The organism is Luteibacter aegosomaticola (genome assembly GCF_023078475.1).
Classification (GTDB): domain Bacteria; phylum Pseudomonadota; class Gammaproteobacteria; order Xanthomonadales; family Rhodanobacteraceae; genus Luteibacter; species Luteibacter aegosomaticola.
Genome location: NZ_CP095741.1, coordinates 4,653,449 through 4,767,832, shown reverse-complemented (window position 1 = coordinate 4,767,832; position 114,384 = coordinate 4,653,449). Strand labels below are relative to the sequence as shown.

The 114,384-nt window shown below is 64.8% G+C and carries 101 protein-coding genes, 1 tRNA gene, 2 pseudogenes and 1 riboswitch (2 of these 105 only partly in view); of the genes and pseudogenes, 43 read left to right on the top strand and 61 right to left on the bottom strand.

Annotation, left to right across the window (positions count from 1 at the left end; translation table 11 throughout):
- On the bottom strand, window positions 1-877 hold the 5' portion of the coding sequence (bioB, locus tag L2Y96_RS21430; RefSeq protein WP_247330332.1) for a biotin synthase BioB. Its footprint begins 131 nt before the window's first position; only the first 877 of its 1,008 coding nucleotides appear in the window; its start codon is at window positions 875-877; its stop codon lies beyond the left edge, outside the window.
- 135 nt (window positions 878-1,012) lie between these two features.
- On the opposite strand from bioB, the gene L2Y96_RS21425 reads away from it, so the two are divergent.
- On the top strand, window positions 1,013-1,222 hold the full coding sequence (locus L2Y96_RS21425; RefSeq protein ID WP_247330330.1) for a hypothetical protein: 210 nt from the start codon (window positions 1,013-1,015) through the stop codon (window positions 1,220-1,222).
- A 24-nt stretch (window positions 1,223-1,246) separates the two neighbouring features.
- On the top strand, window positions 1,247-1,972 hold the full coding sequence (locus L2Y96_RS21420) for a ComFC family protein (protein WP_247330328.1): 726 nt from the start codon (window positions 1,247-1,249) through the stop codon (window positions 1,970-1,972).
- A gap of 70 nt (window positions 1,973-2,042) precedes the next feature.
- Here L2Y96_RS21420 and L2Y96_RS21415 read toward each other — a convergent pair whose 3' ends face one another.
- From L2Y96_RS21415 to L2Y96_RS21370, 10 genes are all read right to left on the bottom strand, one after another.
- Complete coding sequence (locus L2Y96_RS21415; protein WP_247330325.1) at window positions 2,043-3,530, bottom strand: CehA/McbA family metallohydrolase; 1,488 nt, start codon at window positions 3,528-3,530, stop codon at window positions 2,043-2,045.
- Window positions 3,530-6,022, bottom strand: coding sequence for a TonB-dependent receptor (locus tag L2Y96_RS21410; RefSeq protein WP_247330322.1), 2,493 nt, complete (start codon window positions 6,020-6,022; stop codon window positions 3,530-3,532). The genes L2Y96_RS21415 and L2Y96_RS21410 overlap by 1 nt, the downstream gene beginning before the upstream one ends.
- A gap of 200 nt (window positions 6,023-6,222) precedes the next feature.
- The gene (gene ubiA, locus L2Y96_RS21405; RefSeq protein ID WP_247337182.1) at window positions 6,223-7,149 is read right to left on the bottom strand and encodes a 4-hydroxybenzoate octaprenyltransferase; all 927 of its coding nucleotides are present in this window, start codon (window positions 7,147-7,149) and stop codon (window positions 6,223-6,225) included.
- A 168-nt stretch (window positions 7,150-7,317) separates the two neighbouring features.
- Window positions 7,318-7,479, bottom strand: a complete 162-nt coding sequence (locus tag L2Y96_RS21400) for a hypothetical protein (protein WP_247330319.1) — start codon at window positions 7,477-7,479, stop codon at window positions 7,318-7,320.
- Between the two features lie 79 nt (window positions 7,480-7,558).
- A complete protein-coding gene (locus tag L2Y96_RS21395) occupies window positions 7,559-9,040 on the bottom strand; it encodes a mannitol dehydrogenase family protein (protein WP_247330316.1) in 1,482 nt (493 codons plus the stop codon).
- Between the two features lie 11 nt (window positions 9,041-9,051).
- On the bottom strand, window positions 9,052-10,125 hold the full coding sequence (locus L2Y96_RS21390) for an ABC transporter ATP-binding protein (RefSeq protein WP_247330313.1): 1,074 nt from the start codon (window positions 10,123-10,125) through the stop codon (window positions 9,052-9,054).
- A gap of 10 nt (window positions 10,126-10,135) precedes the next feature.
- Complete coding sequence (locus L2Y96_RS21385; protein WP_247330310.1) at window positions 10,136-10,969, bottom strand: carbohydrate ABC transporter permease; 834 nt, start codon at window positions 10,967-10,969, stop codon at window positions 10,136-10,138.
- A gap of 13 nt (window positions 10,970-10,982) precedes the next feature.
- On the bottom strand, window positions 10,983-11,858 hold the full coding sequence (locus L2Y96_RS21380; protein WP_247330308.1) for a carbohydrate ABC transporter permease: 876 nt from the start codon (window positions 11,856-11,858) through the stop codon (window positions 10,983-10,985).
- A complete protein-coding gene (locus L2Y96_RS21375; RefSeq protein WP_247330306.1) occupies window positions 11,855-13,222 on the bottom strand; it encodes an ABC transporter substrate-binding protein in 1,368 nt (455 codons plus the stop codon). The genes L2Y96_RS21380 and L2Y96_RS21375 overlap by 4 nt, the downstream gene beginning before the upstream one ends.
- A 251-nt stretch (window positions 13,223-13,473) precedes the next feature.
- A complete protein-coding gene (locus L2Y96_RS21370) occupies window positions 13,474-14,400 on the bottom strand; it encodes an AraC family transcriptional regulator (protein ID WP_247330304.1) in 927 nt (308 codons plus the stop codon).
- A 49-nt stretch (window positions 14,401-14,449) separates the two neighbouring features.
- On the opposite strand from L2Y96_RS21370, the gene L2Y96_RS21365 reads away from it, so the two are divergent.
- Both L2Y96_RS21365 and L2Y96_RS23105 read left to right on the top strand, forming a co-directional pair.
- Window positions 14,450-15,049 carry a short chain dehydrogenase gene (locus L2Y96_RS21365; RefSeq protein WP_247330302.1) on the top strand — a complete coding sequence of 200 codons (600 nt, stop codon included), beginning with the start codon at window positions 14,450-14,452 and terminating at the stop codon, window positions 15,047-15,049.
- Between the two features lie 82 nt (window positions 15,050-15,131).
- Window positions 15,132-15,371 (top strand): annotated as a pseudogene (locus tag L2Y96_RS23105) (DoxX family membrane protein); the annotation flags it as partial.
- A 269-nt stretch (window positions 15,372-15,640) separates the two neighbouring features.
- Here L2Y96_RS23105 and ilvN read toward each other — a convergent pair.
- The 9 genes and pseudogenes from ilvN to L2Y96_RS21315 form a co-directional block, all read right to left on the bottom strand.
- A complete protein-coding gene (gene ilvN / locus L2Y96_RS21355) occupies window positions 15,641-16,120 on the bottom strand; it encodes an acetolactate synthase small subunit (protein WP_247330299.1) in 480 nt (159 codons plus the stop codon).
- A 2-nt stretch (window positions 16,121-16,122) separates the two neighbouring features.
- Window positions 16,123-17,916 (bottom strand): biosynthetic-type acetolactate synthase large subunit, encoded by a 1,794-nt coding sequence (gene ilvB, locus L2Y96_RS21350; protein ID WP_247337179.1) that lies wholly within the window; start codon window positions 17,914-17,916, stop codon window positions 16,123-16,125.
- Window positions 17,917-18,063: 147 nt separating this feature from the next.
- Window positions 18,064-19,083 carry a ketol-acid reductoisomerase gene (gene ilvC / locus L2Y96_RS21345; RefSeq protein ID WP_247330297.1) on the bottom strand — a complete coding sequence of 340 codons (1,020 nt, stop codon included), beginning with the start codon at window positions 19,081-19,083 and terminating at the stop codon, window positions 18,064-18,066.
- A 122-nt stretch (window positions 19,084-19,205) separates the two neighbouring features.
- A complete protein-coding gene (gene ilvD / locus L2Y96_RS21340; RefSeq protein WP_425492470.1) occupies window positions 19,206-20,966 on the bottom strand; it encodes a dihydroxy-acid dehydratase in 1,761 nt (586 codons plus the stop codon).
- Window positions 20,963-22,030, bottom strand: coding sequence for a 3-isopropylmalate dehydrogenase (gene leuB / locus L2Y96_RS21335; RefSeq protein WP_247330295.1), 1,068 nt, complete (start codon window positions 22,028-22,030; stop codon window positions 20,963-20,965). Before leuB ends, ilvD begins: the two co-directional genes overlap by 4 nt.
- Complete coding sequence (gene leuD / locus L2Y96_RS21330; RefSeq protein WP_247330294.1) at window positions 22,027-22,623, bottom strand: 3-isopropylmalate dehydratase small subunit; 597 nt, start codon at window positions 22,621-22,623, stop codon at window positions 22,027-22,029. The genes leuB and leuD overlap by 4 nt, the downstream gene beginning before the upstream one ends.
- The gene (gene leuC / locus L2Y96_RS21325) at window positions 22,620-24,035 is read right to left on the bottom strand and encodes a 3-isopropylmalate dehydratase large subunit (RefSeq protein ID WP_247330292.1); all 1,416 of its coding nucleotides are present in this window, start codon (window positions 24,033-24,035) and stop codon (window positions 22,620-22,622) included. The genes leuD and leuC overlap by 4 nt, the downstream gene beginning before the upstream one ends.
- The gene (locus tag L2Y96_RS21320) at window positions 24,032-24,979 is read right to left on the bottom strand and encodes a branched-chain amino acid transaminase (protein ID WP_247330291.1); all 948 of its coding nucleotides are present in this window, start codon (window positions 24,977-24,979) and stop codon (window positions 24,032-24,034) included. Before L2Y96_RS21320 ends, leuC begins: the two co-directional genes overlap by 4 nt.
- 64 nt (window positions 24,980-25,043) lie before the next feature.
- Window positions 25,044-26,219: pseudogene (locus L2Y96_RS21315) on the bottom strand (2-isopropylmalate synthase); the annotation flags it as partial.
- Window positions 26,220-26,940: 721 nt separating this feature from the next.
- Here L2Y96_RS21315 and L2Y96_RS21310 point away from each other — a divergent pair.
- Together L2Y96_RS21310 and L2Y96_RS21305 are read left to right on the top strand one after the other, a co-directional pair.
- The gene (locus L2Y96_RS21310) at window positions 26,941-27,825 is read left to right on the top strand and encodes a hypothetical protein (protein ID WP_247330289.1); all 885 of its coding nucleotides are present in this window, start codon (window positions 26,941-26,943) and stop codon (window positions 27,823-27,825) included.
- Between the two features lie 20 nt (window positions 27,826-27,845).
- Window positions 27,846-28,427, top strand: coding sequence for a hypothetical protein (locus L2Y96_RS21305; protein WP_247330287.1), 582 nt, complete (start codon window positions 27,846-27,848; stop codon window positions 28,425-28,427).
- Window positions 28,428-28,519: 92 nt separating this feature from the next.
- On the opposite strand, the gene L2Y96_RS21300 is transcribed toward L2Y96_RS21305, so the two are convergent.
- Genes L2Y96_RS21300 through L2Y96_RS21275 form a run of 6 tightly spaced genes read right to left on the bottom strand, consistent with a single transcriptional unit; the run spans window position 28,520 to window position 34,265 of the window.
- Window positions 28,520-30,016, bottom strand: coding sequence for a class I adenylate-forming enzyme family protein (locus L2Y96_RS21300; RefSeq protein WP_247330285.1), 1,497 nt, complete (start codon window positions 30,014-30,016; stop codon window positions 28,520-28,522).
- Complete coding sequence (locus L2Y96_RS21295) at window positions 30,013-30,762, bottom strand: CoA-transferase subunit beta (protein ID WP_247330283.1); 750 nt, start codon at window positions 30,760-30,762, stop codon at window positions 30,013-30,015. The genes L2Y96_RS21300 and L2Y96_RS21295 overlap by 4 nt, the downstream gene beginning before the upstream one ends.
- On the bottom strand, window positions 30,755-31,576 hold the full coding sequence (locus tag L2Y96_RS21290; protein ID WP_247330281.1) for a CoA transferase subunit A: 822 nt from the start codon (window positions 31,574-31,576) through the stop codon (window positions 30,755-30,757). The genes L2Y96_RS21295 and L2Y96_RS21290 overlap by 8 nt, the downstream gene beginning before the upstream one ends.
- A gap of 13 nt (window positions 31,577-31,589) precedes the next feature.
- Complete coding sequence (locus L2Y96_RS21285) at window positions 31,590-32,315, bottom strand: enoyl-CoA hydratase/isomerase family protein (RefSeq protein WP_247330279.1); 726 nt, start codon at window positions 32,313-32,315, stop codon at window positions 31,590-31,592.
- A complete protein-coding gene (locus L2Y96_RS21280; protein ID WP_247330277.1) occupies window positions 32,308-33,468 on the bottom strand; it encodes a CaiB/BaiF CoA transferase family protein in 1,161 nt (386 codons plus the stop codon). The genes L2Y96_RS21285 and L2Y96_RS21280 overlap by 8 nt, the downstream gene beginning before the upstream one ends.
- A gap of 23 nt (window positions 33,469-33,491) precedes the next feature.
- The gene (locus tag L2Y96_RS21275; protein WP_247330274.1) at window positions 33,492-34,265 is read right to left on the bottom strand and encodes an IclR family transcriptional regulator; all 774 of its coding nucleotides are present in this window, start codon (window positions 34,263-34,265) and stop codon (window positions 33,492-33,494) included.
- Between the two features lie 246 nt (window positions 34,266-34,511).
- Between L2Y96_RS21275 and tcuC the strand changes: the two genes are divergently transcribed.
- Both tcuC and L2Y96_RS21265 read left to right on the top strand, forming a co-directional pair.
- Window positions 34,512-35,861 carry an MFS transporter gene (gene tcuC, locus L2Y96_RS21270; RefSeq protein WP_247330272.1) on the top strand — a complete coding sequence of 450 codons (1,350 nt, stop codon included), beginning with the start codon at window positions 34,512-34,514 and terminating at the stop codon, window positions 35,859-35,861.
- Complete coding sequence (locus tag L2Y96_RS21265) at window positions 35,861-37,162, top strand: OprD family outer membrane porin (protein ID WP_247330270.1); 1,302 nt, start codon at window positions 35,861-35,863, stop codon at window positions 37,160-37,162. Before tcuC ends, L2Y96_RS21265 begins: the two co-directional genes overlap by 1 nt.
- A 135-nt stretch (window positions 37,163-37,297) precedes the next feature.
- Here L2Y96_RS21265 and thrC read toward each other — a convergent pair whose 3' ends face one another.
- From thrC to L2Y96_RS21240, 5 genes are all read right to left on the bottom strand, one after another.
- The gene (gene thrC, locus L2Y96_RS21260; protein WP_247330268.1) at window positions 37,298-38,584 is read right to left on the bottom strand and encodes a threonine synthase; all 1,287 of its coding nucleotides are present in this window, start codon (window positions 38,582-38,584) and stop codon (window positions 37,298-37,300) included.
- A 2-nt stretch (window positions 38,585-38,586) separates the two neighbouring features.
- Window positions 38,587-39,543, bottom strand: a complete 957-nt coding sequence (locus L2Y96_RS21255; protein WP_247330266.1) for a homoserine kinase — start codon at window positions 39,541-39,543, stop codon at window positions 38,587-38,589.
- Window positions 39,531-40,679, bottom strand: coding sequence for a homoserine dehydrogenase family protein (locus L2Y96_RS21250; RefSeq protein WP_425492469.1), 1,149 nt, complete (start codon window positions 40,677-40,679; stop codon window positions 39,531-39,533). Before L2Y96_RS21250 ends, L2Y96_RS21255 begins: the two co-directional genes overlap by 13 nt.
- Window positions 40,680-41,016: 337 nt before the next feature.
- Entirely contained in the window at window positions 41,017-43,014 is a 1,998-nt protein-coding gene (locus L2Y96_RS21245) for a bifunctional 2',3'-cyclic-nucleotide 2'-phosphodiesterase/3'-nucleotidase (RefSeq protein WP_247330264.1), read from the bottom strand.
- 86 nt (window positions 43,015-43,100) lie between these two features.
- A complete protein-coding gene (locus L2Y96_RS21240) occupies window positions 43,101-45,029 on the bottom strand; it encodes an alkaline phosphatase family protein (RefSeq protein WP_247330262.1) in 1,929 nt (642 codons plus the stop codon).
- Window positions 45,030-45,243: 214 nt separating this feature from the next.
- On the opposite strand from L2Y96_RS21240, the gene L2Y96_RS21235 reads away from it, so the two are divergent.
- The 11 genes from L2Y96_RS21235 (at window position 45,244) to L2Y96_RS21185 (ending at window position 55,233) form a co-directional block, all read left to right on the top strand.
- Entirely contained in the window at window positions 45,244-47,535 is a 2,292-nt protein-coding gene (locus L2Y96_RS21235) for a TonB-dependent receptor (RefSeq protein ID WP_247330260.1), read from the top strand.
- A gap of 56 nt (window positions 47,536-47,591) precedes the next feature.
- A complete protein-coding gene (locus L2Y96_RS21230) occupies window positions 47,592-48,632 on the top strand; it encodes a glycerophosphodiester phosphodiesterase (protein ID WP_247330259.1) in 1,041 nt (346 codons plus the stop codon).
- 86 nt (window positions 48,633-48,718) lie between these two features.
- On the top strand, window positions 48,719-50,224 hold the full coding sequence (locus tag L2Y96_RS21225; protein WP_247330257.1) for an amino acid permease: 1,506 nt from the start codon (window positions 48,719-48,721) through the stop codon (window positions 50,222-50,224).
- Window positions 50,225-50,364: 140 nt separating this feature from the next.
- A complete protein-coding gene (locus L2Y96_RS21220; RefSeq protein WP_247330255.1) occupies window positions 50,365-50,700 on the top strand; it encodes a hypothetical protein in 336 nt (111 codons plus the stop codon).
- Complete coding sequence (locus L2Y96_RS21215) at window positions 50,697-51,518, top strand: hypothetical protein (RefSeq protein WP_247330252.1); 822 nt, start codon at window positions 50,697-50,699, stop codon at window positions 51,516-51,518. Before L2Y96_RS21220 ends, L2Y96_RS21215 begins: the two co-directional genes overlap by 4 nt.
- A 10-nt stretch (window positions 51,519-51,528) precedes the next feature.
- Entirely contained in the window at window positions 51,529-52,401 is an 873-nt protein-coding gene (locus tag L2Y96_RS21210) for a hypothetical protein (RefSeq protein ID WP_247330249.1), read from the top strand.
- 16 nt (window positions 52,402-52,417) lie between these two features.
- The gene (locus tag L2Y96_RS21205; RefSeq protein ID WP_247330247.1) at window positions 52,418-52,918 is read left to right on the top strand and encodes a hypothetical protein; all 501 of its coding nucleotides are present in this window, start codon (window positions 52,418-52,420) and stop codon (window positions 52,916-52,918) included.
- A 133-nt stretch (window positions 52,919-53,051) separates the two neighbouring features.
- Entirely contained in the window at window positions 53,052-53,543 is a 492-nt protein-coding gene (locus L2Y96_RS21200; RefSeq protein WP_247330244.1) for a hypothetical protein, read from the top strand.
- Between the two features lie 164 nt (window positions 53,544-53,707).
- A complete protein-coding gene (locus tag L2Y96_RS21195; RefSeq protein WP_247330242.1) occupies window positions 53,708-54,400 on the top strand; it encodes a hypothetical protein in 693 nt (230 codons plus the stop codon).
- Between the two features lie 74 nt (window positions 54,401-54,474).
- On the top strand, window positions 54,475-54,825 hold the full coding sequence (locus L2Y96_RS21190; protein ID WP_247330240.1) for a hypothetical protein: 351 nt from the start codon (window positions 54,475-54,477) through the stop codon (window positions 54,823-54,825).
- A gap of 66 nt (window positions 54,826-54,891) precedes the next feature.
- A complete protein-coding gene (locus tag L2Y96_RS21185) occupies window positions 54,892-55,233 on the top strand; it encodes a hypothetical protein (RefSeq protein WP_247330238.1) in 342 nt (113 codons plus the stop codon).
- Window positions 55,234-55,257: 24 nt separating this feature from the next.
- On the opposite strand, the gene L2Y96_RS21180 is transcribed toward L2Y96_RS21185, so the two are convergent.
- Window positions 55,258-55,770: a DUF1697 domain-containing protein gene (locus L2Y96_RS21180; RefSeq protein WP_247330236.1), complete on the bottom strand. Its 513-nt coding sequence runs from the start codon at window positions 55,768-55,770 to the stop codon at window positions 55,258-55,260.
- A gap of 129 nt (window positions 55,771-55,899) precedes the next feature.
- Here L2Y96_RS21180 and L2Y96_RS21175 point away from each other — a divergent pair, with 129 nt between their 5' ends.
- Complete coding sequence (locus L2Y96_RS21175) at window positions 55,900-56,604, top strand: glutathione S-transferase N-terminal domain-containing protein (RefSeq protein ID WP_247330234.1); 705 nt, start codon at window positions 55,900-55,902, stop codon at window positions 56,602-56,604.
- 109 nt (window positions 56,605-56,713) lie between these two features.
- Here the strand turns inward: L2Y96_RS21175 and L2Y96_RS21170 are convergent, their stop codons facing one another.
- From L2Y96_RS21170 to L2Y96_RS21160, 3 genes are all read right to left on the bottom strand, one after another.
- On the bottom strand, window positions 56,714-59,755 hold the full coding sequence (locus L2Y96_RS21170) for a TonB-dependent receptor (RefSeq protein WP_247330233.1): 3,042 nt from the start codon (window positions 59,753-59,755) through the stop codon (window positions 56,714-56,716).
- A 330-nt stretch (window positions 59,756-60,085) separates the two neighbouring features.
- Window positions 60,086-60,730, bottom strand: a complete 645-nt coding sequence (locus L2Y96_RS21165) for an outer membrane protein (RefSeq protein WP_247330231.1) — start codon at window positions 60,728-60,730, stop codon at window positions 60,086-60,088.
- Window positions 60,731-60,881: 151 nt separating this feature from the next.
- Window positions 60,882-61,529, bottom strand: coding sequence for an outer membrane protein (locus L2Y96_RS21160; RefSeq protein WP_247330229.1), 648 nt, complete (start codon window positions 61,527-61,529; stop codon window positions 60,882-60,884).
- A gap of 251 nt (window positions 61,530-61,780) precedes the next feature.
- On the opposite strand from L2Y96_RS21160, the gene L2Y96_RS21155 reads away from it, so the two are divergent.
- The 6 genes from L2Y96_RS21155 to L2Y96_RS21130 all read left to right on the top strand — a co-directional run bounded on the left by L2Y96_RS21155 (window position 61,781) and on the right by L2Y96_RS21130 (window position 67,351).
- On the top strand, window positions 61,781-63,679 hold the full coding sequence (locus L2Y96_RS21155; RefSeq protein ID WP_247330227.1) for a M61 family metallopeptidase: 1,899 nt from the start codon (window positions 61,781-61,783) through the stop codon (window positions 63,677-63,679).
- A 204-nt stretch (window positions 63,680-63,883) separates the two neighbouring features.
- A complete protein-coding gene (locus tag L2Y96_RS21150) occupies window positions 63,884-64,792 on the top strand; it encodes a LytTR family DNA-binding domain-containing protein (RefSeq protein WP_247330225.1) in 909 nt (302 codons plus the stop codon).
- A gap of 57 nt (window positions 64,793-64,849) precedes the next feature.
- A tRNA-Arg gene (locus L2Y96_RS21145) sits at window positions 64,850-64,926 on the top strand.
- A gap of 32 nt (window positions 64,927-64,958) precedes the next feature.
- The gene (locus tag L2Y96_RS21140; protein WP_247330222.1) at window positions 64,959-65,744 is read left to right on the top strand and encodes a hypothetical protein; all 786 of its coding nucleotides are present in this window, start codon (window positions 64,959-64,961) and stop codon (window positions 65,742-65,744) included.
- 96 nt (window positions 65,745-65,840) lie between these two features.
- The gene (locus tag L2Y96_RS21135; RefSeq protein ID WP_247330219.1) at window positions 65,841-66,869 is read left to right on the top strand and encodes a sterol desaturase family protein; all 1,029 of its coding nucleotides are present in this window, start codon (window positions 65,841-65,843) and stop codon (window positions 66,867-66,869) included.
- The gene (locus L2Y96_RS21130) at window positions 66,866-67,351 is read left to right on the top strand and encodes a discoidin domain-containing protein (protein WP_247330216.1); all 486 of its coding nucleotides are present in this window, start codon (window positions 66,866-66,868) and stop codon (window positions 67,349-67,351) included. The genes L2Y96_RS21135 and L2Y96_RS21130 overlap by 4 nt, the downstream gene beginning before the upstream one ends.
- Window positions 67,352-67,365: 14 nt before the next feature.
- On the opposite strand, the gene L2Y96_RS21125 is transcribed toward L2Y96_RS21130, so the two are convergent.
- Both L2Y96_RS21125 and L2Y96_RS21120 read right to left on the bottom strand, forming a co-directional pair.
- Window positions 67,366-68,706 (bottom strand): sensor histidine kinase, encoded by a 1,341-nt coding sequence (locus tag L2Y96_RS21125; RefSeq protein WP_247330213.1) that lies wholly within the window; start codon window positions 68,704-68,706, stop codon window positions 67,366-67,368.
- Window positions 68,690-69,379 (bottom strand): response regulator transcription factor, encoded by a 690-nt coding sequence (locus tag L2Y96_RS21120; protein WP_247330210.1) that lies wholly within the window; start codon window positions 69,377-69,379, stop codon window positions 68,690-68,692. Before L2Y96_RS21120 ends, L2Y96_RS21125 begins: the two co-directional genes overlap by 17 nt.
- Window positions 69,380-69,499: 120 nt before the next feature.
- Between L2Y96_RS21120 and L2Y96_RS21115 the strand changes: the two genes are divergently transcribed.
- Complete coding sequence (locus L2Y96_RS21115; protein ID WP_247330208.1) at window positions 69,500-69,808, top strand: hypothetical protein; 309 nt, start codon at window positions 69,500-69,502, stop codon at window positions 69,806-69,808.
- On the opposite strand, the gene L2Y96_RS21110 is transcribed toward L2Y96_RS21115, so the two are convergent.
- The 7 genes from L2Y96_RS21110 to L2Y96_RS21080 form a co-directional block, all read right to left on the bottom strand.
- On the bottom strand, window positions 69,809-70,561 hold the full coding sequence (locus L2Y96_RS21110) for an HvfC/BufC family peptide modification chaperone (protein WP_247330205.1): 753 nt from the start codon (window positions 70,559-70,561) through the stop codon (window positions 69,809-69,811).
- A complete protein-coding gene (gene bufB / locus L2Y96_RS21105; protein WP_247330202.1) occupies window positions 70,558-71,394 on the bottom strand; it encodes an MNIO family bufferin maturase in 837 nt (278 codons plus the stop codon). The genes L2Y96_RS21110 and bufB overlap by 4 nt, the downstream gene beginning before the upstream one ends.
- A gap of 93 nt (window positions 71,395-71,487) precedes the next feature.
- On the bottom strand, window positions 71,488-71,781 hold the full coding sequence (gene bufA2, locus L2Y96_RS21100; RefSeq protein WP_247330200.1) for a BufA2 family periplasmic bufferin-type metallophore: 294 nt from the start codon (window positions 71,779-71,781) through the stop codon (window positions 71,488-71,490).
- Window positions 71,782-71,811: 30 nt separating this feature from the next.
- A complete protein-coding gene (locus tag L2Y96_RS21095) occupies window positions 71,812-72,576 on the bottom strand; it encodes an alpha/beta fold hydrolase (RefSeq protein ID WP_247330198.1) in 765 nt (254 codons plus the stop codon).
- A gap of 37 nt (window positions 72,577-72,613) precedes the next feature.
- Window positions 72,614-73,069 (bottom strand): DoxX family protein, encoded by a 456-nt coding sequence (locus L2Y96_RS21090; RefSeq protein ID WP_247330196.1) that lies wholly within the window; start codon window positions 73,067-73,069, stop codon window positions 72,614-72,616.
- The gene (locus L2Y96_RS21085; RefSeq protein ID WP_247330194.1) at window positions 73,066-73,341 is read right to left on the bottom strand and encodes a BufA1 family periplasmic bufferin-type metallophore; all 276 of its coding nucleotides are present in this window, start codon (window positions 73,339-73,341) and stop codon (window positions 73,066-73,068) included. The genes L2Y96_RS21090 and L2Y96_RS21085 overlap by 4 nt, the downstream gene beginning before the upstream one ends.
- A 29-nt stretch (window positions 73,342-73,370) precedes the next feature.
- Window positions 73,371-73,787, bottom strand: coding sequence for an organic hydroperoxide resistance protein (locus tag L2Y96_RS21080; RefSeq protein ID WP_247330192.1), 417 nt, complete (start codon window positions 73,785-73,787; stop codon window positions 73,371-73,373).
- Window positions 73,788-74,035: 248 nt separating this feature from the next.
- Between L2Y96_RS21080 and L2Y96_RS21075 the strand changes: the two genes are divergently transcribed.
- Genes L2Y96_RS21075 through L2Y96_RS21065 form a run of 3 tightly spaced genes read left to right on the top strand, consistent with a single transcriptional unit; the run spans window position 74,036 to window position 76,672 of the window.
- Entirely contained in the window at window positions 74,036-74,584 is a 549-nt protein-coding gene (locus tag L2Y96_RS21075) for a thioredoxin family protein (RefSeq protein ID WP_247330190.1), read from the top strand.
- A gap of 43 nt (window positions 74,585-74,627) precedes the next feature.
- Window positions 74,628-75,368 carry a response regulator gene (locus L2Y96_RS21070; RefSeq protein WP_247337172.1) on the top strand — a complete coding sequence of 247 codons (741 nt, stop codon included), beginning with the start codon at window positions 74,628-74,630 and terminating at the stop codon, window positions 75,366-75,368.
- 32 nt (window positions 75,369-75,400) lie between these two features.
- Window positions 75,401-76,672, top strand: a complete 1,272-nt coding sequence (locus L2Y96_RS21065) for a sensor histidine kinase (protein ID WP_247330188.1) — start codon at window positions 75,401-75,403, stop codon at window positions 76,670-76,672.
- Window positions 76,673-76,685: 13 nt separating this feature from the next.
- Here the strand turns inward: L2Y96_RS21065 and L2Y96_RS21060 are convergent, their stop codons facing one another.
- Both L2Y96_RS21060 and L2Y96_RS21055 read right to left on the bottom strand, forming a co-directional pair.
- A complete protein-coding gene (locus L2Y96_RS21060) occupies window positions 76,686-77,195 on the bottom strand; it encodes a DUF4142 domain-containing protein (protein ID WP_247330187.1) in 510 nt (169 codons plus the stop codon).
- Between the two features lie 72 nt (window positions 77,196-77,267).
- Window positions 77,268-77,441: a DUF1328 family protein gene (locus L2Y96_RS21055; RefSeq protein WP_045831119.1), complete on the bottom strand. Its 174-nt coding sequence runs from the start codon at window positions 77,439-77,441 to the stop codon at window positions 77,268-77,270.
- A gap of 252 nt (window positions 77,442-77,693) precedes the next feature.
- Here L2Y96_RS21055 and L2Y96_RS21050 point away from each other — a divergent pair, with 252 nt between their 5' ends.
- Window positions 77,694-78,473, top strand: coding sequence for an isocitrate lyase/PEP mutase family protein (locus tag L2Y96_RS21050; RefSeq protein ID WP_247330185.1), 780 nt, complete (start codon window positions 77,694-77,696; stop codon window positions 78,471-78,473).
- Between the two features lie 173 nt (window positions 78,474-78,646).
- Here L2Y96_RS21050 and L2Y96_RS21045 read toward each other — a convergent pair whose 3' ends face one another.
- The 7 genes from L2Y96_RS21045 to L2Y96_RS21015 all read right to left on the bottom strand — a co-directional run bounded on the left by L2Y96_RS21045 (window position 78,647) and on the right by L2Y96_RS21015 (window position 86,213).
- A complete protein-coding gene (locus L2Y96_RS21045) occupies window positions 78,647-79,243 on the bottom strand; it encodes a hypothetical protein (protein ID WP_247330183.1) in 597 nt (198 codons plus the stop codon).
- A gap of 128 nt (window positions 79,244-79,371) precedes the next feature.
- Window positions 79,372-80,199: an NADPH-dependent 7-cyano-7-deazaguanine reductase QueF gene (gene queF / locus L2Y96_RS21040; RefSeq protein WP_247330179.1), complete on the bottom strand. Its 828-nt coding sequence runs from the start codon at window positions 80,197-80,199 to the stop codon at window positions 79,372-79,374.
- A 22-nt stretch (window positions 80,200-80,221) separates the two neighbouring features.
- Window positions 80,222-81,214, bottom strand: coding sequence for an aldo/keto reductase (locus tag L2Y96_RS21035; RefSeq protein ID WP_247330177.1), 993 nt, complete (start codon window positions 81,212-81,214; stop codon window positions 80,222-80,224).
- A complete protein-coding gene (locus L2Y96_RS21030) occupies window positions 81,211-81,663 on the bottom strand; it encodes a MerR family transcriptional regulator (protein ID WP_247330175.1) in 453 nt (150 codons plus the stop codon). The genes L2Y96_RS21035 and L2Y96_RS21030 overlap by 4 nt, the downstream gene beginning before the upstream one ends.
- Window positions 81,664-81,920: 257 nt before the next feature.
- Window positions 81,921-82,337 carry an acyl-CoA thioesterase gene (locus L2Y96_RS21025; protein WP_247330173.1) on the bottom strand — a complete coding sequence of 139 codons (417 nt, stop codon included), beginning with the start codon at window positions 82,335-82,337 and terminating at the stop codon, window positions 81,921-81,923.
- A 148-nt stretch (window positions 82,338-82,485) separates the two neighbouring features.
- Window positions 82,486-83,514 carry a ribonucleotide-diphosphate reductase subunit beta gene (locus tag L2Y96_RS21020; protein WP_247330171.1) on the bottom strand — a complete coding sequence of 343 codons (1,029 nt, stop codon included), beginning with the start codon at window positions 83,512-83,514 and terminating at the stop codon, window positions 82,486-82,488.
- Window positions 83,515-83,708: 194 nt separating this feature from the next.
- The gene (locus L2Y96_RS21015) at window positions 83,709-86,213 is read right to left on the bottom strand and encodes a ribonucleoside-diphosphate reductase subunit alpha (protein WP_425492467.1); all 2,505 of its coding nucleotides are present in this window, start codon (window positions 86,211-86,213) and stop codon (window positions 83,709-83,711) included.
- A gap of 163 nt (window positions 86,214-86,376) precedes the next feature.
- Window positions 86,377-86,591, bottom strand: a riboswitch (cobalamin riboswitch).
- A gap of 203 nt (window positions 86,592-86,794) precedes the next feature.
- On the opposite strand from L2Y96_RS21015, the gene L2Y96_RS21010 reads away from it, so the two are divergent.
- Window positions 86,795-88,735, top strand: a complete 1,941-nt coding sequence (locus tag L2Y96_RS21010) for a response regulator (RefSeq protein WP_247330167.1) — start codon at window positions 86,795-86,797, stop codon at window positions 88,733-88,735.
- 39 nt (window positions 88,736-88,774) lie between these two features.
- On the opposite strand, the gene L2Y96_RS21005 is transcribed toward L2Y96_RS21010, so the two are convergent.
- Window positions 88,775-89,287 (bottom strand): DUF2501 domain-containing protein, encoded by a 513-nt coding sequence (locus L2Y96_RS21005; protein WP_247330165.1) that lies wholly within the window; start codon window positions 89,285-89,287, stop codon window positions 88,775-88,777.
- Window positions 89,288-89,396: 109 nt separating this feature from the next.
- Here L2Y96_RS21005 and L2Y96_RS21000 point away from each other — a divergent pair, with 109 nt between their 5' ends.
- The 5 genes from L2Y96_RS21000 (at window position 89,397) to L2Y96_RS20980 (ending at window position 99,077) form a co-directional block, all read left to right on the top strand.
- Complete coding sequence (locus L2Y96_RS21000) at window positions 89,397-91,943, top strand: alpha-L-rhamnosidase (RefSeq protein WP_247330163.1); 2,547 nt, start codon at window positions 89,397-89,399, stop codon at window positions 91,941-91,943.
- Between the two features lie 101 nt (window positions 91,944-92,044).
- The gene (locus tag L2Y96_RS20995; RefSeq protein WP_247330161.1) at window positions 92,045-93,715 is read left to right on the top strand and encodes a methyl-accepting chemotaxis protein; all 1,671 of its coding nucleotides are present in this window, start codon (window positions 92,045-92,047) and stop codon (window positions 93,713-93,715) included.
- Window positions 93,716-93,825: 110 nt separating this feature from the next.
- Window positions 93,826-94,668, top strand: coding sequence for an NmrA family NAD(P)-binding protein (locus L2Y96_RS20990; protein ID WP_247330158.1), 843 nt, complete (start codon window positions 93,826-93,828; stop codon window positions 94,666-94,668).
- Between the two features lie 188 nt (window positions 94,669-94,856).
- A complete protein-coding gene (locus L2Y96_RS20985) occupies window positions 94,857-96,533 on the top strand; it encodes an AMP-binding protein (protein ID WP_247330155.1) in 1,677 nt (558 codons plus the stop codon).
- A gap of 84 nt (window positions 96,534-96,617) precedes the next feature.
- Window positions 96,618-99,077, top strand: coding sequence for a membrane-bound PQQ-dependent dehydrogenase, glucose/quinate/shikimate family (locus L2Y96_RS20980; protein WP_247330153.1), 2,460 nt, complete (start codon window positions 96,618-96,620; stop codon window positions 99,075-99,077).
- A gap of 225 nt (window positions 99,078-99,302) precedes the next feature.
- Here L2Y96_RS20980 and L2Y96_RS20975 read toward each other — a convergent pair whose 3' ends face one another.
- Window positions 99,303-100,514 (bottom strand): MFS transporter, encoded by a 1,212-nt coding sequence (locus tag L2Y96_RS20975; RefSeq protein ID WP_247330151.1) that lies wholly within the window; start codon window positions 100,512-100,514, stop codon window positions 99,303-99,305.
- Window positions 100,515-100,611: 97 nt separating this feature from the next.
- Between L2Y96_RS20975 and L2Y96_RS20970 the strand changes: the two genes are divergently transcribed.
- Complete coding sequence (locus tag L2Y96_RS20970) at window positions 100,612-101,379, top strand: AraC family transcriptional regulator (protein ID WP_247330149.1); 768 nt, start codon at window positions 100,612-100,614, stop codon at window positions 101,377-101,379.
- Here L2Y96_RS20970 and L2Y96_RS20965 read toward each other — a convergent pair.
- Window positions 101,364-101,876: a gluconokinase gene (locus L2Y96_RS20965; protein ID WP_247330147.1), complete on the bottom strand. Its 513-nt coding sequence runs from the start codon at window positions 101,874-101,876 to the stop codon at window positions 101,364-101,366. The two genes, L2Y96_RS20970 and L2Y96_RS20965, sit on opposite strands and share 16 nt — an antisense overlap.
- Window positions 101,877-101,962: 86 nt before the next feature.
- Here L2Y96_RS20965 and ltaE point away from each other — a divergent pair, with 86 nt between their 5' ends.
- Window positions 101,963-102,976 carry a low-specificity L-threonine aldolase gene (gene ltaE / locus L2Y96_RS20960; RefSeq protein ID WP_247330146.1) on the top strand — a complete coding sequence of 338 codons (1,014 nt, stop codon included), beginning with the start codon at window positions 101,963-101,965 and terminating at the stop codon, window positions 102,974-102,976.
- 10 nt (window positions 102,977-102,986) lie between these two features.
- Here the strand turns inward: ltaE and L2Y96_RS20955 are convergent, their stop codons facing one another.
- The 4 genes from L2Y96_RS20955 to L2Y96_RS20940 form a co-directional block, all read right to left on the bottom strand.
- Window positions 102,987-103,757 carry an N-acetylmuramoyl-L-alanine amidase gene (locus tag L2Y96_RS20955; protein WP_247330144.1) on the bottom strand — a complete coding sequence of 257 codons (771 nt, stop codon included), beginning with the start codon at window positions 103,755-103,757 and terminating at the stop codon, window positions 102,987-102,989.
- Complete coding sequence (locus L2Y96_RS20950) at window positions 103,754-104,215, bottom strand: hypothetical protein (RefSeq protein ID WP_247330143.1); 462 nt, start codon at window positions 104,213-104,215, stop codon at window positions 103,754-103,756. The genes L2Y96_RS20955 and L2Y96_RS20950 overlap by 4 nt, the downstream gene beginning before the upstream one ends.
- A 94-nt stretch (window positions 104,216-104,309) precedes the next feature.
- Window positions 104,310-105,428 carry a cell division protein ZapE gene (zapE, locus tag L2Y96_RS20945; RefSeq protein WP_247330141.1) on the bottom strand — a complete coding sequence of 373 codons (1,119 nt, stop codon included), beginning with the start codon at window positions 105,426-105,428 and terminating at the stop codon, window positions 104,310-104,312.
- The gene (locus tag L2Y96_RS20940; RefSeq protein ID WP_247330139.1) at window positions 105,425-106,126 is read right to left on the bottom strand and encodes an alpha/beta hydrolase; all 702 of its coding nucleotides are present in this window, start codon (window positions 106,124-106,126) and stop codon (window positions 105,425-105,427) included. The genes zapE and L2Y96_RS20940 overlap by 4 nt, the downstream gene beginning before the upstream one ends.
- A gap of 48 nt (window positions 106,127-106,174) precedes the next feature.
- Between L2Y96_RS20940 and L2Y96_RS20935 the strand changes: the two genes are divergently transcribed.
- A complete protein-coding gene (locus L2Y96_RS20935; RefSeq protein WP_247330135.1) occupies window positions 106,175-106,759 on the top strand; it encodes an acyl carrier protein phosphodiesterase in 585 nt (194 codons plus the stop codon).
- A gap of 1,025 nt (window positions 106,760-107,784) precedes the next feature.
- Here the strand turns inward: L2Y96_RS20935 and L2Y96_RS20930 are convergent.
- On the bottom strand, window positions 107,785-108,318 hold the full coding sequence (locus tag L2Y96_RS20930) for a c-type cytochrome (protein WP_247330133.1): 534 nt from the start codon (window positions 108,316-108,318) through the stop codon (window positions 107,785-107,787).
- A 339-nt stretch (window positions 108,319-108,657) separates the two neighbouring features.
- Between L2Y96_RS20930 and L2Y96_RS20925 the strand changes: the two genes are divergently transcribed.
- From L2Y96_RS20925 to L2Y96_RS20915, 3 genes are all read left to right on the top strand, one after another.
- Window positions 108,658-109,911 (top strand): efflux RND transporter periplasmic adaptor subunit, encoded by a 1,254-nt coding sequence (locus L2Y96_RS20925; protein WP_247330131.1) that lies wholly within the window; start codon window positions 108,658-108,660, stop codon window positions 109,909-109,911.
- Between the two features lie 73 nt (window positions 109,912-109,984).
- Window positions 109,985-113,227 (top strand): efflux RND transporter permease subunit, encoded by a 3,243-nt coding sequence (locus tag L2Y96_RS20920; RefSeq protein WP_247330128.1) that lies wholly within the window; start codon window positions 109,985-109,987, stop codon window positions 113,225-113,227.
- A 136-nt stretch (window positions 113,228-113,363) separates the two neighbouring features.
- Window positions 113,364-114,384: the 5' portion of an efflux RND transporter permease subunit gene (locus L2Y96_RS20915; RefSeq protein WP_247330126.1), read on the top strand. It continues 2,102 nt past the right edge of the window; the window shows 1,021 of its 3,123 coding nt (coding positions 1-1,021); it begins with the start codon at window positions 113,364-113,366; its stop codon lies beyond the right edge, outside the window.

The following is a 114,384-nucleotide window of genomic DNA, read 5'->3' as shown; positions in this document are numbered from 1 at the left end:
GCAGCTTCTCGCCATAGAAGATGGAATTGGCACCCGCCGCGAAGCACAGCGCCTGCAGGGCATCATCCATCGATTCGCGGCCGGCCGAGAGACGCACGACGGACGCCGGCATAAGGATGCGGGCCACCGCGATGCTGCGCACGAACTCGAACGGATCCAGTGCTTCGGTCCCATGGAGCGGGGTACCGGCGACCTGCACCAGACGGTTGATCGGCACCGATTCCGGATGCTCCGGCAGGTTGGCCAGGGTGCGCAGCAGGCCAGCGCGCTGGGCCCGCGATTCGCCCATGCCGACGATGCCGCCGCAGCAGGTTTTCATACCCGCATGGCGCACGTGCTCGAGGGTATCCAGGCGATCCTGATACTCGCGGGTGTGGATGATCTCGCCGTAGAAGTCGGGCGAGGTATCCAGGTTGTGGTTATAGAAATCGAGGCCGGCGGCCTTCAGCGTATCGGCCTGCGGCTGGCTGAGCATGCCCAGCGTGGCGCAGGTCTGCAGGCCCAGGCCCTTCACCGCGCTCACGATCTCGGCCACCTTGGCCACGTCGCGGTCCTTCGGCGAACGCCAGGCCGCGCCCATGCAGAAGCGGCTCGCGCCGGCATCCTTGGCCGCCTGGGCCCGGGCCAGCACGGCTTCCACGCTCATCAGCTTCTCGGCCTTCACGCCGGTGGCGTAACGGGCGGCCTGGGGGCAGTAGGCGCAATCCTCGGGGCAGCCGCCGGTCTTGATCGAAAGCAGGGTCGAAACCTGAACCGCGTTCGGGTCGTGGTGCTGGCGGTGGACCGACTGGGCCTGGAAGAGCAGGTCGTTGAACGGCAAGGCGAACAGGCGTTCGACCTCGTCGAGGGTCCAGTCGTGGCGAAGGGCTGCGGTCATGGAGGGCTCCCGTGGCGAAGGCGCGAAGTGTCGGCGCCTGCCTTGGTACTGTCAACCTTAACGGTATGCCATGAGTTTACGTCTCGCCAGGCCTGGCTGCCGTAGGATGTCGCCGTTCCCCACGGAGTTCCCCCCATGAGTGCAGCAGGACAGGGCAGTACCGGCAACGTCATCGCCGCGGTGTGCAGCTTCTTCATCCCGGGCCTGGGCCAGCTCGTCCAGGGCCGCATCTTCAAGGCGCTGATCATGTTCGTGCTCGCCGCCGTGCTGTGGATCGTCTGGATGGGCTGGCTCATCCACCTGTGGTCGATCGTCGACGCGGCGATGTTCCGGCCGAACAACTGATACCTCTTCGCATGGATCGAATGCATGGACGCATTCCCCTGGCTGGCCCGCTTGGGCCTCTTTCTCCTGCCGTTGCGCTGCCTGCTTTGCGGGGCACCCGGCCACGACGGCGTCGAACTCTGCGCAGGTTGCGCGGCTTCGTTCACGCCCAACACCTACCGTTGCCGCCGCTGTGCGTTGCCGCTGGCACGCACGGCTGAGCTTTGCGTCAGTTGCCTGAAGACGGATCGCCCCTGGCACGAGGTGTGGGTGCCCTATCGCTACGCGTGGCCCCTGGATTTGCTTGAGACTCGCTTCAAGTTCGGCGGTGATCTCGTCGCCGGAAAGGTGCTGGCGCATCGATGGATCGCTGCCGGCGCGCCACCCGCGCTGCCTGAGGCGATCGTACCGGTGCCCTTGCACGTGGCGCGCCTGCGCGAGCGCGGCTTCAACCAATCGCTTGAACTGGCACGGCCGTTGGCGCGGCACCTTGGTGTGCCCTTGCGGCCGGCGCTGCTCGAGCGCGTGCATTCGACGGAGGCGCAGAGTGAACTCGATGCCGAAGCGCGTGCGCGGAACGTGCGGGAAGCGTTCGTGGTGCGCGTGCCGGCGGGCGTGAATCACGTGGCCGTGGTCGATGATGTGATGACGACCGGCGCGACGTTGGAGGCGTGTGCGTTGGCGTTGCTAAAAGTGGGCGTCGCGCGCGTCGACGTTTGGGCGTTGGCGCGCACCCCCAAACCGACCTTCAAGGATTCGAAAACCCTGTAGGAGCGCGCTTGCGCGCGATGGTTCTTGCCGCAAGCACCCATCGCGCGCAAGCGCGCTCCTACAAGGGCCGTTAGTGGTTCAGGTAGATGGGGTTGCCCAGGAGCAGCAGCTTGCCATCCGGCGCCCGCACATCCACGCGGAGCCAGTGCTGCTTGCCGTTGCTCTTCCAGGTGAAGGCGGTGGTGCCATCGGCGGCTACGGGTTTTGCATCGATGCGTTTCCCATCGAGCGTGGCCGTGGCTTGCATGCCAGCGACAGCGGCGGTGGTGACCGCCACGTTCACGCGCTCCCCGCTGCCTGCAGCGAGCACGTCGCCCATATGCGCAGATGCCGCGCCTGCCGTCGCCGTGACCTCAAGCATCCGGTCCTTCGTACCTTCGGCATCGATGAACACATGCCCGGCGCGGATACCATCGAGGATGCCCTCCATCGAAAGTTCGCGCGCATGCACCACCGTAGTGGGGATGCCGATCACACCGGCGAATTCGTCGCGTGCACCGTCGCTGCCATCGTGGCTGTCGCCGCCACCGATGCCCGTGATGCGGATCCCAGCGTTGAGCTGCTTCTCCCAGAACGGGATGCCCGTCTCCGGCCGCTCGGGATCGCGGCCATTGATCGCCTCGATGGCCTGGAAGCCACGCATGTCCACGGGCCTGGTCGGGGTGAAGCCGCAGCCCATGCAGGTTTCGTCATTCGGCCGGCGCGGGTGGTTGATCGAGATAAGGCCATGCGCTTTCGCCACGTCGGCGGTGAGGGCGTTCCAGTCCGGCACCGTCGCGCTACCCACGCGGAAATCCAGCGGCCGCGACACGCCGAACAGGTTGGCATGGCCTTCGAACGTCGTGATCTCCCGCGCGGGGATCATCAGCATCTGATCGAAATACGGCTGGAGTTCGCGCATCTCCGACACCTGCGACATGGTGTTGTGCTCGGAGATGGCGATGAAGTCGAGCCCGCGTTTCGAGGCGGTGACGGCGGTGAGGAACAAGGGGCAGGGCACCTTGGCCGTGCCGCTCACGTTCGAGCAACCCCCATCGCTATGCGCGGTATGCATGTGCAGGTCGCCGCGGTACCAGCCGTCGACGGTCTTCAGCGGCGGCGAGAGCCCATGCTCGGGGCCGAAGCCTTCGTCATCGTTCGAGAACCAGACGTCCGCGGTGAACGTTGCCGTGGAGGTAGGCCGGATATTTGGAATACCCAGCAGCAGGCGCCACTGCCCGGGGCGAATCTCACCCGGCAGGAACGACGCTGTGGCATCGGTGGCCGAGACGGTGAAGCGGCGCTTGCTGCCACCACTCCACCCGCGGAAGCCATCCTGTTCCGCGAAGCCACCCGGGCCCAGGAGTCCCAGGTCGATCGTGGTGCGCTGTTCGCGGCCCGTGTAGGTCACGTCGATCGTGATCCGCCGGGTGCCCGCAGGCACCTCGAACGGGATCTCGCGATAGGTGTGGATATCCTTGCCGGCGAGTTCGCCGCGCAGGACCACATCGGGCGCGCGTTCCGCCGCAAAGGCGGTAACGGCGAAGCAGGCGACGAAGAGAGCGATGAGCGCGCGCATCAGAAACGGTACATCGCGGCAGCACGGAAGGAACGGCCGAGCAGGGGCCGCGCGATGAACGTGGTGGCGCCGACATCGGAGCTGGCCAGCTCACCCGCGCGCGGGTTGCCCTCGGTCAGGCCGAGCGAGTTGAACAGGTTATCCGCGTAGAAGTAGAGCGAGAGCTGTTGCGTGGCATCGTAGCGGGCGCTGAAGTTCACCACGTGATAGGCGGGCAGGCGCACCGAGTTGGCGGTATCCACGTAGCGCATGCCTTCATGTTCGTACGAGAACTGCAGGCGCAGGCGGTTATCCATCAGGTTCACGCCCGGCACGATCCGGTAGCTCACCTTCGGCACGCGGATCAGCTGGTTGTCTTCGTAATCGCGCAGCACCGGGGCGTTGTTCACGGCCTCGGTGTAGCGCAGGCCCTTGTACTTCGGATCCTGCAGCGTGGCGTTGAACTGCACGTCGAACCATTTGCTCGGGTACACGGTGCCCTCCAGCTCAAGACCGGTGGTCTTGGTGCTAGCGTAGCCGGTCTGCGGGGTGGAGGTGTTGTTCGAGCGGTCGAACACGTAGTTGGAAAAGCCGACGTTGTCGTACTTGGTGTAGAACGCCGTCGCATACAGATCGACGAACCGGTCGCTGTACTTCCAGCCGGCCTCGCCCAGGTCCATCGTCTGCAGCACCGGGGTAGCGGTGGGGCTGGTGATATAGGTGCTGAGGTTGGGCAGGCGGAAAGCGGAGGTCCAGCGGGCGAACAGGCCCTGGCGCGGCGAGAACTGCCAGTTGGCGCCGAGGGTCCAGCCGGTCTTGCTGAAGCTCTGGTCGTAATGCGTGTACTGGCCATTCCCGGTCAGCACCTTCGCCGCGGCCGGCGAGCCGCCGAGGTCCGCCGTGGCCTTGCCTTCGGTATAGCCCTGCACGGTGACCTTCTCGCGGCGCACGCCACCGTCGATCCGCAGTTCGGGCGTGACCTGCCACTCGTCGGAGAGGTAGAACGCGTTCGTGTTCGACTTGCCGCTGGCGTGTTCCCACTCGTAGCCATAGCCGTAGAAGCCGTGGTCGGTAAGCGAGCCGACCACGTTGCCATTCGCATCCACGCCGACCAGATCGAGCAGGCGAGCGTTGTTCTTTACGTCGAGCAATACGGTGGAGGAGTAGCGATCGAAGTCCTGCTCGAAGTTGGCGTGGTAATAGCCCAGCGAAACGTCGTGGCTCTGGTCGCCGAACTCGAACTTGCGCAGCACGCGGGTATCGTTGATGAACTCGTCTACCGGGAGCGTCACGCCGCGGATGCCGCCGGTGACGACCAGGCCATTGCCATTCTGACCCTTGGTATCGAAGACCTGCGACGGGTTATCGACGTAACGCAGCTGCAGCGCGGTCGCACCCGGCACGAGGCCGAGGCGCTTGGCCGTATCCTGGTCGATGATCGACTGGCCCGTGCCCACGGCGTTCGGGAACACGCCGTTACGCTGGGTATCCGTGGTGCTGTAGCGCATGGATTCCGCCAGCTTCCAGTCATCGCCAAGGTCGTGGTCGAACTTGAACGATACCTGGGTACGCTTCACGTGCGTGCCTTCGCTATTGTCGAAGTGGTACGTGCCGCCGCCCGCCTCGCGCATGTTGAGGTTTTCAGTCTCCGGGCCGGCCAGCGTGCCGTAGTTGCCGTTGAAGCCCGGCGCGGGCCGGATGTCGCCATGGGGATCGGTGTACATCGGGATGCCGAGATACAGCGCCACCTTGTCGTCCATATGCTTCACATCGAAGCTGATGTCGCCGTGTTCCAGCTGCTTCGACAGCGTGGCACGCAGCTGGCCGCCCTTGTCCGTATCGAATTGTGGTCGGCGCACGCCATCATCCACGCGCCAGAAGCCGCCCACGCCGAGTTTCCAGCCGCCACCGATCGGCGTGCCGTACCAGAAATCCAGGCGGTTGAGCGAGTAATTACCTACCGTGTACTTCACCAGGCCCTCGGCCGTATCGCCGACCTGGCGCGGGATGAAGTTGATCGCACCCGCTGGCGCGTTCGAGTAAAACACCGACGACGGACCGCCACGCACCACTTCGACGCGCTCGATCGTTTCATCGAGACGGAAAGCCTGATCGGCGTTGAGGTAGCCCAGCGCCGGGTCGTGCTGCACGGGAATACCGTCTTCCAGCAGGGTCACCGAGCCATAGCCATCCACCGGAATGCCGCGCGCGCGGATGTTGCCCGACGCTTCACCGCCGGAGGACTCCACCCAGAAGCCCGGCACGGATTTCACCGCCTCGGTGACGCTGGTCGGGGCCTGCATACGCAGGCGATCCTCGTCGATGGTGGTGATCGAATAGCTCGTCTCGGCCTTGGTCCGCGTTTCCACGCCGGAGCGCGCGGTCACGACGACGTTGTCGAGATCGGTGGTCTTCTTTTCCGGCGCGGCGTCCTGGGCGTAGGCGCTGGCGGAAAGCACGAACGCGCCGACGATCGCCGCGCGCAACGCACGGCAGAGCAGGGTAGTACGCATGGTGGGGTGGAACTCCGGGATGGGTAGTGCACATGCCCACCCCGACGGCCGGCAGGGGTTTGCCGGTACGCCGGCCTCTCCCTGGGCACGCGATTCGGAAGAACTTATGCGTCAGTAGTGACGGACAAGTTCATGCGCGATGTCCGTGAGATGTCACGATGACAGCGAATTTTTCCGAACCATGACGAACGTGATGCCCGTCACAGGGCCAGCGCCACCACGATGCCGATCCACAACGCCAAGCCCACCCAGTTGTTATGCCGGAAGGCCGCGAGGCAGGCATCGCGCGCACGATCGCGCATGATCCACTGCTGGTAAGCGAACAGGCCGGCGGCCACGGCCAGGCCGATCCAGTAAGGCCAGCCCAGCGCCGAACGCGTGCCGACCATCAGCATGGCCAGCAGGAAGGTGCCCATCAGGATGCCGATGATGACGAGGTCGGCATCGGCGAACAGGATGGCGGTGGACTTCGCGCCCGCCTTCAGGTCTTCCTCGCGATCGACCATCGCGTACTCGGTGTCGTAGATCACCGACCAGAGGATGTTGGCGATGAACAGCAGCCACGCTACCGGCGGCACGGTGTTGGTCACCGCGGCGAACGCCATGGGAATGGACCAGCCGAACGCCGCGCCGAGCACCACCTGCGGCAGGTTGGTGTAGCGCTTGGTGAACGGGTAGAGCGCCGCCAGGCCCGCGCCCGCGAACGAGAGCAGGATGGTGAGCTTGTTGGTGAAGAGCACCAGCACGAACGAGAACACCAGTAACGCGGCGAAGGCGACCAGCGCCTCCTTCGGCGTGATCCGGCCGCTGGCGATCGGGCGGCCCGCAGTGCGTGCTACCTGCGGATCGAGTTTGCGGTCGGCGTAGTCGTTAATCGCGCAGCCGGCCGAGCGCATGGCGAACACGCCCAGGGTGAAGATCACCAGGGGGCCGGCCGGGGGGAAGTCCTTCGCCGCCAGCCACAGGGCCCACCACGTTGGCCACAGCAGGAGCAGGGCGCCGATGGGGCGATCCATGCGGGTGAGCTGGAGGTAGGCGTAGATCTTGTCGCGTCGGGCCGCTGGCGCGCCGCGCAGCAGGAGGGCGATGACCCGCTCCGCCGTCGTCGAGGCGTCCGCCGGGCGCACGGGCGCCGGGGCAGGGGCGGGCTTGCGCGCCATGGTCGGCACCTTGCGGCGCGGGGCGTTTTTCTTGGAAGCGGGGCTCATCCGCCAAGTCTAACCGCGCGCCCCTGGAAGAGCCGGGGTTGTCGACAAAAAAAGGGCGCCTTGCGGCGCCCTGAGGTTTCTTATGCGTTATTTGGGTTCCAACGGTTCGATGGGATCATCGTCTTCCGGTGGTTCCGGGTCCGCATCGCGCTCCGGGCGGTAGCTGCCGGGCTTGCGGATCTCATCTTCCGGGCGGTTCTTGCCCGGTTCGGCGAAAGGCGGCTGGGGGTTGGTTGGGGTGAGGGGCATGGTGGGGGCTCCGCTCGGCTAGGTAGGGGACCAACCTAGGTTCGAGGGAGTGAAGCCCCCGGGTACACCCCATGAAACCCTAGTCGACGAGGGAGTCGAGTTGTTCCAGTGTCTTTCGCACCCCCTGCTTCTGCAGGGAATCCACGTAAATGTCGTACTGCTTGCGGAACCGCGTGTCCTTCGCCGGTAACGGCCCTACCAGTTCCACGCTTTCGATCAGGGTGTCCTTCGAGCCGCTGTCGATCAGCGGTTGAACCAGACGCATCGCATTGGGTTCACGTAGCGGGTAGGTTTCGCCATCGTCATCCTTGCCGACTCGCACGTAGCGGTCGAAGGCGGCGAGCAGAAAGGCGAGACGGCGCGCATCCTTGCCGTGCTCCAGGCAAGCCGTGATCGTCGGCCCGAGGAAGCCCGGGATCTTCGAGCCGCCATCCAGGCACAGCCGGTCGAGCTGGTCGGCGATCGATGCGTTGCTAAAGCGGTCGAGCAGCTTCTTCTTGTACGGTCCCAGGTCCATGCCCGGCAGGGATTTGAGCCAGATGCCCGCATCGTCGTTGAGGAAATCGGTGAGGTACGCGTTGAACAGCGGATCCTTCACGGCGACATCCACGCGGCGGTGGCCGGAGAGGAATGCCGGGTACGAGAGCATCTGGTGCGAGCCGTTGAGCAGGCGGATCTTCGCGTCTTCATAGGGCGACACGTCATCGACGATCTGCACGCCATGCCGTTCCCATGCCGGCCGGCCATGGCGGAACTTGTCTTCGAGCACCCACTGGATGAAGTCCTCGCAGACCACCGGTGCCTCGTCGGTAAGCCCGGTGGCCTTGTTTAGTTCATCGCGAACTGCAGGCGTCGTGGCGGGCGTGATGCGGTCGACCATGCCATTGGGAAAATCCACTTGTGCGTCGATCCATGTCGCGAGTTCGGGCGAGCGTGCCCTGGCGTAGGCGAGCACGGCCTTCTTCGCTTGAGCGCCGTTATGGCGCAGGTTGTCGCACGACATCACGGTGAAGGGATCCACGCCGGCCGCGCGACGCTTTGCCAACGCGCCGACGATGAAACCGAAAGCGCCACGCGGCTCATCGGGATTCGCGAGATCGTGCTTCACCGTCTCGTCGTCCAGACGGAAATTGCCGTTCTCGTCGATCAGATAGCCGCCTTCGGTAATCGTGAGCGACACGATGCGGATGGCTGGGTCCGCCAGGCGCTGCAGCACGCGGGTCGCACCCTCGGCGGGCGCATAGAGGTAATCGACCATGGCGCCGACCACATGCGTCTTGCGATCGCCACGCGGGTCGAACTCGCTGACGGAATACAGGCCTTGCTGGGCTTTAAGCGCTTCCGCGAGCGGCTTGTCGTGGTCGAGCAGGTTGATGCCCAGGATGCCCCACGAGGCCATGTCGGGATCGGCGAGCGTGTGGTTCGTATAGATCGCCAGGTGCGCTCGATGAAAGGCGCCCACGCCGATGTGCGCGATACCAGCGGTGATCTTGCCCCGTTCGAAAGGCGGTGCGTCGACGCCCTGGGGAAGGCGGTCCAGTTGTGTGGGAGTCAGAGCCATGGGGGCCTTCTTTACGGATGATGGATGGCTTTGCCGGTGGCGTCGAAGACGTAGGCGTGGGTGAGATCCAGGCGGATGCAGATATCGCGCCCGGCGCGGCGCTCGAAGTCGCCATCCGCGCGTACCGTCAGGGAGCCGATCTTCGGGACGTCGACGTAGGCGTATGTCTCGCTGCCAAGGCGCTCGACCACGGTGAGCTTGCCCGTGAGGGTCTCGCCGGTGCCGTCACCGTCTTCGCACACGCGCAGGTGTTCCGGGCGGATACCCACGGTCAGGTCGCCGCGCGCATCGATCTGCGCAGGCAGATGCAGCAGGTTCCCGTTGGCGAGCCGTGGTTCGCCGTTCTCGGCCTTCGCGGCAAGGAAGTTCATCTGCGGCATGCCAAGGAACCCGGCAACAAACTTGTTCACGGGCCGGCGGTACAGCTCCAGCGGGGAGCCGATTTGCTCGATGCGGCCCTCGCTGAAGATCGCGATCTTGTCGGCCAGGGTCATCGCCTCGACCTGGTCGTGTGTCACGTAGATCATCGTCGCGTTGAGTTCCTGGTGCAGCCGCGCGATCTCCAGCCGGGTCTGTGCACGCAGCGCGGCATCCAGGTTGGAGAGCGGCTCGTCGAACAGGAACACGCGCGGCTCGCGGGTAATGGCGCGGCCGATCGCGACGCGCTGGCGCTGGCCGCCGGAGAGTGCAGACGGCTTGCGATCGAGGTAGGGCTCGAGTGCCAGGATCTTCGCCGCCTTGGCGACCTTTTCATCGATGGTGAGCGGCGTAGCGCCCGAAAGCTTCAGCGCGAACGACATGTTCTCGCGCACGGTCATATGCGGGTAGAGCGCGTAGCTCTGGAAGACCATGGCCAGATCGCGCTTGTCGACGGCACGATCGGTGATGTCGTCCTTGTCGAGCAGGATCTGCCCGTCATCGGCCTCTTCCAGCCCGGCGATGAGCCGCAGCGTGGTGGATTTGCCGCAACCCGAAGGACCAAGGAACACGCAGAACTCGCGGTCTTCCACGACGAGGTCGATGCCCTTGATGACATCGGTGCCCTCGAACGATTTGCGCAGCGAACGGATTTCCAGGCGGGACATGGGTCAGCTCCTATTTGACTGCGCCAAAGGTGAGGCCGCGGACCAGCTGGCGCTGCGACAGCCAGCCCAGCACCAGGATCGGGGCGCAGGCAAGCGTGGACACGGCGGAAAGCTTGGCCCAGAACAGGCCCTCGGGACTGGAGAACGAGGCCACGAGCGCCGTGAGCGGCGCGGCGCTGGCCGTCGTGAGGTTGAGCGACCAGAACGCCTCGTTCCACGAGAGGATCAGGCAGAGCAGGGCGGTGGAGGCCAGGCCGCCACGGCTCACGGGGATCAGTACACGGAACATGGTTTGCCACGTGCCGGCGCCATCCATGCGTGCCGCTTCCAGGATGTCGTACGGGATATCGCGGAAGTAGGTGTAGATCATCCACACCATGATCGGCAGGTTGATCAACGCGAAGATAATCACCAGCGCCGTCTTGGAATCGAGCATGTTGAGGTCGCGGCTGATCAGGTAGATCGGAACGAGTACGCCCACGCCCGGCAGCATCTTCGTGGAGAGCATCCACAGCAGCACATCCTTCGTGCGTCGAGTGGGGTGGTACGCGAATGCATAAGCCGCCGGCACCGCGACGAGCATGCCGAGGATCGTGGCGCCGCCGGCGGTGACGATCGAGTTCCACGCGTAATGCAGGTAGTTCGCGCGAGCCAGGATCTCCTTGTAGTTCTCCAGGGTTGGCGAGAACAGGAAATGCGGCGGCATGCTGAAGGCATCGAGCTCACTCTTGAAGCTCGTCAGTACCATCCACAGGATCGGGAAGAAGATCACCAGCGCGACGATCCAGGACGCGATGATCCGGAGCGTGCGGGCAGGGGCGCGGTTGGGTTTCTTGTTGGCCATGGTCATCCCTCCATCAGCGCTCGGTGAGCGACTTGCCGATCAGGCGGATCAGGAAGATCGCCATGATGTTGGCCAGCACCACGGCCACGAGGCCACCGGCCGACGCGGCACCCACATCGAATTCGAGCAAGGCCTGCGTATAGACGAGGAAGGGCACATTCGTTGTGGCATCGCCCGGGCCGCCGTTCGTCGTGACGAAGATCTCGGCAAAGACATTCAGCAGGAAAATCGCCTCCACCATCACGACCACGGCGATGGGCCGGGCGAGATGCGGCAGGGTGAGGTAGCGGAAGATCGCCCAGCCACGTGCGCCATCCATGCGTGCCGCTTCCAGCTGCTCCCGGTCCAGCGACTGCAGCGCCGTCACGAAGATCAGGATGGCGAAAGGCAGCCATTCCCACGAGACCACGGTAATCACGGACAGCAGCGGCCAGTCGGCGAACCAGTTCACCGGCGTCGCGCCGAAAAGCTTCCACACCCAGGCGAGGAAACCCGAGACCGGGTTCATCAGCAGGTTCTTCCACACCAGTGCCGAGACGGTCGGCATGATGAAGAAGGGTGAGATCAGCAGCATGCGGACGATGCCCTGGCCCGGGAAGGTCTCATCCACCAGCACCGAGATGCCGATGCCGCCCACGACGGTCACCACCAGCACGCTGCCCACGAGCACGATGGTGTTGAGGATGGAGGTCCAGAAACTCGGGTAGTTGAAGAAGTACGCGAAGTTCTCCAGGCCAACAAAGGCCGACTTACCTGGGTAAAGCAGGTTGTAGTACTGGGTGGAGAAGTACAGCGTCATCGCCAGCGGCACGATCATCCACAGCAACAGCATGATGATCGCGGGTTGGGCGAGGAGGCGCTCAGGACGTTTGCGGACGCGCGCGTTCATGGCGTGGCCTCCTTCGAGATGACTGGCTTCTTGTCGTAGTAGCCAGCTCGCTTCATCGTGCGGTCCACCGCGCCCTGCGCGGTGTGCAGCAGCTTGTCGACGTTGCCGCGGCCTGCCAGCGCGCCGGCGATCTCGCGGCCAACCAGCGTGGCGACGGCCTGGAACTCGGGGATCGAGACGATCTGGATGCCCTTGTACGGCACGGGCTTCAGCGTGGGATGCGCGGGATCGACGGCCTTGAGTGAATCGAAGGTCACCTGCGCGAAGGGCGCGGCCTTGATGTAGTCAGCATTGGCGTAGGTGGACTCACGCGTGCCAGGCGGCGTGGATTCCTCGCCGTACTTGTCGGCGACCATCTTCAGGTAAGGCTTCGACGTGGCCCACAGGATGAAATCGCGCGCGGCATCGCCCTGCTTCGAACTGGCCGGGATGGCGAGCGACCACACCCACAGCCACGACGATCCCTTGTCGGTGACTTCATGAGGCGAGCGGACGAACCCCACCTTGCCGGCGACCTGGCTTTCCTTCGGATTGGAAACCGTGCCACCACCCACGGACGCATCGACCCACATGGCGCAGCGGCCGCCAGCGAAGAGCGCCAGGTTTTCGTTGAAGCCGTTATCGGAGGGGCCGGGCGGGCCGTAGTTCTTCAGCAGGTCGATGTAGAAGTTCACCGCCTTGTGCCACTCGGGCGTATCGATCTGCGGCTTCCAGTTCTCATCGAACCAGCGCCCGCCCCAGCTGTTCACGATGGTACCGAGCAGCGCCATGTTCTCGCCCCAGCCGGCCTTGCCACGCAGGCAGATGCCGTACACGCCATGCTCGGGATCGTGCAGCTTCTGCGCGAAGCCTTTGATCTGGTCCCATGTGGGCTGCTCGGGCATGGTCAGGTTCGCCTTGGCGAACAGGTCGGTGCGGAAGTAGGTGATGCTCGCTTCGGCGTAGAACGGCACGGCGTAAAGATGGTTGTCCACCGTGAGCTGCTCGCGGACGTTCTTTAGCAGATCGTCGCCGTCGTAATCGGCGGGAAGGTTATCCAGCGGCTTCAGCCATTTCTGCGCCCCCCATAGCGGGGCTTCGTACGCGCCGATGGTGATCACATCGAACTGGCCACCGTGCGTAGCGATATCGGTGGTGAGGCGCTGGCGCAGCGTGTTCTCTTCCAGCACGACCCAGTTGAGATGGATGCCTGGGTGAGACTTTTCGTACTCGCCTGACAGCGCTTGCATGCGCACCATGTCGGCATTGTTGACCGTGCCGATGGTGAGGGTGGTGTCGGCCCAGGCTGGCCCTGCGAGAGCGCACAGCGCCGCGCTTGCCGCAGTGGTTTTCAGCCAGCTGCTTCGTGTTCCTTGCTTGCTCATCGTGCCTCCCACTGCGGCGAGTCATGGATGAGCGTTATAGGTGTTGCGTGGTTATCACCACCAATACGTGCCGCGTCGTTTTGCGGTGAAAACTAATACTTTCTTGCGAAAGGCGAGCTGGCGCGGCGGTTTTTCATGGCGTCACGACGCCGCGTGTGCTGCGGTGCAGCACGCATCGCGCCGAGCAACAAAGTATGTAAATGGGCGGTCTGTGGGGGCGGAGGGTCGGCGGCGCCTGACGCGCCGCGCCATCACGCTTCGGCGGGAACCTGCCGGTGACGCATCCGATACTCACGCGGCGTCATGCCGGTCAGCGCGAGAAAGCGCCGGTTGAAGTTGGAGAGGTTGCTGAAACCCACTTCGTAGCAGATCTCGGTGATCGCATCCGCCGAGTTCACCAGCCGGTCGCATGCGCGTTGCACGCGGGTCTGGTTCACGTAGTCGATGAAGCGGTAGCCCGTGTGCTGGTGGAAGAAGCGCGAGAACGCGGACTCCGACATCTCAAGGCGATCGGCGACGGCCTTGAGCGAGATATCGCCCGCGTGATGCCGCTCGATGAAGGTCACCGCACGGTGCAGTTTCATCGATTGGCTACGGTCAGCCGAGGCCTGGAAGGGACGGCTGCTAAGCGGGCGCCGCGTGGCATCTTCACCCAGGGCTTCCACCATCTCGAAGAAGCTGGCAACCCGGCGCAGGCCGGGGTGCTCGTTCACCCTGCGGAAATGGGGTTCGAGTGCGCGGCCTAGCTCCGGTGAAAACACGATGCCATAGCGTGCTTCTTCAAGCAGCAGCGATTTCACGTGCTTCGCCGATGGGAAGAACTCGATGCAGCGGCGTACGAAGGCTTCGGAGAACAGGATGACCCGGTCGCGCAGCGCTACCGGCTCGCAGGCCTCGTCCGTCACCCAATTGTGGGGAACGTTCGGCCCGGTAAGCATAAGCGTGTAGGGCGCGAAACGGCCTTCGTAGTCACCGACGAAGGCAGTGCCCTCCGTCGCGACGATGAGATGCAGTTCGTAAGCCGGATGGTAATGCCAGCGGATAAGCTGGCTGCGCGAGCCGTGCTCGAGGTAGTGGATCGAAGGCTCGTCGGAAAGGCCGAGCAGATCCTGCTCTCGGCCCAGCGCCGAGGTATCGGCGAGTGGCGGCGGCAGCGACAGGGCGGCTCGACGGTTCATCTGCCCGAGCGTACTCTTTCCGGTTGGCAATCACCATGGAGACCGTGTCATGAAGATCCTTATCGTCGGCGCCAGCGGCACGCTGGGCCAGGCCGTGGCCGCCGAACTTGGCCAGCGCCACGACATCATCCGCGCGGGACGTAGCAGCGGCGATGTGCAGGTGGACCTGCGCGACCACGCGAGCGTCGCCGCGATGTACGCGAAGGTGGGTGAACTTGATGCGGTCGTGTGCGCCGCAGGCAAGGTGCCGTTCGCACCGCTCGCCGATCTCACCGAGGCGAAGTACCTGGAAGGCCTGAACGACAAGCTGCTCGGCCAGGTGCGACTGGTGCAGGCTGGCATGTCCGTGCTGCGTGATCGCGGTTCGTTCACGCTGATCACCGGCATCCTCACGGAGCAGCCGATTCTTGCCGGTGCATGCGCGAGCATGGCGAACGGTGCCGTCGAGGCGTATGCACGTGCTGCGGCCATCGAGCTGCCCCGAGGCCTGCGCATCAACGTGGTCAGCCCCACCGTGCTGACCGAAGCCATGGAAGCCTACGGTCCGTTCTTCCGTGGTTTCGAGCCCGTGACCGCCGCGCGGGCGGCGCAAGCCTTCGCCCGCTCCGTCGAAGGACTGCAAACCGGGCAGGTCTACAAAGTCTGGTAGGCAACCGCTCCTACAGGCGGCCTGTAACCTTTTGGTCGTGGCGAGCGAATTCCTTTGTGTCGTCCCACAGGAATCGCTCCCCATGCGCCTTGCACGTCTTGCTGTCTCGCCCCTGCCGCTCCCCGCCGACTGGTATGCCTTGCCGCTCCGCTTGATCGTGGGCTTTGGCTTCATGCAACACGGCTACGCCAAGCTTTCGCGTGGGGCGGGGGACTTCATCGGGATTCTCCACGCGATGGGCCTGCCGCACGCCGAGCTGCTTGGCTGGGCCACGATCCTGGTGGAGCTTGGCGGTGGTCTGATGGTGTTGTTGGGCGCGTTGCTGCCGCTGGTGAGCGTGCCGATGATCGTGGTTCTGCTCGTTGCCATCATCACCGTGCATCTGCCGAACGGCTTCAGCTCGATCAAGCTGCAGGGCTTCGATGCGATGGGTGCGCACTTTGGCCAGCCCGGGTATGAAACGGATCTTCTCTACGTCGCTGGACTGATCGCGCTCGCGATCGGCGGCCCAGGCCCTCTGTCGGTCGACGGCCTTGTAGGAGCGCGCTTGCGTGCGATCGCGCGTAAGCGCGCTCCTACACTTCAGTTGCCTTAAGCCGTAACGAGCGGGCGTTCGATCGCGGCGATGCCGCTGCGGGCATGGTCGGCGATGGTGCCGGCCAGGCGCAGCGCATCGAGAAAGGTATCCACCTCGTCGGCGCGGCCCGTGTATTCCACGACGGACTGGCCACCTTCACGCTGGAGAAGGCGTCCGCCGAAGCGGCCGAGGCAGGTATCGACGGCGTCGCCGCTGGCCTCCACGCGCGCCACGAGCAGCTCGCGCTCCACGTGCTCCTTTCGCGTGAGCTCGCCGATCTCGATCACATCCACGAGCTTTGCCGATTGCTTGATGATCTGCTCTACGACGGCGTCGTCACCGAAGATAACGAGGGTGAGCCGCGAGACATCCTCATCGTGGGTGGCCGCGACCGTCAGCGATTCGATGTTGTAGCCGCGTGAGGCAAACAAGCCTGCCACGCGGGCCAGTGCACCGGCCTCGTTTTGCAGCAGGATGGAAATGGTATGGCGCATGGTCAGAACATTCCCGTCGGCTGGCCGCTGGGCGCGACAGGCGCGCTGCGGCTCGCGATCCAGTCACCGGTGATCATCTGCGAATAGGTGGCGCCCGGTCCCACCATCGGGTACACGCCGGCATCCGGATCGATGATCACTTCGAGGAAGGCGGGGCCGTCGAACGCGAGGAAGTCGGCGATCGTCGCGTCAATCGCCTGTGGGTCGTCCAGACGCTGCGCCCAGTCGAAGCCATCGGCCTGCGCGGCGCGGACGAAGTCCTTCTTGTGCAGGCTCTTGTCGGAAGCGGAGAACCGGCCTTTGAAGAACAGTTTCTGCCACTGCCGCACCATGCCGTCGCCACTGTTATTCAGCACCACGACCTTCACCGGGAGGCCATAGGTGGTGACCGTCTCCAGCTCGCCGATGTTCATGCGGATGCTGGCGTCGCCATCGATATCGATGACGGTGAGGTCGCGCCTGGCGAACTGCGCGCCGATGGCGGCGGGCAGGCCGAAGCCCATGGTGCCCATCGAGCCCGAGGTCAGCCAATGCCGTGGCTCGCGGAAATCGAAGTACTGCGCCGCCCACATCTGATGCTGGCCGACGCCGGTGCTGATGATGGCGCGGCCGTTGGTAATTCGGTTGATCGCTTCGATCACGGCACACGGCTGGATCGCTTCGCTGTCGCGGCAGAAGTTCATGGCGTGGTCACGCTTTAGTTCAGCGACATGCCGGTGCCACGCGGAGAGATCCTTGCGGAAGCCTTTGCGTGCGCCATAAGCCAGCAGGCGATCCAGTGTCGTATCCAGCGAGCCGACATGGTGCCAGTCCACCGCCTTGACCTTGCCAATCTCGGCGGGGTCGATATCGATCTGGGCAATCGTCTTCGCGCGCGGTGCGAACTGATCCGGCACGCCGACGACGCGATCGTCGAAACGGGCGCCAAGGGCGAAAACGAAGTCGCAATCGTCCATGGCGTAGTTGGCATAGGCGGCGCCGTGCATGCCGAGCATGTGCAGCGCGAGGGGATCGGTAGTGTCGAAGCCACCAATCCCCATCAAGGTGGTGACCACGGGGATGCCGAACGCATGGGCGAACTCGCGCAGTGGTCCGGCGGCACCGGCCGCGACCACGCCGCCGCCGGCATAAATCAACGGGCGCTCGGCACGGGCCAGTGCGTCAAAGAACTCAGCGCAATGCTCATCGCTCAGGGTGGCCGACTCAACGGCGTGCAGCCGCTGCCGGTAACCGCGCACGGGCAGCTCGCGCCGGCCTTCAAAGATGAGCGGCGCATTCTGCACATCTTTCGGAATATCGATGACAACAGGACCCGGACGGCCGCTGCGCGCGATATGAAACGCGGTGCGCATCGTGGCCTCGAGGGTGGAGGCATCGGTGACCAGGAATACATGCTTGGCGCATGAGCCCATGATCTGGCTGATCGGTGCCTCCTGGAAGGCATCGGTGCCGATGGCGCCCGTGGGCACCTGGCCGCTGATGACCACCAGCGGGATGGAGTCGGCCATGGAGTCGCGCACCGGCGTCACGGCGTTCGTGGCGCCGGGGCCGGAGGTAACCAGTGCGACGCCCACGCGGCCAGAAGCGCGTGCATAGCCGGCGGCCATGAAGCACGCGCCCTGCTCGTTCGCCGGGACGATGAGCGGCAGTGGCTCGCTACCATCCGCACCGGCGTGGTCGGCGTTGAAACGGAATACCGCGTCATACACGGGAAGGATCGCGCCACCGGAGTAACCGAAAAGGACATCGAGGCCTTCATCGGCAAGTACCTGCACGACGATATCGGCGCCAGTCATGGCGCGCCCGGCCAGGGGGTGCTTCGAGGTGGTTCGGCTAATGTCGCCGACGGTATCCAGTTGCGCGTTCACGTAGGTTTCCTTGTAAGCAGGCGTGTCTCGTTTTTGCAGGAGCGTGCAAGCGCGCTCCTGCAACAGCGGCGTCGACTAGGCGGTCTTGGTCGCTTCCTCGGCGGGCTTCGGCTGGTTTGCAGCCAGCCACGGCATGCGGGCACGGAGCTGTGCACCCACCTTCTCGATTGGATGCTCGAGATCGCGCTGCTTGAACGCCTTGTAGTTCGGCAGGCCGGCCTTGTACTCGGCGGTCCACTCACGGGCGAAGGTGCCGTCCTGGATATCCTTCAGCACGGCCTTCATGCGCTCCTTGGTGCCTTCATCCACGACGCGGGGGCCGCGGGTGTAATCGCCGTACTGCGCGGTTTCGGAGATGAACTCGAGCATGCGAGCGATGCCGCCTTCGTAGAACAGATCCACGATGAGCTTCAGCTCGTGCATCACTTCGTAATACGCGATCTCCGGACGATAGCCGGCTTCGACCAGGGTCTCGAAGCCCTTGATCACCAGCTCGGAGGCGCCGCCGCACAGGACGGCCTGTTCGCCGAACAGATCGGTTTCGGTCTCTTCCTTGAAATCGGTTTCGATCAACATGGCGCGTGCGCCGCCGATGCCAGCCGCATAGGCGGTGGCCTTCTCGGTGGCGTTGCCGGTCGCGTCCTGGTGCACCGCGTACAGACACGGCACGCCGCGACCGATCTCATACTCACGGCGAACCAGCGCGCCCGGACCCTTCGGTGCGACGAGCACCACGTCGATGTCGGCGCGCGGGGTGATCTGGCCGAAGTGCACGTTGAAGCCATGGGCGAACAGGAGGGTGGCGCCCGGCTTGATGTTGGCCTCGATCGCATCCTTGTAAATGCCCGGCTGGGTCATGTCCGGCGTGAGCACGGCGACGAGGTCCGCACCACGCACGGCCTCGGCGGGTTCGGCGACAGCGAAACCATCGACATAGGCGCGGTTCCACGACGGGCCGCCCGGGCGCAGGCCGACGACCACGTCGAGGCCGGAATCCTTCAGGTTCAGTGCATGGGCGCGGCCCTGGCTACCGTAGCCGAGCACGGCGATACGGGCGTTCTGCAGCGGAGCGGTGGTGGCTTGCTTCTCGGTCATGATCGTTTCCTTGGCAGAAAATTTTGTGGGGTGGGACGTTTGGTTGTAGGAGCGTGCTTGCACGCGATCGGGGTTGCGTCAGGGCCGATTCGCGTGCGAGCACGCTCCTACAAAAGCGGGGGTTAGTTACCGATGAGTTCCTGGGTCATGTCCTCGTCTTCGATTTCGCGGCGTACGCGCGGGGCGGTGGCCGGGGCATCGTCGAACGCCTGGGTGACGGCGCCTTCCGCGGCGGAACCGACGAGGCGGGCGTACTTCGCCAGTACGCCGCGTGTCACCTTCGGCGGCACCGGGCGCCATGCCGCACGACGTGAGGCCAGGTCGGCATCGGTGCGCAGCTCACGCGTGGTGGCATCGATGAAGATGGCATCGCCTTCGCGCAGCAGGCCGATCGGGCCACCGCGTGCGGCTTCCGGTGCGATGTGGCCGACCATGAAGCCGTGCGTGGCACCACTGAAGCGGCCGTCGGTGATCAGTGCCACATCGTTGCCGAGACCACGGCCGACGAGCGCCGCCGTCACGGCCAGCATCTCGCGCATGCCTGGGCCACCGGCGGGGCCTTCATTGCGGATGACCATCACGTCACCCGCGCGGATGCGACCGGCCTGCACGGCGGCGAAGGCGTCTTCCTCGCTCTCGAACACGCGCGCCGGGCCAGCGTGGCTGCTGCGACCGTGGCCGGCCAGCTTCAGGATGCAGCCTTCCGGCGACAGATTGCCGTAGAGGATGCTGTAACCACCGCGCGGCTTGAACGCCTGGCTCACCGGGCGCACGACGACCTGGCCTTCGGTGGCCGGCGGCGCGGCATCCAGTTCTTCAAACAGCGTACGGCCAGTGACCGTATCGGTGTTCGTGAGCATGCCGGCGGCGCGCAGTTCACGAGCCACGACGGCAACGCCACCAGCCGCTGACATTTCCACGGCGCTGTAGCGGCCGCCGGGCATCAGGTCGGCGATGACCGGCGTGTTCTTCGATGCGGGCTCGAAATCCTCGATGGAAAGCGGCACGCGCGCTTCGTTGGCCATGGCCAGCAGATGCAGCACGGCGTTGGTCGAACCGGCGGTGGCGGCGACGACACGGGCGGCATTGTCGAACGCGGCACGGGTCATCACATCGCGTGGCTTGCGATCGGCGTTGAGGCATTCCATGGCCAGCTCACCGCAGCGGAACGCGGCATCGCGCTTCGACGGGTGCGTGGCGGGAATATCGTTCAGGCCCATCGGGGTGAGGCCCAGCGTGGTCAGCACCATCGCCATGGTGTTGGCGGTGTACTGGCCACCACAGGCACCGGCACCCGGGCAGGCATGGCGCTCGACGTCGTCCAGTTCTTCATCACTGATCTTGCCGGCGCCATGCGCACCCACCGCCTCGAAGACGTTCTGCACGGTAATCGCGCAACCATTACGGCTGCCGTGATCGATGCTGCCGCCGTAGAGCGCGACGCCCGGGATGTTAAGGCGGGCCAGCGCCATCGCCGCGGCGGGGATGGTCTTGTCGCAGCCGCACAGCACCACCATCGCATCGAGGCAGTGGCCATCGACCGCCAGCTCGATCGAATCGGTGATGACCTCGCGGCTCACCAGCGAAGAGCGCATGCCGGTGGTACCCATGGCGATGCCGTCGGTCACCGCGATGGTGTTGAACTCCACCGGCGTGCCGCCCGCGGCGCGCACGCCTTCGGCCGCGGCTTCAGCGAGCTCGCGCAGGTTGAGGTTGCACGGCGAGACGTTGGACCAGCTGTGCACGATAGCGACCATCGGCTTGGCGATGGCGGCGTCGTCCAGGCCGGTGGCACGCAGCATGGCACGTGCCGGTGCGCGGTCCGGGCCGGTCTTGATCGCATCGCTACGCAGCGTGCGGATGGGGATCTTCCGGTTGCTCATGCGGCCTCCGCCTTGGCTTGGATGGCGTCCAGGACAGCGCGGGTCACGGCATGCGTGGTGGCCGTGCCGCCCAGGTCGCGGGTGAGGTTGGCTTGCTCGAGAACGTGGTCCACCGCGGCTTCCACCGTCGCGGCTTCGTCCGCCAGGCCCAGCGAATGGCGCAGCAGCATGGCCGCCGACAGGATCGTGCCCAGCGGGTTGGCGATGGCCTGGCCGGCGATATCCGGTGCGGAACCGTGGATCGGCTCGTAGATGCCGGCGCCCGGGCCGCCGATGGACGCGGACGGCGACAGACCCAGCGAGCCCGCCAGCACCGACGCCTCATCAGTCAGGATGTCGCCGAACATGTTCTCGGTGACGATCACGTCGTAGTCGGCCGGGTGGGTCAGCAGGTGCATGGCCATGGAATCGACCAGCTGGTGTTCCAGCGCCACATCCGGGTACTCGGCACCCATGCGTGTTGCCACCGAACGCCACAGGCGCGAGGTCTCCAGCACGTTGGCCTTGTCGACCGAGGTGACCTTCTTGCGGCGGGTACGGGCCAGCTCGAAGGCGTGGCGCACGACGCGCTCCACTTCCTCGACGCTGTAGCGGCATTCGTCGGTGGCATCGGTTTCGCTGCGCGTCTTCGCGCCGAAGTAGATACCGCCGGTGAGTTCGCGGATGAAGACCAGATCGACACCCTGGGTGCGCTCGGGCTTCAGCGGCGAGAGCGCGGCGGTACGCGGGTGCAGCTTCAGCGGGCGCACGTTGGCGAACACGCCGAGCAGCTTGCGCATGGCCAGCAAGCCCTGCTCCGGGCGGATCTTCGCCGACGGGTCGGACCACTTCGGGCCACCCACGGCGCCCAGAAGGATCGCGTCGCAGGCGAGCAGCGCGTCGCGCGTGGCCTGCGGCAGCGGATCGTTGAAGCGGTCGATGGCGTCGCCGCCGATCGCATGCTCGGTGAAGGTGAACTGGTGGCCGTAGCGTTCGGCGACGGCGCGCAGCACGGCCACGCCAGCTGCGGCGACTTCGGGGCCAATGCCGTCACCCGGCAATACGACGATCTGGGCCTTCTTCATGCGGCTTTCTCCACGCGTTGTTCATAGGCGTTGATGGTGCTGTCCTGCTGCAGCAGGAAGCCCATCTGGTCCACGCCGTTGAGCAAGCAATGGCGGGCGAACGGTTCGAGTTCGAAATGGATGGTTCCGCCATCGGGCAGGCGGATGCTGCTGCTGGCGATATCGATGCGCAGCTCAACGCCGGGGTTATCCAGCAGCCAGCGGTGTTCGGCATCGGAAAGCACGATGGCGAGCAGGCCGTTCTTCAGCGCGTTACCGCGGAAGATGTCGGCGATCTCGTTGGAGATGACAGCCTGGATGCCGTAATCCAGCAGCGCCCACGGCGCGTGCTCGCGCGACGAGCCGCAGCCGAAGTTGCGGCCGGCCACGAGGATCGAGCAACCCTTCGCCTGCGGCTGGTTCAGCGGGAATGCCGGGTCATCGCTGCCGTCGGCGGCATAGCGCCAGTCTTCGAACGCGTGCTTGCCGAGGCCGGTGCGTTCCGTCGTCGTGAGGAAGCGCGCCGGGATGATCCGGTCGGTATCGATGTTTTCATCGCGCAGCACCGCGGTGCGCGAATGCACGTAGGTGAGCGGGCGGGTCGTGGTGCTCATGCGGCGACTTCCTGGTTCATGTAGTCACGCGGGTCGGCGACGCGGCCGGCCACGGCGGAGGCAGCGGCGACAAGCGGGCTGGCCAGCACGGTGCGTGCGCCCTTGCCCTGGCGGCCTTCGAAGTTGCGGTTGCTGGTGGCGACGACGAGCTGGCCCGGCTGGGCCATGTCACCGTTCATGGCGATGCACATGGAGCAACCCGGCTGGCGCCATTCGGCACCGGCGCTCAGGAACACTTCGTGCAGGCCTTCGCTTTCCGCGTCACGGCGTACCTGTTCGGAGCCGGGTACGACGAGCATGCGTACGCCTTCGGCGACGCGGCGGCCACGCAGGATCTCGGCGGCGGCACGCAGGTCGGAGAGGCGGCCGTTCGTACAGCTGCCGATGAACACGACATCGACCGCTTCGCCGGCGATCGGCTTGCCTGCGGTCACCTTCATGTAGTCCAGCGCGCGCTGTTCCAGTGCATCCGCGGCGGCCGGCACGGGCGCGTGGATGGGCACCACCATGCCGGGGTGGGTGCCGTAGGTGACCGAAGGCTGGATCGTCGATGCATCGACGCGGACTTCGCGATCGTAGGTGGCACCTTCATCGGTGGTCAGCGTGCGCCAGTTGGCGACGGCGGCCTCCCATGCGGCACCCTGCGGTGCGCGCTCGCGGCCCTTCAGCCATGCGAAGGTCTTTTCGTCCGGTGCGATCAGACCCGCGCGAGCGCCGGCTTCGATCGACATGTTGCACACGGTCATGCGCTCTTCCATCGACAGCGCACGCACCGCCTCGCCGGTGTACTCGAGCACGTGGCCGGTACCACCGCCGATGCCGATCTTCCCGATGATGTGCAGGATCAGATCCTTCGCGGTGACGCCGGGCTGCAGCTGGCCATCGACGTGGATGGCGAACGACTTCGGTTTGCGCTGGAGCAGGCACTGCGTGGCCAGCACATGGCCGACCTCAGTGGTGCCGATGCCGAAGGCCAGTGCGCCGAACGCGCCATGCGTCGCCGTGTGGCTATCGCCGCAGACGATGGTCATGCCCGGGTGCGTCGCACCGACTTCGGGGCCCGCCACGTGGACGACGCCACGATGCGGGCTATCCCAGCCCATCAGGTCGATGCCGAACTCGGCGACGTTGGCCTCGAGCTTGGCGACCTGGGCTTCGGCTTCCTTCGTGAAATACGGGCGCTTGCCATCCGCGCCGGCCGGCAGGGTGGGAGTCGAATGATCCAGCGTCGCCAGCGTGCGATCCGGACGGCGCACCTTCAGGCCGCGCGTGCGCAGTTCGTCGAACGCCTGCGGCGAAGTCACTTCGTGGACCATGTGCAGGTCGATGTACAGCACGCCCGGCGTGCTATCGGTCTCGGCCGTTACCTGGTGGGCATCCCACACCTTGTCGAACAGGGTGCGCGCGCTCATGCCGCGACCCTCCCGGCCGTGGCTTCTTCCACCGGCGTGAGCCAGCCCCAGCGGTCTTCGGTGCGGCCATCGAACAGGCCGAAGAAGGCATCCTGCAGGGCGCGGGTAATCGGTCCCGGGCGGCCACTGCCGACGGGCTTGCGATCGACCGAGCGCACGGCGGTCACTTCGGCGGCGGTGCCGGTCATGAACACCTCGTCCGCGAAATACAGCATTTCGCGCGGCAGCGGCTGCTCGACCACTTCGTAGCCCAGCTCCTTCGCCAGGATCAGGATCGAATCACGGGTGATGCCACACAGGATCGACGCGGCAGCGGGCGGGGTGTAGATCACGCCCTTGCGCACCACGAAAAGGTTCTCGCCCGCGCCTTCGCTCAGCAGGCCGTCGGTACCCAGCGCGATGCCTTCGGCATAACCGCCGTTGATCGCTTCGCGCGCGATCAGCTGGCTGTTGAGGTAGTTGCCACCCGCCTTCGCACCGCTCGGGAACGTATTCGGCGCCGCACGGTTCCAGGAGGAAACGCAGACATCGACGCCTTTCTCGATCGCGTCGGCACCGTGGTACGCGCCCCAGGGCAGCGCGATGATCGCGACATCCACGGCGGTATCCAGCGACGGCGCCAGGCTGAAGGTGAAGCCGCTGCGATACACGATGGGGCGCACGTAGGCAGACTTCAGGTCGTTCGCGGTGATCACCTCGCGGCAGGCGCGGTTGATCGTGGCGGCGTCGTACGGCATCACCAGGTCGTACACGCGAGCCGAGTGGAACAGGCGCTCGGTGTGCTCATCCAGGCGGAAGTAACGCGGGCCATCCGGCGTGCTGTACACGCGGATGCCTTCGAATACGGAGGAGCCGTAGTGCAGCGCATGTGCGCCAACGTGGCAGGTGGCTTCGGCCCAGGCCTTGATGCGGCCGTTGTGCCAGAGATGGGTCGGGGCTTCCATGGATCCTCCTTCAGGACTGGACCGCGACGGCCGCGGTCTCGTTTTCGGCTTCGAATGCGCCCATGAGCGCGACGAGGTCATCGTTGGTAACGGAGCGCTGCTGGTCGGCGACGACCTTGAAGCGCTCGAAGACGGCATCCAGTGTGGTTTCATCGACCTCGTAATCGAGTTCGACGAGGCGCTGGCGCAGGGCGTGGCGGCCCGAGTGCTTGCCCAGGACGAGCGAGGTCTTCGCGCCGACATCCTGCGGGCTCATGATTTCGTAGGTGCCGCGATGCTTGAGCATGCCGTGCTGGTGGATGCCCGATTCATGCGCGAAGGCGTTATCGCCCACGATGGCTTTGTTGCGTGGGACAGCCTGGCCGGTCACTTCGGTGAGCAGGCGCGAGGTCGGGTACAGGTGCTGGGTGACGATGCCGGTATCCAGCTTGAACAGCGGGCGGCGCGTGTGCAGCGCCATCACGATCTCTTCCAGCGCGGCGTTGCCGGCGCGCTCGCCGATACCGTTGATCGTGCATTCGACCTGGCGCGCACCCGCGCTGATCGCAGCCAGGCTGTTGGCGACGGCCATGCCCAGATCGTCGTGGCAATGCGTGGAGAAGATGACCTTGTCCGCCCCGCGCACGTGTTGCTGCAGGTAGCGGAACATCTCGATGATTTCAGCGGGAGTGGTATAGCCGACGGTGTCGGGGGCGTTCAGGACGCAGGCGCCGGCTTCAACGGCGACCGAGAAGATCTCGGCGAGGTAATCCGGCTCGGTGCGCAGGGCATCTTCGGCGGAAAATTCAACTTCGTGGGCCAGGGCCTTGGCCCGGGTGATCGCCGCGGCGGCGATGTCGATCACTTCTTGCTTCGATTTCCCCAGCTTGTGCTCTCGGTGCAGCGGGGAGGTGGACAGGAACAGGTGGATCCGTGATTGCCTTGCCCCTTCCAGGGCCTTTCCGGCGGCATCGATATCACCGGGTTGGCATCGTGCCAGCGCGGCGACCGTCGGAGTTTTCAGTGTCCTTGCGATCTCGGCGACGGCGGCGAAATCATCGGGTGAAGCCTGCGGAAACCCTGCTTCGATGATGTCGACGCCCAGTGCTTCCAGGGCATGCGCCATGCGCAGTTTGGCGCGTCGGTCCATGGAAAACCCAGGGGCCTGTTCGCCGTCGCGCAAGGTGGTGTCGAAGATACGCACGCGGCCTACGTCGCTTTCGACGTTGCCTGGTGTGTTGCCCTGGTGTGCTGGATTCATGTCTGGCTCCGCTCGTTGTCGAGGCGGGCTGGAGGCATTAAAAAACCCCGCATCCGTTACCGGGTGCGGGGTTCTTAAGGAGTCTTCAGGTTATTTTCGTTTCACCTGGACACTTGCCCTTAGCCCGCACCTCCGCAGGTAATAAGTACAAGGTTAATAAGAAGGAGGCCGCCGCCGAGACGCAGCTTTCCGTCGACCTTGGTAAGTCGATTCAGGGAAAAGCGGCCATGGGTGGTGCGCTGCGTCATGCGGTCGAACGTACGTCACCCGTTTGACGCGTGTCAACAGTTTCTGTTGAAAGAAGTTTCCTAGGAACGTTTGGACGGCTATCCGTCCATGACGTGGTTTGGTCGCCCAGCCCGCGCCGGAATGCGGCCTCTCGCGAAGTGGTATACCCCGCGCGCCGCACGAACTTTCGCACAGCTGACGACCCCTCATTCCCCTGTAGGAGCGCGCTCGCGCGCGATGTCGAAGCGCGACCAACGCCATCTATTCACGGGTAGGCGCACGACCAGCGTACGAGCACTCCGCGCCGAGTCCGATGGTTACACCCGAAACCACCGCACACGACACCAAATCGCACGTCGCAACGCCCCTCGTGAGAAGAATCCGAAAAAAGAACAAGTGTGATCCAGTTCACATTCCGTTCGTTGACCCACCTTTCCTCCGCTACCTAGACTTGCCGCCGTTCCCAGAGGAACGCCAACCCAAAGGAAGTTTCATGGCCAATGTTCGGAAGGCCGGGGCGCGCATGCTTGCGCGGCTCGCGGCTGGCTTTTGCCTCGTTTTCCCCCTCGCCTCACTCGCCGACGACGGCATGGCTCCGTTTCCTGAATACGAGGGCGATAGCCGCTGGTCCAGCGTGCCCGCCCAGGCGGCCGGTTGGCAGATGACCGCCAACTGCGCGTGGGAGGGGCGTATCGGCTGCACGATCGCGCAGGTCGTTACGACTTCGACCGGCTACGCCTACCACTACCACTACACCGATTTCCGACCCGGCGGTGGCTCCGAGCTGGTCGAGAGCGATGGGTTCGGCGTGGGCGCGTGGTCCTGTCCGGCCAATTTCGGGATCTATACGGAATTCATGGGGATGGAAGTGGGCCCATACCCCAACCGCATGCTCGACATGGGCACCGGGTTCCCGGTCCGCTGCAAGGCCCTCAGTCGCGTGCTGCCTGAAGCAGGCGAGGCCGTCGTTGGCGCCCCTGAGACCGTCGAACGTTTTGACCAGGGGAGGCTGCTCGAGCGCCTGGTCCGGGGAGGGGACCCCGTGACCTGGACCGTGGCATGGGACGCCACGGGCGCGGACATCACCGGACGCGGGGAGCATCTGGTGGTGGACGCACGCATTGAGCAAGGGAGGGTGGTGTCGCTAGGGAGTGGGCTCCAGCTGGAGTACGGCATCGAGGGCACGCTGGACACCGTGCGGGGATTGGGTGGCACGTTGTTCTCGCGGGACGTCGTCCATGACCCGGAGGGTCGGCTTGTCGCGGCGCTTCGGGCGGCGCGCCATCAGCTCCCCAGCGGGCCAGCCTCCGAGCCGATCGCCACCCTGGCACGCCTGGGCGAATCGATTGACGCGTTGCTGGATGGCAGCGGCCGCTAAACGACCGACAAGGAGTCGAAATGAAGTTACTACGTTTCGGGTGCGTCGCCCTCGCGGCCGCCCTGTTCAGCACGCACGCCCTCGCAGGCTCCCATCTGGTCGCCACGCTCCGCGATAGCGCGCCGCCCGGCTTTCACGATCGAGTCCTTGTCACATTGACCCTAACCAACGATGGTGACGAACCCGTGCACTATTTTAAAGCGGCTACCCCGTTCATCGAGACCGGAGGGGGACTGCCGCGAGATCAGTTTCTGGTGACTGACGCGTTCGGGTATAAGGCGCGCTATCGTGGCGCGTGGGTTAACTTTGGCCACTTGCCAGCATCGCTGTTCGAGATCATGCAGCCCGGCGAGACCCTGGAACGGACCGTGGACCTGACGAAGGAATACGACTACGGCAACGGTGGGCCGTTCACGATCAGGTATGACCTCTCAATGGACTGGGCCTTAGAGCCGACGCAGAGCACCGCGGAGCAGCGCGCGGCGTTCCTGAAAAGCGATCAGGGAATGGTCTCGTCCAACGAAATCGTGATCATCGCGCCGCCGTTCGTGGAGCCTGTACGCACGTGGCTTTCGGAAGGGATGCGGGCTGACGGACTTTAGCCAGGAGCTATCGCGCGCAAGCGCGCTCCTACAAGAGCCTGCGCAGGTCTGTTGTAGGAGCGTGCTTGCACGCGATGGGGGTGCCTCGCGGCTCAGGCCGCCGCGGCATTCGGCTGTGCCGCCATCCGCTTGAGCGCATTGCGGTCGACCTTGCCGAGGCTGCCGGTGGGTAGCGTGGCGAGGACGTGGATGCGGGCCGGCACGTAGACACGGGAGAGGCCTTGCATCACATGCTCGCGCAGGGCATCGAGGTCGAGGGTTGAGCCGGCCTGCGCGACCACGAAGGCGATCGGTACCTCGCCAAGATCCGCATCGGCGGCGCCGACGACGCAGCATTCCTTCACCGTGGGGTGCTTTTCGAGCTGGTTCTCGATGAGGCCCGGCGAGAGATTTTCGCCGCCGCGGATGATCACATCCTTGATGCGGCCGGTGATGGTGATGTAGCCCTCGCTGTCGAAACGACCGAGGTCACCCGTGCGCAGCCAGCCGTCGACGATCGGCGATTCCACCTCAGCGCCGATATAGCCCTGCATTAACACCGGGCCGCGAATGCGGATCTCGCCATCCTGCCCGGGAGCCACGCGCTCATCGGTGCCAGGCTGGAACAACGCCAGCTCCTGGCCTTCGAGCACGGTGCCGATGCTGCCGATCTTCCGCGCGTTCGGCGGGTTCATCGTGGTGGTGCAGGTGGCTTCGGAAAGACCGTACGACACCACCAGAGGCACGCCGAACGCCGCCTCGATGGCCTCATGCAATGCCGGGGTGATCGGTGCGGAGCCGCAACGAAGGAAACGCAGCGATTCGAACCGTTCGCCGGACTCGAGCTTGGCGAGTACGCGCGAGTACATCGTCGGCACGCCCGTGACATACGTGGGCCGGTAATGGCGCAGGCAATCCACGATGTCGTCGGCACGGAAGCGCTCCACGAGCGCGATCTCCGCACCGGCAAGTAGCGGCACGACGAGCTGGTTGTTGATTCCGTTCGTATGGTGCAGCGGCATGATATGCAGAAGACGATCAGCCGCCGTCACGCCCGTATGCGCGCTTACGCCGCGGGCGTTGGCCATGAGGTTGCCGTGAGACAACAACACGCCCTTCGGCCGACCCGTGCTGCCCGAGGTAAAGAGCAGCAGGGCGCGATCTTCCTCCGTGAGGGCGGGTGCATTGAAGGGAGCGTCGGAAGCCATGGACGCCAGCGGCACGGCCCTGGCATCGATCCCGGCAAGCGCTTCCGCGCAACCACCCGGCATGTCGGCTTCGTCACACGCCAGCAAGCGCATACCCACCGCGCCCATGCGCGAAGCCAGCTCTTCCGAAGAAATGCGCGCTTCCATCACCGTCGGGCAGAGCCCCGCACGCATCGCACCAAAGAACGCAGCGACACATTCCACGGTCTTGGCCGACGCGATGCCGACGAAATCGCCACGCGACAGCCCTGCGTGACCGAAGCCCGAAGCATAGGCCTCGATGCGGTCGGCGAACGCACTGTAGCTGACCACCTGGTCGCCAACGAGAAAGGCGCGGCGGCCAAGCGCCGCATGCGCACGCAACGCATCGTGCAGCAGGGACGAGAGGGAGAACGAGTTCATGCCGCCGCCTCCGGGCGGAGACGCACCCCCGCATCGCGTTCGAACGTGCCCATCGGGTCGAGTGAGCGCAGGCCGTCGCGCTCGCGTGCCGTGGGCAGCTCGGCCGGCGTGGCGCCTTCCGCATCGAACGCGAAACCGGTCCGCGCGCGCACCTCATCAAGCGAGCTCTCGGGGTGCCAGGACTGCAGTGCCAGCTTGCCGTCGCGCTTGATGAACACCGCGATCGGCGTAACGACGCCGTGCATGCCACCCGCCGCCGTGAGGAAATCGAGCTTCTCCACCATCGTGCGGCGCGAGTGCTCGGTGCGCCAGGTGACCGCGCGACGCGCCGTCGGCAGCATCACTGCACCACCGCCGCCACCGGGCAGGCGGACCTTCGGGTTATGCCAGTCGCCGATGCTCGACACATTGGTCTGGCCCAGGCCATCGACCTGTGCCGCGCCCAGGAAGCACAGATCCATCTTCCCGCGCGTGCAGAGGTCGTAGAAGTCCTCGTTTGAGAAGATGGAACGCGAACCTTCGGCCAGCACCGGATCGGAGCTGGAGATGGGAATGGCGGAAGGCTGCGGATCGACGCCGCCAGCGACATTGATATAGGTGTACTCGAAATCGTACGCGCGCTTGGCGAGCAGGCAGGCGAGCATCGGCAGCGTGGAGTTCACACCGCTGAAGGTGATTTCGTTCGGGCGCACGAAGCGTGCGAGGTTCGTCACGATGAACGAGAACGGTGACCATGACTCACGCATGGGCGGCCTCCTTGGCTTCCGGGGCTGCGGCGAGATGGGCAGCGAGCACGTCGTCGCCCGCAGGCAGGTAGGCCTCGACGGCCGGGTAATCCACCTCGTAATGCGGCCAGCACGAACCTGGCCACGCACCACCCGGCACGATGGCGATGGCGTCGACGAGGAAGTGCGGGATAAGCGTGAGTTCCGGCTGGGTCGAGAACGAGGCGCTGCTCGCGACCCGCTCGGCGATCACCAGCACGCGCTTCGCGGAGCGCGACATGATCCGGTCCCAATGCGAGGTGCCGAACACGCGCACGTCGCCCTCGGGGCTCACTTCGTTCGCGTGGATCACCGCGAAATCCGGGGTGATCTTCGGGATCACATAGACCTCTTCGCCCGTACCGTACGGATCTTCGATCTTCTTCCAGCCATTGAGCTCGGGCACGGCTGAGCCGTGCAGGCCGCCGCAAGGCTGGAACGGCACGCCGAACGCCGAGGCGCGCAGGCCGGCGGTGAGGCTGGCGCAGGCGTGTTCCTCGAGCTCGATTTCCTTCTGCTCCACCGCCTTGCGGTAGTACGGCGCGAGGCCGAAGTTGCCTTCCATCGCGACGATGCCGGCGCGGGTACGGCGCACGCAGCCGGCGCGGCACAGGATGTCGATGTCGTAGCCCGGCGATTGCTTGATGATCTCGAGGTCGCGTTTGCCCTGGCGGATAAGCTCGCGGACGAACGAGAACGGGCCGCGGTGGAGGAAGCTGCCACCAAGCGCGAGGGAGCTGCCGTCGGGGACCATGGCGGTGAGATCGCCGAGCGGGATGATCTTGGAAGTACTCACGGAGATTCTCCGGTTATTTGCCCAGGGCTTCGCGGTACGCACGCAGCCGGCCCTGCAGGCCGGGGCGTGCCGCGGAGGCAACGAGTTCGGCCATGTCGGCCGCGCGGGTATCGGAACGGGTGACTCGGAACAGCCGGGTGGTGGCGTCTTCGCCCAGGCCGTGCATAGCGGTTTCGGCGCGCGTGCGTTCGCCGGCCCATGCGTCGGCATCGGCTAGTACGGTCACGAAGCCACGTGCGTGCGCCTCCGTCCCTTCAAAGGTGATGCCTTCCTGCAAGACTTGCCGGGCCCAGCTTTCGCCGACCATCGCGGCGAAGCGGCGGCTGCCGAGCACGAGACCGAAACCGAGCCCCGGCATACGGAAGCTGGAAGAAGTGGTAGCGACGCGGCGATTGCACACGGCGAACAGATCCACGCCGGCGCCAAAGTTTCGCCCCTGCGCGAAGGCAAGCGTGTCGTAGGACGCATGGGCCACGCGCTGCAGCAACTGTTCGATACGGACGAAGCGCAGTACGAGGTCGCCTTCGCTCTGGGTATCGTAGCCACCAAAATCGAAGCCGGCGGAGAAGTTCTTGCCTTCGCCGCGGAAGATCACCAGGCGCGTACCGTCGCTATCCGCCTGGTCAAGTGCTTCGTGCAGCGCTTCCACCAGCGAAGCGGACAGCGCATTCATCTTTTCGGGGCGGTTGAGCGTGAGCTCGAGCACGCTGCCGGTGCGGGAAACGAGCAACTCACCCATGGCTGGCCTCCGCCACGGGTGTGGTCTCGCCGAACACTTCGACATTGTGCTCGCCCAGGGCCGGCGGGCGACGGTAGATCGGCAGACCTTCACCGGCGAAGCGCAGCGGCGATGCGAACGTGCGGGTGACGACGCCCGACGGCAGCTCCAGCGGCTGGACCCAGCCCATGTAGGCCACCTGCTCATCGGCCAGTGCTTCGGAGTAGCTGTTGAGCGGAGCGCACGGCACGCCCGCATCGCGGAACATGGCCAGTACCTGCTGCACCGAAAGTGTCTCGAATACTGATTCAAAAATCTGCTTCAGCTCGGCCTGATGTTGCGCCCGCAAAGCGGTGGAACCGAAGCGTTCGAGGCCGGCAAGCTCCTCGCGGCCGATCGCGGCCGCGGCGGAACGGAACAAGGCGTTGTTGCCCGCCGCCATGGCCACATAGCCATCGGCCACCTTGAACGCCTGGTACGGCGCATTGCGCGGATGCGCAGAGCCGAGCTTCACCGGATCGATGCCGCTGCCGAAGTACTGGCTGGTCTGCAGCGCACCCACGGCGAGCGAGGCGCCGAACATCGACGCATCGATGTGCATGCCCTTGCCGTTGACCTCGACCTCACGCAGACCGCTGGTGACAGCGAACGCGGCGTAAAGGCCCGTGGCGAAGTCCGACAGCGGCACGCCGCACTTCACCGGCGCGCCGCCTTCCTCGCCAGTGACGCTCATCACGCCGGCCATGGCCTGGATCGTGAGGTCGAAGCCGGCCTCGCGGGCGCGCGGACCCTCCTGGCCGAACGCCGAGATGGAGCAGTAGACCAGGCGCGGGTTGATCTTCGACAGCGTGGCGAAATCCAGGCCGAGGCGCGCCATGACGCCGGGGCGGTTGTTCTCGATCACGACGTCGGCGTTGGCCGAGAGCTCGCGGGCGCGAGCGTTGTCTTCCGGATCCTTCAGATCCAGCGTGACCGAACGCTTGTTGCGGTTCACCGAGGCGAAGTTCTCGCTGAAGCCCTCGCTGATGGGCGGCCAGGCGCGCATGCTGTCGCCGCCCTCGGGGTGTTCAACCTTGATCACATCGGCGCCCATGTCGGCCAGCAACATGGCGCAAAACGGGCCCGCGGCCACGCTGCAGAACTCGATAACTCGAATGCCTTTCAACGGCTGCACGTTTGCTACTCCTTAAGGGGAAATCAGGCGGCGGCGACCGGCGGGTAGCCGGCCTGCGAATATCCGAGCGCGCGCGAGAGGCCGAGCGCGGCCTCCATCACCAGCTCGCTGTATTTGCGGACGCTGGCCGGGCGCAGGCGCTCGACGGGTCCGGAGATGCCGAGGGCGGCCACGGGCATGCCATGCATGTCGAAGACGATGGCGGCGACGCCACCCACGCCTTCGCGCCATTCGCCGCGGTTCACGGCGAAACCCTGGCGGCGCACGCGGGTGAGTTCTTCGAGCAGCGCATCGATCGTGGCGATGGAGCGCAGCGTCGGTGAAGGCAGGCGCGCCGGCAGCTGGCTGAGGACGCCTTCACCCTGCCACGCGAGCAGCGCCTTGCCCGACGCGACGCAATGCGCGGGCGCGCGGCCACCGATGGTGGAGTAGGCACGTACCGGCTGCGGCGATTCGATCTTGTTGAGGTAGATGACGTCGGTGCCATCCAGGATCGAGAGATGGATGGTTTCCTTCGTGAGCCGCGCGAGCTGCTGCATGAAGGGATCTGCGCTCTGCCGCACGTCGATGCGTGCCACGACGCCGCTAGCCATCTCGAACAGCTTCAGCGTGCATTCGTAGGTGCCGGGCGCGGCGGCGGGCCGGACGTAGCCTGCCGCGCTCAGTGTCTGCAGCGTGCGGTGCACGTTGCTCTTGGTCAGCTCGAGCTCTCGGGCCAGTTCGCTGACGCCTCGGGCGCCCCGCGAGCGGGCAATCGCTTCGAGGACATTAAGGCCTTTCAGAAGGGTGGTATCCATCGTTCCAATATCCAAAACGGCGTTCTAAATAACCGTAAACCCGATCGAAAAGCGCCGTCAAGCGATGCTGCAACGCATCAAAATAACTAGGCGAATCAACGTATTACATAGTGGAACGGGTCGAAAAAACCTGTTGACGCCCTCTTGCCGGGTCTGCTTGTATGTTTTACATCACGGTACGGCGTCTCAGTATGTGGAACGCGCTAAAGCCGTGTCATCCTGCAATCGTCTCGGGGAGAGATCGGCATGGCACAGGTGCAACAAGGCGGCTCGCAATTCGGCCGCGTCTTCAAGGTCGTCAGCGGTAACTTCCTTGAGATGTTTGATTTCATGGTCTACGGCTTCTATGCCTCGGCCATCGCCCACGCGATCTTCCCGAACGCGAGCGGCTACATTTCACTGATGATGTCGCTGATGACCTTCGGCGTCGGCTTTCTCATGCGTCCGGTCGGCGCCATCGTGCTCGGCGCCTATATCGACCGGCACGGCCGGCGTAAGGGCCTCATCGCCAGCCTCGGCATCATGTCGATCGGTGTGCTGATCATCGCGTTCACGCCCGACTACGCCACCATCGGCATGGCGGCCCCGATCCTCGTCCTGGTCGGCCGCCTGTTGCAGGGCTTCTCCGCCGGCGCCGAATCCGGTGGCGTCTCGGTGTACCTCGCCGAGATCGCGCCGCCGGGCAAGCGCGGCCTGTATGTGGCATGGCAGTCGGCCAGCCAGCAGGTGGCGGTGATCTTCGCGGCGATTCTCGGCGTGGTGCTGCGCTTCTCGCTGAGCGAGGAACAGATCATGGCCTGGGGCTGGCGTATCCCGTTCGTGATCGGTTCCCTGATCGTGCCGCTGCTGTTCTATATCCGCCGCACGCTGCAGGAGACCGAGGCGTTTGAAAAGCGCGCCAAGACGCATGCACCGACGCTGCGCGAGATTTACGCCGGCCTGCTGACGAACTGGAAGATCGTGCTCAATGCGGTGCTTCTGGTGACGTTGACCAGCGTGATGTTCTACCTGATCACCGCTTACACCCCGACCTACGGTAAAGAGGTATTGAACCTCACGGCGCGCGACGCCTTTGCCGTCACGGTGTGCGTAGGTATCTCCAACTTCATCTTCGTGCCGCTGATGGGCGCGCTGTCGGACAAGATTGGCCGCGTCCGCACCCTCACCATCTTCTCCATCGCGGTGGCGGTCACGGCGTACCCGGCAATGGCCTGGCTCGTCGCCGATCCATCCTTCGGCCGCATGCTCGCCGTGCTGCTGTGGCTCTCCTTCCTCTACGGCGGCTACCAGGGCGTGATGGTGGTGAGCCTCACCGAGATGATGCCGGCGCATGTGCGTGCATCGGGCTTCTCCGTGGCGTACAGCCTTGCCCAGGCGATCTTCGGCGGGTTCACTCCGGCGGTGAGCACCTGGCTGATCCATAGCTCGGGCGACAAGGCCATGCCGGGTGCGTGGCTCGCAGCCTCCGCGGTCGCCAGCATCATCGGCGTGTGGATGCTGCATCGGAGCGGCGCCCCGGTGGGCAAGGGAAACCGTGCGGCAGCCTCGGCGGAAACCGCGGCTACCAAGCACACCGTAGCGCGGGTGGCCCACTGATGCGCCGGCGCCTGCTTGCGGCGGCGACGCTCGCCTGCGTCGCTGCCGGTGTCCACGCGGACGATTTCTTCCGCGATGCGACGGTGGATGGCGAGGTTCGTCTCTACCGGTTCGACCGCAACTACGACAATCCGACTAGCAAGGATTCGTTCTCCAACTCGCTGGCTGGCCTGCTGACCGTGAAGAGCGGCAAGGTGGGTGGCTTCAGCCTGGTGGCGACCGGCTTCTCCGCGCACTCGTTCGGCACGCAGTCCCACGACACGAGCCGTATCGATGCATCGCTGATGGGCCCGGATAACGTCATCGACGGCTTCTCGCAGGCCTATCTCGAATACGCGAACAAGTGGGTTACAGTGCGCGCAGGCGACCAGTACCTCAGTACGCCGTGGATGGGCCAGTCGGATTCGCGTGTCATCCCGGCGTCGTACCAGGCGGCGTCCGTCGACTTCAAACCAGCGAAGGGCTGGGATATTTACGCGATCCGCTCACTGCGCTGGAAGAGCCGCACGTCGGATGGGTACAACGACGATAACGTGTACTACCCCTCGACGTATCACGGCGACAGCATGTACGGGAACAACGGCTCACTGCCTGCTTCCGCCCGTTCGCAGGATGGCACCACGGCGATCGGCAGCACCTACGTCACCAAGGGGCTGAAGGCGCAGGCCTGGTACTACGACTTCGAGCACTTCGGTCAGATGGGTTACATCGACGGGATGTATACCTTCCCGATCGATTCCGAGGTGAAGCCGTTCCTCGGGGCGCAGATCGTTCGCGAGACCAGCGGATCGAACAACGTCATCGTCGATACGCATACGAAGATCACGGGTAAGGCCGGTGAACGCGTCGACGCTTCGGCCTGGGGCCTCGATGCTGGTTTCAGCCTTGGCCATGCGAAGTTCGATGTGTCGTACAACAAGCTCGACAGCGACCGTAACGCCGTGGGCTATGGAGCGATCATCTCGCCGTATACCAACACGTACGCGACCGATCCGCTGTATACGACCTCGATGTTGCGTGGCCTCGTTGAGCAGGGAGCGGGCCATGCGTGGAAGGCGCGTGCGCAGTACAACTTCCTCAACGACGATCTGCAGGTGATCACTTCGTACGCGCATTACGACACCGTGCTGCGCGGTACCAGCCACGATCTGTACGTCGATATCGTGTGGAAGCTCGACAAGCTTCTGAAGGGTCTGCAGCTGCGGAACCGTTGGGAGCATACGGTCGGCGGCAAGAACGCCCTCAATCCCGGGAATATGCCGTGGACCAACAACCGGTTGATGCTTAGCTACAAGTTCTAAGCGCCGCCGCAACCCCGATCGCGCGCAAGCGCGCTCCTACAAGGGCGGCGTGGTCGGGGATCGCGCGCAAGCGCGCTCCTACAAGAGCCTGCGCACGTCTTGTGTAGGAGCGTGCTTGCACGCGATGGGAGTGCCTCAGTACTCCCACCCACGCAACCACTCAGCGAAGAGCCGCCCATCGGCAGCCAGCGGTTCGGCGACGGCCTCCCGCGCGAGCATCGTGGCCAACGCCTCCGGCACTTCAATGTCGCGCCCGATCAACGGCTCGACAATCGTGTCGAACTTCGCTGGATGCGCGGTGGCGGCCATCGTCCACGCCCGTGTATCGCCCCCGAGCCGGCGCTGTTCGAACACGCGCACCGCCGTGGCGGTATGCGGGCAGAACACCTCGCCGTCGCTGGCCGCGTGCCGGCGGATCGTGTCGCGGATGGTGGCGTCGTCGATACCGTGCGCACTGCCGTTCAATCGCGCGGCTTCTTCACTACCAAACAGGTGACGCAGGCGCTCGAAGTTGCTGGGGGCACCCACGTCCATGGCGTTGGCAATGGTGGCGATCGCATCACGTGCCCGATACGGCTGGCCGCCGAAGAACTCCGGCAGGGTGTCATTGGCATTGCAGGCGAACACCACCTCACCGATAGGCAGGCCGATCTCGCGTGCCCACAGGCAGGCCACGGCATTACCCAGGTTGCCGGTGGGCACGATGACATTCATCGGGCCGTCGTCCGCATGCAGCGCGGCATGGCCGAAATACGCCATCTGCGGCAGCAGGCGTCCCAGGCTGATGCTGTTGGCGGAAGAGAGCGGCACATCCGCCTGCAGCGCCGGGTCGCCCAGCGCGCCCTTCACCAGCCGCTGGCAGTCATCAAAGCTGCCTTCGACACGAAGCGCGCGCACATTGCCGCCGAAGCTGCCGAGCTGGTGGGCCTGGCGCGGCGAGACGCGATTGTCGGGGTAGAGGATCGCCACGCGCACGCCGGGCAACCCGTGGAACGCGGCGCCCACCGCGGCGCCCGTGTCACCGGACGTCGCCACCAGGATGGTCAGCGGCTGTTCCGCGCCTGCGCGGAGACGCACGATGCAGGCGGCGAGGAAGCGCGCGCCGAAATCCTTGAACGCCGCCGTTGGCCCGTGGAAGAGCTCCAGCACATGGGCCCCGGCGATACGCAGTTCACGACGCGGCGCGGGGTGGGCGAACGCATCGGCGCAAATCGCCTCGAGTTCACCCGCCAGGCCGTCACCCTCGAAGAACGGTTCGAGCATGGCGGCAGCGGTACTGGCAAGGAAACCACCGGCCGGCAGCTTGCCCACCCGCGGCATCACCTCGGGAACGAACAGCCCACCATCGGGCGCAAGCCCCGCTGCGATGGCGGAAGAAAGGGACACCGGCGCGGCGCCGCCGCGCGTACTCACATAGCGCATCGTCACACCACCCGCGCCGCAGGGCCGTCGATCGGTGCCACCAGCGCATCGCTGCGATGGCCAGCGGCACGGAATGCGGCCTGCATATCGTGCGCGGCGGCCACGGCGGCCGAGCGTTCTTCGAACCAGCCAAACACGCTTGGGCCTGCGCCGGAGATGCTGGCGCCGAACGCACCATGATCGAGCGCGGCTTGCTTCACGTCATAAAAGCCCGGAATCAGCGGCGCGCGGCGGGGTTCCACCAGCACATCGGATAGGCCCTCGCGTACCAGCGCAGCTTCACCGCGGTAGCAGCCCGCCAGCACCATCGCGAGGTTCGCGCTCTGCGCGACGAATTCGCCGAGCGCGTAGTGCCCGGCCAGTGCCGCGCGCGCCTTGCGCGTCTCCAGCACCACATGCGGATGCACGAGGGCGCAGTGCCATTCCGCAGGCACCGGCACGCGGACGAGGCGTTTGTCGGTGGCGAGCACCAGGCCGCCCAGCAGCATCGGGCCGAGGTTGTCGCCGTGGCGGCTGCCGCTGGCGACCACCTCGCCATCCATCGCAAAGGGATACAGCGCTTCGCGCGGCAAGGGCTCATCCAGCAATGCGTTGGCCGCCACGACAGCGGCAACGCACGAGGCGGCGGAACCGCCCATGCCAGAGCCCAGCGCGATGCCTTTGTGCAGGGTGAGTTCAAAACCGAAGGGCAGGTTCAGCCCGTGGATCATCGAAAGCAGCGCAGCGCCCGCCGTGTTGTCTTCCGCCTTGAGCGGCAGGGCGGTCACCACGCCGTGGATCGCGGCGATACGGACTTCGCGCTCGGGAATGCGGCGTACTTCGGCGCGGTCGCCGGCGCCTTCCACCGTGTGGCCAAGAATGTCGAAGCCGATACCGACGTTACCGACGCTGGCATAAGCCTCGGCGGTGGCGATAGCGGCGGGGGCGAGGGGCGAGGTGTCTTCTTTCAGCATGCGCATCGTTTTACTCCCATGGCGCCGGCCACGCGCAGCAGGTCGGTGAAGACCGCCGCGGCCGTGACCTCGGGGCCGGCACCCGGCCCCTGGACTACCAGGGCATTGTCGCAGTATCGGCGCGTCGCGAAACGCACCACGTTATCGGTGAGCTGGCCATGGGCGAAGGCGTGGCTGCGCTCCAGCACCTGCACGCCAACGGAGGCGCCGTCGTGGTCGAGCCGTGCGACGTGGCGAAGCACGCCGCCGCTGGCGCGGGCCTCCGCGAGCAGGGCCGCCATGGGGGCGTCCATGGCGGGCAGGGCTTCCATGAAATCGTCGCGGTCGAGTGACGCGAGTTCGGCCGGGACGAGGCTGTTCACCGTCACATCGTCCAGCGACAGCGCCACGCCGGCCTCGCGGGCCAGGATCACCAGCTTGCGCGCCACGTCCATGCCGGAGAGATCGTCGCGCGGATCCGGCTCCGTATAGCCCAGCGCGTGAGCCTCGCGCACCAGCGCCGAGAACGGTACCGAGCCATCAAAGCGGTTGAACAGCCAGGCCAGCGTGCCGGAAAGCATGCCTTCCACGGCGAGCAGCTCGTCGCCCGTGTCGATCAGGTCGCGCAGGGTCTGCACCACCGGCAGGCCCGCCCCCACCGTGCCTTCGTAGTGCAGGCGGGCGCCGCTGGCATCGGAGGCCTGGGCGATCGCTTTCCAGCGATCGATACAGCCGCTGGCGGCGCGTTTATTGGGGGTCACGACATGGATGCCAGCGCCCAGCCAGCCCGCGTAGTGGTCGGCGACGAGGTCGCTGGCCGTACAGTCGGCGAGGACGGCGACCTCGCCATGGTGGCCGGCGACATAGGCGGCGAAGTCGTCCAGGGCCACGGGGCGCCAGGTCTGCGCGCCGCCCAACCGGCCATTCAGGGCCTCGTCGTCGCAATCGAGCCACATATGCCGGCTGTCGCTGACCGCCCGGAGCCTCAGCTCGAGGTGGCATTCGCGGAGGAGGCGCGGCGCGGCATGGCGCAACTGGTGCAGGAAGGCCGTGCCGACCTTGCCCGGGCCGATCACCCCGACATTGACGACGAGCGGCTGGACCGCGGCGCGCTGCGGCGCGGCGCGGAGGGGAGAACGTTGTAAAGCGACGGCGAGGGACACGGTAAAGCCTCCTTGGGAGGCCCGTCATTCACCGCAAGAGGGTTGTCGGCTGTGGATCCCGGCGCCGGTCCTGTCCTGCGGGAGGTCGGGGCCGGCAGCGACATGGAACCTAAGCGCGCGCGGACTCCGATCCTCCGACCGTAGTGGTCGTGGTGGTGGTCGTAGTCGCGGTGGTAATGGACGCAAGCGCGCTGACCACGGAAGTGGCCAGGGTGGAACGCAGCGCGAGCGGGTTGAGAGACATGGCCCCGACGTTAGGCCCGCATTGTGCGGTGTGTCAAGCACCAGAAAGTCATAGGCGGGGCATGGCCGTCCGTGGCCAGGAAGAGACTGCTGCTTACTTCTTCGAAAGGTCGATGGCGTAGACGGCCGTGCCGTCGCCGTTGTCCTTCAGCTGGGTCACGTGCAGGCCCAGGCCCTTGGCGACGGCTTCCTTACCCGAGGCGGTGGTGAAGGTCACGGGGCCCTTCACCTTCACCGGCACGAAGGTCCAGGAGCGCTTGTCGAGCAGCTTCGGGGTGAGGGTCTTGTGCGCCTCGATCCACTTGATCACGATTTCGCGGTTGCCGTCCGGCGCGCTGAGTACCACCGAATCACCGTTCATACCCGGGAATTCGCCGCCGCCGTTCGCACGGTAGCTATTGGTCACCACGATGAACGGCTGGCTATCCTTCACCGGCTTGCCCTTGAAGCGCAGGTTGCCAATGCGCTGGCCTTCCGGCTTGGTCACGTCGATGGTGTAGGTCAGGCCGCCCTGGATCTGGTCGAAGTTGTAGCCCGGCATCTTGCCGATAAAGGCCTGCTCGCCTTCCTTCGACGGGTCAATCTGGTTGAAGCGCGTTGCCGACTTCTCCAGCCACGCCTTCACGCCGGCGCCATCGATCTTCACGGCACCCAGGGTGTTCGGGTAGAAGTACAGATCCGACGCGCTACGGATGGTCAGCGGGCCCTTCGGCACATCGGTGAAATCATCCGGGCCACCGAAGCCGGTGCGGAACGCCGAGGCCGCCGAGATCACCGGCACATCCTTCAGGTCCGGGCGCGAGCGGGCGAGTTCGTCGCGGGCGTAGTCGGCCTGCGCGGCATTCACGACGGAAATCGCGGTCATGTTGCCTTCGTCAGCGAAGTAGCTGCTCAGGTCCAGCGTGGTCTCGCCGATCGGCGTGTTCACGTAGGCGACGGCCGCCTGATGCGCGTCCTGCACCAGCGGCGCGATGGCCGGATCGGCATCGACGCATTGGCCCTTCTTCTGGCAGATCGGGCGCACCTGGCTGTGGCTCTTGTCCTTCTGCACCACCCAGCGACCACCCTCGCGGGTCATCGAGAGGTTGATAACGCCGAGATCCTTGCCGAAAAAGCCGCCCATTACCGCGGGCACGCCGCGAACGATGCCGCGCTTCGCATCCACATCCTTCATGCCTTCATAGCGCGGCCCCGGGAACTCGGTGTGCGAGTGGCCGAGCAGCAGCGCATCGATACCCGGCACGCCGGCGAGGTACCAGCCGCCGTTCTCCATCTGCGGGGTGTACGGCGCGGTGTTCAGGCCTCCGTGCAGGATCGCGACGACGAGGTCCGGGTGCTGGGCCTGGATCTCCGGCATGTACTTCTGCGCGGCTTCGACCACGCCCGTGACCGTGACCTTGCCCTGCAGGTTGCGCTTATCCCAGTCGAGGATCGGCGGCGGGGTGAAGCCGACGATGGCGATACGCAGCTCGGTCGGCACGTCCTTGCCGGCGGCGTTCTTCGCCATCACGGTCTTGGTGACGATCGTCCACGGCTTGAAGATGGGCTTGCCATCGCGTGCGCTATCCACGTTGGAGAGCACGAGCGGGAACTTCGGGCCGGCGCACTGCTGCGCGGTGACGCCATCGACGTTCATCGACGTATTGGTCACCTGGGCCAGGAACGGCAGGCCGTAGTTGAACTCGTGGTTGCCGGCGGTGCCGCCGTCGTAACCGATGCTGTCCATGGCCTTGTAGATGCCGAGCTCGGTATCGCAACCGATCGGCTTCACCAGCGCCTGGTAATCCGCGAGCACGCTGCCCTGGATCGTATCGCCGCTATCGAACAGCACCGTGTTCGGGAATTCCTTGCGGGCCTGGCGGATCAGCGTGGCCGTGCGCTCATAGCCGAACGACGGATCGTCCTTCTGCTTGTAGTAATCGTACGAAAGGATGTTCGAGTGGACGTCGGTGGTCTCGAGGATCGCCAGGTCGAGCGTGGCGCCATCGGCGACGGCGGCCGGCTTGCCCGCGGCGGGTTTATCAGCGGGCGTGCTGGCGCACGCGGCGAGCAGGGCGGCCGAGAGCGAGGCCAGGGCGAGGTGCTTGAACATCGAAAGGTTCCGTTTATCGGTGGATCAGGGGGAGGGAAGCTAGCAGAAACCGGTGACAGGCGCCTGCGCTCCTACATCAGGCTCGGTCAAGGGGAGCGTTCGGCTTTGGCCTCGTCGAAATAGGTGTAGGTCTTGCCGTTATCGGTCAGCTGCTCCGTTTTCAGGGTGAAACGGTAGCTGCTGCGGCCCATGGGGGTGCCGTCGACACGGCGCACGTCCAGGCCGGTGGCCGTGTCGGTCGTGATCGCCACCGGCTTCGCCACCAGACCATCACCGCTCCGACCTTCCACGCCTTCGCGCAACACCCGGCCATCGGCCTTGCCCAGGTCCACGCCGAGGACCGCGGCCAGGGTGGGCGCCAGGTCGACGTTGCCGCTCGGCAGTTCACTGCGCACGTTCCTGCGGAAGTCGGGACCGGTCATCAGCAACGTGTTGTGCACGTCGATAGGGCTGAAGCTGCCGTGCATGCCGCGCTCGTTGCTCATGCTGGTGTACACGGTGCCACGGAAGCCCTGGATCACGGCGTCGGGATCGAAGTCGTAGCTGGCGATGATGTCCGGTGCGCGCTTGTTCGCGAGATGCACGCTCGCCAGGGGCAGCGTGCCCGGGATCTTGCCGTAGCGTGCATCGACGAAGATGGCGCCGAACATCTCGCGCGATTGCAGGAAGCGCACGGCCTTCTCGATCCGCGCCCGATCGTGTGACGGCAGGTAGAGGTATTCGCTACCGCCATTGGGCGCGATCACAAACGCATCTTTCGGCAACTCAGCGGGCACCTTGTACGCCGGCGTCGTGTACGGCCCCGGCTTGCCGCATACGCGTCCGTCGTCGTCATAGCGCGTGGGGTGCAGCGGCTTGCCGTTGGCGAGCACGCCGGACATCACCGGCGCATAGACGCAGCCAAAGCCGTCGAAGGCCGTGAATCCCGCCTGGGTCATTTCATCGGCGAGACGAATGGCACCCGACGTGGAAAAGCCCCACTCGTTATCAACGCGGCCGACACGGCCATCGGCGATCTGTCGCAGCGGGAACAGGTCGCGCGGGCCTGCCACGTTGCTATGCGCGTGATCGGACACGATGACCAGATCGGTATCGCCATTCATGCCGAGTGCTTTCAGCTTCGCCTGCAACTGTCCGAGCAGTTCGTCCTGCGCGCGCAACGCCAGATGGAAGTTCGGCGAACCCACGCCGTATTGGTGCTCGGTGGAATCCGGGTTGCGCAACCAGACGAAGCTGAGGTCGGGCTTCTCCACGGGCAGGATGTACTCGAGGAATGCCTTCATCAGGTAAGCATTCGACGCTGTCGGGGGTGCACCGGCGCCGTCCGAGGCGTCCGAGGTGCTGCCATCCTTCAACGTGACCAGCGGCAACTGCGCGCTGGGCGTGCCGTTGTCCGGCTCAAGGTGGAAGTGTTCGTCGTCGTACGCGTGCACGATATTCGCTGGAAGCGGCAGCCCCGCCTTCGAAAGCGCTTTCGCGAACGACAGTGGCAGCGCCACGTTCTCGTCGAGGATCGTGCCGCCCTCGTGGACATCCTGCAGGAAGGCCGGTCCGGACTTGCCGACGACGGCGGTCTTCAACCCCTTCTTCCGTGCCCGCTCCAGCAGCGTTGGCGCTTGCAGCAGGTCGTGGTGATAGTGGTCATCGAGGGCGCGTAACACCGCGTAGTCCTCGGTATAGATGGGCGCCGCGAAATCGCTGGGTGCCCCCTTGGCATCGAAACCGCTGGCGCCCGGAGCCCAGAAGCGGTTACCGAAGAAGCCGATCGTGCCGGGGAACGAGCCGGTGGCGAAGCTCGAGGCATTGATCATGGTGAAGGTGGGATAGGTCGCGTGGTTATCCGCGAAGAAGGTGCCTTGCTTCACCAGGGCCGCCAGGTTCGGGGTGTCCTCCTCGCTGATCGCGTCGGGGCGCATGCCATCCCACACGAACACGATGATGCGGTGGGCGGCGCTGGCTTCGCCGGAGGCGAGGGCCAGGAGGAGCAGGGCGGTCAGGCGGGTGCGCAGTGACATGGACGGGTCCGTGCAAGGGTTCGCCATTGTTGGGGCGAAGTGTTGCAGTTTTTCGCAGCGGCGTCGTGGCGGGCGCCGTCTTGTCCGTTCCTGCCGTGCACCCGCGCAAATGCGACGGGGTTCACCGAACGCAGGATCCAGCGGTGCGCGTAAGAAAACGTACATACGCTGCCGCCACGCTCGGCGGCTTTCCTAACCGTCGAGTCCGCTGTCGATGAAGCTTTCGCGCTCCGCCCTGTTCCTGGCCCTTGCCGCCGCCGTCGCTGTCCACGCCCATGCCGAGGATGCCCCGCCGCCGAAAACCCAGGACCTTGAAGCGGTTTCGGTCATCGGCCAGGGCGAAACCCGCCAGGTGCAGCGTATCGTCCCCGAGGACCAGAAGGTCCTGCCGCCCGGCACGAGCCCTCAGAAGATTCTCAACCGCCTGCCCGGCGTGAATGTCGAATCGAACGACGCGTTCGGTGCCAACGAGGAATCGCAGTCGATCACCCTGCGCGGCTTCAACACCACGCGCCTGGGCTACACGCTGGATGGCCTGCCGCTCGGCGACAACGCCTACGGCAACTACAACGGCCTGAACATCTCGCGCGCGCTGATCGCCGAGAACATGTCCACCGTGGAGCTCTCCGAAGGCATCGGCGCCCTCGGTACCGCCTCCACCAGCAACCTCGGCGGCACCATCCAGTATTTCTCGGCCGATCCCTCCACGAAGTTCGGCGGCAAGGCCGCGCAGACCTTCGGCAGCGACCACAACCGCCGCTCGTACGCACGCATCGATACCGGCGATTACAAGGGCTTCTCCATGTATCTGTCGGGCGTGAAGGCCGATGCGGATATGTGGGCCCAGCCCGGCTCGAAGACGACCACCAAGCAGTTCAACGGCAAGGCGGTGTACGAGTTTGGCGATGGCAACCGCATCACCGGTTTCGCCGACACCTCGCGTGCCAGCCAGGCTGACTACGCCTATCTCTCGAAAAGCGGCATGAAGCGTGGCCTCGGCTGGGACTGGAACCTCTATGCGCCGGACTGGAACCGTGCGCTCGCAGCAGCCTACTGCGCGCCCGCGTACACCATCGGTGGCGTGAAGGATTCGCGCTGCGGCTATTCCGGCGGCGTGGATAACACCGACGATGCGTACTACCAGAGCCGTGCGCTCCGCCGCGACGATCTCTACTACATCGCTGGCGACTTCAACGTGGCCGATGGCGGCACCCTGCACACGCAGGTCTACCACCATGAAAACGCCGGTCAGGGCCACTGGTGGTCGCCGGGCCAGAAATCGTATCCCGGCACGCCGGAAGAACTGCCGATCAGCATCCGTAGCACGAACTACACGATCAACCGTAACGGCGCGATCGCCTCGCTGTCGTGGGACTTCGGTGCGCACCACGTGGAAGGCGGCGTCTGGTACGAGCAGAACGACCATCACGTCGAGCGCAACTTCTACTGGATCGATGGCCCGGTCAGCGACAACTACTACCTGAAGGATCCGGACCGCCGTCTGTTCGCGCAGGATTACACCATCACCACGAAGCAGGCCTACCTGCAGGACAGCTTCAAGGCCTTCGATGACCGCCTCTCCGTGGATTTCGGCGTCAAGAGCCCGCACACCACGATGAAGGCGGTGGAACTGCCGGGCGTCGAAAGCCCGTACGCCACCGGTACGCTGAAGGCACAGAAAGCACTGCTCCCGCAGGCCGGCCTCGCATGGAAGCTCGCCGAAGGCCAGGAGCTGTTCCTCTCGTATGCCAAGAACATCGCCTCGTTCCAGGGTGGTGGTGCCGGTGGTCCGCAGTCGGTCACGCAGGCCGCATTCGACGGTACGAAGAGCAGCCTGAAGCCCGAGCAGTCGCGCAGCATCGATGGTGGTTTCCGCAGCGTCGGTACCGCTTACGAGGCATCCGTCGCCCTGTACGACGTGAAGTTCGACAACCGCCTGCTCTCGCTCAATCCGTGCCCGAGCATTGAAGTCGGCACGCGTCCTGAGTGCAACACGGCCTTCGTCAACGTGGGCTCGGTGAGCAGCCGCGGTGCGGAGTTCACCTTCATCTGGAAGCCGGTGCAGGGCCTCCAGTGGTACAACTCGGCCTCGTTCAACCGTTCGAAGTACGATGACAACTACGTCGCCAATGGCGTCGAGGTGCCGGTGAAGGGCAAGACCACGGTGGATACGCCCAAGCGCATGTTCGCGAGCGAAGTGAGCTACACCACCGGCCCGTGGACCGCGAGCCTGCGTGGCAAGTACACCGGCAAGCGCTATTACACCTACACCAACGACCAGAGCGTGGCCGGTGCCACCTCGTTCGATTTCGGCGCGAGCTACGATTTCGGTGCGATCGGCCAGCTGAAGGCGCTGACCCTGGCGTTGAACGTCACCAACCTCACCGACCATCGCTACGCTACCAACCTCACCGCGTTCGCCGCCACGGATCCGCAGGGCCGTGCCCTCGCCTTCCACGCCAGCGCCCCGCGGCAGAGCTTCGTGACCCTTTCGGCGGATTTCTGATGATGAAGACGGCGCTATCCTTTGGCCTCCTTGCCCTCATGTGCGGAGCCTTGCCGATGACCGTGGAAGCCATGGATGCCCGTCCCATCGCCGCGAAAGTGCTGGTGATCGGCCACCGCGGGGCCAGTGCCCTGCGGCCCGAGCACACCCTGGCCTCATACGCCGTCGCCATTCGCGACGGCGCCGACTTCATCGAGCCCGACCTGGTCTCGACGAAGGACGGCGTGCTGGTGGTGCGGCATGAGAATGAGATCGGCGGCACCACGGACGTCGCCGCACACCCGGAGTTCGCCAGCCGCAAGACCACCAAGACCGTGGATGGCGTGCAGATCACCGGCTGGTTCACCGAAGACTTCACCCTCGCCGAGCTGAAGACGCTGCGCGCCCGCGAGCGCCTGGCCGATATCCGCAAGGCCAACACCGCGTTCGACGGCCAGTTCACGGTGCCGACCTTCGACGAGATGATCGAATTCGTCGCCGCCGAGGCCTCGGCGCGGGGCAAGGTGCTGGGGATCATTCCCGAGATCAAGCATTCCACGTACTTCCGTGGCATCGGCCTGCCGATGGAAGACAAGGTGCTGGCGACCCTGGCCGCCCACGCCTATACCCGCACCGCGCCGGTCGAGATCCAGTCATTCGAGGTGGATAACCTTAAGTACCTGCGCGGCAAACTGGGCAAGGACCACCCGAATATTCGCCTGCTCCAGCTCATGGAGGCTGGCGACGACCACCCGGCCGACCAGCCGACGCTGACCTACGCGGCCATGATGACCCCGGCTGGGCTCAAGGCGGTCCGCGAGTACGCCGACGCCATCGGCCCCTCGACCCGCAGCATCATCCCGCTCGCCGCGGACGGGAAGCTGGCGCCCGTAGCCCCGCTGGTCCACGACGCCCATGCGGCGGGCCTCGAGGTCCATCCGTATACCTTCCGCCCGGAAAACCACTTCCTGGCGGCGAATTTCCGCAATGGGGCAGGGGATGCCGCCCGCAATGAGGCCGGCTCCGTCGAGGAAATCCGCGCCTACCTCGCCACCGGCATCGATGCCTTCTTCACCGACGACCCGGCCCTGGGCCGCAAGGCCCTGGACCACCGTTGACGGGGGTTTTGCTGCACCCGCTCGGCGACAGGGGGGCTCCGGGCCCGTTATGATCCGCGGTCATTTGCCACACCGCGGGTCGCCCCATGTCGCTAGCCAGGTTCCTTCGCCATAAGTCCGTCGAGCAGTTGCAGGCGGAGGTCGGCAAGCGCACGGATTTCCGCCGGGTCCTGGGCCTGTGGCAGCTCACCGCCATCGGTATCGGCGGCATCATCGGCGTCGGCATCTTCGTGCTGGCCGGCCAGCAGGCCGCCGTGAACTCCGGCCCGGCCGTGGCGCTCAGCTTCATCATCGCCGGCCTGGGCAGCGCCTGCGCCGCCCTTTGCTACGCCGAATTCGCCGGGCTCATCCCCGTCACAGGCAGCGCTTACACCTACGGTTACGCCGTGCTCGGTGAGGGCGCGGCCTGGATCATCGGCTGGGATCTCCTGCTCGAATACGCCCTGGTGGTGGCGGTGGTCGCCATTGGCTGGTCGGGGTACGTGCAAGTGCTGCTCGCGACCGCCGGCGTGCACCTGCCGGAGTGGGCGCAGAAGAGCATGAGCGCCGACACCATGAAGTACTACTGGCAGCACGCGCTGGGCTCGATGGGCGTCTCGTTCGCCGAACCCGTCGCCGCGCCGACCGATGGCCACCGCTTCAACGTCATCGCCGCCGGTATCTCGCTGCTCGTCGCGATCATGCTTTCGGTCCGCACCGAGTGGGGCGCGCGCCTGAACACGCTTATCGTCACCATCAAGGTGCTCGGCGTGGCGCTGGTGATCGGCGTCGGCGCGTTCTACATCAATACCGCTAACTGGCACCCGTTCATCCCCGAGCGCGTGTTCGATGACAAGGGCGTAGGCCACTTCGGCTGGCACGGCGTGCTCACCGGTGCGTCGGTGGTGTTCTTTGCGGTGTTTGGCTACGACACGCTGACCACCGCCGCAGAAGAAGCCAAGAATCCGCAGCGCGACCTCCCCCGTGCGGTGCTGCTCTCGCTCGCCGTCGCCATGGCGCTGTATATCGCCGTCTCGCTGGTGCTCACCGGCATCGTCCCGTACACCTCGCTGGGCGGCGAAGCCTCGGTGTCCGATGCGTTCAACGCCATCGGCCTGCCGTGGATCAGCAACATCATCGCGATCGCTGCTGTCATCGGCGTGATCAGCGTGCTGTTCGCCTTCATGCTCGGCGCCGCACGCATCTGGTTCGCGCTCTCGCGCGATGGCCTGCTGCCCGCCTGGTTCTCGAAGGTGCACCCGCGCTTCGGTACCCCGGCGCGCCCGACCATGATCCTTGGCCTGTTCACCGCCGTGGTCGCCGGCCTGCTGCCCATCGGCGAGGTCGCCGAGCTGGTCAACATCGGCACGCTCAGCGCGTTCATCCTCATCTGTGCCTCGGTGCTGGTGCTGCGCGTGCGTAAACCGGACCTGCATCGCAACTTCCGCACGCCGGCCGTGTGGTTTGTCGCGCCGTTGGGCATCCTGTTCTCGCTGGCGCTCATCTACGGGCTGCCGTGGATCACGTTCGAGCGCTTCGCGATCTGGATGGTGATCGGCCTGGTGGTCTACTTCACCTACGGCGTGCGGCACAGCCGCCTCAACCGCGAATAACCCCACGCGTCGTGTAGGCATTCCCCTACACGACGTGTCGGCATTTTCTTACGACCTTCGGCCGATTGCTGAGGTCGGCTCGTTCTAAAATCCCTGTTCGGAAGCAATGCGGCCTGGATCGGCCACGAAACAGGGGCACAATGAGCAGTTCGCAGTATCAGGGGCGCGTTTCGCGCGTCCTGGCGGTGGCGCCGTACGCCGCCGTCCTTTTCGTCTTCGCACCCCACTGGGCCCATGCCCAGGCCGTGCAAAGCCTTGACCAGCAAGAGCAGCGTGATCGCGCCCAGCGCGAGGCACAGGCGCGTCAGCAACAGCAGGCGCAGCCTGATGTGCGACTGGATTCGGGTCACGCGACGGATTTCCGACGCGCGGATGTGCGAGTCGAACGCTGCTGCGCTCGGTCGTCCTCGACGGGTGCGTCGATCCATGTATCTAAAACTCGACTGTTGCGAATTGAGAAGGTGGCCGCGAAATGACCGCCGGCATGCGCAGAGTTGCAGTGATTTTCGCGCTGCTATTGACCAGTGGTTGCGCAACTGACCGCCTCTACTCTGCAGGCGTCGTTCAGTCCGCGTCGCAGCGTTGGACGGATCCCGTGCCGTTGTGTCACCGCACGCCCGTTGCCATGCCCTTGCTCAGCATTGTGGTGGATGCGGCATTTATTCCGAACGATCCTGTCTCTTCCTGTCTTCCCTCCAAAAATCCGATCAGTGAGGAGCGATCTGACAAGATCTACTTGGGTGGCGGTAGGATTGATCCGTCTGGCCGGGGCAGCTTTCCGCTTTCGTTCTACAGTGTGACGATTGATAACCTCGATGAGCGGACCAAGTCGCTTGGGCTTCGCGCCGAGGACATTCAGCCAATCATGAAGCATGCGACTCGTGATACACGGCAGGGTCGCGTTCTCTATTGGAGATATCACGACCCCATCTTCTCCAGACAAGAGACGATAAACGGTCTTGTTTGGACGCACTATGCATTCTCTCTGTACGACAGCTTGTCGGATGATCCGTCGATTCCTGGGATCAGCAAGGTCAGGCGAAACGAATTGATCGCGGAGTCGGTCAACAATGCTTCTGCCGTTGCACAGATAACTGAGGTGTACACCCACGAGATCGACGAGAGTCACTCCGTTATTGCCATTGGCAGATTCGATCGTGAGGTGATCGAGGACCCCGGCTGGTACGCCCAGCGCGTGGCGCTTCTCGGTCGCCTTGTCGGCGCCGTGAAAATTCGCGCGATCGATCCTGCCGATATCGAGTTCGAAAGTCATGTGGCCAGGAATGGCCGGTAGCAGGGGATTCATGAAGATTTCGCAGTATCGCGGGCGCGTAGGTTGCGCGCTCGTAGTGGCGCTTTGCATGGCGCAGGTTGGCTGTGCGACCGATGATTACTACTCGCCCGTGGTGCGTCACTCGCCGCCTGCGAGGTGGCCGGATCCGGTGCCGGTATGCACCACCGTCGGTAGATTGATATCGCAGCTGCACATCGCGGTAAACGGCGTCTATATTCCCGAACGCCCGGATCTTTCATGCCGCCCTCTGAATGCTGAGCCGGAATTCCTCGACGGTGACGACGCTTACATCGGCGAAGGCAAGGTGGACCCGTCTGGGTACGCCAGCTACGCGATGTCTACGTATCGGCTGACGATCGACAATCCCGAAGCGAGGCAAAGAAAAGCCGGGCTTGGCGGCGAGGATGTGAACCCCGTGCTGAATGAATCGGCGGGAGTTTCGCCGACTGGCTACGGAGTGCGCTTCTGGCGCCATCACGAGCAGATTTTCTCTCGAGAAGAGCGTATCAACGGACTCTCCTGGCGGCACTATGCATTCACTCGGTACGACAGTTCGTCCGAAGACCCAAGCGTTATGGGGCATTTCGCGAGGGAAGGATCCGTCGATATCGCTGAGCCCGTAAACAACGCGCCGGCGGTCACCGACATTGTCGAGGTGTATGTACACGACATAGACGAGGGCCACGCCGTGATCGCCAAGGGCCGATACGAGCGATTGGTCATCGAAGATCCGGCTTGGTACGCGTCTCGCAAGGAACTTCTGGAGCGCATGGTGCGCAGCATTGAACTTCGAGACGTAAGCGACGCCGAGGTCGAGCGAGCCCGCGATGCGGACAACGCCCGAAAGGCCGAGCGCCTGAATGCAAGAAAAAAGAAATCTTAACCTCGAGAGCTAAATCATGTTTACGATCAATCAGTATGTATTGCTGGCAGTCGTCGGTATCGTTCTCTCAGCCCCCGCCATGGCGACTGAAGCAACGGGTGATCCTATTGCTTCCGTGCCCGGCAGGATGGTCTGCCAAAGTCGGACCGTGACCATCGGCGAGAAGTCCGTGGACGCCAAGCTCTGCGTTACCGGTGGGAACTTCGGACACGACAAGTACGCCGTGAAGATCGGTTGGTCGACCGTCGTTGAAGGTATCGACGACGAGACGACTACCGGGATTTCAGGCGCTTACAAGGGTGTGCCCGTTGCACTGACCTGCGTGCCCCAGCACAAGGCTCCCGCTGAGGGTGACTCCATGGTCGAATCCATGGCCAAGTCCCTGGCGGGTCGCCCAGGGACTTCGCCTGAAGAAGCGCATGACATGGCGGTGAAGATGCTAACGACCGAAGTCGGCCGCCTCTGCACGTTCCGCCAGGGTGAGCACGATCTGATGGCTGTGCAGGTCAATTTCTGAATAGTCCGGGGCGCCTGGCGAGACAAGTTCACGGACGTCGAGTTGCGGATGTTCAATCTGTATTTATCCTCAGGTGCCGTTGGTAATGACGTCAGGGCAACATGAACGAGCGTCTGTAGAGTGAGCTTCTGAAATGCACATTTCCAAGCGCGAAGCGTCCCTTGTACAGGGTGATCTATTCCTGTTTTCGATCAGTGAATATTGTCCGGACATGCTCATCGGTGGACGAGGAGCGGCGAGTGATCCGTGGCGTTGGCAATATGCTGTCGACGTGCTTCATTCTGGGTTTGAGTCTGGCTTGCTGACCGTCTGGACCGACCAGGGGGCGGAAGCGTGTGGTTCGCAAGTACTGTCGGACCTCGTCAGGATGCTTTCCGAAAGCGATCCGTTTGACATGAGTCAGTTCCTGACTGGTGGCTTGGATTGCTGGCTTGAACCGCAGGTCGTCGGTACTGACATCTGCGACGACATGCTGCGGAGGAATGGCGTTGATAGGAGTGACGGCGAGCTCTCTGCGACACTGATTGCCGATATCGAGGCGCTTCTCCGCAAACGGAGTTGCCCTTGGGGCTCTGGGCCAAGAATTATTGGAATGAAGGCTTTGAGCGGTGAATCTAAAGGATAAGGTGCGTCGAAGTGACTATTAGAAATTTGGTGGGGATAGCAGCCTTTGCCGCCGCCTGCCTCTCTGGGTGCGCCACGGATGACCTTTACTCTCCGGTGAGGCAGCACTCGCCGCCTCAACGCTGGCCGGATCCGGTGCCAGTGTGCACCCTGGGGCCGGCGGTTGTGTCGCAACTCCGTTTAGCCGTTCAAGTTGTCTATGTTCCTGACACACCCGAAAAGCCATGTGATCCGCCCGTTGCCGGCGGCGGGTTCACTGAGGGTGATGAACTCGGTATCGGAACCGGGCGTGTGGATCCGTCGGGTCGAGGTGAGTACGCGATGTCGTACTATCGGCTGCAGCTTGACAATCCTGTTGCGAGACGCCGGAGCGAAGGCCTCAACGCTGAAGATATTAAGCCTGTACTTAACGAAGCCGGAGGTGTCACGGCTGATGGTTACGGCGTGCGCTTCTGGCGGCACCACGAGGAGATTTTTTCACGAGACGAGCGGATCAATGGCCTGCTCTGGCACCACTACGCGTTCACTCGTTACGACAGTCCCTCAGCGGATCCATCGGTCATGGGTACATTCAAGACCTTTAAGTCAGTCGACATCGCGGAGAAGGTGAATAACGCGCCGGCAGTGTTCGATATCACCGAGGTCTACGTCCACATTATTGATGACGACCACGCGATCATCGCCCGGGGACGCTACGACCGGATGGTGATTGAGGATCCAGGCTGGTACGCATCTCGCAAGGATGTGCTTGCGAGGATGATCAAGAGCCTTACGGTTGAGGCCGTCAGTGACGCCGAGGTCGAACGCTCCCGCGAAGCATCCAAAGAACGGAGGCGGCAACGCGAGAGCGCAAAGTGATCACCCTGAAGATCGAGCTTGATTAGATTGCGCTTCGGGCGATCTGCGGCTGCAGCCGACGTAAGGAATGCGAGATGAGCAATGTTGAAGGTTATAGTCAGATTCGAACCGACTTCCTGACCCTTTACTGGCGTGGATGCGTAGGGCGTCGTGACGGAACATGGGACCATTCAATGGTCATGTCGTGGACAATCGACGAGTTGTTTGGGTCCTACGATCTAGAGATCGAGCGACTCATGTTCTGCGTTGTTGGAATTGGGTTGTGCGGCTCGTGGACTGAAGATGTCGCTTCTTACCTCCTGGCCACAGCAAGGCGCACCATAGATGGGTTTGGTGGCCAGATCCCATTCCACCTTTTATCCGAACGTGATGCGGATGAGCTTGCGCGAGACATCCGGGTGCTCGGCATTGTAGAGAGCGGCTGAGGCCGGTGCCTGTGTGGCACGGATCGAAGCGATGCCGCCATCAAACGAGAAACGGTGTCCATACCAATGAGTGATATCGACGGATACTTCCAGATTCGATCGGATGTCCTCGCCTACTATTGGCGAGGGTGTCGGGACAAAATGGATGAGCGACACGAAGACGTTCTGGCGTGGATGATTCACGAGTTTGACGGTGCTTACGTCGATCCCTTTGAGCTATTGATGTTCTGCGTTGTTGCGCTTGGACTGTGCGGATCGTGGAGTGTTAGTGCGTCTTCGCATCTCAGGTCGACCGCGGAGCGAATCATTTTTGAGTTCGATTCCAGGTTGCCGCTCAGTCTGTTAGCTGCCGACGAGGCAGACGAGTTGGTCTCCGACATCAGAGTGCTAGGGATTGGCATGGCGTGACTCGCCGTGGCCGAAAACCGTCTCCTACAGGGCGGCTGCCATCTCTGCCAGCTTGGCCACAGTGTTGATGTTACGGGCGGTGCCGGCTTTTGCTGCAGGGATGACCAGCTTGGACGAGGCCATGCCATCGTCGTAGCGGACGTACACCTCGCGCTTGCCCAGGCCGATCTCCTCGTTGCCCTTGTGGCGTACGCCGCCCAGCGTGTCTTTGGGCGGCGGCCCGTCGAGGAAGATGGCGACGACTCGGTTGCCGGGTGCATCCGGGAACGGATTGCCTTCGAGCACGGCGGCCATTTCGGCGGCGGTGCGGACCATGACCCCGACGGGCTTCCCGGCGTAATCGGCTAGCCGGGCTTCCAGGGCGGCCTTCACGGCCTTCTCCTTCAACCGTGAGGTAAACACCACATTGCCGCTGGCGATGTAGGTCTTTACCCCTTCAAACCCTTCCGCTTCGCACATGGCCTTGAGCTCGGTCATGGGTAGTTTGCCGGTCCCGCCGACGTTCACGGCGCGGAGTAAGGCGATATACGCGGTCATGGCGGGCTCCGTGGCAGGGTGGGGCGAGTGTATGCCGAAGGCGGCGTGGTGGCGCGGGGCGGTTGAATCGGCCCGGCGGGCGCCCTACCTTCGAAGACCTGACCCTTGCCCACCACAGGATGCTTTCCCATGGCCGACCTTTCCCAGTTCCCCATTACCGCTCGCTGGCCGGCGCAGCATCCGGACCGCATCCAGTTGTATTCGCTGCCGACGCCGAACGGGGTGAAGGCCTCGATCATGCTGGAGGAGCTGGGGCTGCCGTACGAGGTGCACCTGGTCGACATCATGAAGAGCGAGAGCAAGCTGCCGGAGTTCGAGTCGCTGAACCCGAATGGCAAGATCCCGGCCATGATCGATCCGAACGGCCCGGACGGTAAGCCGATTGGTCTGTTCGAATCCGGCGCGATTCTGCTTTACCTTGCGGAGAAGACCGGGAAGTTCCTGCCGAAGGACCCGCAGAAGAAGTGGGAAACCATCCAGTGGGTGTTCTTCCAGATGGCGAGCATCGGGCCGATGTTTGGCCAGGTCGGTTTCTTCCATAAGTTCGCCGGGCGCGAGTGGGAAGACAAGCGGCCGCTGCAGCGTTATGTCGATGAATCGAAGCGCTTGCTGGGCGTGCTGGATAAGCAGCTGGCCGGGAAGGAGTGGATTGTCGGTGATGAGTACACGATCGCCGATATCGCCACGCTGGGTTGGGTGAATAACCTGGTGACGTTCTATGGGGCGCGGGAATTGGTCGGGTTTGACCAGTTCGAGAATGTGATTGCGTGGTTGGAGCGTGGGACGTCTCGCGCGGGCGTAGAGCGCGGCCTCAAGATTCCGGCTCGGTCGTAATCCCTGATCGTTGTAGGAGCTCACCCTGTGAGCGACGCCGTTCGCGAAAGAGCCGCATGGTCTGTGGCTTTGTCGCGAAAGATGTCGCCCACAGGGTGGGCTCCTACATTTAGTAATCGTAGTTCACGCTAAGCCGCACGTAGCGCGGCTGCTGCAACGACGTCGGCGTCCCATACAGCGGATTCGACAAGTTCGGGCTCGATTCCGAGTTCGGGAAGATCGCCAACACCTTCTGCTCGTTGGTCACGTTGAAGACGTTGAGGTTGAAGGCCAGCCGGTCTTCCGCGAAGGCCGGCCGGTAGGTCGCGCCCAGGTCGAGCTGGCGGATCCACGGCAGGCGGCCGTGGCTGCCCGGGGCCGAGGGTTCGCCGTAGCAGAAGTGGTAGCTGTTGCCGTAGCCGGCCGGGTCGGTACGGTCTTCGCCGAAGTAGCCAAGGCAGGGCTTGGGCGCACCGGAGATCAGGCTGAGGTTGGCGCTGACCAGCCATTCCGGGGTGAACTGGTAATAGCCGAAGAACTTGAACTGGTGCTTGTGATCGTTGTTCTGCACCCCGTTCGTGTTGACCATGATGTAGCTGTTGTCCCAATCCTGCGTGGTCGACACGGCCGTCTGGCCGGTGCCGCGCGATTCGCGGAACAGATCGGAACGCAGCTGGCCTTCGGTATTGCCGTAGCTACGCGAGAACGTATAGCTCACCTTGCCGTACCAGCCGTTGGCGAACGGATGCTCGAGGAAGGTCTCCAGCCCGTAATAGCGACGCTTCAGGCCCTGGAAGCCGAACTCCTTATTGGAGAGCGGCACGCTCACGTAATTGCCCGAGGTATCGACCAGGTTGAACGTATTGGCCTTACCGGGATTGAACAACCAGCAACTGACCGGGTTGCTCGACGTGGTCACGTCGTATCCCAGTGACTGGGCCTTGGCCAGCACCAGGTCGATATCGCAGTAGTCGTCAATCGCATTGCGCAGGATGCGCTGCGTGGCCTTGGCGCCGTAAACCCAGTCGCTCCCCAGGGTCTTGGTGAAGCCCAGGATGAACTCGTCCTGGTATTCGGACTTCAGCCCTTTGGTGGTTACGGTCTTCGGATCGGGCAACTGGCCGAACGTATTGTTGGCCGCCACCGGCACGGAGATCGCGGTGAGGTTGGTCGGCGTACCGTCGGCGGCGATACCGCCATAGGTGAAGTACTGCGACGTGGTGAGCGCGCCGCCGGCAGCATTGAGCGCCGGATTCAACGGCAGGCCGAGGTAATAGCGCCCTGCGTTCGCATAAACTTTGAACGTCGCATCGCCATTCACATCCCAGCTTGCACCGAGACGTGGCGCCCACTGCGGCTTGTGCTGGGTAATGAACGCATCGCCGTCCGCGTTGAAGTTCTCGAACTGGTCGTTGCGGATACCGAACGAGAGCAACCAGCGGTCGTTCACCTGCCACTTGTCTTCGATGTACTGCGCGCGCTGGGTGGAGCGCACCGTGGCGAGGCTGCTGTTGATGTTCTGGATGACGTAATAGCCACCCGCGCCATTGGGGAAGCCACCAGTGGCCGGCACACCCAGGCCGGTCGAGATCGGCGTGTTCGGGTCGCCCTGGCCGTACGTCCAGGAATAACCCGGGCCCGAGGTCACCGAGCCCTGGTCAAGCGCGGTCGCGGTCTGGTTATCGATACCGGCGGTGATGGTGTGGTCGCCGATCTTGTAGGTGATATCGATGCGCGTGTTGGTCGTGCGGTTGCCCTTGCCCGCGGGGATCAGGCTGGAGACCGTCTGCGTGTTGCCGCGCGGCGAGCCACCATTCAAGGCGGGATTCTGGTTGACGATGCCATCCACGTAGGTGAGTGACGGGTCGTAGCCACCCGGTGAATCGTAGGCCGTGGTGTGCAGCTTGCCGTACTGCGCGCTGATCGTCAGGTCGTCGGTGATGTAGCCCGTGTACTTCGCCGTCCACAGGTCGCCGCCGTTCTTAGTGTCGTCATCCGCGCCGATGCGGGCGAGACGCGTGCGCGAGGTGTAGTCGTAGTCGTACACCGTGCCGGAAGTCTGGTACTTGTCCGACGCGCCGGTCACTTCAATGATGTGGTTATCGGTGATGTTCCAGTCGACCTTGCCGTACCAGCGCGGGGAGTTATAACGGTAATCCTCGTAAGGCTTGGTACTGGTGTAGCCCGTCACCGGGTTCACCGTATTGCCTTCCTGCCGCTGGTACTCCGCGGCGACAAACACGAAGAGCTTGTCCTTGATCAGCGGACCGCCGGCATAAGCGCTCACCGTGGTGCTATCGCTGCTGTTTTCGCTATCGGGGGAATAGAGGTTCCCGGCACGCGGCGAGGCGGGTAGGCCGCTCTCGTAATAGCGGTTGCGCTGGTTAGCGCGGGCAAAGGCCGGCTCCCAGAGCACCTGCGCACCGAAGTGCCATTCATTGGTGCCGCGCTTACCGACCACGTTGATCACGCCACCGTCGGAACGGCCGTACTGCGCGCTGTAGCCGCCGGTATATACCTCCTGCTGCTCGATCGCGCCGTAGGGCAGCGAGAGGCCGCCGAAGCCCTGCAGGGGATCTGTCGTGGCGAAACCGTTCACGTAGTAGGCGTTCTCCGATGCGGCCGAGCCGCCGAAGCTCACCAGCGAATGACCTGTCGCGCCCTTGAAGTTACCGCCGTTATTGACGACGCCGGGAGCGAGCAAGGCGATCGCCTCGGAGCTCCGGCCGAGCGGAAGTTTGGCCAGCTGCTCGGACGTGACCACCGTACGGGAATCGATGCTGGAGACGTCGATCTTGGCGAGCGCGGAGGCGGACACGGTCATGCCGGACAGGTCCTGCGCGTCCTTGGCGCTCGACACGAAGGACACCTCGGTACCGGCACCCACCTTCAGGACGATGTTCTGGCGGGTATCGACGGTTTGCCCGTTGGTGCGAAGGCTCACCGTGTACGTGCCGAGCGGCAACTGGGTGGCGCTGTAGCGGCCGCGCTCATCAACGGGTACCTCGCGGCTGAGGCCGGTATCGCTGGTAACGACGACGGTCTGGCCGGCCGCCGTGGGGGCCTGGCCGAAGATGCCGCCGGTCGTGGACTGGGCGAATACCGAGGGTGCGGATAGGGCAAGAGCGACAGCAAGTGCGATATGACGGGGTCGGGCGGTACGGCTGGACATGGGCTAACGTCTCCTCGGTACGTTTTTTTTGCGCACGGCTACTCGCGGGAGCGCGGCACGCTCCCGTGTGGCTTCGATGGACAAACCCCTGGGGTGCACCCGGCCAGCCCGGCTGGCGATGCCGCGGGCGGGTGACTGTTTGATGCTTCCTTTCGGAATCCCTTGCGTGCTGCGTCGCAGCACTTGCTATCGGTTATAGCGAAGAACCGTAAGGTTGTATAGGGGTTTAGGCGGCCAAACGAAAAAGCCTGCGGAGCGGTCCCCATCCGTATCCGCACAAAAAAACGGCCGCGAATGCGGCCGTTTCTCCACTTGCACCACGATGGGGAATTACCAGAAGCGGTATTCCGCAGCGAGGCCGGTGACGCCGACGTTCACCGTGCGCTTGTCACGGGTAATGTCGTCCGCCTTCAGCGAGAAGTGATCGTAGGTCACGGTCAGGCCAAAGTTCTCATTGAAGTCGTAGCCGAAGCCAAGGCCAGCGTAGATACCGTTATCGTTGGAGTCGTTGCGGTCGCGATACGTTCCGGAATGGCAGCAACCGGTGATTACATCCGTTTCGTTGTACTTCGTACGCGAGTGGGCAAGGCCAAGCCGGGCCGTAATCGTAAAGCCGTGCGGAAGATCCCATTTACCATTAGCACCAACCAACAGGGCTTCACTCTTGAACTTAGCCCGATAGTTCACGTCTTCACCGTCGTCGTCCAGCGCAGTGCCATTGGCTGACTGCTTGCCGAGGTTGACGTAGCCTGCTTCAAAGCCGATGGAGAACGGCCGATCGACGACCCAGCGATAGCCGGCGACCACGCCAACGGCCGTATCGTTATTGTCGTCGAAGCGTGTGTTGCTCACGTTGTAGTGCGAGCTACCGCCACTGATGCCGATGAACGCACCCTGCTGGGTAACGGCGGCGGCGGAGAATGAAGCGAGCGAAAGTGCGGCGGCTGCGGCCACCGAAAGCAGAACCTTTTGCATGATGAAATCCCTGAGTCCTTGTAAGTCTGCCGGCCCCGTTGCCGGCGAGCCCGTGGAGGGCTGAGGTATCTTACGAGGCTTTCCACTTGGCTGCCATGACAGCTGATCGTGACGCAGGTCACAAACCGCTGCCATGGCCGCCGTGCCGCTATCAGAAGCGGTATTCCACATTGCCGCCGAACACGCCCACATTCACGGTGTGCTTGCCGGTGAGATCTTCGGCCTTCAGAGCGTAGTGGTCGTATACCACCGAGATGCCGAAGTGCTCATTGAAGTCATAGCCGAAGCCGAGGCCGGCATAGATGGCATTGTCGTGCGATGTGCCGTCGTAGAGCTTGTAAGTGCGGCTGACGCCCGGGCCGTCGACGTACTCACGTGCGCTCAGGTCGATCTGTGAGTGAGCGACGCCCGCGTGTGCGGTAATGGTGAAACCATTGGGCAGGTCCCACTTGCCGCTTGCGCCGACCAACACCGCCTTGCCCTTGAACTTGGCCTTGATCGTGTCCGAGTACTGGTCGGAAGACCCGTACGTGGCCGTATCCGAGTACGTCATCTTGCCAAGATTCACATAGCCGGCTTCAACACCAATGGAGAACGGACGATCCACTACCCAGCGGTAACCCACCAGGCCGCCGACCGAGCTGTCATTCTTGTCGTAGGCACTGGAGCCGCTGACGTCGTAATGCGAGCCACCGGCAGTAACGCTGACGAACGCGCCATCGTGGGTGGCGGCGTTTGCCGCGAACGAGGCAAACGAAAGTGCGGCGGCCGCGGCCACCGAGAGCAGAACCTTTTGCATGATTTGTCCCTGATCCTTGAATGTTTCCGCCAGCCCCTCAGCCGGCGTGCCCCCTGTGGGCCACAGGATTTTACGTCGTTTTAACTCGGGGTGCCATGACAGGTATTCCGGGGCCCGCCCGTGACCTCTGGCATAGGGCGCCCCGCCCCCCGCCATTTAGCATCGGTGGCTTGCGCGGACCGCAGGGGACCGCGCCGACCCACTCGCAGGCAGGACGGCCCGGCGATCCACACGTTCCACGGGAGAACTCTTTGAAATCCACCCTTCTTGCTTCCGCGCTGCTGGCCGCCCTGGCCGGTATCGGCGCCACGGCCGCGTTCGCCGCGGATGATGTCCCCGCCGTCCAGGACGGCCCGTTCAATGGCACCGTCAAGGTCGCCGTCGACGCCACCGACCTCGACCACCGGATCCTCCGGGTCAAGGAAAGCGTCCCGGCCCAGCCCGGCAAGCTCACCCTGTTGTTCCCGGAGTGGATCCCGGGCCACCACTCGCCGACCGGCCCGATCGACCAGTTCGCTGGCCTGATCGTGAAGGCCAATGGCCAGCGCCTCGAGTGGACCCGCGACGAATACAACGTCTACGCCTTCCACGTGGACGTGCCGGCCGGCGCCTCGTCGGTGGATCTGGAGTTCCAGACCCTCACCCCCCAGGACACCCGCCAGGGCCGCATCGTGATGACCCCCGACATGGTCAATGTCGAGTGGAACCAGGTTGCCCTTTATCCGGCCGGCTACCGTACCGACAAGATCCAGGTCGAGCCGTCGGTGAAGTTCCCGGCCGGTTTCCAGTTCGGTACCGCGCTGGAGCAGGCGAGCAAGGATGGCGACACCGTCACCTTCAAGAACATCGACTTCGACAACCTGGTCGACTCGCCGATCTTCGCCGGCCGTTACTTCAAGCGCGTCGACCTCGATCCGAACGGCCGCTCGCCGGTGCACCTGAACATCATTGCTGACAGCGCGAAGTCGCTGGAGATCAAGCCTGAAGCGCTTGAAATCCACCGCAACCTCGTCAAGCAGATGGATAAGCTGTACGGCGCGCGCCACTACAACCACTACGACTTCCTGCTGGCGCTGACCGACAAGCTCGGCGGCATCGGCCTCGAGCACCACCGCTCGTCGGAAAACAGCGCACAGCCGAACTACTTCACCGAGTGGGACAAGAGCTGGCTCGGCCGTGACCTGCTGGCGCACGAGTACAACCACTCGTGGGATGGCAAGTACCGCCGTGGCGCGGATTCGGATATGCCGAACCTCAACACCCCGATGGGCGACAGCCTGCTGTGGGTGTACGAAGGCCAGACCCAGTTCTGGGGCAACGTGGTCGCCGCGCGTTCGGGCCTCGTCTCGCAGGACCAGGCGCGTGACCTGCTCGCACTCGTCGCCGCCACCTACGACAAGGGCCGCCCGGGCCTGTCCTGGCGCAACATCCAGGATACGACCAACGATCCGACCATCGCCCAGCGTCGCCCGCTCTCGTACCGCAACTACCAGATGAGCGAAGACTACTATTCGGGCGGCCAGATGATCTGGCTCGACGTCGACACCAAGCTGCGCGAACTCACCAAGAACAAGCGTTCGCTGGATGATTTCGCCAAGGCGTTCTTCGGCATGAAGGACGGCGAGTGGAACGTCAACGCGTACACCTTCGAAGAAGTCGCTTCGACGCTGAACGGTATTGCCCCGTACGATTGGGCGAAGTACCTGCGCGAGCGTGTCGATGGCCACAAGGGCGACCTGGAAGGCATCGAGCGTGGTGGCTGGAAGCTGGTCTACAACGACAAGCCCTCGGAAGCCGTGAAGGCCTTCGAAGCCCGCCGTCATTACACCGACCTGACCTACTCGGCCGGCTTCGGCGTGTCGTCGAAGGGCGATATCTCCGACGTGCGCTGGGATAGCCCGGCCTTCAACGCCGGTCTCTCGCCGGGCATGCACATCGTCGCCGTCAACGGTAAGGAATTCGACGGCGATGCGCTGAAGGATGCCGTGACCGCCGCCAAGGGCACCTCGGCTTCGATCGACCTGCTGGTGAAGAACTTCGACCAGTACAAGACCGTGAAGATCGACTACCACGGCGGCCTGATGTACCCGCACCTCGAGCGCGACAGCAGCAAGCCGGACTGGCTGAGCCAGCTGTACAAGGCAAAATAAGCACGACAAGGGCCCCGAAAGGGGCCCTTCCCCTATGTAGGAGCCCACCCTGTGGGCGACATCTTTCGCGACACCGCCACAGGCCCTTAGGCGGCATCTCTCGCGATACCACTACAGCCCCTGCGGCCCCTCCGCGAACGGCGTCGCTCACAGGGTGAGCTCCTACCGCTACGATCCGTCACGTAACGGCATACACTGCGCTCCATGGAATCCGCGCCCACGCCCCCCGGCCACGATATCGACACCGCCCGCCGCCGCCGGCGCTGGCTGATGTTCCTGCTGTGGACGGTGCTCTTCGGCACCGCGGCGATCAGCAATATCCTCACGTCGCGGATCGATGCCGATCGCTACAACGTGCCGTATGCGATGTGGCATATCGTCGTCAACGAGATCAGCAGCCCGGTGATATCGCTGCTGCTCCTGCCTTTCCTGCTTGTCGCTTGCGACCGCTGGCCCCTGCACGCGGATACGTGGCGCCGCCACCTGCCGCTGTACATCGCAGGCAGCGTGGCGTGGTGCGTCCTGCATATCGCCGGCATGGACCTGCTCAGGCTGGCCGCTTACCACGTGGGTGGCGACGGCTACGACCCGGGCAACCTCGGGCTGCAGTTCATCTACGAATACCTGAAGGACGTGCGCACGTTCTTCTACATCGTGTTGCTTACCCACGCCGTGGAGTGGTTCGGCCGGCAGTCGAAGGGCGAAGCCAGGTTGCTGGTGGCGCCGGACGACGACGTCGCACCGGTCGAGCCCATCGATCGGCCGGAACGCTTCCTCGTGCGTAAGCTTGGCCGCGACTTCCTGGTCGCCACCGGCGATATCGAATGGGCGCAGGCGTCGGGTAATTACGTGAACCTGCGTGTGCGCGGCCGCGACTATCCATTGCGCAGCACGCTGGCCGCGCTGGAGGCGCGTCTCGACCCGTCGGTGTTCGTCCGGGCCCACCGCAGTTACCTGGTCCAGCTGACCCAGGTGACCTCGATCGAGCCGCTGGATGCCGGCGAGGCTCGCCTGCACATGGTGGATGGCACCGTGCTGCCCTGCAGCCGCCGCTACCGCGAGGCCCTGCGGGCTGTCGCGGCCGGTGCGGAGCCCGCCGTGGCACGGGCCTGAAGGGAAGGCTAGGCCAGCGGGCGGTATTGCCGCTACAATGCCGGTCCGCTCAGATACGCGCCCGTAGCTCAGCCGGATAGAGTAGTGGCTTCCGAAGCCATTGGTCGGGGGTTCGAATCCCTCCGGGCGCGCCATTCTTCGCCGCATTCGCGGCTGGCCACGATGCATGGCTACCGATTCCCTGCCGTTGTTCCACCGTTACGAAGGCATCCTGCGGGATCCGGCGGTGGACTTTGCCGCGCACCAGCCGCTGCCTGATGCCTTGCGCATGGCGAACGATGCGCGCCATGCCGTTTACTACGCGCCGTTCGATCACCTGAACCCCAAGGCACGGCTGGTCCTGGTCGGCCTTTCTCCGGGCCGGGCCCAGGCACTGGTGGCATTGGAGACGGCGCGGCGCGAACTGCTATCGGGTAGCGACGACGTGACCGCCGCGGCCACGGCCAAGCACGCCGCCAGCTGGTCAGGACCGATTCGCCGCAACCTCGTCCGGATGCTCGATTTCCTCGGCGTCGCCGCGCGGCTAGATATCGCCTCCACCGCGGAGCTCTGGACGACGCGCACCGACCTCGTGCATTTCTCCGCGGCACTGCGCTATCCCGTGTTCGTCGGTGCGAAGAACTTCAACGGCGCCGGCGTCGAACGCAGTCCATTCCTTCTCGGGCAAGTCGATAGCTACTTCGCCGCGGAATGCGCACATCTCACCCACGCCATGTTCATTCCGCTCGGTGCCGCGGCACAGGTGGCCTGCGACCGCGTCGTCGCTCGCGGGCTAATCAGGCCCGAGCAGGTTCTTGTCGGCCTTCCGCATCCCTCCGGGGCGAATGCCGAACGCGTTGCGTACTTCCTCGGTCAGAAGACGCGCGAGGCGCTGTCTGCACAGACCCGCCCCGAGCCGATCGATCTTGCTCGTGAGTCCGCACTGCGCCTCATCGCTGCCTGGTTGCCTTGAACGGACCACCGTCACACGCGCAGCGGGTGCGGCTTGATGCATCCATGGGGTCGTGTTAAACCGGGTTTCCAGCCACATCGGGGTGCGATGTACGCGATGGACGTGTTCGGATGGCTATATGCCCAGGTGCTCGATTTCTTCGGTCTCGGCCCGCTGCTTGAGTTGATCGCCAGGGGCGACTACCGCGCGTTGCTCACGGTCGACGGGTTCGGCGCCGTGCTCGGTCCGATCCTTCCCTTGCTGCTTGTCTTTGAGTTGCTGCGCAGCGTTGCCCTGAAGACATTCAAGCGCGAGCACTATCAGGTGCCCCTGCTGGTGATGGTGCTCAACCGGTTCATCGGCAGCTTCATCACCATCGCGGTGGTCGGGCTATGCATCGGTCTGTTCCAGCGCTTCGCGCCCTTCCAGGCCGGCCTGACGTGGTACGGCGTGCTCTACGGCTATGTGGCCTGGGAGCTTTCCCATTTCGTCTATCACTTCTTCGCGCACAAGGTGCGGATCCTGTGGTGCCTGCATTCCACGCACCACGCTCCCGTCGCGATGAACATGAGCGTGAACTACTCGCATATTTTCCTGGAAGCCGCCTACGCGGACTTCGTGCGCACCAGCATCTGCATGGTGCTTGGCGTGAGCCCGCCGCTGCTCGTGCTGATCATGATCATCGATGGCTTCTGGGGCAGCTTCATCCACGTGAGCGACGGCGTGCTGAAGAACGGCAGGCTTGGCGTAATGAACCGCATCATCCTCACGCCGTCGCACCATCGCGTACACCACGCCCGTAACGTGGTGTACATGGACACCAACTTCTGCAACCTGCTGCCGATCTGGGATCGGCTGTTCGGCACATACATCGAAGAGCGCGACGACGTCAGGATCGAGTACGGCATCACCCGTCCGGTGAAGCCGTACAGCGTGACGGATGCGTATCTGGGTGAGTTCTACCTGCTCGGCAAGGACGTCTGGCAGGCCCCCGGTCTGCGCAACAAGTTCATGTATATCGTCATGCCACCGGGCTGGAGCCATGACGGGCATCACAAGACGGCCCGGGTGGCCAAACAGGAGCTGGCTGGGATGGATCCGCATCGGCCGCCCGAATCGCATACGACGCAGGGAGTTCGACCATGAAGCTACTTGCATGCCTCGCCGTTGCCAGCCTGCTCGGCACACCCATGGCTTCCCATGCGGCGCGCGTGGACCTCGCGCTTGGCAAAGCCGTCACCGGATCATCCATCTGCAAACCTGGCGAGGAAGCCGTGAAGGCGGTGAACGGCAAGCTCGCCAGCAAGACGCAGGATAAGTTCTGCACCAAGGACGTCCCGAGCTGGCTGCGTATCGACCTGGGCCAGGTGAGCAAGGTGTCCGGCTTCACCATCAGGCATGCCGGGGCGGGTGACGAGCCCATGGAAATGAATACGCGAGCGTTCACGGTGCGCGTATCGACGGACGGGACCGACTGGAAGTCGGTGGTCGATGTGACGGCAAACACCGCCAGTGTCACCGAGCACCGCATCACGCCCGTACAGGCCCGCTACGTGGAGCTCGACGTGACCAAGCCTACGCAGACGGATGATCCCGCCACGCGGATCTATGAAGTGGAAGTCTGGTAGAGGCCCTGGGCGAATCAGGCAGTCGCGCGCGGTAGCCGCACCCTGAAACAGGCGCCGCCATGCTCGGCGTTTGCTACATCGATGCTGCCGCCATGGCGTTCCACAACCTGCCGCGCGAGGTGCAGGCCCAGGCCGGTGCCGGTGCTGCTGGGCCGGGTGCGATAGAAGGGCTCGAAGATGCGTTCCCGTTCTTCCTGCGGAATACCGCCGCCCTGGTCGGTGACCGTGAGTTCGCCCCACGCGGTGACGGCTACGCTGATCGTGCCCTGGCCATCCGCATGCACCATCGCGTTCTGCACGAGGTTCATGATGACGCGGGAGAGGGCGAGCGCATCGCCGTGGATCCACACCGGACCTTCCGGTGCGTCGAACTCGATGTCGTTGCCCGATTCGAGCGTCAGCGGTGCGATATCTGCGACGGCGGCCGAGGCGACCTGCGCGAGGTTGAGCTTCTGGCATGCCGCGGCGTCGCCGTTGAAGCGCTGCAGGTCGAGCAGTTGCTCGGCCAGGTTCCACAGGCGGGCAGTGTCACCCAGCAAGCGCGTGCGTTCCACGCAGGGATCCATCGCGTCGATGCGCGCACGCAGAATGGCGATCGGCGCGCGTAGCTCATGCGCCGCGCTCGCCAGGAAACGGTCGCGCACGTCGTAGCCTTCACTCACGCGTGTGAGTGCGGCATTGAACCCGCGCACCAGCGGCTGGATCTCATGTGGGACGGTCTGGTCGGCCAGCTTTGCGCCACGCTTCTCCACGTCGATCTCGTCCGCGTGCCGGGCCACCTGGCGCACGCTCTTCATGGAGCGGCGCACGACGATCGGCACCGTGATCAGTGTTGCTAGCACGGTGGGAAGCAGCAGGCGCCAGGTGAGGTAATCCGCGACCATGGTGGCGAGGCCGCCGGCATTCGAGGTGGCCGCGCCGCCAACCATGAAATGCACGCGACGGTGCGTCCAGTTGACCAGGCGGATGGCGGCGGTATCCGTAAAGGGTTCGCTCGAGCCGTGGATATCCGATGCCGCGAGGAAGGCAAGACGATCGAGCAGCGGCGTCAGGCTGGCCGGCGGTGAACCGTGCATGTAAGTGTGGCCGCTCTCATCGCGCGCCACGACCCACAGGGCGGGATGCTCGTCCATCTTCTTGCGCAGCACCGGCGTCGGCGTAAGTGTGATGCCGCCATCCGCGGCCGGCACCAGCGAGGCCTGCACTTCCTCCACCAGCTTCGGATCCACGTACGACACGCTGTCGTGGTGGATCTGGTATCCCAGGATCATGAAGGCCGCGAGCATGATCAGTGCCTGGGGCACCACGATCCGCCACGTCAGAAGCCAGGCCAGGGATCTACCGTGCTTTGCCATGTGCCTTGCTCCGTAACAGGTAACCGACGCCACGGATCACATGGATGTCGACATCCGCGCCGGCATCGTCGAGCGAGCGGCGCAGCTTGGAAATATGGGCATCCAGCGCGTTCGACTGGATCTCATCGTCGAAGTCGTACACCGCTTCGAGCAGGTCGTTGCGCGAGACGGTGCGGCCGTGGCGCAGGCACAGCGCCTCCAGCACCAGGAGCTGGCGCCGGGGCAGGCGCAGCGGCGTGGTGCCGATGAAAGCCTCGTGTGCGCCGAAGTCGAACGACAGGTTCGCCACGGTGGCGCGGGGCACGTCGCGGGAGGATTGCCGCCGCGATACCGCGCGGATCCGCGCGAGCAGCTCTTCCACGGCAAAGGGCTTCACCAGGTAGTCGTCGGCACCGAGGTCCAGGCCAGCCACGCGGTCGGCCAGCGAGCCGCGCGCGGTCAGCACGATGACGGGCATCCCGGGCAGGTACTCGCGGGCCTTGCGGATCAGGCTGACCCCATCGCCGTCGGGGAGCTGGCGATCCAGGATCACCAGATCGTGTACGCACTGACGCAGGGCCTCGTTGCCCTGGAGCAGGCTGGGAGCCACATCGATCACCAGCCCATGGCGCTGCAGCGCGGTGCGCAGGGCATCCGCCAGCTCGGTTTCATCTTCGACCAGGAGGATCCGCATGGCTCACCCATGACTAATGCAGGGTAAATCGTACCGTCTGGGGCTCCCCGTCGCGGCAATGTTCTGGCAATGTGGGCGCCCTGACCATGCAGGCTCCCCCAAAGGGCTTTCCCCATCGCCATGCATTACGGAATCGTTCGACGGATCGTCACGCTGGCCGAGCTCATTGAGCCCGACCGCGCGCAGGTGTGGACCTGGTTCTTCGAAACCCATATCCAGCCACTGGGCGGCCGCCCGGTGGAACTCGCCTTCCATGGCCGCGGCCAGGAGGTCGTCGACTTCCTCCACGGCGTACTGGCCCGTACCAAGGGCGCGGCCAACATCAAGCCCTTCCCCCGCCGGCCCCGCCGCCAGGTGGGGCCGCAGCCGAACGGTGAGCTGTTTACCGGGGGCGATGCCCAGGTTGTCGGCGTCCCTCGCGGCGCTTGATCAGGGAACGGATAGGCCGGTGACGATGCCGGCGCCCAGCCAGTCCGCCAGGAGTTGCCCAGCCCGCTGGATCCCGGCTTCCTCGCCCTGAACGCCTACCAGGGTCTCGCAGAGGCTTCCAAATCCCGTGTCAGCCACCAGGCTTAGCAGCGCGGCGGTTTCGATGGCATCCGTGCGGCGCAGGCGTGAGACGTGGTCGCGGCGCCAGATCACCAGACCTTCCGCGGCGGCAAGCATTGCGCTTTCGACGCCAGCCTCGCCGTCGCGCAGGGCGATCCAGACATCGTCGGCGTTGGTCGTGGCATGGCGCACACGCAGGCTCGGCGAGAGCACCAGGTGGGCGTGGTCCCAGTCGATATCCGCGAGCGCGTCGGGTGCCATCGGTTCCGTATCGGCGGCGACGAACGCCTCGCCTAGCATCCATTCGATCCAGGCCAGCTCATCCAGGTCGGGGTTTTGCGGGTAGAGCGAGCGCAAGGTATCGGCGAAGTCGGCACCGTAGTGGTCGAGCGTCCAGCCACGCGGTGGGTGCGCGTCGATATGGGTGATGGAGGCCGCGCGGAAGGCTTCGTCGCCGATGAAGCGGCGCAGCAGTGGGTAGCTCACCTCGAGGCAGCCCATCAGCTGGACGCGGTAGTTGTTCTGGTACACGTTGAGCCCGGCCGTGGTGCCGTCGCCAAACGCCGCGGCATCGGTCTCATCACCGGTGACCAGCCATTCGCGGAACCGGGCCTGGAGCGTGGCGAGGTTCATGCGGCCTCCCGGCGCAGGTCTTCGTGTTGGGCGATGGCGCGGGCGATGGCGAGTTCATCCAGCAGCTCGGCTAGCGGTGGGATCGCGTCGTCGCGTTCAATCATCGTGGCCACGTCGCCCAGCAACGAGCGGGCGGTGGCGTAGAGCGACCACACGTCGTCGCACACGGGCTGGTCATGCGTATCGATGAGCAGGCCGGGGCCTTCGGTATGCCCGGCGAGGTGGATCTGGCGCACGTGCCCGGCCGGGATGCCGCAGAGGAACGCATGTGCATCGAAGCCGTGGTTGTGAGCACTGACGTAGACGTTGTTCACGTCGAGCAGCAAGCCGCAGCCGGTGCGTTTCGCCATCGCCGCGATGAACTCCCACTCGGCCATCTCAGCGCCCTCGAAGGCGACGTAGCTGGAGGGGTTCTCAAACAGCATGGGCCGTCCCAGTGCCTCCTGCGCCATGTCGATGTTGCGGCAGACCATGTCGAGCGCTTCACCCGTGTACGGCACGGGAAGCAGATCGTGCGAAGAGAAGCCGGCCACACGCGACCAGCTGAGATGGTCGGAGACGAACAGTGGCTGAATCTCATCGGCGAGCGCACGCAGGCGGCGCAGGTAAGCGCGGTCGAGACCATCCGAGGAACCAATCGACATCGATACGCCATGCAGCACGACGGGATGTTTCTCGCGCACGCGGCGCAGGATGTCGCGCGGCTGGCCGCCATCGACCATGAAGTTCTCCGAGATCACTTCGACGAAATCGACCGGCACATCGCCCTCGAGGAAGTCACGATAGTGCTCTTTGCGCAGACCGAGCCCGTAGCCAGAAAACGTAGGGATCATGATGAAAGCTCCTGTAGGAGCGCGCTTGCGCGCGATGGGGGTTAAGACAACCTGGGATCGCGCGCGAGCGCGCTCCTACAACAGCGGTGGGCGTTACTGCGGCTCGGTCAGCGTGCCGCCGGCGGCCTTGCATTCGCTCGGCAGCTTCACGACCACACCCTGGCCCTTGCAGGTGTTGAGGCCTTTGCAATCGTTCTTGGCGGTGGCGCAGAGGCTGGTGCCCTTGCAGGTATTCACGCCGTAGCAGCGGGCAAGCTCTTCCTTGGGCGCGGCGCCCTTGTCGGTAGCGTGCGCCGCGGGGGCGGCGAACTGCGCGATGGCGATGGCGACGAGTGCGGCGGCGCCGGCGAAGGTCGAGCGGGACTTGATGGTGGCGGTGGTATGCATCGGGATCGGTTCCTTGGTTGGGAGGGGGGGTTACTTCGCGTCGCGAGCGGCTTCTTCGATCACCGCGGCGACCTTCTCCGGCTGCGAGATATAGGAGACGTGGCTGCCCTCGACTTCCGTCACATGGGCATGGGCGCGCTTGTACATCCAGCGCTGGAGATCGGGGCTGAGCGCGTGGTCCTGCGTGCTGACCACGGCCCACACGGGCTTGGTGTGCCATGCGGCGACCGGCAGCGTGGCGTTGAACGCGGCCTTGGCGGCCGGCACCTGGGAGACCGCCATGAAGTCCGTGCGGTTCTTCGTCAGGTCACCGGCGAAATCGGTACCGAACTTCGCTTCGTTGAAGAACAGGTGGTCGTCGCGGGTGGCTTCGATATCGTTGCTCGGTGCCGGCATCGAGCCGACCAGCTGCGAGACGCTCTCGCCAACCTCGGGCACGAGGGCCGAGACGTAGACCAGGGCCGCGACCTTGTCGCGGGCACCGGCCTGGGTGATGACGGCACCACCGTAGCTGTGGCCGACCAGCACCACCGGGCCATCCTGCTTGCGGATCTGCTCGCGGGTCTGGTCGACGTCGTCGGCCAGCGTCTCGATGCGCGGCTGCACCACGCTCACGTGGTAGCCCTTGTGGATCAGGATGTCGTGGACGACACGCCAGCCGGAACCATCGACGAAGGCGCCGGGGACGATCACGATGTTCTTCACGCCGCCAGGGGCGGGTGCATCGGCGGCGAACGAGGCGGTGCCGGTGCCGAGGGCGAGCGCGGTCAGCGCGAAAAGGAGGGTCTTACGCATGGCGATGGGCCTGTGGTGATGGGGGTTGGGAGTAGCGTTAGCGGCGCGTCGGGAACAGGTGCTGGTCGAGCGACCAGCCGCCACCGCCGCGGGCGATGAGAGGAAGCAGCAAGCCGGCCCAGGACAGGTGCGTGGGCCACGCATCCGGGTAGACGAAGACTTCAATGACCGTGGTCATCGTGAGCAGCGCGAAGGCGGAGAAGCGGGTGAACAGGCCGAGCAGCAGCAGGATCGGGAACAGGTGCTCGGCATACGTGGCCATGTGCGCGGCGAGGTTCGGGGAAACCAGCGGCAGGGCGTATTCCGAAGCGAACAGGTCGTAGGTGGAATCCTTGATGGTGAGGAGACCTTCGACCTTCGTCCGCCCGGACTGGAAGAACACCGCCGCGATACCGAGGCGTGCAACGAGCAGCTGCGCGTTCTCCGGGATCAACCGCGACAGCAGGTGTGCTGCCGCGGGCGCCTTGCGGGCCGCAGGCGCGAAGGCATTCACGCCTTCGCCTCGAGCGTGCCGTGGCCCTTCGGCGTCTTGATCGTCACGCAGGTGCCCTTGTCGACCAGCTTCCAGGCGTTGCCCTGGTAGTCCGTCTTCGAGGTGCCGGCGCAGGTGGTGCCGGCGCCGGCCGCGCAATCGTTCTGGCCGGCCTTCGCTACGCCAAAGCACTTTTCCATGGGCTTCTTCGCTTCATCAGCATGAGCGCTACCGGCGATGGCGGCCAGGCCGAGGGCGAGGGTGGCGGCGAGGGCGCTGTACTTACGGGTCATGTCGGGTGTCCTTGAAATGGGGAGTGGGTTCAGACGAGGTTGAGTTCGACGTCGATGTTTCCGCGGGTGGCCTTCGAGTAAGGGCAGTTGCGGTGGGCGAATTCGATGACCTGCTCCGCGACCTCGCGCTCCAGGCCCGGCAGGCTCACGTTGAGGCGGGCCTGGAGGAAGTAGCCGCCGGTACCCGTGCCCAGGTCGACTTCGGCGTTCACGGCGGTGTCCTGCGGCAGGCGGATCTTCAGCTCGGCGGCGGCAAGGCCCATGGCGCCGATGAAGCAGGCCGACCAGCCCGCGGCGAACAGCTGCTCCGGGTTGGTGCCACCACCGTGGCCACCGGGCGGGGTCAGCTTGATATCGAGGGCGCCGTCGGCGCTGGTGGCGCGGCCATCGCGGCCGCCGGTGGTGCGGGTCTTGCCGGTGTACAGGACATTCGTGATCTGGCTCATGGTCGTCTCCGTGTGCAGTGGGTGGCTGGTCTCAGCCGGTGATGCACATGAAAACGTCCGGGCGTATCCCGCTTGTGTCGCGATCCGGGCCAAAACGCATCGCAATGTGTCCTGCGACGGCCTGGATACGTTTCGATACAAAGCGGGCCGGTTTGTACATTGCGATACAAAACCCGGCTTCGGAGGACATCCCTGGGACAAACGGCACGCCCTTAATGCATGGCGTACCCACCCACCCGAGGTTTCCCATGAATGTCTTCTTCCGCGTCCTAACCGTGTTCGCGCTGGGCGTTGGCCTGGCCACTGCCTGGCCTGGCGTATCGTCTATCGCTCGCGCCGGTGATCAGGCACCTTCCGCGGCCGCCACCGCGCCGGAATTCACCGGCATCACTCACTGGTTCAATTCGCAGCCGCTACGCATGCAGGAACTGCGCGGCAAGGTCGTGCTGGTCGAGTTCTGGACGAACGAATGCATCAACTGCCTGCATGTGCTGCCGCATACGAAGGAGCTTTACGACAAGTATTCGAAGGACGGGCTTGTTGTCGTTGGCGTACACACACCTGAATACGATGAAGAACGTGACCCCGCGAGCGTCAAGGCAGCGATCAAGCGTTTCGGCATCGACTGGCCGGTAGCGGTCGATAACGAGAACGCTACCTGGAATGCCTGGAACAACCAGTTCTGGCCCGCGCTTTACCTCGTCGACCAGCAGGGCCACGTTGTCTACCAGCACTTCGGCGAGGGAAACTACGCCACGACGGAAGCGAAGGTGCGTCAGCTGCTTGGCAAGGGCTGATTTAGTACGAAACCACCAGCATTTGAATGAAAACGGCATGAGCATGGAACACATCGATCACATCCTCGTCGTTGACGACGACCACGGCATCCGCACGGGCGTCGTCGACTACCTCCGCAAGAACGGTTTGCGTGCCACGGCCGCCGCGGAGGGCCGTGAGATGTTCGCCCAGCTGGATGCCTCGGCGTTTGACCTGGTGGTGCTCGACATCATGATGCCGGGTGACGACGGGCTGGCCTTGTGCCGCACCTTGCGTGCGGGAAAACACAAGGCCATCCCCGTCCTGTTGCTGACAGCGCGCGATGATGAGACCGACCGCATCATCGGTCTGGAGATGGGCGCGGATGATTACCTCACCAAACCTTTTTCACCGCGTGAACTGTTGGCGCGGATCAAGGCCGTCATTCGCCGCACGCGCATGCTGCCGCCCAACCTGCGTATCACCGAAGCGACCGAGATGCTCGCATTCGGGAAGTGGCGGCTCGATACCACGGCGCGGCACCTGCTCGACGAGGAAGGCACCGTGATCTCGCTCAGCGGCGCTGAGTATCGATTGCTCCGCGTGTTCCTTGACCATCCACAGCGCGTGCTCACCCGCGACCAGCTGCTCAACCTTACCCAGGGCCGCGACGCCGAGCTGTTCGATCGCAGCATCGACCTGCAGGTGAGCCGGCTGCGGCAGCGCCTGCAGGATGATGCAAAGGAGCAGGCCTACATCAAGACCGTGCGTAGCGAAGGCTATGTGTTCAGCATGCCCGTGACGGTCGCCGAGGGCGGCGCATGACGCGCGGCCGCATCGCGTGGTTGCCGCGGAGCATGGCTTCGCGGTTGTCGCTCATTCTCTTCTCGGGCTTATTGCTGGCGCACGGGCTCTCGTTCGGCTTGCTGGCCTACGAGCGCTACGAGAGCGCGACGACGGTGATGCTCAACACGCTGGAGCATGAAGTCGGCACGTCGGTCGCCATCCTCGATCGCTTGCCTGCCGCCGAGCGCCCCCAGTGGCTGCCGTGGCTGGCGCGCGACAACTACCGTTTCATCCTGGGTCCCGGTTTGCCGGGCCAGCCGCTCATCACGGAACGCTCGCGCGATGTCACCCAGCGCATCACCCGTGAAGTGGGCCCGCGTTATGGCGTGCACGCCGAGACCGTCTCGACGAAGCCCGAGCGTTACCAGGTCCACCTCACCCTGGGCGATGGCTCGGCCCTGACCCTGGAAGTGACCCCGCATCCGCCGGCCATGGCCGACTGGCTGCCGTTTGTCTTTATCCTGCAGATGATCGTGCTGCTGGCATGCACGTGGCTTGCCGTGCGTCTCGCTACACGTCCGCTTGCGAAACTTGCTGGCGCGGCGGAATCGATGAAGCCCGCGGCCGATCCGCGGCACATCAGCGAAGAGGGGCCAACCGAGGTCGCGCAAGCCGCCGCCGCGTTCAACGCCATGCAGGATCGTATCGGCGTGTACCTGAAAGAGCGGCTGCACATCCTCGCTTCCATTTCGCACGACCTGCAGACGCCTATCACGCGCATGCGCCTGCGCGTGGAATCGCTGGACGAAAGTGCGGAGGCCGAGCGCCTGCTTGCCGACCTCGCCGAGATGGAACACCTGGTGCGCGAGGGCGTGGCCTATGCACGTAGCGCGCATGGCGGCGACGAAGCACCGGTGAAGATGGACCCTGCCGCCTTCATCGAGAGCCTGGTCTTTGATTACCAGGACATGGGCCGGCCTGTGAGCGCTGGCGAGATGGCCCACGGCGCGGCAATGGTCCGGCCGCGCGCGCTCCGTCGCGTCCTCACCAACCTGATCGATAACGCCATCAAGTATGGCGGTACCGCCGAGGTGGCGAGCTGCCGCTCAGCCGAAGGTGTCCTCTCGATCACCATTGCCGATCGCGGCCCGGGCATTCCCGATGACGAACTGGAGAACGTGTTACAGCCGTTCCACCGGCTGGAGGGTTCGCGTAGCCGCGACACCGGTGGCGCGGGTCTCGGGCTGGCCATTGCGGTGCAGTTGATGCGTTCGAGCGGGGGCGATCTGCGGCTCGCCAACCGCGAGGGCGGTGGGTTGGTCGCGCGGGTGACGTTGCCTTGAGGTGATCGCCCCCCTAAAACGGCGGCAAATCATCCGCCAGCTTTTCATGCTCTTTCAGCACCGGAAGCTGGCTCTTCGCCCAGTCACGGATCTCCGTGTCTTCGCCCTTCTCCGCTTCCAGCTGGTACAAGCCCGTCGCCAGCTTGTGATCCTTCACCATCGCATCGGAATACGCGCGGTCGAACTTCGCGCCATCGAGGTCCTTCAGGCGGTCGATCTCCTGCTGCTGTGCTGGCTCAGGTGCGACGGCGAGCTGCAGGCCCTTCCCACCGGCCAGCTTGCCCAGGGCCTCATTCGACTTCGAATGGTCCTCGACCATCCGTGCGGCGAACTTCTTCACCGAATCGCTCGAGGCCTGCTCGGCAGCGAGCTTGCCCAGCGCCACCTCGGTGAGTCCGGCGCTGCTCGCGCGGCGCACGAAGTCCGCATCGGCGGTGGTGGTCTTGGCAAACTCCGCTGCGTACGCCGAGGCGAATATCAGCGGGGCGAGCGCAACGAAGGCAAGGCGGCAGCGGTCGTACATGGTGGGTTCCTCGCAAAAGGAAACGCCCCGGCGTGGGCCGGGGCGTTGTCGGGGTGCTACGCGCTCAGGCCGTTACAACCTCGGTCCGCGGCGCAGCCCGCCAAACAGAAGCGACAGGATGAACAGGATCAGGAAGACGACGAAAAGGATCTTCGCGATGCTGGCGGCACCGGCGGCGATACCGCCGAAACCGAAGATCGCTGCCACGATCGCGACGATGAAAAAGACGACGGCCCAATAAAGCATGCGGGTTCTCCTAAGTGGTGATGGATCCCGCACGGCCCCGGCCGTGTCAGGTCGGATGCCATTCGAGCATCGTGATCCTCAAGGAGTCGTCTTCACGCGGTGAGGTGGTGGATCACCGGTTTTTGGCAAGTTCATCACGTAGCCTTGCCGGGGCTGAACCAAGCCGTAGGACTACTTAGATAACTTGCCCCGGGATTGCGTCGCCAGACTGAACGGGGGATCGTTTGCCTCTTTCGTCATTGGATGCATGCCGTGAGCGCTTCCCGTTTCCGCGACCTCCACCATACCGGCAGCCTGCTGGTCCTTCCCAATGCCTGGGATGCCGGCAGTGCCATCGCGATCCAGCATGCCGGGGCACCGGCCGTGGCGACGACGAGCGCCGGCGTCGCCTGGGCGTGCGGCTGGGCCGATGGCGACCAGCTTCCCGCGTCCGAACTGCTGACTTCGGTGAAGCGCATGACGGCGGTGCTCCGGGTGCCGCTCAGTGCGGATATCGAAGAAGGCTGCTCACACGATCCCGCCGAGGTGGGGCGCTTCGTCGAGTCGCTGGTCGATGCCGGTGTTGCCGGCATCAACATCGAGGATGCCGGGCGCGATCCGGCCGAGCTTGCAGCGAAGCTACGCGCGATCCGCGCTGCCTTGCAGGGCCGCGAGCTATACATCAATGCGCGCACGGACATTTACCTGCGCGGCATCGCCTCGGGCGATGAGGCGGTGGGGGAAGTCGTGCGTCGTGCTGCCCTGTTCCGCGAAGCCGGTGCCGATGGCCTCTTCGCGCCGGGTATCTCGAAGCTCGACGAGATCAGGCGCGTCGCGGGCTCCATCGGCGACATGCCGTTGAACGTGATGCTGGTGCCCGGGCTGCCTTCGCATGCCGAGATATACGACGCTGGCGCGCGTCGGCTAAGCGCGGGGATCGCCCTGGCGCTGGACGCCTATGCCGGTGCCGCGAAGGGCGCAGCGGCGTTCATGGGCAAGCCCGAGCCGGATGCGTTGAGCTATCCGCTGTTGAACACGTTGCTGCGCCGCTAATTCGTAGGAGCCCACCCTGTGGGCGACATCTTTCGCGGGTACACAGCAGGGCCCTGTTGCCTTCCCGCGAACGGCGTCGCGCACAGGGTGCGCTCCTACAGGGGGGCGGCCTTCGGGCAATAAAAAAGGGCGCGGCGAAGCCGCGCCCTTTTTTATTGCCCGAAGGCGGTGTCTTATTTCTTCTTGACGTCGAACGAGGTGTCGCCGGCCGGCTTGCCGTTCAGCGAGATCGCAACCTTGTACTTGCCTTCCGGCCACTCGTTCGGGTTCTGGATCTTGAACGTGGTGACGGCCGGGCCATCGGTGCTGATCGACTGGCTGAGGTCGCTCACGGTGGTGACCGTGTCGCCGTCCTGGAAGGTCCACTTCGCGTTCAGCGTGGCGCCGGCGCTGGTGCCTTCGGTGGCGACCGAAGCGTAGATGGTCTTTTCGTTCGGGGCGAAGGCGGTCTTGGCCTTGGCGACCTTCTTGTCGGCGCCGACGGCGCTGCCGAGGGTGACCGAACCGACGGTCAGCGACTCGGCGACGGCCGGGGCGGCAGCCGGGGCAGCCGGAGCGGCGACAGGCGCAGCGGCAGCAGCCGTGCTGGCAGCGGCCGGAGCGGCGGCGGGAGCGGTGCTGGCGGCTGCCGGTGCAGCGGCCGGAGCGGCAGCCGTCGAGGCGGCGGCCGGGGCGTTGGTCTGCTCTTCCTTCTTGCCGCAAGCGGTGAGGACCAGGAGGCCGGCGAGGGTGGCCGTGGCGAGGACAGGCGTGCGGAAGGAAAGCTTCATGTCTGGATTCCGGAAATAGAACGGGTCGAATGCTTGGTCGGGACGAGGAAAACCCCTCGGCCGCGGCAGGTTACAGGCTATACAACTAAAGGCAAGACCAATGAAGAGCGCATGAATGCGCGGTTCATTTACTGGCGGGCACCACGCGGGTTGCCGGGCTCGGCGGCCGGGTCGGTGCTGCGGAACGGGTTGATGTCCAGGCCGCCGCGGCGCGTATAGCGCGCATAGACGGCCAGCTCGCGCGGGGCGCAGCGTTCACGCAGGTCCATGAAGATCCGCTCGACGCACTGCTCGTGGAATTCCGTATGGCGGCGGAACGAGACCAGGTAGCGAAGCACGCCGGCGCGATCGATCGGGGCGCCGGTATAGCTGATCTGCACGCTGCCCCAGTCCGGCTGGCCCGTGACCGGGCAGTTGGAGCGCAGCAGATGCGAGACCAGCACTTCACGGGCCTCGCCTTCGTGCGTGCTGAGGAAGTCGGCGCGCGGCGGGCCATAGCTATCGAAATCCAGTTCCTGGTCGTCCAGCAGCACGCCCTCGGGCTCATGCAGCGGCACGCCGTTGAGTTCCTCCGGCGCGTGCAGCACCACGCCCACCGGGCCGCCCGAGGCGGCCGACAGGTCGCGCGCCAGGATCTCCGCCAGGGCCTCGCGGCCCGCGATGGTCTCCTGGGCGAAGCTGTTCAGGTAGAGCTTGAACGACTTGGATTCGACGATGTTGGGCGTGGTGGCCGGGAAGCGGAACTCCGCCACGGCCACCATGGGCTTGCCACGCGGGTCGAGCCAGCTCAGCTCGTAGCCGTTCCAGATATCGAGGCCATGGAACGGCAGGGCCGCCCCATCCACGCCGATCTCATCGCGCTTGGCCTGGCGGGGAATGGGGAACAGAAGGCTCGCGTCGTAGCGGTCCGCGTACGTGGTGGCCTTGCCGAGGGGGGAGTGATCAGGAGACGACATCCCCCCATTATACGGCCGCGGGTCAGGCGTTGATGGAGCCCATCATGTTGGCCTGGTAGCGCTCGCCCACCGCCGAATCGGCCGGGAACACGGCATCGATCTCGGCCAGTTCGCTTTCGCTGAGCTTCACATCCATGGCCGCGGCGTTTTCTTCGAGGTACTTCACCCGCTTGGTGCCGGGGATCGGCACGATATCCGGGCCGCGTGACAGCACCCAGGCCAAAGCCAGCTGGCCGGGCGTGCAGCCCTTGTCGGCCGCGAACTTCTTCACCTTCTCGACCAGGGCCAGGTTCTTCGCGAAGTTCTCACCGGTGAAGCGCGGGTTGAAGCGGCGGTAATCGTCCTCGGCGAAATCGTCCGGGCTGGTAATAGCACCCGTGAGAAAGCCGCGGCCCAGCGGGCTGTAGGCGACGAAGGCGATGCCGTGTTCACGGCAGGCCGCGAGCGTGCCCGTGGTTTCCGGGTCGCGCGTCCAGAGCGAATACTCGCTCTGCAGCGCGGTGATCGGATGCACCTTCGCCGCGCGGGCGATGCTGGCCGCCGATGCTTCGGAGAGCCCGAGGTGGCGCACCTTGCCTTCCTTCACCAGCTCGGCCATGGCCCCGACGGTCTCTTCGATCGGCACGTCGCGATCGACACGGTGCTGGTAGTAGAGATCGATGTAGTCGGTCTTCAGGCGGCGCAGGCTGCCTTCCACCGACTGGCGCACGTACTCCGGGCGGCCGCTGATGCCGCGCTTGGCCGGGTCGTTCGGGTCGCGGACGATACCGAACTTCGTGGCCAGGAAGACCTCGTCGCGGCGGCCCTGCAGGACGCGGCCGATCAGCTCTTCGTTGGTATGCGGGCCGTACGCGTCGGAGGTATCCCAGAAGGTGATGCCGAGTTCGAGGGCGCGTTCGAGCGTGGCGATGTTCTGCTTCTCATCGCCCGGGCCGTAGAACTCGCTCATGCCCATGCAGCCGAGGCCTTGCGCGGAGACGTCCGGGCCGTGTGCGCCGAGTTTGCGGGTGATCATGCTTGTTTCCTCCGGGGAGTGGGGGCGGTGTCATCAGTGCTCTCCACGGTGGCGGCGGTGACCGGCGCAGGGGCGCCGTCCGCACCGTAGATGGAACGGTAAAGAGCGATCTTTTCGTCGAGGCGGGCGATGGTCTCGGTGAGCGAGACCAGCTCGCCGCGCAGGTGGGCCGCATGGCGTTCGAGCAGGTCGCCGCGCGCCACGATGCTTTCCTGCGTTTCGCCCAGGCGGCGCAGGCGCACGTACTCCTGGATATCGCGCATGGGCATGCCCGTGCCGCGCAGGCGCAGCACGAACTGGATCAGGCGCATCTCGGGTTCACCGTAAATGCGCTGCCCGCCGCGGCGGGGCACCGGATCGATCAGGCCGATCTGCTCGTAATAACGCAGGGTGTAGGTGGTGAGGCCGGTGGCGAGAGCCGCCTCGGCAATAGTCAGGGATGTGGGCATAGGGAGAGCGTACGGCTTAGAGTGCGCTCTAAGTCAACACCCTGAAGGGTTACGAGGCGATGACGCGACCCTGCAACGCCGGAATCACCCGCGGTTGTAGGAGCCCGCTTGCTCGCTACCCGCCGCGAGGCGGCCGGTTCATACCGTGAGGCAAGTACATCGCGCGCAAGCGCGCTCCTTACAGGTGCTGCGCATACAGAAAGGGCCGGTGCAGTGATGCACCGGCCCTTCGAAAGCAGCTCTTGTTCGGGAAGGGTTTAGCCCTGCGCGGGCAGCGATTCCACGGCGGTCGGCTTGTGGTTCTCGTCGAGGGCGATCATGACGAAGGTGCCGCGCGTGCACAGCTCCCGCTCGCCGGTGATCAGGTCTTCGGTGTACATGGCGACGTCCACGTTCATGGAGGTGCGGCCGACGGAGACGACGATGGCGATCAGCTCGACCATCTGGCCCTTGCGGACCGGCACGTGGAAATCCACCTGCTCGGAGCGGGCCGTCACCACGATCTTGCGCGAATAGCGCGAGGCCGCCAGGAAGGCCGCCTTATCCATCCAGGCCAGCGCCTGGCCGCCGAACAGCGTGCCGAGGTGGTTGGTGTGGTCCGGAAAGACGATCTCGAGGACACGGGCCTCGGTCGGGCGGGCAATGGGGAGCATGGTGGTCGTGGACTTGGTCATGATGAAGCCCAGTATATTGCACTGCAGCAATTATTGCCGCGCTCATGCTGTAGGAGCCCACCCTGTGGGCGACATCTTTCGCGGAAAAGCCACAGGGCCTGCGGCGGTATGGCGAAAGATGTCGCCCACAGGGTGGGCTCCTACGGGGTCAGAACGACTCGTCGAACGAGACTTCGCCCTGCACGCCGACCTGGTAGGACGACACGCGGCGCTCGAAGAAGTTGGTGAGCTCCTGGACGTCCTGCAAGTCCATGAAGTCAAACGGGTTCTTGGCGCCGTACTTCTTCGGCATGTCGAGCTGGACCAGGCGCTGGTCGGCGCAGTATTCGAGGTACTGGCGCATGTCGTTCACCGACAGGCCGGCCACGCCACCCGACAGCACGTCGGCGGCGAACTGGGTCTCGCAGGTGATCGCGTCTTCCAGCATCTCTTCCACCTGCAGGCGCATCTCATCGTCGAAGAGATCCGGCTCTTCCTCGCGGACGGTGCGGACCACGTCGAAAGCGAACGCCATGTGGCCGGACTCGTCGCGGAACACCCAGTTGGTGCCCGAGGCCAGGCCGTGCAGCAGGCCGCGCGAACGCAGGTAGTACACGTAGGCGAATGCGGCGAAGAAGAACAGGCCTTCGATACACGCGGCGAAGCAGATCAGGTTCAGCAGGAACTGGCGGCGGTGTTCGCGCGTCTCCAGGCGGTGCAGGTTCTGGATGGAATCGATCCACTTGAAGCAGAACTCGCCCTTGTGGCGGATCGACGGAATGGTCTCGATCGCGGCGAAGGCCTTGTTGCGTTCCGTCGGGTCCGGGATGTAGGTGTCGAGCAGCGTCAGGTAGAACTGCACGTGCAGCGCTTCTTCGTACAGCTGGCGCGAGAGGAACATGCGCGCTTCGGGCGAATTCACGTGCTGGTACAGGTTGAGCACCAGGTTGTTCGACACGATGGTGTCGCCGGTGGCGAAGAACGCGACCAGGCGATGGATCAGGTGACGGTCGGCATCCGACATCTTCGACTTGAGGTCGGTCACGTCGAGCGAGAAGTCCACTTCCTCCACCGTCCACGTATTGCGGATGGCGGCGCGGTACATCTCGTAGAACTTCGGGTAGCGCATGGGGCGCAGCGTCAGCTCGAAGCCCGGGTCGAGCAGGTGCGAGTCACGGGTAATCGGGTGCGCGGACATAAGGTGCCTCTGGAATTCGTTGAAGACCCGTAGGAGCCCACCCTGTGGGCGACGCTGTTCGCGATAGAGCCACAGGGCCTGTAGCCGTGTCGCGAAAGATGTCGCCCACAGGGTGGGCTCCTACGAGTGCGGTGTTCGGTGGTGGAACATCGGGGGCGCGGCGCAATGCAGCCGCGCACCCGATCGGTGGTGCGTTACTGGCAGGCTTCGCAGTACTCGGGGTTCTCGAGCGAGCAGAACACCGCGGCTTCGGCCTGTTCCTGCGTGTTGGCCGGAGCCACCGGGGCGACCGGTGCGGCGGCCGCGGCGCTGACCGTGGTCTTGGCGATGCGGGTAGCCGGGCGCGAGCGCAGGTAGTAGGTGGTTTTGACGCCGGACTTCCATGCGTACATGTACATGGATGAGAGCTGGCCGATGTTCGGGTTTTCCATGAACAGGTTCAGCGACTGGCTCTGGTCGATGTACGCGCCGCGGGCGGCGGCGAGGTCGATCAGCGACTTCTGCGGCAGTTCCCACACCGTGCGGTAGATCGCGCGCAGTTCGGCCGGGATGGCGTTGATGCCCTGCACCGACCCTTCGGCGAGCTTGATCTGGTCGCGCACGTCGGCGGTCCACAGGCCGAGCGTCTTCAGCTCTTCCACGAGATGGCGGTTCACCACCAGGAAGTCACCGGAGAGCGTCTCGCGCTTGAACAGGTTCGACACCTGCGGCTCGATGCACTCGTAGCAACCGGCGATCGACGCAATGGTCGCGGTCGGCGCGATCGCGATGAGCAGCGAGTTGCGCAGGCCGTGGGTCTTGATCTTCTCGCGCAGTTCGGCCCAGCGGCCGTCCTTGCCGTGCGGGGCGGCAGCCGACCAGTAATCGAACTGAAGCTCGCCGTTGGCGGCGCGGCTCTCGTCGAAGCCCGGGTGGGCGCCATCGCGCTCGGCGATTTCGTTGGACTGCGACAGTGCGTGGAAGTAGATCTCTTCCGAGATGCGGGTCGACAGCTCGCGGGCTTCCTCCGAATCGAACTTCAGGCGCAGCTTGAAGAACACATCCTGCAGGCCCATCACGCCGAGGCCCACCGGGCGCCACTTCATGTTGGCCGTGCGCGCGGTGTCGATCGGGTAGAAGTTCAGGTCGATCACGCGGTTGAGCTGGCGAACCGCCGTGCGCACCGTGCTGGCGAGCTTCTCGAAATCGAACGCGCCATCGACGACGTGGCGTGCCAGGTTCACCGAACCCAGGTTGCACACGGCCGTCTCGCCATCGTTCGTCACCTCGAGGATCTCGGTGCAGAGGTTCGACAGGTGGATGACGTTTTCCGGACGCGCGGTCTGGTTGCTGGTGGCGTTGGAGCGATCCTTGAAGGTCATCCAGCCGTTACCGGTCTGGGCCAGCGAACGCAGCATGCGGGCGTAGAGCTCGCGCGCCTTCACCGACTTCACCGCCAGGCCATCGGCCTCGGCCTTGGCGTAAGCCGCGTCAAACGTCTCGCCCCAGGTGTCGACGAAGTGCGGCACGATCTTCGGATCGAACAGCGACCAGTCGCCGTCGGTCTCGACGCGGCGCATGAACAGGTCGGGCACCCAGTTCGCGAGGTTCAGGTTGTGCGTGCGGCGCGCGTCGTCGCCGGTGTTCTCACGCAGCTCCAGGAACTCTTCGATATCCGCGTGCCAGGTTTCCAGGTACACGCAGGCCGCGCCTTTGCGCTTGCCACCCTGGTTCACGGCGGCGACCGACGCGTCGAGCGTCTTCAGCCAGGGCACGAGACCGTTGGAGTGGCCGTTGGTGCCGCGGATGAGCGAACCGCGCGAACGGATGCGCGAGTAGGCCAGACCGATACCGCCAGCGAACTTCGACAGCTGGGCCACGTCGCCGTACTTGGCGTAAATCGCGGCCAGGTCATCCTTCGGCGAATCGAGCAGGAAGCACGACGAGAGCTGTTCGTGCGCCGTGCCGGCGTTGAACAGGGTCGGCGAGCTGGCCAGGTATTCCAGCGACGAAAGCATGCGGTACAGCTCGAGCGTCTCGGCGACGTCGTTACCACCGAGCGCGCAGGCAATGCGCATGAAGAAGTACTGCGGCGTCTCGATGACGTGGCGCTTGGTCGGGTGGCGCAGCAGGTAACGGTCGTACACCGTGCGCAGGCCGAAGTATTCGAAGCGACGCGAGGCGTTCAGGTCGATGGCGTCGTTGAGCTTGCGCGCATTGGCCTGCACGAACGAACGCAGGCGCTCGTTGAGGATGCCGAGCTCGGCGCCGATGTTGATCGACTGCGAGAACGACTGGATTTCCTGGCCGCTCACTTCCTTATCGACGAAGGCCGAGAGCAGGCGTGCTGCCAGCTGGCCGTATTCCGGCTCTTCCGCGGTGAGCGCGGCGGCGGTACGGATCGAGAGCTGGTCGAGTTCCTGGGTGGTGGCACCGTCGTACAGGCCGCCGATGGTCTTCAGCGCCACGCGCATCGGATCCACCGAGAACAGGCCATCGGCGCTGCGAGTCACCGCGCGCACGATCTTGTTCACGTCCACGGTTTCCTGGCCGCCGTTGCGCTTCTTGACGCGCATCTGGCCGGGGTTGTGCGGAGGGGTCAGGGCGAACGCCGGCGGGGCGTCCTGCTTGTAGCCCGCTGCGGGGGCCTTCTCATTATTGTTGGTGGGGGTCGCGGCCGCGTCGGCCGTCTCGGTGCGCTCGCGCGCTGCGGAATCCATCGTCGTCATTCTGTGCCCCAAGGCCTGGTCCAGACTCCCGTTCCCACGAAACGGGGCTCGCTATGGCTAGGCAAACGGGAAAAGGCCGGGGACGAAGCCGCGCAGGGGGGCTTCGGTCCACGACGCGCTTCCCCGCGGAAGCCGTCACCACTCACCGGGGCCTTCTGGGCCGCGGGCGCTGGCAGGTCTTCGGACTTCGTGGACGTGGGGGCTTTCGCACCCGGCCTACCCGCCGCTTCCCAGCTCCTCATCGAGCCAGTGCATTGAACGGGATCGTTTCCACTTACCGCTGCGGGGCAGTTCCGGATTCACACCGGATTCCCTATTAGTTCCGACGGGCAGTCGCGCCGCCTCGGACACCAGCGGGACACACGATATAGCTGGGGGGAGGGTAGGTCAACACAAGATATAGGGGAATTTTTCCAATGCGCTGTCGCTTCAATGAGTTGGCAGGAAACGTTCCAAAGTGGTCTGGCCAAGCCTTAACCAAACGCTTCTATACCAATGTGAAGATCGCGTACACATAAGGTATCCGCCCCCAACGCTAAGATTCGGGCCCGTTCCATAACAGCCCCGGTTAGATGCCATCGACGTTCGCGCTGCAGGATCACGCACTGCTCAACCAATCGCTTGACGCGGTGCCCTTCGGCCTCGTCGCGCTGACCGTTACCGGCGGCACGCTGCAGGCCAATGCCTGGGCTCGCGCCCGGTTGCAGGGCAGCGACTTCCTGGCGTTCTGGGATCCGGCGGGCCGGGCTGCCATCGAGGCACTGCTGCCCACGATCGGTGCCCGTGGTGTCCGCGACCTGGATGTCACCGGTGCCGATGGGCAGGCCTGGGGACTCTCGTTCGAAACCTGGCGTTCGGCCACTGCCGGGGACGGTGTGATTCTCGCGACCTTCCGCCTGGCCGGCAGCGACCAGGCCTGGCTTGGTTCCGACCGGTTCCTCGACATCACCCAGGAACAGCTGCGCCAGGCACAGAAGATGGATGCCATCGGCAAGCTCACCGGTGGCGTCGCACACGATTTCAACAACCTGCTTCAGGTCATCAGCGGCAACCTCCAGCTCCTGGTCGCCGACGTGGCCGGCAACCCTCGGGCGGAGCGCCGCGTGGCCAATGCCATGGCCGGTGTCACGCGTGGTTCCCGCCTGGCTGCCCAGTTGCTCGCCTTCGGCCGCCGCCAGCCGCTGGCGCCGAAGGTGGTCAACATTGGCCGCTTCGTCCGCGACATGGATGACCTGCTGCGCCGCGCGCTGGGCGAAGCCGTCGATGTCGAAACCGTGATCGCGGGTGGACTGTGGAACACGCTGGTCGATGTTGGCAACGTCGAAAACGCGCTGCTCAACCTCGCGATCAACGCGCGCGACGCGATGGCCGGGCAGGGCAAGCTCACCATCGAAGCGGGCAATGCGCTGCTCGATGAGGCGTACGCCAAGTCCCACGGTGACCTGAAGGCCGGCCAGTACGTGATGCTGGCCGTGACCGACACGGGCTCGGGCATCACGCCGGAAGTGCTGGCACAGGTGTTCGAGCCGTTCTTCACCACCAAGCCGGAGGGCCAGGGCACGGGCCTCGGCCTGTCCATGGTGTACGGTTTCGTGAAGCAGTCCGGCGGCCACGTGAAGATCTACAGCGAGCCTGGCCACGGCACCACGGTGAAGATCTACCTGCCGCGTTCGACGCAGAGCGAAGACCGGCTGGTCGCGCTGGAAGAAGGCGCCATGCGTGGCGGCGACGAGACCGTGCTGGTGGCTGAGGATGACGACGAGGTCCGCGAGACCGTCGTGACCATGCTGGCCGACCTGGGCTACCGCGTGCTGAAGGCGCGCGATGCGGAAAGCGCCTTGTCCATCATCGATAGCGGCATCGCCATCGACCTGCTGTTTACCGACGTGGTGATGCCGGGCCCCCTGCGCAGTACCGACCTGGCGCGCAAGGCCACGGAACGCCAGCCCGGCATGGCTGTGTTGTTCACCTCGGGCTATACCGAAAACGCCATCGTGCATGGCGGGCGCCTGGATGAAGGCGTGGAGTTGCTCAGTAAGCCTTACACCCGCGAGGCGCTCGCCCGCCGCGTACGCCACGTGCTGGCGCAACGTGCACCGGTGGCGCCACGCATACCGGCGAACTCGCCCGCGCCTTCGGTACCTGCGCCACAGCCGCCGCAATCGCTGCGTGTGCTCGTGGTGGAAGATGATGCGCTGATCCGCATGAGCATCGCCGAGATGCTCGAGAGCCGGGGGCATACGGTGTTCGAAGCCGGCGATGGCAACGAAGCGATCCGCGTGCACACCAGCGAAACCATCGACGTGTTGTTGGCCGACGTGGGCCTGCCGGGCATGAGCGGCGTGGAAGTGGCCGAGCGCATGCGCGAAGGACGCCCGGAGCTACCCGTGCTGTTCGCCACCGGCGACCAGACGGCCAACGGCGTGGTCCGCGACGCGCGCACGGCGGTGATCGTGAAGCCGTACGGTGTAGCGGACCTGACCGAAGCGATCGGGCGGATTACGCGGGGTTGAGGGGCCGGGGAGCGCGCTTGCGCGCGATCCCCGTTTACCTCAGAGACCAGCCATCTTCTTACCCTGCTTCAGAACGGCATCGCAGGCCTTGTGCACCAGCTTGCCCTTCATGTCGGACGGATCGCTGCTGTTTCCTCCAGTGAGGCTCATCTGCTTGCCGTCCCCCGTCGTCAGCAATCCCTTGGCCCCATCCAGGTAACCTTTGTCCTTGGTCGGGTCTGCGCTCGTGGAACTGTTCTTCTTCGACTTGCCGCCCAGCGACCCGAGCAGGTTGCTGCCCGACGAGCCGCCGGCATCGGTATTCGAAGCGTTCTGGTCACCCGACAGGCTACCGAGTAGCTTGTCCTTCACACCCGACGCGCCCGAATCACCGCCGAGGTAGTTGTTGTTCACGCAGTACTGGATGATGCCTGCGGCATTGCTGGCGCTGCCGGAGGTAAGGCCGCCCCCCGATCCGCCCATCAGGCCGCCGAGCTTATCCAACTGTCCGGCATAGGCAGCGGTACTGGCGATGGCGAGGCCCAGGGTGAGGCCGGCGATACGGGTCTTCATGACGATGGCTCCGGATGGCTTGGGTGCGTACTGTGTAGCCCCGCACGCGTTAGACGGATGTATGCGGGTATGCTCGAGGCTTCATGCCTTGCCCCCGGGATGCCACGCCTTGCCACCACGTGCCCTGTTCTGCGCACTGCTGATCGTGCCCTCGCTCGCCCCTGCCGCTACGCTCGAGCGCCTCCGCGTCGAACGCGTGGACGCACCGCTCTATGTGGATGTGGCGAAACCCCGGTTCGGCTGGGTGATCCATGCCGAAAAGAACGGGACAGCCCAGCAGGGTTACCGGATCCGGGTCAGCCGCGATGGCAAACCCGTGTGGGATAGCGGCGACGTCAGCAGTGCGCAGTCGTTCGATGTGCCTTACGGTGGCCCGGCGCTGACGCCCGGCGAACGCTATGCGTGGCACGTCTCGGTGCGCACCACCGAAGGTGCCGCTAGCGGCGATGGCGCGTTTGGCACCGCGCTTGATGACGCGGGTTGGGGTGGTGCGCAGTGGATAGGCAAGGCCGATGCGGCGAGCCTGCCCGCGCCTGTGTTGCGCCGCCCGTTCCATGTGGATAACGGCGTGCAGCGCGCGACGCTCTACGTGGCGGGCGGTGGCTACGCGGCCATGCAGGTGGACGGCCACCCCACCAGCAATGCGGTGCTGTCGCCGGGCTTCACCGACTACGCGAAACGCGTGGAGGTCACCGCCACCGACATCGACCTGGCACCCGGCGATCACACGCTCGGTGCCGAACTTGGGCGTGGCTTCTACGGCATGACCAATCCCAACGTGTGGCATTGGGAGCGTGCGCCATGGCATGGCCAGCCGCGCATGCGTGCCGTCCTGGTCATCCGCTACGCTGATGGCCGGACCGAACGCATCCCGACGGATACGCGTTGGTCGCTTGCCGATGGCCCGACGCGGCTGGATGACCTGTACGGTGGCGAAGACTACGACGCTCGCGCCGCCGCGCCATCGCAGTGGGCGCCAGCGGCCGTTCTGCCGGCCCCGTCCGGGCGCCTCGTGGCGCAGATCGAGCCACCGATTCGCGTCACCCAGGTGCTCAACGCCACCGCCGTCACCGAACCGAAGCCAGGCACGTTCGTCTTCGCCTTTCCGCGCGTCATCGCAGGCTGGGCCGATTTCGATGTCGAAGGCCCTGCCGGCACCGTGATCACCGCGCGCTATGGCGAAAAGCTGCTGCCCGATGGCACGGTCGATGCGCGCGACGAACACCACTACTTCAAGCACGGCTTCCAGACCGACCACCTGACCCTCGGCAAAGGGCGTACGCAGTGGCATAGCCGTTTCTCGTACAAGGGCTTCCGCTATGTGCAGGTGGACGGTTGGCCGGGCAAGCCGTCGCTGGCGGCGCTGAAGGCTGCCGTCGTGCATAACGATGTGGCCGTGACGGGCCGGTTCGACAGCGCGAACGACCTGCTCAACTGGATTCACCGTGCCACGGTGGACACCATGCTCAACAATCTCTACAGCATCCCCACCGACACGCCGATGTACGAGAAGAACGGCTGGACCGGTGATGGCATGCTTGGCGTCGACATGTTCCTGCGTAACTTCGACGCCGCGGCCATGTTCACCAAGTGGGAACGCGATATCGCCGACACCCGCGGCGCCGATGGCGCGCCGCTGGTCACCGCGCCCAACGCGGGTTGGGCTCTCGATGTACATGCGCCCACCTGGCACTCGGCGTATGTCTTCGTACCGTGGGCGCTCTATCAGCAGACGGGCGATCGCGCGCCGATCGACGAACACCTTGAAGGCATGGCTCGCTACGTCGCCATGGAACACGCGCGTTCCCCCGGTGGCATCGCTAATACCGAACTAGGCGACTGGGTGAGCCCGGAAACGGATCCGTCCGGCGAGAATGCGCCCGAAGACAAGCGCATCGCCGCCACGGCTTACCTTTACCGGATGGAGCGCGTGGTCGCCGACATGCAGCGGCTCGCGGGCAAGCCGGCAGAGGCCGCACGCTTCGACGCGATGGCCGATGCCGTCCGCGACGCGTTCAACGCACGCTTCCTTGATCGCGACAAGGCGATCTACCAGGGAGAGGGCGACCAGGGTTACCGCCAGGCGCACAACCTGCTGGCGCTCGGCTTCGGCCTCGTGCCTGCCGAGCTCCGCGAACGCGTGGCGGCCAGTGTCGCCGCGGATGCGAAGGCGCGCGGCGATCACCTGGATACCGGCGCCCTCGCGACCAAATTGATCCTGCCCGTGCTCACCGCGACCGGCCATGCCGACGAGGCCTGGGCGATCGCCAACCAGGTGAGCTTCCCGAGCTGGGGCTTCTGGCGGGCCAACGGCGCGACCAGCCTTTGGGAGCACTGGAAGCTCGCCTCGCGCTCGCGGGGGCACTATTTCCTCGGCACCGTGGACGACTGGCTGTTCGAGGACGTGGCGGGCCTGCGGCCGCTGGCGCCGGGCTGGCGGCGGATCGGCGTGCACCCCGCATTTACGGACTTCCTCGACCACGCGTCCGCAGCGGTGATGACCCCCTACGGTGAGGCGTCCGTGGCTTGGCGCAAGGCCGGTGCTCAGGTGGAGGTGGATGTGCAGGTGCCCGTGGGTACCGAAGCGGAGGTGGGCCTGCCCGGCAAGGCGGCCACGACGGTGGGTCCCGGGAGCCACCGTCTCACGCTCGACTGAGCCTGAAATATCGTTCGCAAGTTGTCACGCAAACGCCATCAAGGCCTTCCCGCTTTTGCCGATAAAGCGCTTACGGGGCAATTCTTGAGGGCGAACGTCGCATGTCGGCTGTAATGAACTGGTTTGGCCGCACCACGCTGAACACGCGGGTGTGGATGGTGATGTCCATCGTGGTGCTGGGCCTGGTCGGCCAGGTCGTGATGTCGGCCATCGAAAGCCGCGATGCGCAGATGCGTTCGCTCGAGCACGCGCTGGCGCAGCACGTGATGGCGGCTACCGCCGTGGCGGATGCGTTCCACGCCCGCGCGGAAAAAGGCGAGATGAGCGATGCCGAAGCGCGCGTCGGCGCCTTGCGCGATATCGAAGCCATGCGTTGGGATGGCAACAACGGCTACGTGTTCGCGATCGACTCTGGTTTGATCATGCGCCTGCACCCGCTGCGCCACGACGAGATCGGCAAGAACGTCGGCGGGGACGCCGATGGCCACGGCTTCCATCACTACACCGCCATGCGCGATGCGGACGCAAAGGACGGCCACGGGTTCACCCGCTACACGCAGGTGATGCCGAAGACCAACGAACTACGCGACAAGATCAGCTACTCCGCGCTGTACCAGCCGTGGGACCTGCACTTCATTTCCGGTGCGTACTTCACCGATATCGACCAGGCATTCCGCCAGCAATTGCTGCGCGACCTGTGGAAGTCGGGGCTTATCGCTGCGCTGGCGCTGTTCGTCGTCTGGTTCTCCATGCGCAGCATCCGCGCCACGATCGGTGGCGAACCGAACGAAGCACAGCGCATCGCCAGCCGCATTGCCGGCGGCGACCTGCGCAACGAAGGCGCCGCCGACGTGGCACCGGAAAGCCTGCTCGGTGCGCTTGAGCGCATGCGCGGCACGCTGGCTTCCATCGTGGCCGAGGTGCAGCAGGGCGCGCACGTCGTCTCCACCACGGCGGGGGAAATCGCCCGCGGTAACGATGACCTCTCGCAGCGCACGCAGGAGCAGGCCTCCAGCCTGGAAGAGACCGCGGCGTCGATGGAAGAGATGACGGCGACCGTCAAGCAGAACGCCGAGAACGCTACCGCCGCCGATCGCCTCTCGCGCCACGCGCGCGGCGAAGCGGAGCGGGGTGGTGACGTGGTGGCCAAGGCGATGGACGCGATGCGCGACATCGGTGATTCGAGCCGCCGCATTACGGACATCGTCGGCATGATCGACGAGATCGCCTTCCAGACGAACCTGCTGGCACTGAACGCGGCCGTGGAAGCGGCGCGTGCCGGTGAGCAGGGCCGCGGCTTTGCCGTGGTGGCCAGCGAAGTGCGCCGCCTCGCGCAATCGAGTGCAGCGGCATCGAAGGAGATCAAGGCGCTGATCATCGAAAGCGGCGAGCGTGTGGAAGCCGGTGCGGAGCTCGTCGGCCGTTCGGCGGACGCGCTGCGCGATATCGTTGGCAGCGTGAAGAAGGTGACCGATATCGTCGCCGAGATCGCGGCGGCCAGCTCGGAGCAATCAGCCGGCGTGGATCAGGTGAATATCGCCATCGCGCAGATCGACCAGGTGACGCAGGAGAACGCTGCACTGGTCGAAGAGGCCGCGGCCGCCGCGAAGTCCATGCAGGACCAGGCCCAGTCGCTGCGCGACCAGGTGGCGTTCTTTACGGTGGATGGTGGCAAGCCGGTGGAGGTTGCCCCGCCGGCCGCGCAGGATCTGCGTTTTGGCGAAACGAAGAAGAAGGCGGCCGACGCCGGCGCGTGGGCCGAGTTCGCCTGATCGGCTAGTCGTGACGTTTCGTCATCAATGAGCTGAGCCTGCGTCGCTTCAGTCACGGATGGCCAACGCCTACCCTGTGCTCCGTCCTTTCCCCATGACGGAGCCACACCATGTTTGCCATCACCGGTATCACCGGCCAGGTCGGCGCCTCGCTAGCCGAGGCGCTGCGTGCCGCGGGCCAGCCTTTTCGCGCCGTCGTGCGCGATGCCGCCAAAGCCGAGCGTTTCGAGCACTCGGCGATCGCCGAACTCGACGACACGCCCGCGTTGACCCGCGCTTTCGAGGGTGCCGAGGCTGTCTTCATCCTGCTGCCTCCGCTGTTCGATCCTTCCCCGGGCTTCCCCGAGTCGGAGCGCACGATCATGTCCATCCGCGACGCGCTGCTCGCTGCCCAGCCCGGGCGCGTGGTGGTGCTCTCTACGATCGGTGCCGATGCGCCGCATGAGAACCTGCTTTCGCAGCTTGGCCGGATGGAGAAGGTGCTCGGCGCCCTGCCGATGCCGGTGGCCTTCCTGCGAGCGGGCTGGTTCATGGAAAACAGCCAGTGGGACGTGGCGCAGGCACGCGAGACGGGCACGATCGATAGCTATCTCGTGCCGCTTGACCGCCGTATCGCGATGGTCGCCACGAAGGACATCGGCCGGCTCGCCGCGAAGCTCCTGGGCGAATCGTGGGATGGCGTGCGCGTGGTCGAACTCGAAGGCCCGGTGCGGGTGAGCCCGAACGATATCGCCGCCGCGCTGGCCAAGGCGTTGAACCGCGACGTTGTCGTTCGACCGGTGCCGCGCGAGACCTGGGAGCCGCGCTTCCGCGAACAGGGCATGCAGAACCCGGGCCCGCGCATGCGGATGGTCGACGGATTCAACGAAGGGTGGATCGATTTCGGTGCCGGCTCGTTGAAGGGCGAGACCGGTTTGGATGAGGTCATCGCCAGCCTGACAACCCGCGCCTGACGCCCCCGGTAGGAGCCCACCCTGTGGGCGACATCTTTCGCCTCACCGCAACAGGCCCTGCAGCGCTATCGCGAACGGCGTCGCCCACAGGGTGGGCTCCTACCGGTGTCGCGAAGGATGTTGCCCACAGGGTGGGCTCCTACCGTGGGATTGGCTAACCTCGGGGTTACATTCTCGAGGATCGCCCGATGCCCACGCCCAGCTACGTCAACGGCGCCAGCGCCACGCCGCTCCTGGGCGAGACCGTCGGCGCGCTGCTCGATCGCATCACCGCGACGTGGCCGGAGCGCCCCGCACTCGTCGTACGCCAGCAAGGCGTGCGCTGGACGTACCGCGCCTTCCACGCCGAAGTGGAGCGCATCGCGGCCGGCCTGCTGGCACTTGGCCTCGCCCCCGGCGACCGCGTTGGCATCTGGGCGCCCAACCGTGCCGAGTGGGTGGTCGCGCAGTTCGCGGCGCCCAAGGCGGGCCTCATCCTGGTGAACATCAACCCCGCTTATCGCTCGCACGAACTGGCGTATTCGTTGAACAAGGTCGGCTGCCGTGCCTTGATCCTGCCCCGTGCATTCAAGACCTCGCGCTACCTCGATATCCTCGCGGGCCTGGCGCCCGAGCTCGCGCAGGCGGAACCCGGCGGCCTGCGCGCGGCCGCGCTTCCCGACCTGCGCCACGTCATCCTCCTCGATGACGAGGTGGCACCCGGTACGCGCCGCTGGGCCGACGTCACCGCGGACGAGGCTGCGCGCGCCCGTCTGGCGGCGGTCGAGGAAGAACTCGGTTTCGATGATCCGGTGAATATCCAGTTCACCTCGGGTACGACCGGTGCACCGAAGGGTGCGACCCTCACCCACCACAACATCGTCAACAATGGCTTCTTCATCGGTGAGGCCATGCGGCTCACCGAAGAAGACCGGCTGTGCATCCCCGTGCCTTTCTACCACTGCTTCGGCATGGTCCTGGGCAACCTGGCCTGCGTAACCCACGGCGCCTGCATGGTGATTCCCGGCGAGGGCTTCGACGCGTTGGCCACGCTCGAGACCGTCGCCGAAGAACGCTGCACCGGCTTGCACGGCGTGCCCACGATGTTCATCGCCGAACTCGAACACCCGCGCTTCCGCGAGTTCGATCTCAGCAGTTTGCGCACCGGCATCATGGCGGGCTCGCCGTGCCCGATCGAAGTCATGCGGCGCGTCGTGCGCGATATGAACATGGCCGAGGTGACCATCGCTTATGGCATGACGGAAACCAGCCCGGTGAGCTTCCAGACCGTCGTCGATGATCCGCTGGAGCGCCGCGTCTCCACCGTGGGCCGCGTGCATCCGCATGTGGAAGTGAAGATCGTGGATGAGGCCGGCCGTGTCGTGCCTCGTGGCACTACCGGCGAACTGCTCACGCGCGGCTATTCGGTGATGCGCGGCTATTGGAACGATGACGCCAATACACGAGCCGCGCTGGACGAAGCGCGGTGGATGCACACAGGCGACCTTGCCGTCGTCGATGACGAGGGCTACTGCACCATCGTCGGCCGCCTCAAGGACATGATCATCCGAGGTGGCGAGAACATCTATCCGCGCGAGATCGAGGAGTTCCTTTACGGGCACCCGGATATCCAGGACGTCCAGGTGTTCGGCGTGGCTGACGAGCGTTTCGGCGAACAGGTGTGCGCGTGGGTCCGCTTGCGCGATGGCGCCCATGTCACCGAAGCGGGCATCCAGGATTACTGCCGCCGGCATCTCGCGTATTTCAAGGTGCCACACTACGTGCGCTTCGTGGAAAGCTTCCCCATGACGGTGACCGGCAAGGTGCAGAAATACCTGATGCGGCAGACCATGGAGGCCGAACTGGCCGGAAACGCCGCGGCCTGAGCGGCTCAGTCCTGCACTAGAGCTTCACGCTGGAAATCACACTCTTTGAGACAGGGGGAGTACCCGTCGCAAGGGAGGTTTCCAGTGATCAGGGTCCGTCGTTTTCATCCCGCCACGCTGTTCTCCGCCTTCATCCTTGCGCTAGCTGGCGTCGCCATGTTGCTGGGTGGCATCCGCCTGATCAACGAAGGTGGATCGCTTTATTTTGCGGTGTCCGGCGCACTGCTCCTGCTGGTCGCGGTACTCATGCTGTTCCGCGCCCGCCTCTCGATTCCGCTCTACACGTTGTTCCTCCTGGCGAGTGCTGGCTGGGCCGTATGGGAGGTGGGGTTCGACTGGTGGCAGTTGCTGCCACGCCTCGATGTCTGGTTCGTGCTCGGCTTGTGGTTATGGCTGCCCTGGCCACGGCGGGGCTTGAGCCGCGATCCCTACCTTGCTACTGCGCGCGGCACGGGTGGTGGCTTCCTTTTCCTCGGGTTGCTCGTCGTTGCGATCGTTGGCCTGGTGGGCGTGTTCCGTCCGGTGCCGGACGTGGCCGGCGAACTATCGATGGACGATGTGTCGGGCCCGCAAGGCGATCGTGCCGCGCGGGCCGATGGCGACTGGACGGATTACGGTGGTTCGCCGTGGGGCCAGCGCTACTCGCCGCTGAAGCAGATCACGCCCGATAACGTGGCCCAGCTTCAGGTCGCGTGGAAGTTGCAGACCGGCGACCTGCCCGGGCCCGATGATCCGACCGAAACCACCTCGGAAAACACCCCACTCAAGATTGGCGACACCGTGTACCTGTGCACGCCGCATAGCCGGGTGATCGCGGTGGATGCCGCCACGGGTACGAAGCGCTGGGAGTTCGATCCGAAGATCCAGAGTCCGGTGGGCTTCAAGCACTGGGAGCACATGACCTGCCGCGGCGTGTCGTACCACGACGATGCGCGCTACGCCGCCGCGCTCATCCCTGCACCGGCCACGACGGCGCCGGGCGCACCGGCACCGGCCTCCACGGCACCGCTGCCCGCGAACGTACTGGCGGCAGGGACGTGCCCGCGCCGCCTGTTCCTGCCCACGGCTGATGCGCGCCTCATCGCGATCAATGCCGATAACGGCCAGGTATGCGACGACTTCGGCGACCACGGCACGGTGAACCTGCGCGCGAACATCGGTTCGTTCACGCCGGGTGGCTACTACTCCACTTCGCCGCCGGCGGTCACCAAAGACCTCGTGATCATTGGCGGCCATGTCACCGACAACGAATCCACCGACGAACCCTCCGGCGTGATCCGCGCCTATGACGTGCACGACGGCCATCTCGTGTGGAACTGGGATCCGGGCCGCCCTGACGATACGGCGCCCATCGCCCCGGATGGCACGTATACGCGTAACTCGCCGAACATGTGGTCGGTCTTCAGCGTCGATGAAAACCTCGGCATGTTGTACCTGCCGATGGGCAACCAGACACCGGATCAGTTCGCGGGCGGCCGTACGGCAACGTCCGAAAAATATGGCGCGGGTCTCGTCGCGCTGGATATCGCCACCGGCAAGGTGAAATGGAACTACCAGTTCACCCACCACGACATCTGGGATATGGATGTCGGTGGGCAGCCCACGCTGGTGGATATCACGACGGATAACGGCGTGAAGCCAGCGGTGCTCGCATCGACGAAGCAGGGCAGCATCTACGTGCTGGATCGTCGCGATGGCGCACCGATCTTCCCCATTCGCGAAGTGCCGCGGCCACAAGGTGCCGTAGCGGGCGATCACACGGCGGCCACCCAGCCGATGTCGGACGTGAACATGGCGCCCCCCGATCTGCGCGAAGCCGATATGTGGGGGACCACGCCGTTCGATATGTTGTGGTGTCGCGTGCGCTTCCGCTCGCTGCGTTACGACGGGATGTATACGCCGCCGTCGTTGCAGGGCTCGCTGGTATACCCGGGTAACTTCGGCGTCTTCGACTGGGGTGGCATCTCGGTGGATCCCACGCGCCAGTTGCTGCTCGCGAATCCAAGTTACATGGCTTTCCAGTCGCGGCTGATTCCGAAAGAACAGCTCGACAAGATGGAAGTGAGCGAACCCAAGAGCGAAACCGAGGGTATCAAGCAGGCGAAGGGCATTCCGTATGGCATCGAGCTGGCGGCATTCCTCTCGCCGCTGGGTATTCCGTGCCAGGCACCGCCGTGGGGTTATGTCGCAGGCGTCGATCTGCGCAGCGGTAAGGTGCTGTGGAAGCACCGCAACGGCACGATCGTGGATAGCGCACCGCTACCGATCCCGATGCCCTTGGGTGTGCCAAGCCTCGGCGGCATGGTGACGACAGCGGGCGGGCTCACCTTCCTGAGTGGCACGCTGGACTACTACCTGCGTGCCTACGATGTGCGTACCGGCAGGAAGCTATGGGAAGCGCGCCTCCCCGCAGGTGGCCAGGCCACGCCGATGAGCTATGCCGACAGCAAGGGCAACCAGTACATCCTGGTGGTGGCCGGTGGGCATGGCTCGCTCGGCACCAAGCAGGGCGATTGGGTCATCGCATATGCGCTACCCAAATAGCCGCACGCTACCGTTGTAGGAGCCCACCCTGTGGGCGCCGCCTTTCGTACCGCCGCCACAGGGTCTGCAGCTCTTCCGCGAAAGATGTCGCCCACAGGGTGGGCTCCTACTTCGCGAAAGATGTCGCCCACAGGGTGGGCTCCTACTTCGCGAAAGGCGTCGCCCACAGGGTGGGCTCCTACTTCGCGAAAGGCGTCGCCCACAGGGTGGGCTCCTACCATGCGATCAGCTTTGCCGCTTGGGGTTAGGCAAGAACGCCGCGAGCAACCCGATCAACGGCAGGTACGCGCAGATCTGGTAAACGAACTCGATGCCGTAATGATCAGCGAGCTCGCCAAGCACTGCGGCACCAATGCCGCCCATGCCGAACGAAAAGCCAAAGAACAAGCCGGAGATCATCCCCACCTTGCCCGGCACGAGCTCCTGCGCGAACACCACGATCGCCGGGAATGCCGACGCGAGGATCAGGCCGATCGCGACGGTGAGCGGCGCGGTCCAGAACAGGCTCGCATGCGGCAGCAGCAGCGTGAACGGCAACGTGCCCAGGATCGAGAACCAGATGACCTTCTTGCGGCCGAAGCGATCGCCGATGGGGCCGCCGACGATCGTGCCGACGGCGACGGCGCCGAGGAACACGAACAGGTGCAGCTGCGCGGTTTCCACCGACACGTTGAACTTGTGGATCAGGTAGAACGTGAAGTAGCTGGTCAGGCTGGCCAGGTACACATACTTCGAGAAGATCAGCGCGAGCAGTACGCTGATACCGCGCGTGGCATCGCGTGCCGGCGGGGCGGTTTCCTTGTGCGCGGCATGCGAAGCGTGCAGCCGCGGCAGGCCGTGGTGCTTGTACCACTGGCCAACGTTCCACAGGATGGCGCAGGAGAGCAGTGCAAGCAGCGCGAAGAAGCCCAGGCTCGACTGGCCCCAGCGCACGACGACGACGGCGGCAGCGAGCGGGCCCAGTGCCTGGCCGGCGTTACCGCCCACCTGGAACAGCGACTGCGCGAGTCCGTGCTTGCCGCCCGAGGCCATGCGGGCCACGCGCGAGGATTCCGGATGGAACACCGACGAGCCCATGCCCAGCAGGGCCGCACCCGCCAGCAGGATCGGGTAGGCGTGAGCCTGCGACAGCACCAGCAACCCTGCCAGCGAGAACAGCGTGCCGCCGGGCAGCGCCAGCGGCGTCGGGCGCCGGTCGGCATACAGGCCTACCAGCGGCTGCAGGATCGACGCCGTGATCTGATAGGTGAGGGTAATGAGGCCGATCTGCCCGAAATCGAGATGGAAATCGCTCTTCAGGCCGGGGTAAATCGCCGGCAGGAGCGACTGCATCATGTCGTTGAGGAGGTGGCAGAAGCTGATGGCGAAGATGACGCCATAGACGGTGGGAGCGGTAGCGCGGTTGGCCGGCGCCGCCACATCAGCGGGGGCTTGCATGGTTCGGTCCTGGGCTGGGGATGGCGTATGAAACCACGGCCCCGTCTGGCCCGCGCTAGAATGCGGGTCAAAACCCTTCGAGTTTGGGACAAAGGCCATGCCGCCCCTGGATAACGACGCGTTTGAAGCCACGCCACGCCCGGTGATCTCGCGCGGCAACACCTATCCCGCCGCGTTCGAACTGGCGACCCACCAGCACCGCCGCGGCCAGTTGCTCTACGCGTCGGCAGGCACTATCGCCATCACCACGCCCTACGGCGCGTGGATCGCGCCGCCCGAACGGGCCGTGTGGATTCCCTCTGGCACACCGCATGCCGTGCGCATGATCGGCGCGGTCATGACGCATAGCGTGTATATCGAGCCCGAAGTCACCGGCAAGGCCGGCGAGGCCTGCCGGGTCATCACCGTGTCGCCATTGCTGCGCGCCCTGCTGGTCGAAGCCGCCGAAGTGCCACGCGAGTACGACCCGGATGGCCGCGACGGGATGCTTATGGCCCTGCTCGTCGAAGAAATCAGCCGCGCACCGCGCGTGCCGCTGGAACTGCCGCTGCCGACCGACCCCGCCCTCGCGTCCTTATCCGCACGCTTCCTCGAACACCCGAACGTTGCCGAGGGCATCGACGCGTGGGCCGGTGGACTGGGTATGCACCGGCGCAGCTTCACCCGGCTGTTCCGCCGCGAGACCGGCATGAGCTTCGCCCAGTGGCGCCAACAGGCCTGCCTGCTGGCGGCGCTGCCCCGGCTCGCCGCCGGTGACGCCGTGACCGATGTGGCGCTCGACCTCGGCTACGAAAGCGCGACCAGTTTCTCGACGATGTTCCGCCGCGCGCTGGGCAAGCCCCCGACGGACTATCGGGCGGCCTGACGCGCTTCGGCGCAGCCCGCGCGGATCACTTTCTCGACGATTCGCGCCGGCGGGTCGGTGATCTCCACCCATGCCGCCTCGCTGCGCGACGGCTCCTCGAGCGTCGCGAGCTGGCTATCGAGCAGGGCGGGGTTGAAGAAGTGCGCGCCGCGTACCGCGAGGCGTTCGGCCAGGAGCTCGCGCGTGCCGTGCAGGTAGACGAAGCGGACATCGCGGTGGTCGCCGCGCAAGATATCGCGATAGCGGCGCTTCAGCGCCGAGCAGGCGATCACCAGGGACGTGTGGCGGGCGCGGTGCTCATCCATCACCGCCACGATCGCCGCCAGCCACGGTGCGCGGTCGGTGTCGTCCAGGGGGATGCCCTGGGCCATCTTGTCCTTGTTGGCCTGGGGGTGGAGGCTGTCGCCGTCGATAAAGGGCAGGCCGAGGTGGGCGGCCAGGTCGCCACCTACCGTACTCTTGCCGCTGCCGGATACACCCATAACGATCGTGATCATGCGTAAAGCATGACGTGACGTGGGCTACGGAATCGTGAACAGGCTGGCGTACCATCCACGGCTGGCCCCACGACACCGGCACTCCCATGCGAACGATCGACCTGCGTAGCGACACCGTGACCCAGCCCACCGATGCCATGCGCGAGGCCATGCTCCGTGCACCGGTGGGTGACGACGTGTACGGCGAAGACCCGACCGTCAATGCCTTGCAGGATCGCCTCGCGGCGGACCTCGGCTTCGCGGCGGCGCTGTTCGTCCCTACCGGGACGCAGAGCAACCTGCTCGCCCTGATGAGTCACTGCGAGCGCGGTGACGAATACATCGTGGGCGCCGATGCGCATACCTACCGGTTCGAAGGCGGTGGCGCGGCCGTGCTCGGCTCGATCCAGCCGCAGCCGATCCCGCAGGCAGCGGATGGCACGCTGCCGCTCGACAAGGTTGAGGCGGCCATCAAGCCGGTGGACCCACACTTTGCCCGCTCCAAGCTGCTGGCGCTGGAAAACACCTGGCACGGCCGCGCGCTGCCTTTCGAATACATGGCCGCCGCCCGTGAGCTCGCGACCCGGCGTGGCCTGGGCCTGCATCTGGACGGCGCCCGGATTTACAACGCCGCCATCGCTTACGGCCGCCCGGCCGGCGAGGTGGCCCAGGGTTTCGATAGCGTGTCGGTGTGTCTCTCGAAGGGGCTGGGCGCGCCGGTCGGCTCGGTGTTGCTCGGCGATGTGAAGCTCATCGACCGCGCCCGCCGCTGGCGCAAAGTGACCGGCGGCGGCTGGCGCCAGGCCGGCATGCTCGCCGCCGCGGCCATGCACGCCCTCGACCACCATGTGGAACGCCTCGCCGATGACCACGCGCGGGCGAAGCGGTTGGCCGAAGCCCTGGGCAAGATCGATGGCCTCACGCTGCAGGGCTGCCATACCAACATGGTGTTCGTTGATGTCCCCGCGGCGCGCCTGAAGGATCTCGCGGCACACACGGCAGCGAAGGGCATCCGCCTCAGCATCGGTTACCTGCCGTCGATTCGCCTGGTCACCCACCTCGATATCGATGACGAAGGTGTCGAGCGCACGATCGACGCCTTCCGCACTTTCGCCTACTGACCCACGGCGGTTAACGCGGCGCCATCAGCTTCCGTTGCAGGGAGTACAGAATGGCCGCATCGGTCGCATCCAGTGCATCCGTTTCCATCGCCCGGTAGTGGCGATGGAACGCGATGATGGCCGTGCGTGGCACGGAGACGTCGTAACCCACCAGCCGCATGGCGGCAAGGCTGTCGAAGCCCGGCGGCGCCGGTATCAGCGGCGTATCGAACCACAGGCCGTAGCCGTTGCTGGCGAGCGTGGCCCAGGGGAACTGTACGCTCGGGTCATCCTTCCGCCCGGGCGCGATGTCGCCGTGACCGACGATGGCTGTACGAGGGATGCCGAGGCGCGTGGTGATATCAGCGAGCAGGCGGATAAGCGCATCGATCTGCGGCTGGGTAAAAGGCGAGTGGCCGTCGTTGTCGATCTCAATGCCGATCGACGAGGAGTTCAGGTCCGTCATGTCGCCCCAGCGTGCCGCCCCGGCATGCCAGGCACGGTCGCCTTCATCGACCAGCTGATCGATGCGGCCATCCATCTCGACGAGGTAGTGCGCGCTCACCGGACCCTGGCTATTGCGCGTCTTCAGCACGTTCAAGGCAGCCGTGGCGTCACCGATCGAGGTGTGATGCAGCACGATGAGCTGCGCTTTGCGCGCATTGAAGTTCGGCGACGGCGACCAGTGGGCGAGGGCGCTGCGCTGGGGTGCCACGCGCGGGCCGCTTGCGCAGCCCGCCAGCGTGGTGAGAAGCAAGGCCACCACCACGAGGCGGAGCCAGGTGGTGGGGCGCGCGCTCATGCGTCTTCGACCTTGAAATCGACGCTGGTCGCCACCCAGGCGATGCGGTCGTAATTGTCGTTTTCCACTTGATCGGCATCGCCAGCCGTAGCCACGACGATCTGCAGGTCGATGCAATCACGGCCTTCGGAGAGCCACTCACTTTCCTCGCTGATGGCGATGCCGCTGTTGTGCAGGGCATCCTGGAGCTTGCGGATATCGGTGGCTTTGAGTTCGATGTCGTCGTAGACAAGGCTGCCGCCGTGCACTTCGATATCGCAGAGCTTGTTCCCGAGGAAGCGAAGCAGGATGCCGTCCTCGCCATCGATGCCGTACTCATCCTCGTCATCGAAGATGCCCTCGTTTTCCTTCTTGTCGAAGCCGAGTTCGGCGCGCAGTTCCGTGCGCTGCTTGTTGAAGAAAATCTCAATTTCGCCGAAGCGAATGCCTTTGCCGGGGATGAGTTCGTAGTGATGCATGGGCAATTCTCGTCGTAAGTGTCGCGGCATTTCCCGCCCGGATAGCATCGTTCGCATGGCGTGGTTGCGAACAGGCGGTGGCGCCCACGTCAACTCATGGCTTGTGATCGCGACCCAGGTAGTCTTCACTCTGCATTTCGATTAGGCGCGACTCTGTTCGGCCGAACTCGGCACGTACACGGGTGCCATCGTAGAGTTCGGTGATCGGCGCCGCGGCCGACAACGCCAACTTTACGTGGCGATCGTAGAACTCGTCTACCAGCAAGACGAATCGCTTCGCCTCGTTCTCGGTGAAATCGGTGAACTGCGGGACACCCGAGAGGATGACGGTGGGGTATGCCTTCGCCAGTTCGATGTAGTCGGTGACGGCGCGTGGGCCTTCGCACAGGGCGGCGAAATCGAACCAGATGACATTCGGTGCGCGGCGGCGCACCGGGATGTCGCGGGCATTGATGGCAACCGAACCGCCCTCTTCAATATCGCCCTGCGCCTGCGTGGTGAAGATCTTCGCCAGCGAGCGCTCGGCCTCCGGGCCGGGCGGCACGAGATACACCGACGCCTGGCTCAGCGCGCGCAGGCGCCAGTCACGTGGCGACACCATCTCGTGCACCACGCAGTGCTTTTCCAGCGCGGCGATGGCCGGCAGGAAGCGAGCGCGCTGCAAGCCATCCTTATAGAGGTTGGCCGGCACGGTGTTCGAGGTCGTGACGAGCGTGACACCGCGCGAGAACAGGCCCTCGAGCAGGCCGGCCATGATCATCGCGTCGCCGATGTCGGAGATGAGAAATTCATCCAGGCACAGCACGCGGTGCTTCGCGGCGATACGCGCGGCGACTTCATCGAGCGGGCTTTGCCGGTCGCCCAGCTCGCGAAGGGTGGCGTGCGTTTCCTGCATGAAGCGATGGAAGTGCCGGCGCAGCGCCAGTCCGGGCGCCAGGCTGGAGACGAACAGATCCATGAGGAAGGTCTTGCCACGGCCGACGCTACCCCAGAGGTAGAGGCCCTTGACCGTTTCGCGCTGGGCATCGCCACCCAGCATGGATTTCAGCCGGCCGAACAGCCCGCCGCCAGCTGCCTCGGTGGGCTGGCACAGCGCGGCATGCATCCGGTCGAACTCGGCGATGACACCCAGCTGCGCCGGGTCGGATTCCCAGCGGTGCCCGACCACGCCATCCCGGTAACGCTCACCCGGGGTCAGCTCCGGGCAGCTCATGCCTCGTCGCCAGCCGCCTGGGGCGGCCAGTCCTTCACTTCGTGCCTGATCACGCCGCGCAGGTCCATGAGGCGGCGGTGGAAGAAGTGGCTGGTCTCTTCCATCTTCACCAGCCTGGGGCGCTTGTCCTCGGGGAGGCTCTCGACCCAGTCGTAGACGCCCTGGGGTTCGACGATTTCGTCGGCATCGCCCATGACCACGAGCCAGGGGCAGGCGGGCAGGTTGATCGTGGAGAAGTCCCAGCTGCGCCCGGCCGCGGGCGGGGCGATGGTGATGAGCGCGGTGGCCTGCAGGGCGACGGCGTTGCGCAGGGCGACGTAGCTTCCGAACGAGAAGCCGGCCAGCCAGAGCTTCGCGCCGGGGCGCGCCTTGCGTGCCCAGGCGACGACGGCGGCGAGGTCGTCGCTTTCCCCGTGACCCTCGTCGAAGCTGCCTTCGGAGCGGCCGACGCTGCGGAAATTGAAGATGACCGTGTCCAGCCCGGACTCGCGCAGCGCGCGTTCCAGCATGGTCACGACCTTGTTATGCATGCTGCCACCTTCGGTGGAGAGCGGGTGGCAGATGACCGCCACGGCGTTCCTGCGGCCCTCGGTCGCAGCCTTGGCTTCGCATTCGAGCTTGCCCGCGGGCCCGGCCAGCGCGAAGCTCAGCGTTTCGTCCGGGAAGTGATCCGGCGCTGTAGGTAGAAGATCAGTCATGCCCGCCATGATAACCGCTGGCTGCGCGACCCGCGCCGGAGCCACCCCGTGAACGTGCTGGCGCATGCCCTGCTGGCGGGGAACGATGCGGGTTTGCGCCTGGGTGGCGTGATGGGCGATTTCGTCCGGGGCACGCCGGATGAGTCGTTGCCCGTGCGGGTGCGCGACGGGATTTACCTGCACCGGGCGATCGACGGCTATACGGATACGCATCCGTTGGTGCGCAAGGCCCGCGAGGCGATGCCGCCGCCGTTCCGGCGGTATGCGGGGATTTTCCTGGATGTGTGGTTCGACCATTGCCTGGCGCGTGACTTCGCGAGCTATTGCCCGACGCCACTTGAGGCTTTTTCCGACAATCTGCGAGCGGAGATGCATGCGGCCGACGCGATCCTGCCGGATGGCCTGAAGCGCTTCCTCTTATATATGGATGCACACGAGCTGCCAGCGGGCTATGCGGACCTGGAGCGTGTGGCGGCGGCCCTGGGCGGCCTCTCGCGGCGTCTGTCCCGGGCGAACCCGGTGGGCGAGTCGGTACCGCTGCTGATCGAGCACGACGCGATGCTACGTGAAACATTCGCCGCGTTTTTTCCACAACTTCAGGCATTTGCTGCCAATTGGGTGGCCGCCCGATAAGGCTCGCCTTCGGCATCGCGTTGGGCTGGCTCGGCCTTTGGCCATCGCTTTAGCGCTCGGACGTGGTCGCAGGAGAGCCCTCGGCGCCCACCCTCGCTGCTCAGACAGGTCCTCGTCGTTCGAAAGGGAGTGCCGCTGACGCGGCAAATGTACTTATTGCCCTACGGGCGCGAACCGGCAGCCGGGCGGGGCTTTTCGACGAGACGTCCCTGTCTCGTCGAAAAGGAACGGCCATCCATGGCCGTCCCCCCTGCGGGGCTGTTCCCGCCCGGCTGCCTCGCCTGCGAAACTCGCCTCGAGGGTGGGCGCCGAGGGCTCTCTGAGGCACTGAGGTTTCGTGAGAGGAGAGCCGGCAACGGGGCCGTGGCGGCAGGCCTTGCCGCTCGAGGTACAGCCCACCGACAAACCAACGCCCACCCCCGTAGGAGCCCACCCTGTGGGCGACGCCGTTCGCGGCAGCCTTCGGATCTTGCGGCGTCTGGCCCTTGATCGATCGTGCCGTACGAGAGGGCCTGTGCGTTTGGGCGAAAGATGTCGCCCACAGGGTGGGCTCCTACGGCTGTTTGGCAGGTGTGGGGCGCCGCGAGGTCGGCCGTGTTGTCGGCGGTGGCTTTCCCATCGACCCGCCTCGGTGTGTCCGAGAGGCCTTGGCGCCCACCCTCGAGGCGAGTTGTCGGAGACGAGGCGGGCGGACGGGAACAGCCGCCACAGGCGGGGCCGGCCATGGATGGCCGGTCGTTTGAAACCGAGCCAGGAAGGCGAGTTTCAAACCCCCGTCCGCACGCCGGTTCGCGGCCGTAGGCCAATCAGATACATGGCCCCGGAGGGGCATCCTTTTCGAACGTTGGAGACTTGTCTGAGCAGCGAGGGTGGGCGCCAAGGGCTCTTTCCGGAGACGTCCGAGCGCTAACGCGATGGCCAAAGGCCGAGCCAGCCCAACGCGAAGCCGAAGGCGAGCCGTCCCGAGAGGCCACAAAAAAGCCGACACAAGGCCGGCTTTTCGTAGAGCGGGCAAGCGAAGCAGCTTACTTGGCCTGATCGACCATCCACTTCACCGTATTGCCCACCTGCTCCTCCGTCAGGGCCGGATTACCGCCCTTCGGAGGCATATGGTTGCCATCCGGGCCCGTATAACCCTCGATCGCATGCTTGATCAGCGTCGCCGTACCCTCAGCGATACGAGCACCCCAGGCACCCTTGTCACCCAGCTTCGGCGCCCCCGCCACACCCGCCGTATGGCAGCTATGGCACAGGTTGTCGTAAATCGTCTTGCCATCCTTGCTGCCACCGTACGCCACCTGGGAAGCCGCCGCCTTCGCCGCCGCCTCCTGCGCCGCAAGCATCGCCGCCCGGCCCGTATCACCCGCGTAAACGGCACCCGCCGGTGCGATCCGGGCCTCCGTGCGCTTAGCCACGGCCGGATCCTGATCCTTCGGGATATTCGAGTAGATGGTGTAAGCCAACACCATCAGGATGAGGGCCAGAAGGCTTAAGCCAGCGGTAAGCCACGAGAATTGACGGACGAAGTTCTGATCGGACTTGCTCGGAGAACCGCTCACGCACTGACTCCCATCAAGTTTAGGTGGGCCGTCCCCCTCCCCGGGCTCCGGCTTGCCTGCCGCCAGCCGGCGGTCGCACCCGAGTATAACGGAACCTTCGCATTCGTCAGCGGTCCGCCTCCGGGGTGCCCGAAAGTGGCCTCAAATGGGGCCGGATACCTTGGGTAGCATGCCGTCAGTCATGGTGTACCCCTGTCAACCGGCATTGTTCAATGTCGTTCCCGTACACCTATATTGTCGCCGCCGATCCTTCACGTTTTCAGGGTATAAAACCCGCGGCGCGAGGCGCGCCCCATCGAAGGGCGTTGCCATCGAGCGGTTTCTCATTGGGAGCTTTACATGTCGCGTTTTTGGAAAATCGCGCTAGCGGTCATCGTGGTCGTGGTGATCGCCGCCGTTGTCGTCCTACCCCGCATGCACAAGGGTGGTGCAAACGCCCAGGATGCATCCGCCCAGGCCAACGGCGAAGGGCAGGGCAAGGATCAGCCACCCGTTCCGGTCACCGTGGTGCCCGTCGTGGCCCAGGATGTCCCTGTGTACCTCAGCGCCACGGGTACCGTGCAGGCGCGTAACCAGGTCACTGTCAGCCCGCAGGTGGGTGGTCAGCTCATGAAGCTGAACTTCACCGAAGGCCAGGAAGTGAAGCAGGGTGACGTGATCGCGGAAATCGATCCGCGCACCATCCAGTCGCAGTACGACCAGGCCGTGGCCAAGCTCAAGCAGGACCAGGCCTTGTCGGCTACCGCCAAGAACAACCTCGAGCGTTCGCAGAACCTCGTGAGCAAGGGCGGCCAGCAGTACGTCTCCAAGCAGGACCTGGATAACCTGAAGAACACCCTGGACCAGGCCAACGCCACGGTCGTGGCCGACCAGGCCTCGATCCGTGCCGCCCAGGTGCAGCTCGGCTTCACCAAGGTCATCGCCCCGATCACCGGCCTGGCCGGCATCCGCGGCGTCGACGTCGGCAACATCGTCACCACGACCACGTCGATCGTGACGCTGACCGAGGTGCACCCGATCTATGTGACCTTCACGCTGCCCGAGAAGAACCTCGACATGGTCCGCAGCGGCATGGCAGCCAGCCCGGATACGCCGCTCGTCGTCGACGCGCTGGACCGCACCGATGCGCACGTGGTGACCAGCGGCCACCTCGAGGTCATCAACAACACGATCGACACCACCACCGGCACGTTCCGCCTGCGTGGCCTGTTTGATAACCAGAAGACCGAGCTGTGGCCCGGCCAGTTCGTCAACGCGCGCCTCAACGTGCGTACGGTGAAGGGCGGCCTCGTGATCCCGGCGCAGGCCGTGCAGCGTGGCCCCGACGGCGACTACGTCTACCTCGTGCAGGGCGACAACACGGTCAAGATGCAGTCGGTGCAGACCGCTTCGGAAGTCGGCGACAGCCACGTGATGATCACGGGCCTGAAGCTGGGCGAGAAGGTCGTTACCGAAGGCCAGTTCCGCCTGAAGCCGGGTTCGAAGGTGCAGCCGCTGGCCCCGGGCCAGGTGCCGGCCGCGCCGACGGCTGACGAATTGCAGAAGTCGAAGGCCAAGAACGGTCGCCAGGGCGGCGGTCGCCGCGGCGGCTAAGCCTTCGCTCGCGGCGCGTCCATGAGGGACGCGCCGCCAACGGGCCCCGTGGCCCAGACACCAGGACTGAACCGTGGGTTTCTCGACACTCTTCATTCGCCGGCCTATCGCGACCTCGCTGCTCATGGTGGCGGTGTTGTTGCTTGGCATCCTTGGCTACCGGCAGCTGCCGGTCTCGGCGCTGCCGGAAATCGACGCGCCCAGCCTCGTCGTTACCACCCAGTATCCCGGTGCCTCGGCCAGCACCATGGCGGCGCTGATCACCACGCCGCTCGAGCGCAACTTCGGCCAGATCTCCGGTCTCGCGTCGATGAGCTCGGATTCGTCGGCAGGCCTCTCGACCATCGTCCTGCAGTTCAACATGGATCGCGATATCGATATCGCAGCGCAGGATGTGCAGGCAGCGATCAACCAGGCGCGTGGCACGCTGCCGAACAACCTGCCGTATCCGCCGGTCTATAACCGCGTGAACCCGGCCGATGCGCCGATCATGACGCTCATGCTCACCTCCGATACGGTGCAGCTGCGTGACGTGAACAACTACGCGGATTCGATCATTGCGCAGAAGCTCGCGCAGGTGCAGGGCGTGGGCCTGGTGTCCATCGCGGGCAATGTGCGCCCGGCCGTGCGTATCCAGATCAACCCCGCGCAGCTGGCCAATCTTGGCCTCACCATGGAAGACGTGCGCAGCTCGCTGACCCAGGCGAACGTGAATGCGCCTAAGGGCACGCTGAACGGCAAGACGCAGTCCTACAGCATCGGCACGAACGACCAGCTTGCCACGGCCGCCGATTACAAAGACACGATCATCAGCTACACCAACGACTCGCCGGTGCGCCTGAAGGATGTTGCCAACGTCGTCGATGGTGTCGAAAACGACCAGCTCGCCGCGTGGGCCAACGGCAAGCCCGCCGTGCTGCTCGATATCCGCCGCCAGCCTGGCGCGAACATCGTGCAGACGGTGCAGTCCATCCGCCAGACCATCCCCGACCTGCAGAAGGTGCTGCCGGCGGATGTGCACCTGAAGGTGTTCTCCGACCGCACGATCACCATCCGTGCCTCGGTCGAGGACGTGCAGTTCACGCTGATCCTCACCATCTGCCTCGTGGTGGCGGTGATCTTCGTCTTCCTGCGCCGCCTGTGGGCCACGGTGATCCCGTCGGTCGCGGTGCCGCTCTCGCTCATGGGTACGTTCGGCGTCATGGCCTTTGCGGGCATGTCGCTGGATAACCTCTCGCTGATGGCGTTGGCGGTGGCCACCGGCTTCGTGGTCGACGACGCGATCGTGATGATCGAGAACATCGTCCGCTACATCGAACAAGGCCAGGATGCGAAGACGGCCGCGGAAGTGGGCGCCAAGGAAATCGGCTTCACGGTGCTCTCGCTGACCGTCTCGCTGATCGCCGTGTTCCTGCCGCTGCTGCTGATGCCGGGCGTCACCGGCCGCCTGTTCCACGAGTTCGCGTGGGTGCTCACCATCGCGGTGGCCATCTCCATGCTGGTCTCGCTGACGCTCACGCCGATGATGTGCGCGTACCTGCTCAAGGCGGATGAGCTGCCCGATGCGGATGACGCGCATGAGCACGCCACGGCCAGCGGCAAGCACACGGTGTGGTCGCGCATCGTGGAAGGCTATGGCCGCAGCCTCGACTGGGTCCTCGACCATCGCCCGCTCACCATGCTGATCGCCGCGGCCACGGTCGCGCTCACCGTGGTGCTGTACATCGTGATCCCGAAGGGCTTGCTCCCCGAGCAGGACACCGGCCTCATCACCGCCGTGGTCCAGGCCGACCAGAACGTCGCCTTCCCGCAGATGGAACAGCGCACGAAGGCCGTGGCCGATGCGCTGGCGAAGGATCCCGCCGTCTCGGGTGTCGCCGCCTTCATCGGTGCGGGCTCGGTGAATCCCACGCTCAACCAGGGCCAGCTCTCGCTGGTGCTGAAGGACCGTAGCGATCGCGACAGCCTGGACGACGTGCTGCCGCGCCTGCAGCGTGCGGCCGGCAACATCGCGGGCGTGGCGCTGTACCTGAAGCCGGTGCAGGACGTGACGCTGGATAGCCAGGTGTCGGCAACGGAATACCAGTACTCCCTCTCCGACGTGAACTCGACGGAGCTTGCGGGCTACGCGCAGCAGATGACCTCTGCCCTGCGCAAGCGCAAGGAGTTGTCCGATGTGGACAACAACCTCGCCGACCAGGGCACCGCGCTGAAGCTCACCATCGATCGTGATACGGCCAGCCGACTGGGCGTGCCGGTGCAGACGATCGACGACACGCTTTACGACGCGTTCGGCCAGCGCCAGATCTCGACCATCTTCACCCAGCTCAACCAGTACCGCGTGGTGATGGAGGTCTCGCCGGAGTTCCGCAACAGCGCCGACCTGCTCAACAAGCTGACGGTGCGTGGCAACGGCAACGGTGCACTCACCGGTTCGAACGCCACGAGCTTCGGCCAGCTGGCATCGAGCAACTCGGCAACGCCGGCGGGTATCGGCAATACGGGTAACGTTGGCTTCCAGGTGGGCGCGGGTGGCACCATTCCCATCGCCTCGCTGGCCAGTGCCCAGGTCACGACCGCCCCGCTGGTGGTCAGCCACCTGCAGCAGCTGCCAGCGGTCACGATCTCGTTCAACCTGGCGCAGGGTTATTCGCTTTCCGAGGCGGTCACCGCGATCCATGAAGTAGAAAAGACGCTGGACTTCCCGCCGCAGGTGCGTGGCCAGTTCATCGGCAAGGCCGCGGAGTTCTCCTCCTCGGTGGGCGATGAAGTGCTCCTGCTGCTCGCGTCGATCATCGTGATCTACATCGTGCTGGGCGTACTCTATGAGAGCTACATCCACCCGCTGACGATCATCTCGACCCTGCCGCCCGCTGGCGTCGGCGCGCTGCTTGCCCTGCTGATGTGCGGCATGACACTGTCGGTGGATGGCATCGTGGGTATCGTGTTGCTGATCGGTATCGTGAAGAAGAACGCGATCATGATGATCGACTTCGCGATCGAGGCGAAGCGTACCGGCATGAACGCGACGGACGCGATCCGCCGCGCCTGCCTGCTACGTTTCCGCCCGATCATGATGACGACCGCCGCCGCGCTGCTGGGTGCCTTGCCACTCGCGCTCGGCAACGGCATTGGTTCGGAACTGCGCAAGCCGCTGGGTGTGTCGATTGTCGGCGGCCTGCTCCTGTCGCAGCTGGTCACCCTGTACACCACGCCGGTGATCTACCTGTACATGGAGCGATTCTCCGACTGGCTCGCCGAACGCAAGCGACAACGCCTGCTGGCGACCCACGCCCAGCCACGGCCCGCGGACTGATGCGGACCGAGCCTGGGCACCAAGGCTCACTCTCTTTTCGCCGGACGGCTTCCCGCCCGGCGAAACCTTTTTCCGGGACACGCGTTAGGAACGGATTCCCCCGCGCCACCCCACGCCTGCTGAAGCCCCTTGCTCGATGAATATTTCCGGCCCGTTCATCCGCCGCCCCATCGGCACCTCGCTGCTTGCGATCGGTGTGTTCGTGATCGGTCTGATCTGTTATTCGCTCCTGGGCGTGGCGGCGCTTCCGAACATCCAGTTCCCCGCGATCTTCGTGCAGGCCCAGCAGAGCGGTGCGGATGCCAGCACCATGGCCTCCACGGTGGCGGCGCCGCTCGAGCGGCACCTGGGCCAGGTGCCGGGCGTCGAGAGCATGCGTTCGAACAGCTCGGAAGGCAGCGCGTTCGTGCTGCTGTTCTTCCAGAACGGCACCAACATCGATGCGGCCGCGCGAGATGTGCAGTCCGCGATCAACGCGGCCCAGCCCGATCTGCCGGCAGGCCTGCTGAATGCGCCGTCATACCAGAAGGCCAACCCGAACGACGATCCGGTGGTGGTGCTGGCGCTCACCTCGGACACGGTGGCGCCGACCGATCTCTACAACGTCGCCGACTCCATCCTCGCCCAGCGTCTTCGCCAGCAGGAAGGCATCGCCTCGGTCGATATCGCCGGTAGCGCCACGCCTGCCATTCGCGTCGACGTGAACCTGCGTGCGCTGAATGCGATGGGTCTTTCGCCCGACCAGCTTCGCAACGCGCTTACCGCCGCTAACGTCACCTCGCCGCAGGGCTTTCTGTCGGATGGCAAGACGACCATGGCGGTCATCGCCAACGATTCGCTGCACCACGCCGACGAGTTTGCGAAGCTCGTGATCGGCGTGAACAACTCGGTGCCGATCCACCTGTCCGATGTAGCCAAGGTGTACGACGGCCAGCAGGATGCTTACCAGGCGGCATGGTTCAACGGTAAGCCCGGCATCCTGATGTACGTGTACCGCAAGCCGGATGCGAACGTCATCGAGACGGTGGACCGCATCAAGGGCATGATGCCGACGATGCAGGCCTGGTTGCCGAAGGGCGTGCAGCTGCATTCCTTCTTCGACGGCACGCCGACTATCCGCGCCTCGCTGCACGAAGTGCAGGCCACCTTGATGATCA

Bases quoted from the DNA above. Each gene is read 5' to 3' on its own strand.
- L2Y96_RS21425 (WP_247330330.1), top strand. From the start codon at position 1,013: ATGAGTGCAGCAGGACAGGGCAGTACCGGCAACGTCATCGCCGCGGTG.
- L2Y96_RS21420 (WP_247330328.1), top strand. From the start codon at position 1,247: ATGGACGCATTCCCCTGGCTGGCCCGCTTGGGCCTCTTTCTCCTGCCG.
- L2Y96_RS21415 (WP_247330325.1), bottom strand. From the start codon at position 3,530: ATGCGCGCGCTCATCGCTCTCTTCGTCGCCTGCTTCGCCGTTACCGCC.
- L2Y96_RS21410 (WP_247330322.1), bottom strand. From the start codon at position 6,022: ATGCGTACTACCCTGCTCTGCCGTGCGTTGCGCGCGGCGATCGTCGGC.
- L2Y96_RS21400 (WP_247330319.1), bottom strand. From the start codon at position 7,479: ATGCCCCTCACCCCAACCAACCCCCAGCCGCCTTTCGCCGAACCGGGC.
- L2Y96_RS21395 (WP_247330316.1), bottom strand. From the start codon at position 9,040: ATGGCTCTGACTCCCACACAACTGGACCGCCTTCCCCAGGGCGTCGAC.
- L2Y96_RS21390 (WP_247330313.1), bottom strand. From the start codon at position 10,125: ATGTCCCGCCTGGAAATCCGTTCGCTGCGCAAATCGTTCGAGGGCACC.
- L2Y96_RS21385 (WP_247330310.1), bottom strand. From the start codon at position 10,969: ATGGCCAACAAGAAACCCAACCGCGCCCCTGCCCGCACGCTCCGGATC.
- L2Y96_RS21380 (WP_247330308.1), bottom strand. From the start codon at position 11,858: ATGAACGCGCGCGTCCGCAAACGTCCTGAGCGCCTCCTCGCCCAACCC.
- L2Y96_RS21375 (WP_247330306.1), bottom strand. From the start codon at position 13,222: ATGAGCAAGCAAGGAACACGAAGCAGCTGGCTGAAAACCACTGCGGCA.
- L2Y96_RS21370 (WP_247330304.1), bottom strand. From the start codon at position 14,400: ATGAACCGTCGAGCCGCCCTGTCGCTGCCGCCGCCACTCGCCGATACC.
- L2Y96_RS21365 (WP_247330302.1), top strand. From the start codon at position 14,450: ATGAAGATCCTTATCGTCGGCGCCAGCGGCACGCTGGGCCAGGCCGTG.
- ilvN (WP_247330299.1), bottom strand. From the start codon at position 16,120: ATGCGCCATACCATTTCCATCCTGCTGCAAAACGAGGCCGGTGCACTG.
- ilvB (WP_247337179.1), bottom strand. From the start codon at position 17,916: ATGACTGGCGCCGATATCGTCGTGCAGGTACTTGCCGATGAAGGCCTC.
- ilvC (WP_247330297.1), bottom strand. From the start codon at position 19,083: ATGACCGAGAAGCAAGCCACCACCGCTCCGCTGCAGAACGCCCGTATC.
- ilvD (WP_425492470.1), bottom strand. From the start codon at position 20,966: ATGAGCAACCGGAAGATCCCCATCCGCACGCTGCGTAGCGATGCGATC.
- leuB (WP_247330295.1), bottom strand. From the start codon at position 22,030: ATGAAGAAGGCCCAGATCGTCGTATTGCCGGGTGACGGCATTGGCCCC.
- leuD (WP_247330294.1), bottom strand. From the start codon at position 22,623: ATGAGCACCACGACCCGCCCGCTCACCTACGTGCATTCGCGCACCGCG.
- leuC (WP_247330292.1), bottom strand. From the start codon at position 24,035: ATGAGCGCGCGCACCCTGTTCGACAAGGTGTGGGATGCCCACCAGGTA.
- L2Y96_RS21320 (WP_247330291.1), bottom strand. From the start codon at position 24,979: ATGGAAGCCCCGACCCATCTCTGGCACAACGGCCGCATCAAGGCCTGG.
- L2Y96_RS21310 (WP_247330289.1), top strand. From the start codon at position 26,941: ATGGCCAATGTTCGGAAGGCCGGGGCGCGCATGCTTGCGCGGCTCGCG.
- L2Y96_RS21305 (WP_247330287.1), top strand. From the start codon at position 27,846: ATGAAGTTACTACGTTTCGGGTGCGTCGCCCTCGCGGCCGCCCTGTTC.
- L2Y96_RS21300 (WP_247330285.1), bottom strand. From the start codon at position 30,016: ATGAACTCGTTCTCCCTCTCGTCCCTGCTGCACGATGCGTTGCGTGCG.
- L2Y96_RS21295 (WP_247330283.1), bottom strand. From the start codon at position 30,762: ATGCGTGAGTCATGGTCACCGTTCTCGTTCATCGTGACGAACCTCGCA.
- L2Y96_RS21285 (WP_247330279.1), bottom strand. From the start codon at position 32,315: ATGGGTGAGTTGCTCGTTTCCCGCACCGGCAGCGTGCTCGAGCTCACG.
- L2Y96_RS21275 (WP_247330274.1), bottom strand. From the start codon at position 34,265: ATGGATACCACCCTTCTGAAAGGCCTTAATGTCCTCGAAGCGATTGCC.
- tcuC (WP_247330272.1), top strand. From the start codon at position 34,512: ATGGCACAGGTGCAACAAGGCGGCTCGCAATTCGGCCGCGTCTTCAAG.
- L2Y96_RS21265 (WP_247330270.1), top strand. From the start codon at position 35,861: ATGCGCCGGCGCCTGCTTGCGGCGGCGACGCTCGCCTGCGTCGCTGCC.
- thrC (WP_247330268.1), bottom strand. From the start codon at position 38,584: ATGCGCTATGTGAGTACGCGCGGCGGCGCCGCGCCGGTGTCCCTTTCT.
- L2Y96_RS21255 (WP_247330266.1), bottom strand. From the start codon at position 39,543: ATGCGCATGCTGAAAGAAGACACCTCGCCCCTCGCCCCCGCCGCTATC.
- L2Y96_RS21245 (WP_247330264.1), bottom strand. From the start codon at position 43,014: ATGTTCAAGCACCTCGCCCTGGCCTCGCTCTCGGCCGCCCTGCTCGCC.
- L2Y96_RS21240 (WP_247330262.1), bottom strand. From the start codon at position 45,029: ATGTCACTGCGCACCCGCCTGACCGCCCTGCTCCTCCTGGCCCTCGCC.
- L2Y96_RS21235 (WP_247330260.1), top strand. From the start codon at position 45,244: ATGAAGCTTTCGCGCTCCGCCCTGTTCCTGGCCCTTGCCGCCGCCGTC.
- L2Y96_RS21230 (WP_247330259.1), top strand. From the start codon at position 47,592: ATGACCGTGGAAGCCATGGATGCCCGTCCCATCGCCGCGAAAGTGCTG.
- L2Y96_RS21225 (WP_247330257.1), top strand. From the start codon at position 48,719: ATGTCGCTAGCCAGGTTCCTTCGCCATAAGTCCGTCGAGCAGTTGCAG.
- L2Y96_RS21220 (WP_247330255.1), top strand. From the start codon at position 50,365: ATGAGCAGTTCGCAGTATCAGGGGCGCGTTTCGCGCGTCCTGGCGGTG.
- L2Y96_RS21215 (WP_247330252.1), top strand. From the start codon at position 50,697: ATGACCGCCGGCATGCGCAGAGTTGCAGTGATTTTCGCGCTGCTATTG.
- L2Y96_RS21210 (WP_247330249.1), top strand. From the start codon at position 51,529: ATGAAGATTTCGCAGTATCGCGGGCGCGTAGGTTGCGCGCTCGTAGTG.
- L2Y96_RS21205 (WP_247330247.1), top strand. From the start codon at position 52,418: ATGTTTACGATCAATCAGTATGTATTGCTGGCAGTCGTCGGTATCGTT.
- L2Y96_RS21200 (WP_247330244.1), top strand. From the start codon at position 53,052: ATGCACATTTCCAAGCGCGAAGCGTCCCTTGTACAGGGTGATCTATTC.
- L2Y96_RS21190 (WP_247330240.1), top strand. From the start codon at position 54,475: ATGAGCAATGTTGAAGGTTATAGTCAGATTCGAACCGACTTCCTGACC.
- L2Y96_RS21185 (WP_247330238.1), top strand. From the start codon at position 54,892: ATGAGTGATATCGACGGATACTTCCAGATTCGATCGGATGTCCTCGCC.
- L2Y96_RS21180 (WP_247330236.1), bottom strand. From the start codon at position 55,770: ATGACCGCGTATATCGCCTTACTCCGCGCCGTGAACGTCGGCGGGACC.
- L2Y96_RS21175 (WP_247330234.1), top strand. From the start codon at position 55,900: ATGGCCGACCTTTCCCAGTTCCCCATTACCGCTCGCTGGCCGGCGCAG.
- L2Y96_RS21170 (WP_247330233.1), bottom strand. From the start codon at position 59,755: ATGTCCAGCCGTACCGCCCGACCCCGTCATATCGCACTTGCTGTCGCT.
- L2Y96_RS21165 (WP_247330231.1), bottom strand. From the start codon at position 60,730: ATGCAAAAGGTTCTGCTTTCGGTGGCCGCAGCCGCCGCACTTTCGCTC.
- L2Y96_RS21160 (WP_247330229.1), bottom strand. From the start codon at position 61,529: ATGCAAAAGGTTCTGCTCTCGGTGGCCGCGGCCGCCGCACTTTCGTTT.
- L2Y96_RS21150 (WP_247330225.1), top strand. From the start codon at position 63,884: ATGGAATCCGCGCCCACGCCCCCCGGCCACGATATCGACACCGCCCGC.
- L2Y96_RS21140 (WP_247330222.1), top strand. From the start codon at position 64,959: ATGGCTACCGATTCCCTGCCGTTGTTCCACCGTTACGAAGGCATCCTG.
- L2Y96_RS21135 (WP_247330219.1), top strand. From the start codon at position 65,841: ATGGACGTGTTCGGATGGCTATATGCCCAGGTGCTCGATTTCTTCGGT.
- L2Y96_RS21130 (WP_247330216.1), top strand. From the start codon at position 66,866: ATGAAGCTACTTGCATGCCTCGCCGTTGCCAGCCTGCTCGGCACACCC.
- L2Y96_RS21125 (WP_247330213.1), bottom strand. From the start codon at position 68,706: ATGGCAAAGCACGGTAGATCCCTGGCCTGGCTTCTGACGTGGCGGATC.
- L2Y96_RS21120 (WP_247330210.1), bottom strand. From the start codon at position 69,379: ATGCGGATCCTCCTGGTCGAAGATGAAACCGAGCTGGCGGATGCCCTG.
- L2Y96_RS21115 (WP_247330208.1), top strand. From the start codon at position 69,500: ATGCATTACGGAATCGTTCGACGGATCGTCACGCTGGCCGAGCTCATT.
- L2Y96_RS21110 (WP_247330205.1), bottom strand. From the start codon at position 70,561: ATGAACCTCGCCACGCTCCAGGCCCGGTTCCGCGAATGGCTGGTCACC.
- bufB (WP_247330202.1), bottom strand. From the start codon at position 71,394: ATGATCCCTACGTTTTCTGGCTACGGGCTCGGTCTGCGCAAAGAGCAC.
- bufA2 (WP_247330200.1), bottom strand. From the start codon at position 71,781: ATGCATACCACCGCCACCATCAAGTCCCGCTCGACCTTCGCCGGCGCC.
- L2Y96_RS21095 (WP_247330198.1), bottom strand. From the start codon at position 72,576: ATGCGTAAGACCCTCCTTTTCGCGCTGACCGCGCTCGCCCTCGGCACC.
- L2Y96_RS21085 (WP_247330194.1), bottom strand. From the start codon at position 73,341: ATGACCCGTAAGTACAGCGCCCTCGCCGCCACCCTCGCCCTCGGCCTG.
- L2Y96_RS21080 (WP_247330192.1), bottom strand. From the start codon at position 73,787: ATGAGCCAGATCACGAATGTCCTGTACACCGGCAAGACCCGCACCACC.
- L2Y96_RS21075 (WP_247330190.1), top strand. From the start codon at position 74,036: ATGAATGTCTTCTTCCGCGTCCTAACCGTGTTCGCGCTGGGCGTTGGC.
- L2Y96_RS21070 (WP_247337172.1), top strand. From the start codon at position 74,628: ATGGAACACATCGATCACATCCTCGTCGTTGACGACGACCACGGCATC.
- L2Y96_RS21065 (WP_247330188.1), top strand. From the start codon at position 75,401: ATGGCTTCGCGGTTGTCGCTCATTCTCTTCTCGGGCTTATTGCTGGCG.
- L2Y96_RS21060 (WP_247330187.1), bottom strand. From the start codon at position 77,195: ATGTACGACCGCTGCCGCCTTGCCTTCGTTGCGCTCGCCCCGCTGATA.
- L2Y96_RS21055 (WP_045831119.1), bottom strand. From the start codon at position 77,441: ATGCTTTATTGGGCCGTCGTCTTTTTCATCGTCGCGATCGTGGCAGCG.
- L2Y96_RS21045 (WP_247330183.1), bottom strand. From the start codon at position 79,243: ATGAAGCTTTCCTTCCGCACGCCTGTCCTCGCCACGGCCACCCTCGCC.
- queF (WP_247330179.1), bottom strand. From the start codon at position 80,199: ATGTCGTCTCCTGATCACTCCCCCCTCGGCAAGGCCACCACGTACGCG.
- L2Y96_RS21035 (WP_247330177.1), bottom strand. From the start codon at position 81,214: ATGATCACCCGCAAACTCGGCGCACACGGCCCGGACGTCTCCGCGCAA.
- L2Y96_RS21030 (WP_247330175.1), bottom strand. From the start codon at position 81,663: ATGCCCACATCCCTGACTATTGCCGAGGCGGCTCTCGCCACCGGCCTC.
- L2Y96_RS21025 (WP_247330173.1), bottom strand. From the start codon at position 82,337: ATGACCAAGTCCACGACCACCATGCTCCCCATTGCCCGCCCGACCGAG.
- L2Y96_RS21020 (WP_247330171.1), bottom strand. From the start codon at position 83,514: ATGTCCGCGCACCCGATTACCCGTGACTCGCACCTGCTCGACCCGGGC.
- L2Y96_RS21015 (WP_425492467.1), bottom strand. From the start codon at position 86,213: ATGGATTCCGCAGCGCGCGAGCGCACCGAGACGGCCGACGCGGCCGCG.
- L2Y96_RS21010 (WP_247330167.1), top strand. From the start codon at position 86,795: ATGCCATCGACGTTCGCGCTGCAGGATCACGCACTGCTCAACCAATCG.
- L2Y96_RS21005 (WP_247330165.1), bottom strand. From the start codon at position 89,287: ATGAAGACCCGTATCGCCGGCCTCACCCTGGGCCTCGCCATCGCCAGT.
- L2Y96_RS20995 (WP_247330161.1), top strand. From the start codon at position 92,045: ATGTCGGCTGTAATGAACTGGTTTGGCCGCACCACGCTGAACACGCGG.
- L2Y96_RS20990 (WP_247330158.1), top strand. From the start codon at position 93,826: ATGTTTGCCATCACCGGTATCACCGGCCAGGTCGGCGCCTCGCTAGCC.
- L2Y96_RS20985 (WP_247330155.1), top strand. From the start codon at position 94,857: ATGCCCACGCCCAGCTACGTCAACGGCGCCAGCGCCACGCCGCTCCTG.
- L2Y96_RS20975 (WP_247330151.1), bottom strand. From the start codon at position 100,514: ATGCAAGCCCCCGCTGATGTGGCGGCGCCGGCCAACCGCGCTACCGCT.
- L2Y96_RS20970 (WP_247330149.1), top strand. From the start codon at position 100,612: ATGCCGCCCCTGGATAACGACGCGTTTGAAGCCACGCCACGCCCGGTG.
- L2Y96_RS20965 (WP_247330147.1), bottom strand. From the start codon at position 101,876: ATGATCACGATCGTTATGGGTGTATCCGGCAGCGGCAAGAGTACGGTA.
- ltaE (WP_247330146.1), top strand. From the start codon at position 101,963: ATGCGAACGATCGACCTGCGTAGCGACACCGTGACCCAGCCCACCGAT.
- L2Y96_RS20955 (WP_247330144.1), bottom strand. From the start codon at position 103,757: ATGAGCGCGCGCCCCACCACCTGGCTCCGCCTCGTGGTGGTGGCCTTG.
- L2Y96_RS20950 (WP_247330143.1), bottom strand. From the start codon at position 104,215: ATGCATCACTACGAACTCATCCCCGGCAAAGGCATTCGCTTCGGCGAA.
- zapE (WP_247330141.1), bottom strand. From the start codon at position 105,428: ATGAGCTGCCCGGAGCTGACCCCGGGTGAGCGTTACCGGGATGGCGTG.
- L2Y96_RS20940 (WP_247330139.1), bottom strand. From the start codon at position 106,126: ATGACTGATCTTCTACCTACAGCGCCGGATCACTTCCCGGACGAAACG.
- L2Y96_RS20925 (WP_247330131.1), top strand. From the start codon at position 108,658: ATGTCGCGTTTTTGGAAAATCGCGCTAGCGGTCATCGTGGTCGTGGTG.